This window comes from Paenibacillus sp. EKM10P (assembly GCF_011800655.1).
Classification (GTDB): Bacteria; Bacillota; Bacilli; order Paenibacillales; family Paenibacillaceae; genus Paenibacillus; species Paenibacillus polymyxa.
The window spans coordinates 115,344-225,914 of sequence record NZ_JAALET010000006.1 but is presented as its reverse complement, the minus strand read 5'-3'; the positions used below and the strand labels follow the sequence as shown (position 1 = coordinate 225,914).

Here is a 110,571-nt window from a genome sequence, read left to right as displayed (position 1 = left end):
CTGTGGTGTAGAGGCCTAACATGCCTGCCTGTCACGCAGGAGATCGCGGGTTCGAATCCCGTCAGTTCCGCCATTTTTCAGCTTAGTATTTTCGCCGTACTAAAGTGGGAAGGGGTATCCCTCCGCACTTTATTTTTTTGCCAATGGATATGGCTCGGTAGCTCAGTCGGTAGAGCAGAGGACTGAAAATCCTCGTGTCGGCGGTTCGATTCCGTCCCGAGCCACCTTTATATGGAGGATTAGCGAAGTGGCCAAACGCATCAGACTGTAAATCTGCTCCCTTACGGGTTCGGTGGTTCGAATCCATCATCCTCCACCAGTTTTACGAGCCATTAGCTCAGTTGGTAGAGCACCTGACTTTTAATCAGGGTGTCGAAGGTTCGAGTCCTTCATGGCTCATCAGAAGTCATCAACTATAAGTTGATGGCTTTTTTTGTATTGTTATAAGTTATGTTTTTATATAGCTTTTTATTTTAAGGTATCGACGGGTTATAATGAGTTCATTATGTTCGCTTAGTGTTTTTAATCTATATTCTAAAAAAAGTGAAGTGGTGATCGCGTGACTTTGGATACAGAATGGATTCAGCAACAGCTTCAGAATATAATTCAAGCGCCTTTTACCATAGTGCCTTGGTGCCCAGAAATGATGGCAGAAGGAGAAACAGCCGATTCAGTTATACCGGATAGATCGTTTGTTAGTGAGAATAAATTATATTTTCCGTTTCGTGCATCGGCAGGTGAACTGGCTGCTTTTGCGGTAGAGGACAGATATTTGACGGATCGAGAACGGAAGTTGATAGAAGCGTTACTGGGGAACATGGAACAAGTCTGGCAGAATGGTCCACGCTTGTCGATCAACCCAGCCTATAGCGAGGAAGAGCGGATGAATCGTTTTGGACAATGGCTCATACAGCAGGCTGCCGACCTAAACAGTGAGGAAGAAGTTCCCACTGAATTGGAGCTTCGTGATTCGTTATCAGCGTGTATGGTGCCTTTTTTACTGAATGGCGAGGGAACACAGGATGGGGCTATTACCTATACGCAGCTTCATCGATTGTTAGCGAGCTATTTTGGAGGGGAAGTGCTGCTTACTCCATTAGACGAACAATCTTGGCTGATTCTCGCAAAAAAGGAGCTGTTATTAGGAGCCGACGATGAACGGGATAAAGATCCTGAGACTAGAGAGGCAGATTTTGCGGAACCGCTGGAGGAGGTACTTACGGCTTTTAGCTTGGGGTTATATGAGCTTATCGCGAATGAATGGGTCGGTGTATTCCATTTGGCGATTTCCAAGCCTTCGGTCCCTTTGCAAAGTTTCCCCCACGAGCTGAATTTATTATGGGAGACGATCCATCTTGGCAAGCTTTTTCATGTAACAGAGCACATCCACCTTTCATGGGAGCTTCATTTGGAGAGACTGTTAAATCGCATTCCCAAGGAGCAGCGTGTACTATTTTTGGAGCAGGTAATGAAGTCATCTGTCATACTGGAAGACTCAGAAACGATGGCTACATTGGATATCTTTTTTCAACTGGATTGTAATGTGAGTGAGACAGCCAAGCGTCTGTATGTTCACCGTAATACGTTGATTTACCGTTTGGACAAGATTAAACAGGAGACCGGATTGGACGTGCGGACGTTTAATGATGCAGTTTTGGTCAAACTATATCTGCTATTGTACAAAGTGACAAAAAGGAAATAGCATTTTTGTGCAGTTTGCGAATAGCCAGGCTTTGGGTACTAGGGTAAGATACAAGTAGAAAATGTATTCGATTTCAAAACTTGACCTTGGGGAGGCAAAAGCTATGGCTGGCGTACGTTTAGAGCATATTTTCAAGAAATATCCGGGTGCAGAAAAAGCTACGGTTGTTGATGTCAATTTGGACATTCAAGATAAAGAATTTCTCGTATTGGTTGGTCCTTCTGGTTGTGGGAAGTCTACTACACTTCGTATGATTGCTGGTCTGGAGGAAATTTCGGACGGTAAATTGTACATTGGTGATCGTGTTGTGAACGATGTGGCTCCAAAAGACCGCGATATCGCGATGGTATTCCAATCCTATGCCTTGTATCCGCATATGAATGTATACCAAAACATGGCTTTTGGTCTGAAGCTCCGCAAGGTTAAAAAGGAAGAAATTGATAAACGCGTACGTGAAGCAGCTAAAATCCTTGATATTGAGCATCTGTTGGATCGCAAGCCGAAAGCGTTATCAGGCGGTCAGCGTCAGCGTGTTGCCTTGGGACGTGCGATTGTGCGTGACCCACAAGTATTCTTGATGGATGAGCCACTGTCCAACTTGGATGCCAAGTTGCGTGGTCAAATGCGTGCAGAAATCACGAAGTTGGCTAAGCGTCTGGAAACGACCGTTATCTATGTAACACATGACCAGGTTGAAGCCATGACGATGGGTGATCGGATTGTAGTTATGAAGGATGGTATCATTCAACAAGCTGCATCCCCGGATGAACTGTACAACCGTCCAGTGAATCTGTTCGTTGCTGGTTTTATCGGCTCTCCTACAATGAACTTTATCTCAGGTAAGCTGGTTGAAAAAGAAGGTGCATTGCATTTCGCAGCACCAGGTCTGGATCTGTTTGTACCTGAAGGTAAGGGACAGATTTTGAAAGCGAAAGGCTACATTGGCAAAGAAGTGATCTTGGGCATTCGTCCTGAGGATATTCATGAAGAGCCTGTATTCTTGGAGGCTTCTCCGAACACGATCTTTACATCCACTGTGGATGTAACGGAAAATCTCGGTCATGAAATGCTGTTGTACCTGAGCGGTGCTGGAAACGATACGATTATTGCCCGTGTAGACGGACGTTCCAATACTCGTGATGGTGTCAAAGCGAAGTTGGCTGTTGATATGAACAAAGTTCATATTTTTGATAAGGAATCGGAATTGAGCATTCTGGTTGGCGAATAAGATCAGCCTCTGGAAGAGAGTCGCAGTTTTCCCAAGCGGAGAACTGCGACTCTTTTGTATATCATATCCGCTACTAGCTTCGGCATTGCATTCAATGGAAAATTCCGATACGATGGGTGTACAATGGTGCAGGTCTAGATTCAGACAAGGTTCGTTGGCAGGAGTTCCAGATTGGGGCCTCCAACTGTCGGGATAGGGATAGCCTGGAATCCTATTGTTAAATCAAGTGAAGTGTGGACTCATTCAGGATAGACTGCGTGGGGTTGTATGGTTAATAGAATAATGCTACATAAATCAAATGGCGTATAGAATCCGGTTTTTGCAGATGAGGAGAGAATACAATGGCTAAACAGGTAAAGGTATCCGAGCTTGTACAGCAATTCCAAATGGAGGTTATTTCCGGTGAAAAGGGTCTGCGCAGACTGATCACCGTGGACGATTTGAATCGCCCAGGCCTGGAGATGGCCGGGTATTTTGAATATCATACACAGGAGCGGGTACAGCTTTTGGGAAGGTCTGAGCTGGCCTTTCTGGGTATGCTGCCTCCTGAGGAGCGACGGGATCGAATGGAGCGTTTGTGTACAGAGCTGACTCCATGTATTATCATCACACGTGGCCTGGAAGTACCGGCCGAGCTAGTGGAGGCAAGTACAGAGCGAGATATTCCTGTACTGCGAACTAATATGGCGACGACGATTTTATCGAGCCGTATCACAGGTTTTCTGGAAAGAAAGCTGGCACCTACGGCAACTATTCATGGCGTATTATGTGACGTGTATGGCGTGGGAATGCTTATTACAGGCAGTAGTGGAATTGGTAAGAGTGAAACAGCACTGGAACTTGTCAAACGTGGGCATCGCTTGGTAGCAGATGATGCGGTAGAAATCCGGCAAACGTCCGATTTTCAGTTGCATGGAACAGCACCTGAACTCATTCGTCACCTGCTTGAAATTCGAGGCGTAGGCATTATTAATGTGATGACACTGTTTGGTGCTGGTGCAGTTCGTAATAATAAGCGAATTACACTGGTTGTCCGCCTGGAGGCATGGCAACAGGACAAGCAGTATGACCGTCTCGGTCTCGATGAAGAAACTACACGCATTATTGATACAGATGTTCCACTCGTTACGATTCCAGTTCGTCCAGGCCGAAATCTGGCTGTTATTATCGAGGTAGCGGCGATGAACTATCGTTTGAAACAAATGGGCGTTAATGCAGCCCTGCAATTTACAAACAAGCTGACTGCTACGATTTCTGAAGATATGGAAGAGATGGATTAAGGTTCGTTCGGTTGCAAGGAAGGACAAGGAGTGAGAGAAACATATGTCAACGGCAACATTACTGCTGAATCCGATTGCTTTTTCGATCGGGGCAATCAAGGTCCATTGGTATGGGCTTATTTTGGGGCTGGCGGCGCTTGTGGGTTTATATCTCGCCATCCGTGAGGGAAAAAGATTCGGTATTCCGCAGGAATTCTTTATGGATATGCTGCTTCTGGGTGTTCCATCGGCCATTATTGGAGCGCGTATTTATTATGTAGCCTTCAAATGGGAAGACTACCGGGATAATCTATGGGATATCTTTAAAATTTGGAATGGCGGTATCGCGATATATGGTGCCTTGATTGGTGCTATTATATGTGCGGTTATTTATTTCCGTTATAAAGGATATAACTTCTGGCGTGTTGCTGATATTTGTGCGCCGGGTCTATTAATCGGTCAAGCGATTGGACGCTGGGGTAATTTTGTCAATCAAGAGGCTTACGGTGGACCAACGGAGGAGACTTTTTTGCGCAGTCAGCTGCATCTACCGGATTTCATTGTGAATCAGATGAACGTTAACGGGGTGTTTCACCACCCTACGTTCCTGTACGAATCGCTGTGGAGTATTGTAGGCGTGATTTTGCTGCTTGTGATTCGCCGGATGAAATTTGTACGTGCGGGTGAAATGTTTGCATTTTACTTCATTTGGTACTCTATTGGTCGCTTTTTCATCGAGCGGGTGCGGACGGACAGCTTGGCCTTTCAGGGACCGGACTGGCTGGCTTCCTTTGTGAATGCTCTGTGGTCCCCTATGGTATGGCTAGGGTTTGAACCGGGGTACTTGGACCCGAATTACGGTAATGTACGGATCTCACAGTTGCTTGCTATTTTCATCATTGTGGCTGCCGTGATTTTTATCTTGGTTCGTCGTCGGAAGGGCTCGGCCGTTGCGAGATATAGCGACCCGATTGTCTCCAGCAAGACGGGGATTGATCAGGTACCTGATATGACGCCAGAACAAGTATCCCGTCCTGGGCAGGATGCGGTTTCTCTAACAGCCACAGCGGATAAGCTATCTAAGGAAGACACGGATGAGGACAAGAAGGAGCATCTATGATAAATACGATTTTGTTTGATTTAGACGGTACCATTATGGATACGAATGAGTTGATTATCAGCACATTTCTACACATTTTGAAACATCCAGATGCTGATCCGCTGACGCGGGAACACATTATTCCTCATATGGGAGGAACGTTGGACGATCAGCTCCGTACTTTTACGGGATTAACGGATGTATCTGAGCTGGTTAAAGACTACCGTGCCTACAATCAAATTCATCATGATCAAATGGTGAAGCCATTTCCACATGTCATTGAGGTTATTCAGGAGCTGCGTGCACGAGGAATTAAGTTGGGGGTTGTGACAACTAAAATACGACCATCCACGATACGTGTACTTAACCTGTTTAATCTGACTTCCTCTATGGATTATATTGTTACGGTAGACGATGTGGAGCATCCGAAACCTCACGCGGAGCCAGTGCTCAAGGCTTTAGCAGGTTTGAATGCTAAAGCGGAACATACGTTGATGGTTGGAGACAGTTCCTTTGATATTTTGTCAGCTCAGGCGGCAGGTGTGAAATCTGCAGGAGTGGCCTGGTCGCTCAAGGGTGAGGAAACTCTGCGCGGATATGGACCAGACTACATGCTATATGATATGAGGGATTTGCTGAAGCTGGAGCTTCAAGGTGTCAATGTATCGTGAGAAAGGTGAACCGCTATCCTGTAGAAGGTCCCAATGCGTTGTGGCAAATTTATCGGACGGTGAGCCCTTGGAAAGGCGTTAAGAACTTCATTTTCATACAGATTGCCCGGTATTGTCCTGTGCTTTCTCTGAAAAATGTTATCTACCGCAGAATGCTGGGGATGAAGGTTGGGCAACATGCAGCCTTCGGTCTGATGGTGATGGTGGATGTTTTTTTTCCAGAGCATATCACAATCGGGGACAATTCGGTCATTGGATATAACACGACCATACTGGCTCATGAATACCTTATACAGGAGTATCGCATCGGTAAAGTGGTGATCGGGGATCGTGTGCTGATCGGCGCAAACACAACCATTTTGCCGGGTGTTACCATCGGTGACGGAGCTGTGGTAGCGGCCGGAGCGGTTGTGCATAAAGATGTGCCGGCAGGTGCTTTTGTAGGCGGTAATCCATTGCGTGATTTAAGACGCTCTGGTGTGGATGAGAAGTAATAGCATGATAAGAAAGGCCCCTTATATATTAAGGGGTCTTTCTTGTGCTGTTTTTCTGTATAATAAGTGGGGTAATGCATGTTGGTTATGTTTAAAAATTGATAATAGATATTTTTGCAAAGCGATATGGGAGCGTGTTGATTTGGTCAAAAAAGAACGTATACCAGAGCTTGATATTTACCGGGGAATATTAATTGCGGCCGTCATTACCATTCATGCAACTTCAATGGCATTGATTGATGCGCGTCATTCTCTATTGTTTTATCCCTTTTTATTTTTAAATATGTTTAGCAGCTTTGCAGTGCCTGTATTTATTTTTGTGAGCGGTTTTGTTTTATTTTACAATTATGTCGATCGGCCACTTCGTGGAAAGAGTATGCTTTTGTTTTTTCGAAAAAGACTGATGTTTATTGTGTTACCCTACGTTTTATTTTCTCTTATGTACTATTTGACCTTGGTGACACGTGGGTTGATGCCGCTTAGTGATCTTCCGCTCGTGCTGCTAACGGGAAAGGCGTATACGCATTTGTATTATGTTATTATTATCATCCAATTTTATTTGGTCTTTCCGCTGTTGTTGTGGGGAGTGCAGCGTTTACGTCATTGGTTATCGAGTCCGCGTAGAGCAGCTTTTGTCATTTTGACAGTAGGGTTAGTCATTCAATGGGGGTTTGTACTACTGAACAAATACGTTTGGCAAGAGGAGAGAGGAAGCCTTGCGATTACGTATATCAGTTATTTTGCCTTGGGTGCCGCTGTAGCGATTGGATATGAAGGGTTTAAGAAGTGGCTTTTTCCAGTTCCTGGCACGGTAATAGGTCGCGGTCGATTGATCAGCTGGTGGGCCTTGTGGGCGTCTTGGTTATTACTGGGGGTCGTTTATGTACAAGTATGGTTTGTAGCCTACCGCAAAGCCATTTATGCAGACTCGCTGGTCTATGAACTGCTACATAATGCATATGCTCTCGTATCTGCATTGGTGCTGTTTCAGTTATCGGTTTTTTTATATCGTCATACTAGTGATAGACTGCGAATGTTCATCAGTTGGCTGGGAGCATGTTCTTTCGGTATTTATTTACTTCATCCGGCGTTATTACGAGTGTATCGCAAACTGGATTTGCATGGTACACCCATAGAATATGTCTTCTCTGTTGCTGGCGGATGGGTGTTGGCGCTGTTTGGAACATGGCTGATTGTGACGTTGTTTTTTCGATATGTACCATTTTCATGGATCGGTTTGGGGACAGTTCCGAAGTTTCCATCCCAGAGTAAAGATGAACAGGCAAACTACTAAATACTTTGACTTGGACTGTTGGCTTAAGGCTGACAGTCTTTTTTTAGGATTCATGTATTTTGCATTGGATAAAATATAGAGAGGGACAGCGACTTGTCTGGGCTGTAAAAATGGGCTGCTACGTTTGGTTGACGTTCATAAGTAGGGCATGATAATATATCGAATATACTTTAGTTTGTTAGCACTTTACCATGATAAAGATATTGTGAAATCATGAGGTGATAGAGATGTCTAAGCCAAAAGGATTTGAGATTCCTGTAGGGGTTCGAGATTATCTTCCACGTGCAGTGTCGAAGCTGCGGGCCATTGAACTGAATGTACTCGCATGTATGGAGCGTTGGGGTTACCGTCAGATTATGACGCCTACGATGGAATACTACGATACAGTGGGAGTGGCTAGTTCTACTTCTGATCGGAAGCTGTTTAAATTGCTCAACAACCGGGGGACTACGTTGGTACTTCGTTCTGATATGACTGCTCCGATTGCACGGGTGGTGTCTTCGTTGCTAAAGGAAGAAGAAGTACCGCTTCGCCTGTCCTATCACGCCAATGTATTTCGAGCGATTGAGGAAGAGGCAGGAAGAGAGGCGGAGTTTTTTCAAACAGGCGTGGAGCTGGTAGGGGATGATTCACCTGAGGCTGATGCAGAGGTTGTAGCATTGGCCATTGCATCATTGCAGGCAGCGGGTGTTAACTCTTTTAAAATTGCCATGGGACATGTGGGATTCCTGAACGGGTTATTTGAAGAGATCATTCCAGGTCGCCAGGCTGAACAGCAAGCACTAAAAGAACTGTTGCTCAGTCGTGATGTAGTGGGCTACCGAGCGGCGATTGAAGCTTTAGGTTTGGCCCCCGCGCATCGGGATAAGCTGGAGGCCATTCTTCGGCTTCGTGGTGGGAAGGAAATTTGCGAGCAGGCTACTCGCCTTAGTGTGGAGCAGCAGACGATTCAATCCATTGCACATTTGTGCGAGGTGTGGGAAGTGCTGGAGGCATACGGCGTATCTGATCATGTGTTAATTGACCTTACCATGATCGGTGATTTTTCATATTATACAGGAATGACTTTTGAGGGCTATGCAGCGGAAATCGGGTTTCCGGTATGCAACGGAGGTCGTTATGACAATCTGCTTCAGCAGTTTGGGCGATCGGTACCGGCAACGGGATTCGCATTGAAGACGAACCGAATCGTCGATGGTGTGGATGGTATTTCAATTGAGACGAAGCGTCCGGTATTTATCCGTTATGACGAGCAGGAACGACAAGAGGCGCTATCCGCCGCAGCACAGCTACGTGCAGAGGGTTTTATTGTGGTGACAGGACTCACGGGGGGACCGGAGGATCGACGTCGTGAGCAGCAGGATCTGTACGCAGAGGTATACAGCTATACAGCTGAAGGAAGACGGCCCGTACAAAGGGGGGAATTGTCATGACGGAAACATTGAAGGTAGCCATGCCGAAGGGACGGATTTACAAGCAGGCTTCCAAGTTGTTCCGCCAGGCAGGGGTTCCAATTCCACTGGATGTGGACGAAACTCGCAAGTTGGTCATCCCATTGCCTGAGCTGGGAATGGAATTTATTATGGCGAAGCCCGTCGATGTTCCTACGTATGTGGAGTATGGTGCAGCTGACATCGGCATTGTCGGTAAGGATGTTTTGCTGGAAGAAAACAAGGATGTATATGAGCTGCTGGATCTGGGGATTGCCCGTTGCCGGATGTCGGTAATTGCTTTACCTGATTGGCAACCAGGTATTCGTCAGCGGGTCGCTACCAAATATCCAAATGTGGCTTCCCAGTATTTTCGGGAGCAAGGTCAGCAGGTGGAGGTCATTAAGCTGAACGGCTCCATCGAGCTGGCGCCGTTAATTGGTCTGGCAGATCGCATTGTAGATATGGTGGAGACAGGACAGACCTTGCGGGAGAACGGTTTGGTTGAGCAGATTAGCATACTGGATATTACCAGTCGTTTGATTGCCAACCGGGTCAGTTACCGGATGAAAAATGGTCCGATTCAGGCGTTGTGTGATCGATTGCATCAGGTGATCCCAACTGAAGTAGTACCGAAGGATTAAAGGAACGGAGCAACGGTTCAGGAACATTCTGCAAGCAAGCAGTAGGTAGGGGGAATGAGCAAATGAAGATCGTAGCAGCCCGTGATTTCAGCCTCCAACGAGAGGTGGATTACGGAACACCGGAGCAAAACGAGGCTGTGCGTACGATTATTCAATCGGTACGCCAAGAGGGGGATGGGGCTGTTCTGCGGTATACGGAAACGTTTGATGGTGTATCGCTGACAGCGAAGCAGCTTCGTGTGACAGATGAAGAATTAAAGTCGGCCTATGACAAGGTAGAGCCTTCATTTATACAGGCAATTCGAGAAGCGGCGGATCATATTCGCGCTTTTCACCTCAAGCAAAAGCGTAACTCATGGATGGATTTACAGCCAGACGGTAGCTTACTCGGTCAAATCATCCGGCCGTTGAAACGTGTAGGCGTGTATGTTCCAGGCGGTAAAGCCGCCTATCCATCCTCGGTGTTGATGAATGTCATTCCCGCTCAGGTGGCTGGAGTACCGGAGATCGTTATGGTGACACCCCCAGCGACAGGCGGCAAGGCAGGGATCGACCCCTATACACTGGTAGCTGCGGCAGAGGCTGGTGTAACGGAAATATTCAGGGTTGGCGGAGCGCAGGCCATTGCCTCTCTTGCATACGGGACACATAGTATTGAACCGGTCGATAAAATTTGCGGTCCTGGCAACATTTATGTAGCGCTGGCGAAGCGTGAGGTATACGGTGCAGTGGATATCGACAGTATTGCGGGACCGAGTGAAATTGTCGTATTGGCTGATGACACGGCCAATCCCTCTTATGTAGCGGCTGACCTACTTTCACAGGCAGAACATGACGAAATGGCCTCAGCCATACTGGTTACGCCCTCGCAACGCTTGGCCGAAGAAGTATCAGCCGAGGTAGAGCGCCAATTGGCGGAGTTGCCGCGCAGAGATATTGCTGCTGCATCGGTAGAGGCATACGGAGCCATCATTGTCGTTGACAATTTGGAAGAGGGCATTCGTATTGTCAATCGGCTTGCGCCCGAGCATTTGGAGATCATGACAGAGCAGCCGATGGAACATATGGGGATGATCGAAAATGCAGGAGCTATTTTTCTGGGAGCGTACAGCTCGGAGCCGGTAGGCGATTATTTTGCCGGACCTAACCACATCATCCCGACGAATGGAACGGCGCGTTTTTCCTCGCCAGTGGACATTGATGATTTTATCAAGAAGTCGAGTATGATCTATTACAGCAAGGAAGCACTGCTGCGAAATGGAGAGACCATTATGCAGCTTGCCCGGCATGAAGGGCTGGAAGGCCACGCACGGGCCATACAAGTTCGATTGGACAATGAGAAGAAGGCGGTGGATGGCGATGGGGAACGAAAATAACGAAGCAGGGCGTACAGGCAGTGTCAGCCGGAAAACGAATGAAACAGACATTCAGCTGTCATTTGCAGTAGATGGGACAGGGCAGGCAGAGATTGAAACGGATGTTCCTTTTTTAAATCACATGCTAGATTTGTTCACCAAGCACGGACAATTTGATCTTAATGTACAGGCCAGAGGGGATGTGGATATCGACGACCACCATACCGTCGAGGACATTGGGATCTGTCTGGGGCAAACCTTGCTGGAAGCATTGGGTGATAAAAAAGGCATAAAGCGCTATGCCAGTGTCTTTGTACCGATGGATGAGGCGCTCGCGCAGGTTGTTATTGATCTGAGTAATCGACCTCATTTTGAGTATCGTGCAGAGTACCCGTCTCAGCAGGTAGGCAGCTTCTCGACAGAGCTGGTGCATGAATTTCTATGGAAATTTGCGTTGGAGGCTCGCATGACGTTGCACGTCATTGTTCACTACGGGCAAAATACCCACCATATGATTGAGGCGGTGTTCAAAGCGCTGGGGCGTGCTTTGGATGAGGCGACCTCCATTGATCCGCGGGTGACAGGAGTGCCTTCAACGAAGGGAGTGCTGTAGTCCATGTCCATTGCCATTGTGGATTACGGCAGAGGGAATCTGCATAGTGTGAGCAAGGCGGTTGAGCGCCTTGGCTTTGAGGCTGTAGTGACAGGAGATGCTCAAGTGATTCGTGCCTCCAGCGGTGTGATTTTGCCGGGTGTAGGGGCCTTCGGGGATGCGATGGAGCATCTGCGTTCCAGCGGATTGGATCGGGTTATTCAGGAGGTTGCAAGTGCTGGACAACCGCTGCTCGGTGTTTGTTTGGGAATGCAGCTATTGTTCACTCGTGGTGAAGAATACGGTAGTCATGAAGGACTTAATATTTTACCAGGCGAGGTCGTTCGGTTTGCTCCTGATCTGGGCGTTAAAGTGCCGCATATGGGCTGGAATCGTCTGCGTATGACTCAGCCGGAGCACCCGCTGTTGCAGGGCTTGGAGGAAGGGCATGTGTATTTTGTGCATTCCTATCATGCGAAGCCGGAGGTCGAAAGTGATCTGCTGGCGGTGACCGACTACGGTGGGCCCGTAACGGCTATCGTGGGCAGAGGCCATGTGTATGGCATGCAGTTCCATCCAGAGAAAAGCGGAGAAATGGGGATGCGCCTGCTTCGTCAGTTTTTGGAACTAGCGGAAGCGAAAAAGCGAGCGTACGATTCGTGAGTCTGCATTTGGTGGTACGCCAACTTTGGTCGCTGATTGATGTAAAGGTATATAGATGTTGAATAGCTCACAAGGGGGTCTTAACTTTGTTCACGATATACCCGGCGATTGATATTCGCGATGGCAAATGTGTACGACTGGTACAAGGTGATTATAACCAGGAGACGATATACAACGAAAATCCGGTGGAAGTAGCACGAGAATGGGAGCGCTTGGGTGGCTCCTACATTCATTTGGTTGATTTGGACGGTGCCAAAGCAGGTCAACCAGTGAACGATGCGCTCATTGGGCGGATCGCTTCTGCGGTGCAAGTACCTGTACAAGTGGGCGGCGGCTTACGTACGCGCGAGCATGTGGAACGGCTGTTGTCGCTGGGCGTGAGCCGGGTGATTTTGGGCACGGCAGCTATTGAGGATCGTGCTTTTACGGAAGCGGTATTGGGTACCTACGGTGATCGTATCGCCATCGGTCTGGATGCGCGGAATGGCTATGTGGCTACACGTGGGTGGCTCAAAACCTCGGAGGTCCGAGCAGATGAATTGGCTGCTGAGCTGGCCTCCAAGGGAGCGGAAACATTTATCTTCACAGACATTTCCCGCGACGGAATGATGCAAGGCCCGAATGTGGAGGCGATCGCAGCGCTTGCCAAAAGCAGTGGGCGAACCGTGATTGCATCCGGCGGTGTCAGCAAGATGGATGATCTAATCACACTGAGCACCTATGCGAAGGAAGGCGTAGGCGGAGCTATTGTGGGTAAAGCATTGTATACAGGGAGCATTGATTTACAGGTTGCCGTACAAGCTGTAGCAAAGGCATAGGGGGAGTAGGCATGCTGGCTAAACGTATTATTCCCTGTCTGGATGTAAAGGATGGCAGGGTGGTTAAGGGCGTTAATTTTGTGAACTTACGCGATGCAGGTGATCCGGTGGAGCTGGCTGCGCTGTATGACCGGGAAGGGGCGGACGAAATCGTGTTCCTAGATATATCCGCTTCGGTTGAAGGTCGCGCCACGATGGAAGAAGTAGTTCGCCAGACAGCCGGGGAAATTGCCATTCCTTTCACCGTAGGTGGCGGGATATCTCATGTCGATGATATGAAACGCATTTTGCGGGCTGGTGCTGATAAAATAGGCGTAAATACGGCAGCTGTCCGCAACCCGCAGCTGATTGCGGAAGGTGCGCGCAGCTTTGGTTCACAATGTATCGTTGTGGCCATCGATGCCAAGTACAATGAAGCGTGGGGCGAATGGGAAGTATACACGCACGGAGGCCGCACGCCATCGGGTATTCGAGCCTTGGCCTGGGCTAAGGAAGCAGAGCAACTGGGAGCCGGTGAGATTCTGCTGACCAGCATGAATGCAGATGGAACCAAGGATGGCTTTGACCTGCCACTGACTTCCGCTGTTTCGGATACCGTAGGGATTCCGGTGATTGCTTCCGGCGGAGCCGGCAAACAGGAACATTTCTATGACGTGTTTACGTCAGGTAAAGCAGATGCTGGATTAGCAGCAACGATTTTTCACTATAAAGAAATCGGAATTCCTGAGTTGAAACGAGATTTGAAGCGCAGAGGAGTGGAGATACGATGAGCAACGAATTGAACCAACAGCTATCTCTGGAGCAGATACTGGATAATGTCCGCTGGAACGAGGCGGGGCTTGTCTCGGCGATTGTGCAGGATGATGCTACGCTTCACGTGTTGACGCTGGCCTATATGAACCGCGAGTCGCTGAAACTGTCTTTGGAGTCAGGAGAGACCTGGTTCTGGTCACGTTCCAGACAGGAGCTGTGGCATAAGGGGGCAACTTCAGGGAATACGCAGAAGATCTCTTCCATTCAGCTGGATTGTGACGGCGATGCTCTATTGGTGCGTGTCATTCCGAGCGGTCCGGCCTGTCATACAGGCGCAACGAGTTGCTTTTCTCGTGATATTTCCGTGCCAGGAACAGCTGTAGCAGCTGGGGCAGGAAATGCAGGAGCTCAAATATTGGGAACCCCTACCAATGCTATTTCCAATAATTCAGAAGGCCGCTTTGAGGTGCTCGCCCAATTGGAGGCAATTATTAAGGAGCGCGAGGAGACACGTCCTGAAGGAGCCTATACGACCTATCTTTTTGATAAAGGCGTAGACAAAATCCTGAAGAAGGTTGGCGAAGAAGCCTCCGAGACGATTATTGCAGCCAAAAACAAAGATAATGAGGAGCTGCGCCTGGAGGTCAGCGACCTGATTTATCACCTGCTGGTGCTGTTGCAGGAGCGCAAGCTACCACTCGATGACGTGCTGGCTGAGCTGAATCGCCGTCATGAACGCCCTCGTCGTGATTAGGACGGGTATTGTAGGGTTTGAAAAGGGGAGGGCTACATGAAAATTGACTATCATACGCATCATTCCCGTTGCGGGCATGCGATAGGAAGTCTGGAGGAGTACGTACAGCAGGGAATTCGACTGGGGCTGGATCAGCTCGGTTTGTCCGATCATATGCCGCTGCTGCATGTAGAACCGGCCAACTATTATCCAGAAATGGCGATGCCTATGGATGAGCTGCCCCGATACGTGGAAGAATGCTTGGATCTGAAGGAGCGCTATAAAGGGCAAATTGATATTCGTGTTGGCTTGGAAGGCGACTATATCGAGGGCTGGGAACGCGAAATTGAAGATATCATCCATGCATACCCATGGGATTATGTGATTGGCTCCGTCCACTTTCTCGGTGAGTGGGATGTCACCGACTTCCGTCAGGTACACCATTGGGAAGGCAAAAATGTGCTGGAGGTATACCGCACATATTATGATGCGGTTTCCAAGGCGGCCGCTACGGGTTTATATGACATCATGGGTCATTTGGATGTCATTAAACGTTTCGGCCATCATCCGAAGCCGGAGGAAAAGGAGGAGCTACGTGAACTGGAGCGCTCCGCACTCTCAGCCGTAGCCCGCAGTGGTCGGGCCATGGAACTGAATGCATCGGGGCTTTCCAAACCCTGTGCCGAAATGTTTCCGAGCCGACGCATGCTAGGGGAAGCTTTCACGCTAGGTATCCCGTTGACCATCGGCTCGGATGCCCATGATCCGGCAAAGCTGGCTGAGCACTTGGAGAAGGCGCGGGCGCTTTTATATGAAGTCGGCTATCGCGAGCTCGCTGTATTTCAGCACCGTGAACGTTCACGGGTTCCGTTAGCGCTATAATACTTATTTATTGGGTCTTAATGTTATATCTAGTTGCTAGCCGAACGCGCCTTTCATACAGGGGAAATGCGCTCGGCTATTTTGCGTATTTTTGCATATGTATCTATTGGGGTACGAGTACGGAACCGTTTTTTGGAATGAGGTAGGATCGACTGTCAAGTCGTTTTGAAGTTGTGGTATACTGAAGGGTATGAACATGCCAGTTACTTTTAAAGGAGGTGCCTTGGTTATTTATGAAAGGGAAACATCTGCGAGTTTCGGAACCTAGCCCTAAGATTATTGCTTTGCGTTTCGACGCATCTTTCTTTTTTGAGAAAGCTGTGCGCTCGCTTGATCGCAATCATTATGACAAGGCATTGAAATATTTTCGCAAAGCCGTTGAATATGAACCGGATAATCCGGTGAATCATTGCAATATGGCGGGTATATTATCAGAGATGGGGGATTATGCAGGTTCGAATGAGATCCTGTCCTCTGTTCTGAGTGACGTAGACTCGTCGATGACAGAATGTTATTTCTATATGGCGAATAATTACGCTAATATGGAGCAGTTTGAAGAAGCGGAAAAAGCATTGGTCACGTACCTGGAGGAGGACGAAGAAGGCCAGTTTCTTGATGAAGCCGAGGAAATGATGGAGCTGCTCTATTATGAGCTGGACCGTCCAACGAAGCTGAACCGCATTAAGGCCCGGCAGGGAGTGGTCGAGCATGATCAGGCCCGTGTTCTGCTGGAGGAAGGAAAATTTGCTCAGGCAGCCCAACTGCTCAAGCAAATTTCGGAGGAGCAACCGGACATGTTCGCTGCGCGGAATAATCTGGCGCTAGCGTATTACTACATGGGATTGTTCCAAAATGCTAAGGCTACCATTATTCAAGTGTTGGAGGATGAGCCGGGTAATTTACACGCATTGTGCAACTTGGCGATTTTTTATCAGCACGAAGGCGGCGGTCCAGAATTGGATCGTCTGGTTCAAACCTTGGCGGTCACTATACCGTTTCAGGAGGAGCAGGTGTTCAAGCTGGCGACCACTATGGGGATTCTCGGGCGCCATGAGGAGGCCTACAGGCATTTCCGCAGGTTGCTTCATAGCAATGGAGAGAACAATGCGGACGCTTCTTTGTACCATTACACAGCGGTGGCTGCCAGCAATACGGGAAGATATGCGGAAGCTCGGCGGTTATGGAGTCATTTGCAAAAGCAGGATGCTTCCTCGGAGGTTCCAAGGTTTTTCCTATCCAGATTGGAAGAGCTTCAGCAGGAAGGTACACCGCTGCAAGTGCTCAGCTATCACTATCATCTCCCGTTTGAGGAGCAATTCCGCATGTGGGAGAAGTTTGGCGCTGAGCAGGTGCCTGACAGTATGAAGAAGGACCCGCTAATCCGATCATCTTTCTTCTGGGCCTTGCGCCACGGAGACCGAGCGACTCAGCTACAGGTTATTCAGGCGTTAAGCTTGATCGGTGACGATGAAGTGCGTCAGGCACTGGAGTCCTTCGTAGAAGATCCTGATCAGGAGGGTGAACTCAAACGCCGTGCTTTGCAAGTATTGCAAGAGCTGGCAGAGCAGGATGTGCAGCATACACACACGGAAACAGAACATCCTGAGCGGTTAGAGGCTGAGCAAGATCCGCATACAACTGAAGGTGACATCTCTGCTTCGCCAGTTGATCCACAATGGCAGGCCGTGCTGGACAAGGTACTAACCGTCATGAGCAAATCATCCGATCCGGCCATGCAGCATGATTTGAGATCACTTTGGCAGGAGTATTTGGATCGGCTTGCTCCAGAGGTCCCGATGGTTCAGCATACTGAGGGATGGGCAGCTGCACTGGAATATTTGACAGCCAAAATGCATCATCATTCCGTCACCTATCAGGAAGTAGCTGACCGCTATGGTATTTCCGTATCGACCGTAAGCCGCTACGCACGTCAAATTGACAGCGTGTGTGGTATCAAACAGAAGCTAAAGCAGCCGCTCTCCACGTTTAAAAAGCAGGTCTAACATCTGCTCCAAACATCACTTAAAGGAGGCAACAAACGTATGTATAAATCCATAATTATTGGTACAGGTCCTGCAGGCTACACAGCCGCTATTTATTTGGCACGCGCCAACATGAATCCGCTGATCATTGAAGGAATGCAGCCCGGTGGGCAGCTTACCACAACGACTGAAATTGAAAATTTTCCGGGTTTTGAGCAAGGTATCCTCGGACCTGAGCTGATGGATAACATGCGCAAGCAGGCCGAACGTTTTGGCGCTGAGTTTACTTCCGGTTGGGTAGAGGAAGTCGATTTCAGCAAGCGCCCTTTTAAAGTGAAGGTAGAGGGTAAAGGCATCATTGAGGCGGAGTCGGTTATTATTGCTACAGGCGCGTCCGCCAAATATCTCGGCATTCCGGGTGAGCAGGACAATGTAGGTCGCGGAGTTAGCACATGCGCAACTTGCGACGGCTTCTTTTTCCGTGGGAAAAAGATTATCGTGGTCGGCGGTGGCGATTCAGCCATGGAGGAAGCGAGCTTCTTGACCCGTTTCGCTTCCAGCGTAACCTTGGTCCATCGTCGTGACGAATTGCGGGCATCTAAAATTATGCAAGACCGCGCACGTGAAAATGAAAAAGTACATTGGGCATTAAATCGGACTCCTCTGGAAGTTGTAACAGGGGAAACTGGCTTAAAGGGCTTGAAAGTACACAATAATGAGACCAACCAGGATGAGCTGATTGAGGCAGATGGCGTGTTTGTGGCGATTGGCCATACACCGAACACAGGCTTCCTGAACGGACAAATTCATACCGATGAACACGGCTATATTGAAGTGAAGCCAGGCACGACGGAAACGAACATCCCGGGTGTTTTTGCCTGTGGGGACGTGCAGGATAACCGTTATCGACAAGCCATTACGGCTGCGGGAACGGGATGTATGGCGGCTATGGATTGCGAGAAGTATCTTGAAGGCAGCGCTGTCCACGACTGGAGCGAAACACTGGATCAATAAAGAGTGTCTATAATACACAAAGTGGCTCATGTGAGGGGCTAAGACCCCTCTGTTAAGCCCCGTTGTTTTGTTCAGGAAGAGAAAGCCTGGTGCATTTGCACAGGCTTTCTCCTTTTTATGATTATTGAATTTATAAATTTTCAGCGGAGCTGAACAATTCTATAATCGCAAGAAAAATTCCGTTAAGCGTGGTCTGGCTTCCTTGAAAGTACGTCAATAGACGTTTTTCTTACGGAGGCATGAGTTTAAAAGTTCAGCTAATCGTACATTTTTCAACAGGTAAGTGTCCTTGACCGTAACGGGGGCTTCAATTATAGTTGGAACGTAGGATTACTCCTACGAGGCAGGAATTTTAAGCATATATTTTATACCAGATTTTTAAGTAAACATAAAGGTGGCTTGGAACATGTCTGAAAGTATCTATGTAGGTGTCGATTTGGGCGGTACCGCGATTAAAGTCGGCATTTGTAATGAAGACGGACAGCTTTTGCACACATATGAGGGACCAACCGAAACCGATAAAGGTGTAGACGTTGTCATCGGTAATATCGAAAAATATGTGCGGCATATTGTTGAGCAATCTCCTTATGAGTGGGATCAACTAAAAGGTGTCGGTGCAGGTGTTGCAGGTTTTACGAATGTTCGTGATGGTATTATTGTCCTCGCTCCTAATATTGGCTTTCGTGACGTACCGATCCGTGCGCTCCTAGAGAACCGGATTGGCAAGCCTGTAAAAATAGACAACGATGCGAATGTTGCTGCGCTGGGTGAGGCTTGGGCTGGCGCAGGCAAAGGCATAGAAAACTGTGTATGCTATACCCTGGGAACAGGTGTAGGTGGCGGTATTATTATAAATGGTAGAATATATCAAGGTTCTTCGGGTATGGCTGGGGAAATTGGACATATCAGCGTCGTGCCTGATCTGGAGGCTATTCAGTGTGGATGCGGCAAGATGGGTTGCTTGGAAACTGTATCTTCTGCAACAGGCATCATTCGTATGGCCAAGGATGCTGTGGAACGTGGTGACCGGACCTCTCTGGCTCTGGAAGATCACATTGCTGCCAAGGAAGTATTCGATGCTGCTAAAGCCGGGGATGAAGTCGCGTTGCGTATCGTGAACCGGGCTGCCTTTTATTTGGGGAAATCGATGGCAGCGGTTGCCGCTGTGCTTAATCCAGAGTTGTTTATTATAGGCGGCGGTGTTTCTAAAGCAGGCGACTTTTTGTTTGAAGAGATGCGTCGCGTATACGCCAAGCTGGCACCTGAGCCGCTTCAAAAAGGGGTATATATCGTACCAGCGGTTTTAGGCAATGACGCGGGTATCGTAGGGGCTGCTGGGTTGCTGCTGCGCTCTTAATCCGGGGTTGACGATAGGGGTACTGACATAGAGCAAAGAAGCAAAAGGAGAGGGAAGTCCATATGACAGATAATTTAAAAAATGCTGCACCGTGGGCAACGCTCATTATTATTACAGGGATGTCAGGCGCAGGGAAGACCATTGCGGTGCAAAGCCTTGAAGACTTGGGCTTCTTCTGCGTTGATAATCTGCCCCCTGTGCTGATTCCCAAATTTGCCGAGTTGATTGAGCAGTCTAACGGTAAAATTGGCAAGGTGGCTCTCGTTATTGATCTACGCGGACGAGAATTTTTCACCGCCTTGTCAGAATCGCTAAATTATATTAAAGATCATTTTACGATTCATTGTGAAATTTTATTCTTGAATGCGAATGACGGTGTTCTTGTACAGCGGTACAAGGAAAGCCGTCGACGGCATCCGCTTGCTCCAGATGGTATGCCTTTGGACGGGATTCGATTGGAGCGTAAGATGTTGGAAGAACTCAAAAGCTCCGCTACACAGGTTATTGATACCAGTACGATGAAGCCCGCAACCTTAAAGGCGAGGATTATTTCTAGATTTTCCCATCTGGAGAGCAGTATGCTGTCCGTGAACATTACATCTTTTGGCTTCAAGTATGGTATTCCCATTGATGCCGATCTTGTATTCGATGTGCGCTTCCTGCCTAATCCCCACTATGTGGACCAACTACGTCCACACACGGGACAGGATAGCGATGTATATGATTATGTTATGAAGTGGCCGGAGACCCAGGCATTTCTAACCAAGTTGTTGGATATGTTGCACTTTTTGATTCCGCAGTATCGCAAAGAAGGTAAAAGCCAGGTCATTATCGGTATTGGCTGTACTGGAGGTAAGCATCGTTCAGTTGCAATATCGGAGTATTTAGGAAAAATGCTGGGTGCCAGCGAGACAGAATCCGTTTCTGTTTCGCATCGGGATGCTGATCGGGACCGGCATTAATGAGGTGAAATCATGAAAGAGACCGGATCACAACGGGAGCGCCCACGTATTGTTGTTATGGGCGGCGGAACCGGCTTGTCCGTCATGCTGCGGGGCTTGAAGCAAAAGCCGCTGGATATTACGGCTATTGTTACAGTCGCTGACGATGGCGGAAGCTCCGGGATATTGCGCAGTGAGCTGCAGATGCCCCCTCCAGGGGATATCCGCAATGTGCTGACTGCCTTGGCTGACGTGGAACCAGTAATGTCAGATATGCTAAAATACCGTTTCGGTGCTGGATCAGGATTGTCAGGCCATAGTCTGGGGAATTTGATCTTAGCAGCGATGACTGATATATCGGGGGATTTTGTAACGGCGGTGCGTGAGCTTAGCCGTGTATTTGCTGTCCGGGGGCGTGTACTGCCAGCGGCTGAAGAAGGCGTTGTGCTCAGCGCCGAGATGGAGGATGGCACGGTGATCACCGGGGAGTCCAAAATCCCGGAAGCGGGCGGACGCATCAAACGTGTTTTTCTTGAACCGACTCACGTGGAGCCGTTGCCTGAGGCTGTGGAAGCCATTAATGAAGCCGATGCGATTCTGATTGGTCCCGGCAGTCTATATACCAGCATTTTACCGAATCTGCTTGTGCCAAAGCTTGCTGAGGCTGTGGTGAAATCAGATGCGATCAAAATATTTGTCTGCAACGTGATGACCCAGCCAGGGGAAACCGACGGCTATACAGTGGGAGATCACCTGCAAGCGATCTATGAGCATGTTGGGCATCACCTCTTTGACTATGTCATTGTGAATAACGGGGAAATTCCACCCCAAGTACAGGAGATGTATGCCGAGCAGGGAGCTAAGCCTGTTCAGGTAGACATGGGCGAGCTGGCTGATCGAGGATATAAAGTAGTGGCAGATACGTTAGTTCTGTTCCGTACGTATTTACGGCATGATGCCGACAAACTGAGCCAGCATATTTACCAATTGGTACAAAACTGGATGTTAAGAAGGAGGTGAGTCCCTTGTCCTTTGCGGCACAAACGAAAAAAGAGCTTACGATGATTGAAAGCCAGCCCTGCTGTGAAAAAGCGGAACTGTCTGCGCTCATACGTATGCTCGGATCCGTACAACTGTCGAATAAAAGGGTGATATTGGACGTGTCCACAGAAAATGCCGCGATTGCAAGGCGGATTTACTCCTTGATCAAAAAGCATTTTCAACTTCACATCGAACTGCTTGTACGGAAAAAAATGCGCTTGAAAAAAAATAATGTGTATATTGTCCGTATCCCCAATGGTGTACAAGAGCTGCTAAAGGAGCTTTATATTGTCTCAGAAGGTTTCTTGTTCACTGACGGGATTAATCGTGATATCATTCGGAAAAACTGTTGTAAGCGGGCTTATTTGCGGGGTGCCTTTATGGCAGGTGGCTCTGTGAATAATCCAGAGGGGTCGTCTTACCACCTTGAGATTTCTTCGATGTATGAGGAGCATTGTCAGGCGTTAGTTGATCTCGCTAATGAGTTTCATCTCAACGCCCGCTGTATTGAGCGAAAAAAAGGCTTTATCCTTTACATCAAGGAAGGCGAGAAGATCATTGAGCTGCTCAGTATCATTGGGGCGCACCAAGCCTTGTTCAAGTTTGAGGATGTACGCATTATGCGCGATATGCGCAATTCCGTAAACCGTATTGTTAATTGCGAAACAGCGAATTTGAACAAGACGATCGGAGCCGCTGTCCGGCAAATTGAGAATATCAAGCTGCTGGAGAGGGAAGTTGGTTTGGAGACCTTGCCGGATAAGCTGCGTGAAGTGGCAGAAATTCGACTCGCTCATCCCGATTTGAATTTGAAAGAAGTCGGGGAAATGCTCAAAGGGGTCGTGAGTAAATCGGGTGTAAATCATCGACTTCGCAAAATTGATGAGATGGCTGACAAAATCAGGGGGGAAAACGGCCTGATTCCGTAAAAAAGGGTCTGTGGGGCTCTTAGCCCCGGTTTTTTTAGTTTTTTTTCTAGTGTCTGTCCCGGGTTAATGTTATAATGTGATAAATAAAATGGAGTAAATAGCGTCCAGATTTATTTGATGAGGGGGTAAGCTGACATGTCAAAACATCCAGTAGTCGTACGCTTGAAAACAGGACTGCACGCCAGACCTGCTGCGCTGTTCGTACAGGAAGCGAATAAATATTCATCAGAAATTTTTGTGGAAAAAGAAGACAAAAAGGTTAATGCCAAGAGCATCATGGGTATTATGAGCCTCGCCATCAGTACAGGTACTGAAATCAATATTAGTGCCGAAGGTGCGGACGCCGAACAGGCTGTAAACGCTTTAGTAAGTCTGGTTAGTAAGGTTGAGCTGGAAAATCAATAAACGAACATCTGCTTTGTGATATGATGTATCTCTTAGTGAAAGCCCCCTCGGGGGCTTTTTTTGTATCAGAGAAAAGTATTCAACCCGTCCCACCATTAAGCTATTGATGTATATTTATTTGAATATAGCGACCGCATTAAGTCCAAGCTACAAATAATTAAAACCCCTGTGGTGTGCCTTGTTTCGGAAATTTATACCGCTTGACTGCAACCTTTTCCCGTTTTTTCCGTCTGGAAGGTACAAACATTTTCAAGAAAGAGGTTGAGTACGATGAGAGTTTGGACAAGAACAGTAAGCACAGCAATTCTTGCAGGAGCATTATTAGCTGGAGGAGTAGCAGGAGGGCTGTGGACGGGAGCTGATCGCGCTTATGCTGCAACGGCGACGACGGCGAATGGTGTAATTAACGTGAGTGGAAGTGGTGAAATAATGGCTAAGCCAGACATCGCTTATCTCTCCATTGGGGTGCAATCGGAAGGAAATACTGCTGCTGCTGCTCAAAAAGCTAATGCTGCGAAAATAAACAAGGTCACACAGCTGTTAAAAGAAAAATGGAGTATCAGTGCAGACGATATTCAGACAAGCCAGTTCTCTGTACAACCTAACTATACCTATAACGAGAAAGAAGGACAGAAGCTCAAAGGCTACATGGCCAACCATACACTTTCTGTGAAATATCGCAACTTGGACAAAATTGGTCAGCTGCTGGATGAGGCTACAAACTCCGGTGCAAACAACGTAGATAATATACAGTTTTCCGTAGAGAATCCTTCTTCTTATGAGGAAGCTGCTATTGCAAAAGCGTTGGATAACGCTCAATCCAAAGCCAGTGCCGTAGCAAAATCAGCTAAACGCGGCTTAGGGGCTCTGGTGAATGTGACAGTAGATGGCGGGGAGGCTCAGGTTTTCACACAACGTGAGAATGCCATGTCCAAAGCGCTCATGGATATGAGTGGCGGAACAGAGATACAGTCGGGCCAAGTAACGGTGAAAGTCCAAGTGTCTGCCCAATATGAGATGAACTAGTATAGGCCATTAAACGGAGCCGCAAGCGCCTGCAACATTGCAGGGTGACTTGTTGGCTTCTTTTGTCTATTGAAACCGTTTTGTAATGAGTCTGTCATAGCTAATGGCTGTTAGGTGTACAGATTGAAATCAGTGAGTGTACAGATTGTAAACCACATACAATAGGGTATAGATATAATAAGAAAAGTGATCAAAACACATAGATAATACAGATTCACAATAGGAGGAATACTTACGATGAACAAGCATACGAAAAAATGGGGCTCAGCACTGCTGGCAGCGGGAATCTTAGCAGGGGTTGCGGTCGTTCCCGTTTCCTATATTGAGGCAGCTTCGACCAAACAGCAGCAAGCGACAACACAGCAACCAGGGGTCACCATCCAATGGAATGGTAAAACGTTGGCCGCTAAAGGTGTACAAGTGAACGGGAACACAATGATTCCAGTGGCAGCACTGCGTGATAGTTTGGGAATTCCGGTGAGCTATGACACCAAGGAAGGGACATATACAGTGGGGAGCGGGTACAACAAGCTCTATATCGTGGTCTCCTCCTCGGATGCCTATGCCAATGTGAACGGGATCAACACGCGCAGCATGGATGCCAAAATGATCGCCGGGAAGCTATATATTCCTATGAGTCTGCTGAAAGACTATCTGGGTATCGATGCGCAGTGGAATGCAACTCAGAAAACAGTAACATTGAGTAAAAGCCAGCTAAATCCGATCACAATTGCATCTCAGACGCTTCCAGCTTCGAGTAATGCAAAGGTATCCTATAAGATTAAGTATCCGCAAATCAGCGGCAGCCAGCTGAATCCTGAGGCTCAACAGGCCATTAATAATGTGCTTAAAAAGCATGCAGAGACAGTATTGGCAGCAGGCAAAAAGATGGTGGCAGAGGGAGAGGTTACAGCAGAAAGACCGTATGATTTCGAAAATGATTTTGCAATTGCCTATAATAAGGACGGTATTCTAAGTGTGATTATGCAGGACTACTCGTATACAGGTGGCGCACACGGTATGACGGCACGTAAAGGATATACGTTCTCGCTTGCTGATGGTAAGCAGTTGCAATTGTCTGACGTATTGAAGGCAAATCCTAACTATAAAAAGTTCCTGAATGCTGATTTGAAGAAAAAAATTGATGCGCTCCAGGCTGGCGAAGGGTTTGAGAAATTTAAAGAGTTGGCCGCAGATCAAAATTTTTATGTGACCAACAGTGGAGTAACCATCGTGTTTGATTTGTATGATTATGCGCCATACGCTTATGGAATTCCGGAGTTTACTTACTCGTTCGCTCAACTGCTGCCTCAGGGCGGCAAGCCTTTTGCGGGACAAAATCAATAATCTGGATTAGGTATATATTGAAAATTAATAGTAAATAAAAAAGACTGCCTACCGGATACGAAAATCCGAGGCAGCCTTTTTATTTACCAGCTATGTCAGAAGAAAACCACTTTTCTTATACACCTTCTGGAGAGGAGCTAGTTAACACTTTATCAATAATACCGTATTCCTTGGCATCATCAGCGGACATGAAATAGTCACGGTCTGTGTCTTTTTCGATGCGTTCCAGTGGTTGACCTGTGCGATCTGAGAGAATGCGGTTCAATTTGTCACGCATTTTCAGAATGCGACGGGCGCGAATTTCGATATCCGTTGCCTGTCCTTGTGCACCGCCTAGTGGCTGGTGAATCATAATTTCACTGTTTGGCAAGGCAAAACGTTTACCTTTGGCACCTGCATTCAGCAAGAAAGCACCCATGGAAGCAGCCATACCTACACAAATGGTAGATACGTCAGGTTTAATGTATTGCATCGTATCGAAAATGGCCATACCAGCTGTGATGGAACCGCCAGGGCTGTTAATATACAAGTGAATGTCTTTTTCAGGATCTTCAGCAGCCAAAAACAGCATTTGTGCAATAATTGAGTTGGCCACAACGTCATTGACGTCCGAGCCCAACAAAATAATGCGATCCTTCAACAGTCTGGAATAAATGTCATAGGCGCGTTCGCCGCGGTTACTTTGTTCTACTACCATAGGAACATAGCTCACGTCAAAAAACCTCCCTTAAATCGTTAGTGGATTTGGTGGATATGCCGAATACACATCCCTATTTATAAACTGTTACCGTATTAACCACATGATAAACAATTTCAAACAAAAAGTCAAAGAAAGTCAAACTATTGATTAAAAAAAAGAACGCTTAGCGCTCTTTTTGGTTAAAAACATCATATGGAACATTTAGCCAATCGTATAAAACGACGCGCCCGCGAGGAATCGAACCTCGATCTCAGGCTCCGGAGGCCTACGTCATATCCGTTGGACCACGGGCGCAAAGATGAATCATTACAAGCAACCAACTAATTAATTGGAAACAAAGATGATTATATGATATACGGCATTGAATTGCAAGCTTTTATTACGTGCGCATATTCACATAAAAAGTTGAGAAATATAGGTTCAGATAGACTTGCATGTGAAGCAAATATTGGGTAAGATATACGTGGGACTTAAAAAGTTATCCCGGGACATTTTAAGACCAGTTAGAGATATAGCATAGAGACAGAACTTAGAAGTGTGCGGGAGTGGAAAGCATGCGAAAGATATTAGAAATACAGAAGCAGCTTCTGCCCGACCTCATGGATGTTTTGAAAAAAAGGTACACGATCCTGCATCAGATTATGCTGTCCGAAGTTATCGGACGCAGAACACTGGCAGCTTCACTGGATATGACCGAGCGCGTACTGCGCGCTGAGACTGATCTCCTTAAAGCGCAAGGGCTAATTGAGATTGAGAGTGTGGGCATGAAGGTGAGCAAAGCAGGACTGGATCTGCTGGAACAGCTGGAGCCGATTGCGAACAACTTGTTCGGCCTGTCCCAATTGGAGGATCAGATTCGTCAAGCCTACGGTTTGAGGAAGGTGGTTGTCGTTCCAGGGGATTCGGATGCTTCACCGTTAGCGAAGCAGGAACTGGGCCGTGCTGGCGCAAAGGCGCTGCTGAGTGTTATGGATGACGAGGACGTGGTCGCTGTAACAGGTGGCACGACGATTGCAGATGTGGCGGAACAACTGGCATTACCTGCTAACGGCCCGCTTAAGGGCGGATGGTTTGTACCGGCACGCGGGGGTTTGGGAGAGAGCATGGAAATGCAGGCAAATACAATTGCCTCCACGATGGCTCGCAAGGTCGGCGCTCAATACCGTCTGCTCCATGTACCGGATTTGCTCAGCAATCATGCTTACAACTCCTTGCTTGAGGATACGAATATTCAGGATATATTAAGCCTGATTCGAGAGAGTCGTATTATCATTCACGGGATAGGCAACGCCATAGCAATGGCCCACAGACGCAAGCTTGACCCTGAAACCTTTGCCCAGATCAGCAATGAGGGTGCGGTCGCCGAATCGTTTGGTTATTATTTTAACGAAGACGGCGTCGTTGTTCACAGAATGCTGACGCTCGGACTCCGTTTGGAGGACATCAGGCGTACGGAGACGGTGTTAGGTGTGGCTGGAGGCAAGAGCAAGGCTGCTGCTATTCATGCAGTATTGCGTTTCGGACAGGAAGACATTCTTGTCACCGACGAAGGCGCTGCTGCCGAGATTGTAAGCCGTTATTTAAGAGATTGATAAGGTTTTTTAATTGTGTTGTCTTGACGGGCTTTCGGGTCTGTCTTGAATATATAAAACTAAACTAAACGAACTTTGGGAGGAACTCACTCATGACAGTTAAAGTTGGTATTAACGGTTTCGGACGTATTGGACGCCTTGCTTTCCGCCGTATTCAAGACGTAGAAGGTATTGAAGTAGTAGCAATTAACGACTTGACAGATTCCAAAATGCTGGCACATCTGTTGAAATATGATACAACACAAGGTACTTTCCAAGGACAAGTAGAAGTACATGACGGTTTCTTCAAAGTAAACGGTAAAGAAGTTAAAGTTTTGGCTAACCGTAACCCTGAAGAATTGCCTTGGGGAGACCTGGGCGTAGACATCGTTCTGGAATGCACAGGTTTCTTCACAACTAAAGAAGCTGCTGAGAAACATTTGAAAGGCGGCGCTAAAAAAGTTGTTATCTCCGCTCCAGCTACTGGCGACATGAAAACTGTCGTTTACAACGTAAACCATGAAATTCTGGACGGAACTGAAACTGTAATTTCCGGTGCTTCTTGCACAACTAACTGCTTGGCTCCTATGGCTAAAACACTGCAAGACAAATTTGGTATCGTTGAAGGCTTGATGACTACAATTCACGCTTACACTGGCGACCAAAACACTTTGGATGCTCCACATGCTAAAGGTGACTTCCGTCGTGCTCGCGCAGCAGCTGAAAACATCATTCCTAACACTACTGGTGCTGCTAAAGCAATCGGTCTGGTTATCCCTGAGCTGAAAGGTAAATTGGATGGTGCAGCTCAACGTGTTCCAGTACCAACAGGTTCCCTGACTGAGCTGGTAACAGTTCTGGAGAAAAACGTAACTGCTGAAGAAATCAACGCAGCGATGAAAGAAGCTTCCGATCCTGAAACTTACGGATACACTGAAGATCAAATCGTTTCTTCTGACATCAAAGGTCTGACTTTTGGTTCCCTGTTTGATGCAACTCAAACTAAAGTTCTGACTGTTGGCGACAAACAACTGGTTAAAACTGTAGCTTGGTACGACAACGAAATGTCCTACACTGCACAATTGATCCGTACGTTGGAATACTTCGCTAAATTGGCTAAATAAGAATTCCTTATCGAGCAACATCATAGAGCGGAAACAGGTGTTATTGTTTCCGCTCTTTATATATCAAAATGTGCCTTAAATTCCTGTTTCGTAAAATTATAAGGGTGCGGAGGAATATGGAGATGAACAAAAAGAGCGTACGTGATATAGAACTGAATGGAAAACGGGTGTTTGTTCGTGTAGATTTTAACGTTCCGGTTGAGGATGGTAAAATTACCGATGACAAGCGTATTCGCGAAACCTTGCCAACCATTAACTACCTGATTGAAAAAGGTGCAAAAGTTATTTTGGCGAGTCACTTTGGACGTCCAAAGGGTCAAGTCGTTGAATCCATGCGTCTGACTGCTGCTGGCGTGCGTTTGTCAGAACTGCTTAATAAGCCTGTTGTTAAGGTAGACGAAGCAGTTGGCGAGGCTGTTAAAGGGAAAGTGGCTGAACTGCAAAACGGCGATGTGCTATTGCTTGAAAATGTACGCTTCTACCCAGGAGAAGAGAAAAACGATCCTGAACTGGCGAAGCAATTTGCTGAACTGGCTGACATTTTCGTGAATGACGCATTTGGTGCAGCACACCGTGCTCATGCTTCCACAGAAGGTATCGCGCATTTCCTTCCGGCTGTTTCCGGCTTGCTGATGGAAAAAGAGTTGTCTGTCATTGGTAAAGCTCTGTCGAATCCAGATCGTCCTTTTACAGCCATTATTGGCGGTTCCAAAGTAAAAGACAAAATCGACGTAATCGACAACCTGCTGAACATTGCAGATAACGTAATTATTGGCGGCGGTTTGACTTATACATTCTTCAAAGCTCAAGGTCATGAAGTGGGTCAATCTTTGCTGGATGAATCCAAACTGGACGTAGCTCTTGGATTTATTGAAAAAGCGAAGAAGCTTGGCAAAAACTTCTACCTTCCTGTGGATATCGTTATTTCTGACGATTTCAGCGCTACAGCGAACACGAACATTGTGGACATCGACGGCATTCCTGCAGATTGGGAAGGCGTGGATATCGGACCGAAAACTCGTAAAATCTATGCAGATGTTATCAAAAACTCCAAATTGGTTGTTTGGAATGGACCAATGGGTGTATTTGAAATCGAGCCTTTCGCTGGCGGTACTCGTGAAGTAGCGGAAGCTTGTGCTACAACAGAAGCATACACCATCATTGGTGGCGGTGATTCTGCGGCTGCGGCTGAAAAATTCCACTTGGCTGACAAAATGGATCACATCTCCACTGGCGGCGGCGCATCCCTGGAATTCATGGAAGGCAAAGCACTTCCGGGTGTTGTTGCACTTAACGATAAATAATCAAACGCATTACGCGTAATAAAGGCTTTAGGGCACCTAATAGTTAGGAGTTGAAACCATTGAGAACACCGATTATCGCGGGTAACTGGAAGATGTTCAAAACCGTACCAGAAGCTAAAACCTTCATCGAAGAGATCAAAGGTAAAGCAGAGGTTGCAGGAGTGGAGAGCGTTATCTGTGCTCCATTTACAAATCTTCCTGCTCTGGTTGAAGCAGTAAAAGGTACATCTATTAAAATCGGCGCACAAAACCTGCACTTTGCAGAAGATGGCGCATTTACAGGTGAAATCAGCGGCGGAATGCTGAAAGATCTGGGCGTAGACTACGTTGTGATCGGACACTCCGAGCGTCGTGAGTATTTCAACGAAACAGACGAAACGGTGAACAAAAAGGTTCATGCAGCATTCCGTCATGGCCTGACACCAATCGTATGCGTAGGCGAAAAGCTGGAAGACCGTGAAGCAGGTCAAACCAAAGAAGTTGTAAAAGTGCAAACTGTAGCAGCCTTTGCTGGTCTGGCTAAAGATCAAGCGGCACAAGTTGTAGTTGCTTATGAGCCAATCTGGGCCATCGGAACAGGCAAATCCTCCACTTCGCAGGATGCGAATGAAGTGATTTCCTACATCCGTAGTCTGATTAAAGAGCTGTATGATGAAAATACAGCAAATGCTGTACGTATTCAGTACGGTGGTAGTGTAAAACCTGAAAATGTTACTGAGTACCTGGGTCAAAGCGATATCGACGGCGCGCTCGTGGGCGGTGCCAGTCTTCAACCGGCGTCGTACATCGCGCTTGTTGAGGGGGCGAAGTAAGATGACAGCACCAAAACCGGTAGCTTTAATTATTATGGACGGATTCGGACTGCGTGACACTGTGGAAGGCAATGCGGTTGCACAGGCCAATAAACCGAATTACGACCGGTATTTAAAACAGTATCCACATACTACTTTGACGGCTTCTGGTGAAGCGGTGGGTCTGCCGGAAGGACAAATGGGTAACTCCGAAGTAGGTCACTTGAACATCGGCGCAGGCCGAATCGTATATCAAGATTTGACTCGTATTTCGAAGTCCATCCGTGAAGGCGAGTTCTTCGACAATGAAACATTGGTTAAAGCCGTGCAGCATGCGAAGAAGAACAACACTAAACTTCACTTGTACGGACTTCTGTCCGACGGTGGTGTGCATAGCCATATCAGCCATCTGTTCGCTATGCTGGATCTGGCTAAAAAAGAAGGATTAACCGAAGTGTACATTCATGCTTTCATGGATGGACGTGACGTTATGCCTGATAGCGGCGTAGGCTTTATGCAACAACTGGTCGCTAAAATTCAGGAAGTGGGCATTGGCCAAATTGCAACCGTACAAGGACGCTATTATGCAATGGACCGCGACAAACGTTGGGAACGTGTTGAGAAATCTTACCGTGCAATCGTATACGGTGAAGGTCCTCAATATACCGACCCACTCGAAGCATTGAAGGAATCGTATGAAAAATCAGTGTTCGATGAATTCGTGGAGCCAACTGTTATTGTGAAGGCTGATGGAAGCCCTGTAGGGCTGGTTGAAAGCAATGACTCTGTCGTATTCCTGAATTTCCGTCCTGACCGTGCGATTCAATTGTCTCAAGTATTTACCAATGAAGATTTCCGTGGTTTTGACCGTGGGCCACAATGGCCTAAAAATCTGCACTTTGTTTGCCTGACCTTGTTCAGTGAAACGGTTGGAGGCTTTGTTGCCTATGAACCGAAAAACCTGGACAACACGTTTGGCGAAGTGCTGGTACAAAACAACAAAAAGCAATTGCGTATTGCTGAGACAGAAAAGTATCCGCACGTTACTTTCTTTTTCAGTGGCGGACGCGATGTGGAGCTTCCTGGCGAAACTCGTATTTTGATCAACTCGCCTAAAGTGGCTACATATGATCTGCAGCCTGAAATGAGTGCGTATGAAGTAGCGGATGCTGCTGTTAAGGAAATCGAAGCCGACAAGCATGATGCGATTATCCTGAACTTTGCCAATCCGGATATGGTTGGACACTCCGGTATGCTGGAACCAACAATTAAGGCAGTAGAGACGACGGATGAATGTGTTGGACGTGTTGTAGATGCAGTTAAAGCCAAAGGCGGCGTGGTAATTATCATCGCTGACCATGGTAACGCGGATATGGAAATTGATGAGCAGGGACGTCCGTTCACAGCTCACACAACGAATCCGGTTCCGTTCATTTTGACTGACGAAAATATCGTTCTACGTGAGCATGGAATTCTGGCTGACGTAGCTCCAACGCTTCTGGATTTGATGCAACTTCCGCAACCTGCGGAAATGACAGGAAAATCTATGATTGCATCCCGCAAGTAAGCTTGATTTAATAAGTATAGGCTTGACCAATAAATTATGAATTACAAAGGAGATTAAGTACAAATGACTATTATTTCTGACGTGTACGCTCGCGAAGTCCTCGACTCCCGTGGTAACCCTACGGTTGAAGTTGAAGTATATCTGGAATCCGGTGCGATTGGTCGCGCTATCGTTCCTTCTGGTGCATCCACAGGCGCTCACGAAGCTGTAGAGCTTCGCGATAACGACAAATCCCGTTACCTGGGTAAAGGTGTTCTGCAAGCAGTTAAAAACGTGAACGAAATTATTGCTCCTGAAGTAATCGGCTTGGATGCTGTGAACCAAGTAGAAATTGATACACTGATGATCAAATTGGATGGTACTCCAAACAAAGGTAAACTGGGTGCAAATGCAATTCTGGCTGTATCCATGGCTGTCGCTCGCGCTGCTGCTGAAGCTCTGGGCTTGCCACTGTACACTTACCTGGGTGGATTCAACGCTAAACAATTGCCAGTACCAATGATGAACATCGTTAACGGTGGTGCTCATGCCGACAACAACGTTGACGTACAAGAATTCATGGTTCTGCCTGTAGGCGCTCCTACATTTAAAGAAGCTCTGCGTGTTGGCGCAGAAATCTTCCACAACCTGAAATCTGTACTGAATTCCAAAGGCTTGAACACAGCTGTTGGTGATGAAGGTGGTTTTGCTCCTAACTTCAAATCCAACGAAGAAGCTCTGTCCACTATTATCGAAGCAATCGAAAAAGCTGGTTACAAACCAGGTGTTGACGTATTCCTCGGTATGGACGTTGCCTCCACTGAGTTCTTCAAAGATGGCAAATACACTTTGGAAGGCGAAGGCAAATCCTTCACTTCTGCTGAGTTCGTTGACCTGCTTGCTTCTTGGGTTGATAAATACCCAATCATCACTATTGAAGATGGTTGCTCCGAAGATGACTGGGAAGGTTGGAAATTGCTCACTGAAAAACTGGGCAACAAAATCCAATTGGTTGGTGACGACCTGTTCGTAACTAACACTGAGCGTCTGGCTAAAGGTATCGATGAAAACATCGGTAACTCTATCCTGATCAAAGTAAACCAAATCGGTACGCTGACTGAAACATTCGATGCTATCGAATTGGCTAAACGCGCAGGATACACAGCTGTAATCTCTCACCGTTCCGGTGAATCCGAAGACAGCACAATCGCTGATATCGCTGTTGCAACAAATGCAGGCCAAATCAAAACTGGTGCTCCTTCCCGTACTGACCGTATTGCGAAGTACAACCAATTGCTCCGCATTGAGGATCAACTGGGCGAACTGGCTCAATACCACGGCCTGAAATCTTTCTACAACCTGAAAAAATAATATTGCGAAAAATGCTGACAGCGTCTTAGAACGATGGTTTATGATCACGAAGTCTGACGCTCGAAGCTTTTACGCATGAATTAAACAGACCTGCTCGCTATATGCAAGCAGGTCTGTTTTTTGTTATGAATAATGTATCTATTATCTACAGAAGCTTAATGGCTAAGTGTCTTACTGTAGCTGTTGTTATCTACTGGAAGCTGTGGTAGAATAAAAATAGTGTTTTGCGTTAATTTCCGGCTATTTAAAGCATGATATGTGCATGTTTTCATAAAAGAGGCTGTGTTGTTTTGCAAAACAGATGTATAAGCTCAGGAGGTGGGATTTTTCATGGAAATCTTTTTGAAAGTGCTGCTCGTTGTGTTCTCGATTGCTGTTATTGCGGTTGTTTTATTGCAAAAGGGGAAAAGCGCAGGTTTGTCCGGTGCCATCTCTGGCGGTGCTGAGCATCTGTTCGGCAAGACCAAAGCTCGCGGTATGGATTTGATTTTACAACGCGTAACTGCTGTTTTGGGTGCATGTTTTATGATCGTTTCCGTTTTGGTTGCATTTTTCGCAAAATAAGATAAGTATATACCTTAAGCCTTCGTTTCATGGGAAACGGGGGCTTTTTTGGATTTTGGACAGGCAGGGATGCCGTCGATTAAATTCGTGTATACTAGGGTATGAGTATATTAAGAGCCTTGTATCAGGAACAAGGAACATGCGGATTTATTACTGAAAACTAAAGGTCACCCGAGGTGGACAAAATTATGATAACAGAGCAACAACTACTTGATTTCATGCGCGAGACCGCATATAAACCTATGACATACCAGGAGCTGGAGCAACATTTTGACATTAAGGATGCAGAAGAGTTTCGTGAATTCCTTAAGCTCTTGAACGCATTGGAGGAAGACGGGAAAATTCTGCTGACCCGCACAAACCGTTATGGTGTTCCAGAACGGATGGATTTGCAGCGCGGGCGTTTGCAGGCCCATGCCAAGGGCTTTGCTTTTTTGATTCCAGAGGACCGGGAGCACCCGGATGTGTACATTCATGCTAACGACTTAAAGAGCGCAATGAATGGAGATACGGTACTGGTAAGAGTGACGTCAAAGGGACCTGCGGGTGGCCGATTAGAAGGCGAAGTTGTGCGAATCGTTAAGCGCGCAGTGCTTCAGGTAGTCGGTGTGTTTCAGAACCACGAAGCATATGGTTTTGTTTTGCCTGATGATAAACGTATTAATCGGGACATTTTCATTCCTAAGGACAGCTTCAACGGAGCTGTGAACGGGCAAAAGGTCGTCGTGCGTATTGTGAGCTATCCGGAAGGACGTGCAGCGGCAGAAGGCGAAGTGCTGGAGGTGCTGGGTCATAAGGATGATCCGGGCGTCGACATATTGTCCGTTATTCGCAAGCATCAGCTCCCGGAAGCCTTTCCGGATGAAGTGATGGCGGAAGCGGATCAGGCTCCTGATGCGATTACGGAAGAAGAGATCATACGTCAAGGACGGCGTGATTTGCGCGATAAAATCATTGTTACCATTGACGGTGAGGATGCCAAAGACCTCGATGATGCGGTTAATGTAGAGCGCTTGCCGAACGGAAACTACCGTCTGGGCGTTCATATTGCTGACGTAGGGTATTATGTGCGTGAGAATTCCAAGCTGGATCAGGAGGCATATAACCGCGGTTGTAGTGTGTATTTGGTTGACCGCGTCATTCCGATGCTTCCACATCGACTTTCAAACGGAATATGTTCATTGAATCCTCAGGTGGATCGACTGACTTTATCCTGTGAGATGGAATTCAATGAGCATATGAAGGTCGTAAAGCATGATATTTTCACCAGCGTGATTAAAACAAAGGAACGGATGACCTACACGAACGTTCGCAAAATCCTCGAAGAGGAAGATGCAGAACTGATGGAACGCTACAAGGACCTGGTTAATGTATTCCGTACGATGAAGGATTTGGCGTTGAAGCTGCGTGCAAATCGGATGCGCCGGGGTGCGGTTGATTTTGATTTTGATGAGGCCAAAGTGATTGTGAATGACGAAGGCAAAGCTGTCGATATTGTGAAAAGGGATCGTACGATAGCCGAACAAATTATTGAAGAGTTCATGCTGGCGGCCAATGAAACGGTAGCCGAACATTTTCACTGGCTTAAGGTACCGTTCTTGTACCGAATTCATGAGGACCCCGATCCAGAGAAGCTGCAAAATTTTATGGCTTTCGCAGCTAATTTTGGTCATCAGATCAAAGGTCGAGGAAATTCCATTCATCCGCGTGCACTGCAAACATTGTTGGAAGACATTCAGGGTACGAAGGAGCAAACGGTGCTTAGCACGATGATGCTGCGTTCGATGAAGCAGGCCAAGTATGATGCGGAGTCAACAGGACATTTTGGACTGGCCGCGGAGTATTACTCTCATTTTACATCACCGATTCGTCGTTACCCTGACTTGGTAATTCACCGTGTTATTCGTGAGGTGTTGGAGAATGGCGGGGCTTTGACAGATGAGCGTCAGGAATACTTGACTGCACGCATGCCAGACATTGCTCAGCAATCCTCCGAGCGTGAACGTGTGGCTGTGGATGCAGAGCGCGACACAGAGCAAATGAAAAAGGCTGAATACATGCTGGACAAGGTTGGCGAGGAGTTTGAGGGGATCATCAGCAGTGTAACCAGCTTTGGGATGTTCATTGAGCTAGACAACACTGTCGAGGGTCTGACGCGTCTGAGTGCACTTACAGACGACTATTATCATTTTGACGAGCAGCATATGGCGTTAATCGGAGAACGCACCTCTAAGGTGTTCCGCATTGGGGATGAGGTTAAGGTTCGCGTCGCACGTGTGAATATGGAAGATTACACAATTGACTTTGAACTCGTCGATATGAAGCAACGGCAACGCCGTGAACGGACGGGTGGATCGGGCCAGGGCGGAGATTTTGCACGTGGCGAGGGCCGCGGTAAAGGCAGGGGCCGAGAAGGACGTGACCGCAAGGGCGGCAAGGACAAGGCTGGTAGAGAGCGTAAAGGCGGTCGTGAGGCGGCTGGAAAGCCTAAAGAGGGCGGTAACGGAGGCATCAGCACCGCAGGGCGTTCAGGGCGCGGCAGTGCTAACGGAGCAGGAGCTGGTTCAGCTAGCAGCTTCGGCTTTGGCAGTGGCAAGGGCGGGTATAACTCGCCAGCAACGGGTGCAAGCAAGCGACGGAAGAAGACGTCTGCCAGCGGGATCTTCATTGGTGATGCAGCTACCCCAGGTAATGATGCCAAATCAGGCGGTGAAGGCGCAGCACGTCGCAAGCGGAAAAAAAAGGGCGCTAACGGTGGAAATAGCACCGCTGGGTTTGTACGGAAAAAGAAAAAGTAGGTTGAACCAACTTACTTTTTTAGGAGACTAGAGCTTCTCAAGAGCAGTAGATCATGCTAAATGAGGCTTAGGTATATGAGCGGTTTCTGTCTGTAGCAATGGATAGAAGCCGCTTGATTTTAGTGTGCTATTGGGGTAATTAGAAATGTAGAAGCCTTGACTTTTCTTGCTTTTACCATCCGAAATTTGTTACAATATATTTCTAGGGTAGCTCATTGTAGCGAGATTTCTAGATTGAATTAAGTTATGTATAAGGAGTGGTATTCATGGGTAAGAAGGCAGACGGGAAAGTGCTCGCCCAGAACAAAAAAGCTTCCCATGACTATTTTATTGAAGACACCTACGAGGCGGGCATGGTGTTAACGGGAACAGAGATTAAGTCTCTGCGGAATGGTCGCTCTAATATAAGCGATGCTTTTGCTACGATCCGTAATGGCGAAATTCATATTCACAATATGCATATCAGCCCTTTTGAACAAGGTAATCGTAACAATCCGACTGATCCGACGCGTACGCGTAAGTTGCTGCTGCATAAAGAGCAGATTCGTAAGCTTATTGGTCTCTCGAAACAGGAAGGCTACACCATCGTGCCGCTCAAAATTTATGTTCGCAACGGTTATGCCAAACTGCTACTTGGACTGGGTAGAGGTAAAAAGCAGTATGATAAGCGCGAAACAGCTGCCAAACGTGATGCACAGCGTGATATCCAACGTGCACTAAGAGAGAAGCAAAAAATTGCAAGATAAGCAGTCTGCTTACTCTGTATGGTACAAATTACGTGGATAAGTTACTTGTTCCTGTAATGGTGCTATTTTATCGAGCCTTAATGGCTTCATTCCGTTTCGTTATGACATGTAATATGTTATACTAACGAAGTAGTAATTTTTCAATGCATCTTGATTTAACTTGTTTGGAGTGTTGAATCTTAGGATTTGGCTTTTGATATTATGCACTTATGCTCCGGTGTTTCCGGATTTATCCGTGGAGCCCTTTTATAATAAGGGGGCGTTTATGGATTCGACGGGGATAGTTCGAGCATGGGTAGCGGGTAGTGGGGACGCGTCCACTTCATCAACGCTAAAGCCTATTAAACGGCAAACAACAAAACAACTACGCTTTCGCAGCTTAATAACCTGTGAGCGTGCTCCTCTCCTGCATCGCCCATGTGCCGGATGTAGGGGCTAACCTATAGTGGGATACGCTGTCACATCTCCGCCTGGGGTGTGCTGAAGAAGACAATCAGGCTGACCCAACGTATAGCCGGTTACGGGGCGATACTCGGGTGACATCAAAACTGTGACTACACCCGTAGAAGCTTATGTGTCGTTATCTTCGGACAGGGGTTCGACTCCCCTCGCCTCCATCGATCAAATCCACAACTTGTAGCTTAAAGATGACTTCTACGTGTTCTTTGTAGACGATCACCTTTTCTACATAGCTGCCGATGAACTTCTTGATCTCAGGAAGATTCCGGCTGGTGATGTGGTCCTGAAAGACAGAAAGCAGCTATCACAGATTATCTTCTGTAATGGCTGCTTTTTTTAATAGTTTTTTTCTATTGCATTTTACACCTAAAACTTATATTACAATACAGTTCGAAATATAAATATAAATTACTCTAAAAATACAGAGATAATATAACTTTTAACCATAAAATAAGTATAACAATTTCAAAGGGAATAAAATCAGGTTACTGACATCCCAGTAGCCTGATTTTTAGATATAATATTTTGGACGATAATACCAATTTATAAATTCGTAAAATGGAGGGGAAATCTTGCGTATAGTTGATACAAAAGAATTTGATAAAAAAATGATAACCGATTTTTTTATTTGTAATTGGGGAACTCCTCAAATGGTGATTTCTAGCGGGATCTATCAATGTGATGAGTTAGATGGATTTGCTATCGTAGATCATACAGAAAAGATTATGGGATTAGTCACTTATGTTATAAGCGATAATGAATGTGAAATCATTTCTTTAGATAGCAAAGATGAAAATAAGGGAATTGGTACTGCGTTATTGAATCAGGTAGAAGCAGTATCAAAAAAGAGCGGATGTTGCAAAATAAAATTAGTAACAACTAATGATAACTTACATGCTTTTTTATTTTATCAAAAAAAAGGTTATCAAATTGCGAAAATATTTCCAAACTCTGTTGAAAAGGCAAGGATCGTAAAACCTGGAATACCAAAAGTAGCGGATAATGGTATTCCGATTCGTGATGAAATTCTATTTGAGAAAAGCATATTATGAATATTATAAGGACAATTTGAATTACTTAAAATTATTTTGTGTAGTATTCTTGAATTAGAGATGGTACGGACTTCACGTTGAATGATGCTTTCGTCGGTACCGTCTTTTTTTGGTTGGAAGAGCTGCCTTCTCATTTAATTGCATTAGTTTCACTTCATATCCGTCGCCACTTCCCCGCTCATAGAGCGGATTTTTGCTCTTTAATAAGTTCGATTGCGGACCAAGTAACTCCAACTCTACAAACCTCGATTATCCAAACCGCTTAATAAAATTAATTGTATTACGGAAGATGCCCTTCAAATTAATAACACCTACTTTAAGCAAGGATGGATTCAATCCAATCCTTAGTCCGTTCCGATATCAATCCCCTTCTCCATATTAATTTCAGAAATATACATTGAAAATAACACATGGGATGGTTCTTTCTGTAAACAAACTCTCTATTCTGGCCGATACATACATAAGATGGGTTATTGTTAAATATGCCCTTTTGCTTTTAATGAATTAAATACTTATCTTTTTTACGAAGAAGGGACTAACCCTATGAGCTATATGGACGAGCATATTTTAAGTCTAAAAAATAGGCTTAATTATGATGTTGCATCTAATAACGTAAATACGAGTCTTTCTCAAACTGCTATATCTGATCAGGATCAATCCGTGTCTGGAAAAAGTATGGCGTTGCGGTTAGGTGATGAGTTCATTACGTTGGAATGGAGGATAATTTTTGACGGACAAATGCAGGTAAGCGTCCCAAAATCTTTTAGCTTGATGCCACTGGAGCAGGCCAAATTTAAGTATCCATCGGAGTATCGTCCAGAGGTCATTTATACCTCGGAGGATGGAACGGTGAATATCACTTTTAATCGGACAGAATCATTTTTGGCGGACGAGGAGCTTTCTGAGTTTGTGGAGCAAATGGCGGACACTTTGCGAGCTGTACAACCAATCCGTAACTGGTTGGGCACTCAAGTGATCGTAAATCAGTCTGGTCTATCCATTGGCATGATCCGTTTTATAGCTGCAGGCGTGGATACGAATTTGTACAACGAAATCCTGCTGTTCACCCATGCAGGACAGGTGATGATGGGAACGTTTAACTGTACGGAATCGGACATGGAGGTATGGATACCTGTAGCGGAAAATACAGTGCAGTCGCTTCATGCAGTTTCATTGCCCTTACAAACTACGCTTGAGAAAGGAGCGGATTCGCTATGAGTCTGGGCTACGATAATATCCAAATCCAGCCTTACGAGCTGGTTGAGCTGGAGCAGCTTACCCTCACGAAGAAAATCAACGAGCATACTCGGCTCTATTTTACAGGGATCATCCCGGAAGAGATGCAAGACAGCTATGTGGAAACAACGGAAAAGAACACGGTGATTGAGGTAAGCCAGCAGAATGAATTGGGTGAAAGTAAGCCGCTATTCAGCGGGATTGCGCTATCGGTCGAAGTGAAGGTTGTGCGGGATGTGTACTATCTGGAGGTAGAGGCGATATCCCATACTTATCGGATGGATATTCAGCAACGCACCCGTTCTTTTCAATATACCAAAATGACGATTCCCCAGATGCTGAAGCAGATTGGTAAGGATTATGAAGGGTTGGATGTGATTGATGGAGCGACAGGTGGAGAGCCTATCGGACGGATTGCCATCCAGTATCAGGAGACGGATTGGGCTTTTTTAAGACGCATGGCTTCTCGCTATCATACGAGCCTGATGCCTGTGGCGCGTTTTGACAGTCCTAAATTTTATTTTGGCATTGAAGACAGCCCTGCACAGGCCGTGCTAGATCATACCCGTTATACGGTACGCAAGCAGATGCTGCCTTTTCGCTACTTTCAGGAAAATGAGCAGGCGAAGGTGAACGAAAATGATTTTATTTTTTATGAGGTGGAGACAGACGAGGTGCTGGATCTGGGCGCTCAGTTGACCTTTCAGGGACACAGTTTGTATGTCATTGAGGCTTATACGGAGATGAGGCAAGGGCTGTTGCGGCATCAATATGTGCTTGCCTCGTACAAAGGCTTACGGCAGAAATGCTATTATCAGGAAAAGCTGGCGGGTGCTTCATTAGGCGGGGTGGTCGTAGACGTACGTCAGGATCAGGTACGTATCCATCTGGATTGCGACGAGAAGCAGGCGGTCGATCAGGCGCATTGGTTCAACTATTCGACGATATATAGCGGCGGGGGACATACAGGCTGGTACGCAATGCCGGAGAAAGGGGACCCGGTTTCACTCTATTTTCCGGGCAGCCGTGAAGAGGATGGGGTAGCAGGCAGTGCAGTCCGACGTGCAGACAGAGGAAGCGGGCATAACAAGCTTTCCAATCCGCAGATGAAAATATGGCGAACACCTCATGGAAAAGAAATTCGTTTGGGACCGGATGAACTGGTCGTGACGGGTAAAGATGGTGCTATTTTTATCAAGCTGGACGATAAGGAAGGCATTCATATTATGAGCAATAAACAGGTAAGTATCTCGGCGGGTGGTAATCTGAGCTTGTCGGCTGGGAAAACGATGAATTTGTCGGCAGGCAGCGAGCTGCGTATGGATTGCAATGGCAGTCATATTCAATTGAGTGGATCAGCGGATATGAAGGGCAGTGAAGTGAAGTCGAATTAGGCTGTAGGGCAGCGGATGAATGGCATCAGCCTGAAGATATGAATTTATGAGAGCTTTAGGTGGTGGTTGAGTACAAATGGAGAAGCCTATGGATGAGTTCGAATCGCAATGGCAGGACATTTTGAATCAGGCATGGTTTCTCATCCGCAGAGACTGGGCACTGAAGTTCAAGGTGACGCAGGAGCAACGGATTCAGGCCTGTGTCGAAGAGTTTCGGGGATATTGCCAGCACATTCGGCAAGAGCAGCTTCAAGGAAGAAAAGGAAGGATCGGTTATATCACGTACTCTATGCTACGTACCATGTGGCTGGAAGAACGGCCTGGTTATCTCGTAGAGATTTCCGATGCTTTATGGATGCTTGATCCGCAGCCGATCCGTTTTGAATGGAACACAAGCTGGGCATATTCTTACTGGACTGATTTGCAGCGACAATTGCGAGGGGAGGTAGAGAAGCAGCAAGTTTCTCTATCGGAGCTTGAATGGGAGCAGATAATGTTGGAGGCAGCAGTACACATTCATGCGCTCGTTGTGAATGTGGTGCGCTCGGCAATGAAACAGGCGGTGTACTTATCGGAGTTTCAAGAGCTGGAGCGAGAAGAGACATTCGAGATTCGTGTCGGCGAATATTTGGATCATAGTGTATCGGTATATCGAGAAGATCGCAGAGCCATGGAGGCGAATGAGATTCGGTCATGGTTGGAGGAAAGAGAAGAACATGCGTACAGCTATCAGGCGTTGACCCAAGTTGAACTATCGGATGGGGATTACAGCCTGTTGGATTTCCGTTATACAGCCTTTCGCCAAATCAGAATGGAGCATAGCAGACTGCATGGTTGTATCCTGGTAGGAACGGTGTGGCAGGAAAGTCAGCTAAATGGAATCGATTTGACATACAGCTTGCTTCATGGGGCCAATTTTAGCGGATGCTCGATGAAAGGGGCCATATTGGATGTCGTTATAGGTAACGCCGGATATGGATCAGATGCTTCATTGGATTGGGAGCCATTGGGTTTTGCCAGCGTAGATTTCACAGGGGCGAGCTTGCAGGGGGCCCGTTTTCATGATGCGCAGTTGCGGGGAGCTATATTTCAAGAGGCGTTACTACAAAAAACGTCCTTGGACGGGGCAGACCTCACGGATGCCTGCTTTGTTGGAGCAGATGTGACAGGTGCATCCTTTAAAGGGGCTTGCCTGATCGGGACTGATTTTACGGGTGCAAACGTACAAGGAGTCATTTTTACCGATGAACAGCGTAGAGGAGCCATTGGTTTGGAGTGGTCTACACAGGTCAGGGATGCTGCTAGCAAAAGGGGGTGGCTGCACTGAGATATTTTCGACTGATGGTAGACGAGCGGGTAAAGCATCGGGTGGAGCCTGCTGCGCTGTCTCCTTTACAAGTAGAAGATATCCTGACGGAGGCTGAGGGACAGCAACAGCAGGATGAACCACTTTTTTTGGCTGTACATACCGATCCACGAACAGTGTACCCGGATTTTTTGGGATTTCCCCTACCACTGGTGTCCGATCGGATGAAAGTATTATTAGAGAAATATATGCCGGAACTGAAGTGGAAAGCAGCCATCCTTACCGACTTCCAGCAGGCCAGACAGGAGGTATACTGGGTGCTTCGTCCGCCGATGGTGGATTGTTTGTCCGCACAAACGGAATGGTACCCCAATGGTACGTTGAAGCGTTTGATACTGAGACAGGGGGAGATAGAGCCTCCTATTTTTCGAATTGAGGGACTGATCGAACCTCATATCTATATTCATTTGGCTGTGGCAGAAAGCCTGCTGCGCCGATCTTTTACAGGTATTCGAGTGCAAAGAGTTGAGATAGAAGCACTAAGGAGGATGGGGTAAGTGGGAGAAGCCCAGGTGAGACCGGGAACGGGTGCAAAAAAAAGCTATGTCGTGGCAGGAGCGATCTTAAGTTGTAGTTATGGCACACAACCTACCCGTTTGAAGAGACCTTTTAGCCATGGCGTCTACGTAAAAAACAAAGCACAAATGAACATTGGAGATTACGTTCCAGGGGTGAACATTCAGTCTTTTGGAAATTGCTCCAGTCCCTTAAATCCAGCTGTGCAGGCTAGTGAGATGGTAGACATCTATGGCGTGAAGAAGGCTCCGTGTGTTCCAGTCCTGACCATGCCGTGGCTGAATGGGAAAAGTGATGTGAAGATCGAAGGACAGCCGGCTTTGACACAAAACTGTACCCATCAATGTCTGTATTGTGGTCATATTCAAATTGAAAATGATGGACAGGAGCTGGACTAAGGGTCTGTTTCAAAGCTGTTAGGTTTCGAATTGTATTCGGGACGTGTATACAGTTGAACTGAAGGCTGCTTCGCATTCGTATCAGATGGATATCCAGATAAAGAAGCGATCTTATCAGGATATCCATCGTACCTACGATGGTCTGGTCACTGCAATAGTACGTTTAAAATACAAGTAATATCAGTATGGAGATGGCCTTGATATTATGGGGGTGAAAAGCAACTCAAGGGTCTATCTTCTTCCCTTTTTAATAAAGTGTTGACAAGAATAAAAAAATATTATATCTTTATATAAAGATAAATAAATTAAAGATAAAACAAACAGGAAATTTTGAATAGGGAGGTATACACATGATTGCGATTTTAGAAAGAATTAATCAGTTGGCAAACAAAGCAAAAGAAGTTGGGTTAACTGAAATTGAAAAAACGGAGCAAATGGATCTTCGCAAGGAATACCTTCAAATCTTTCGGGGATCTGTACAAAGTATTCTCTTGAACGCTACGATTTACGATCCAAATGGTGATGATGTAACTCCTGAAAAACTTAGAAGAGAGCAGGCTAAAATCGTTAAACCATGAATTTAGCTTTGCTCAATATCTCTAATTTAAAAATCTTTAAATAATAAATATAATATGGAGCGTGATTTTATGTTGGCGAGTGGATTGTTGTTGATACGTTTGGTAGTAGGATTGCTATTTGTGGGGCACGGGGCTCAGAAGCTTTTTGGCTGGTTTGGTGGTTATGGTCCAAAAGGTACCGGTGGTTGGATGGAATCAATCGGGATCAAGCCCGGAGTATTGATGGCCGTGGCCGCTGGATTGATGGAATTGCTGGGAGGAGCTCTATTTGCTGTAGGACTGCTTACTCCACTGGCAGCATTGTTGATTACGATGACGATGCTTGGAGCGATTGTCAAAGTACATGGTCAAAACGGGATCTGGGCCACCGCTAATGGCTATGAATATCCGCTGGTTCTTATTGCTGTCGTAGTCGGTATTGCGTTGATAGGCGCAGGTCCATATTCCATTGATGCAATACTTCATTAATACATGAACCTAAGTCATTAAAAATTACCAATGATGAAAAATAGGGATTTCTACGATTAAAGGAGGATTTTATATGTCACTTCAAACTACAGGTATTCATCATATTACAGCTTTTGCTGGTAATCCGCAGGCAAATGTCGATTTCTATGCAGGTATTCTTGGACTTCGGTTAGTGAAGAAAACGATCAACTTCGATGCTCCTGAGGTTTATCACTTGTATTTTGGTAACGAGGCAGGAAGTCCTGGAACGATCATTACTTTTTTCCCGGCACCAGGAACCCCCAAAGGGCGAGTCGGAGGCGGTCAGGTGGGCATAACCTCGTATGTGGTACCGCCAGGTTCACTTGATTTTTGGCAGCGGCGTTTACAAAGCTTGGGGATTGAAGTTACGAAAACAAGCCGTTTTAATGAACAATATCTTCAATTCGAGGATAATGAGGGTCTACGTCTTGAGCTTGTTGAACGTGCAGAAGGAGCGAACAGTACTTGGTCTTACGATGGCATTTCGGCTGATAACGCCATTAAAGGGTTCGGAGGCGCCGTACTATTTAGCGTCAATCCACAGAAAACGATGGATGCATTGGAGAGCATACTCGGATTTACGAAAATCGACGAAGATGCCGAATATGCTCGTTATCAATCTGCAGGAGAAATCGGTAATATCGTGGATGTTCCGCTGGCCAAGATGGGTTTAGGCTTTGGTGGAGCAGGCACAGTACATCACATTGCATGGCGCGCAAAAGATTTCGAGCAACATGAAGACTGGAGAAGCACAGTTCAGCATTATGGGTATCAGGCGACTCCCATCATCGACCGCCAATATTTTAATGCGATATATTTCAGAGAAGCGGGCGGCATACTATTTGAAATTGCTACAGATCCACCGGGTTTTGCTAACGATGAACCTGCGGAATCTTTGGGGCAGAAATTAATGCTACCAGAGTGGTATGAACCGCAGCGGGCTCAGATCGAGGCAAACCTGCATCCTATTGAAGTGAGAACATTAACAGATAAACAAAAGTAAATGAAATGACTGCTGTTTTGCATCCAGATGAAGTCACGTAAATCCACAATCTCATTCGATTGTGGATTTTTCATTTGATAGATTACTCCTTGAAAATAAAATCCCCCGCAACTAGCTTATATTTATGATTGACTAATCTAACATACGACATTATTTACCTAGACAGAATCCGCTTCCAGGTATATATCTCATGACCTTCCGCCCTCTTGTTATTACACCAGCTTTTCAGACTTTACTAACATTTCTCGTAACACATGAGCGACTCGGCTTTTCCGGTTCTCAGCTTTCCTTTGTATCGCTCGTAATGATTGTTGGTATGCTGGGGTGTTGTTGTGATAATAAAACTGCTTGGCAGCAATGCGTAGTGTCCTTCTCAACAACATAGCTGATGAACGTGTTAACCTGGAACGGAGTCCCCTGCGCAATACTCGTAGCGTATTTTTGTAGGTCTCAAAATCCTCGGATGGAGGAATCAGAGCAAATAAATTTAACGAGGAGTCATTGAACCCGTAAGTTTCATACATGATTCTTAGATTTTCCGTATTTAAAACGTTACCTCTAAGATGGGTTGGATGCTCCTGATGATACCCGACCACCTCTTTGATGCAATAAAAAGGGATTTTTAAGCGATGCAGCCTATAGCCAAGATCCCAGTCTTCGAGTCCGTACAGCACAAACCGTTCATTGAAACCTCCAATACGAATTAAGTGGTTGCGTCTGATGGCCACACAACGAGTTACTAGCATCATCCAGGGAGCTACGTCCGTTGAGGCAAATTGTTTCTGCGTATTGGGAGGAACCCTTGTGGGGCTAACGACTTTAGACAGTGCACCTGTTTGATGAAGGATATCTTCTGGCGTTATGACCGGGGTAATTTCATTCGCTGTTTCAAAGTCAGGATTCCATAAGCCGGATTGTGTAAGTATGCTCCGACAATGTTCTTTTTCTTCCACAGAAAAATCAGGGTGATAGTGGGTAAATGCATCGTCCCACGAGTGCGGAATGCCTGAAAGCACAGATTTGGGATACTTGCGGTGATAACGGCTCACGGTTTTAATGAAATGAGGCAGCACCAAAAAGTCAGCGTCACAGAAAATGATGTATAGCCCTTTTGCTCGGCGCAGTCCCAAATTTCGAACGGCAGATCGACCGCGTTGTTCAGGGTGTGACACATAGATAAGAGGATAGGATGCTTTGAAGCCTTCGACCATTTCTTTCGTTCCGTCTGTAGAACCATCATCAGCTACAATGACTTCGAATAGTTGCTTCGGGTAGGTTTGTGATTCAAATGAAGCGAGTGTGAGCAACAGCTGCTGGGCGCGATTATAGGTTGGAATGATGACGCTGTAGCGGATAGCCAATGTGATCTCCCCCCCACCATTCTAATTAGACAACCTTTGAACGAGATAAATAATAACAATGTATTCAAGGATTTTAGCCTGGTCTAGTCAAACAACCCACAAAGTTCGAAACAGGCTTGGTCCTTTGCGGATGTTAATGTGGGAGTGCTGTATTTTTTGCTGATTTGCAGATATGTTTCAGTGGTGTGATGTATATGTCATGGTAGCATTATGCATAAGGATGTAAAGTAGAAGGGACACAAACAAACATGAGATGAAATGGGCATGTTTATGGTAAACTATATGGAGTTATAGAAGACCTGAAAGAGGAGTACTATATGACACAATTTGTATATAAGCAAATTATTGACGATCTTAAAATGAAAATTTTCGCTGGAAAGTTTGCAGATATGAGATTGCCAGATGAACGTAGTCTTAGTGAGACTTACCAGGTTAGTCGTAGTTCCATTAAACGTGCTCTGACTAAAATGGAGAGTGTCGGAATTATTTTCAAAAAACAAGGTTCCGGGACATTTATTAATCCCTTATACATAAGAAATGAATCTATCTTTAACTACGAGGGCTCTAATCTAGGAGTTACTGATAATTTTCAAATGCATGGCAAAAAGCCAAAAATCAAAGTATTGAGTTTTGAGGTCATTCCACCGACAGAAGAACTACAGCGCGATTTGTTCTTGGACACTCATGATTTTGTTTATAAAATCGTTCGCTTGCGTCTGTTTGATGATGATCCATTTATGATCGAAACGGGCTATATCCCCATTAAAATTGTCCAGGATTTAAATCAGACCATTATTGAGGGTTCCATTTTTAATTATTTGGAGGACTCGCGGAACCTGGCCGTCACCAAATCCTTTTTATCTATTTTTGCAGAACCGTCTGAAGAGAATGATCAAAAGCTGCTGCAATTGAAAGAAAATGAACCCGTAGGCATTATGGAGGGTGTTTTCTTTTTGGATAACGGTACCCCATTTGAATTTTCGCATATGCGATTTCACTACAAATATTTGAAATTTAATACCTTTGTATCGGTACACTAATGAAAAGACTCGAGAATTCTCCGGTCTTTTTTTTATAGTTTTGAAAAAGGATTAGAGTCTGCAAACTCTTCATTTATCACAAATTTTATTGGTTTATCCTGCTATATATTTTAATGTAAGAGCTTTTTTACTGTCTTTTTAATTTATATTTCATAGTATGTTCAAAATTTCACAAAATTGGACCGTATCACTTGTGAAAAAGGTTGAATTAATTCAGTGTAGCGTTATGATGTACATGTAGATGAAATTTCCGGAAATAAATTACAAACAAAATTACTAGGGAGTGGACACCATGGCTTTATCACCCGTGTTAGAAGATTACTCGTCTAAAACATATTTGGAAAAACTTGATGCATACTGGCGTGCAACGAACTACATTTCAGTAGGTCAGCTTTATTTAAAAGACAATCCTTTGTTGAGAGAACCTTTGAAAGATTCGGATGTAAAGGTTAAGCCTATTGGACACTGGGGCACGATTCCAGGCCAAAACTTTATTTATGCTCATCTTAATCGTGTTATTAATAAATATGATTTGAACATGCTTTACATTGAAGGTCCTGGTCACGGCGGCCAAGTGATGGTTTCAAATTCATATCTTGATGGAAGCTACACCGAAATTTATCCGCAAATCACGCAGGATATCCCAGGTATGAAGAAACTGTTCAAACAATTTTCATTCCCTGGCGGTATTGCTTCACATGCTGCGCCTGAAACCCCTGGATCTATCCATGAAGGCGGGGAGCTGGGCTATTCCCTTTCTCATGGTGTAGGTGCTATTTTAGATAATCCGAATCTGATCTCGGCTGTTGTTATTGGGGATGGTGAAGCTGAAACGGGTCCATTGGCCGCTTCGTGGTTCTCTAACCGATTTATCAATCCAATCACGGATGGCGCAGTGCTGCCGATCTTACATTTAAATGGCTTCAAAATTAGTAACCCAACGATTATGTCTCGCCAATCAAAAGAAGAGTTAACCTCGTTCTTTAAAGGTTTGGGTTGGGAACCATTCTTTGTTGAAGGTGAAGATCCTGATCACATGCACCCAGAAATGGCGAAAGTATTGGATACTGCCATCGAAAAGATTGAAGCTATTCAAAAGAATGCGCGTGAAAATAATGACCTTACTCGTCCGGCGTGGCCAGTGCTTATCTTCCGTTCCCCTAAAGGCTGGACAGGTCCAAAGGAATGGGACGGCGTGCCGAATACAAATTCGTTCCGTGCCCACCAGGTTCCAATTCCGGTCGATCAAAAAAATATGCAGCACGCACCTGCTTTATTAGAATGGCTGAATAGCTATAGACCAGAGGAATTGTTCGATGAAAACGGTCGGTTAAAAGCTGAGATTGCTGAAATTTTACCTACTGGCGATAAACGAATGGGAATGAATCCTGTTGCGAATGCAGGTAAACTTATTAAAGATTTGAAATTGCCTGATTTCCGTAACTATGCGCTGGATAACTCCACGCCTGGTAAAGTGATTGCGCAAGATATGTCGGTTTTGGGCAAATACGTTAAAGATGTGGTTGTTTTAAATGAAGAGAATCGTAATTTCAGAATCTTCGGGCCTGATGAAACGATGTCTAATCGCTTGGCACCTGTTTTTGAAGTAACCAAACGCCAATGGATGGATCAAATTATTGAGCCTAATGATGAATTCTTATCTTCGTATGGTCGTGTCATTGATTCCCAATTATCCGAGCACCAAGCTGAAGGATTGCTGGAAGGTTATGTGTTAACAGGTCGTCATGGTTTCTTTGCAAGTTACGAAGCCTTCCTGCGTGTGGTTGACTCGATGATCACTCAACACTTCAAATGGCTGCGTAAAGCAACGGATCAAGGATGGCGTGCAGATATCCCATCATTGAATGTTGTAGCTACTTCAACGGTCTTCCAACAGGATCATAATGGGTATACACACCAAGATCCAGGCTTGTTGGGTCATTTGGCTGATAAGAAACCAGAATTTATTCGTGAGTATCTGCCAGCTGACGCCAACTCTCTGCTAGCTGTTTTTGATACCATTTTAAATGACCGTCAAAAGATCAATTTAGTTGTTTCGTCCAAACACCCACGTCCACAATGGTTCTCTGCTGATGAAGCGAAAGAATTGGTAGACAAAGGGTTGAAGATTATTGACTGGGCAAGTACAGATCAAGACGGAGAGCCTGATATTGTCATCGCTTCTGCTGGTACAGAGCCAACGATTGAAAGCTTAGCTGCGATCTCGATCTTGCATAAAAAACTGCCTGACTTGAAGATTCGCTACATCAACGTAGTAGACTTACTGAAGCTGAGAAGCCAAAAGTTAGATCCTCGTGGATTATCTGACGCTGAGTTTGATCAATTTTTCACAAAGGACAAGCCAGTCGTATTCGCTTTCCATGGTTACGAAGGTCTGATCAAAGACCTGTTCTTTGATCGCCATAACCATAATCTGCATGTACATGGTTACCGTGAAAATGGCGATATTACGACACCATTTGATATGCGTGTATTGAATCAAATGGACCGTTTTGACTTGGTGAAGGAAGCTGTTCTAAGCTTACCTAACGCTGGAAAGTACGCAAATATTGCGGATGAAATGGATGCAATAGTTAAGAAACATCATCAGTTCATTCGTGAAGAAGGTATTGACTTGCCAGAGGTAGAGAACTGGGTATGGGAAGGCTTGAAATAAAAAAGTATAGTACATTTCAGCTTTTTGTTGGACAACCAAGCAGTCAAGCATGAACTGGAATATATGATTTGGTAGTAGTATAGATGTGCCTGACCCCTTGAATTCAAGTATGATTTCAACGGGGATCAGGCACTTTTTAATGTAGCACACAGAGAATTTAATAGGGAAGTCACAGCGGATGGCAATCCTTATATTGAACGAGCAATGAATACAAGTTATGTCCCAATCAGTTTGTTTCAGAGATTATACTAAATCTTTTTGACTGCATTTTGTTGGTAAGCATCCTTTCGGAGAATCAGATGTTATACCCTAAAGAGAGATGACTACATAGCGCTGATTCCCACCAGTATCCATGAACGCCATTAGTCAGGAGGCAGAGTTCAAAGGGAAGTACATAAGCCAAGTCAGTCCCGGGGTCATATACCCCTAAAACAGAGAAAACCATACATCTCCCCCAAGAGGAAGCATAATAGCCAGCTCACAGATTCACGAACCAAGTAAAAATTACGCAAACCCGGAACACACAGGAATAAGCGAAAGATTCTGAGCATGTTGGTATAACTTTCGGTAACGTTAAGATAAACTTGACTATATAGATCAATTCGGACTACGACAAACTTTGGTGAAAAAAGTAAACATAAATGTATATACATAGACATAGACAGGTGGTTGTAAGTATCTATAACGACGTATTCAATTGTTCTAAAAGTCATCCCCTCCTAGGATTAGCAACGTTACCGGAAAAGGTGGACGAAACTTTCTTGCCCGCTGCCATTGTCCCTTTCATGTCCCCTATGCTGCAAAGCCCGTTTCTAGTCTCCGACATCCGGATCTCAGGCACTTAAACGCCGAAAGTGGCAAATCTGCGACCCGACAGCCGTGGGTTTGAAGGACGTATTGCAACCCCTAAGAGTCAGTGGGCAAACTGAAAGTTACGTGGTCTACATAGGTATAAGGTAACCTACATGGGGGTTAGGCCACTTGAGTCAATCACTCTGGTGACTACACTTCACATATTCCGGTGAAATGTCTCTCTCTCACTGACATTCTCAAGTCTCAACTAGAGTACCATGCTTCACCATCCGTTTCTTTGCCTACAAAGTTCCCTAGACTGTAATGGTATTATACGTTCTGTTCCTTACTTCTCTGAGTATAGGCTACGTTGAGATCGAACTTACTAATTCGCATGTGATTTATCTGTTCAGGTGAATGTAAAAGAGGCCTATCAAATGGGTAGGCCTAATGAGAATTTTCTTGTTCTGTTTCCGAAGCTTGATGAGTACTAGCACTTTTGATTCCGGTTGTCTTTCTTTTTAAAGGATCAGATGTGGAATTCTATTTCTCCCATTTATCTAGTAATGAAGGATTCAATCATATTATTGAATGATATCCTTTCGTGATTTGTTGCTTTGATAAGAGATGAACCATCTGTGCTTTAAATTCAGAACTAAAGGTATGTCTTTCTTTTTAAGTCTTTTTTTGATCTTTTTTTGATCCTTCAAGAATTGGTCTGCGATCTACTATACTAGAACACAATTTTTCTGTCTAGGAGAGTATAGTGTAGCTGATCTACGCTTAGTGCTTGTAAAACATACTTAGATATTGCACCTCTCACATTGATTATGACAAAGTTTATGCCGGATCAGCGTCAAGGATATTGGAAAAGTAATTATTTACATCAATGTCACTATCTATCTTGTTTATTAACATATTCAGGCTTTCTTCAAAGAGTAAAATTTTTATTGAATCATATCGATCATATTGCTTTCCGAATCTTTTACATACTACTTGATCTAGTTTGAGATTTTGTTCTCGAAGCTTCTTTTTACATTCACGAGCAGCTTTATAACTGAAATTAATAATGGTGTAGTAGTAACCATTGTCGTAGCCCCAGTACCAGTTATATGAATTGTGTTGCAGCACTCGGTTGAAGAAAAAGAGAAGAATATCATTGCTAATTGTGTTGTCAACGCTTATTATAGCGCGATCAATTGCAGTTTTCAGCATTGCATGCATAGTTGCAGCTACGCAATCATATGAGTAATCAAGCGGGGAGCCATGTCTTTCGGAGTATCCTTTTGCAACAGAGAGAAAGTCAACGTAACGATTATATTTTTTTGGTTCAATTGATAGGAAATGAATGACACTTTCTAAAATTTCTTTTGTAAACATACTATTGAAAAGATTAGCTTTACTATTACGCAATTGATTAGATACATCTTTCTGGGCGATTTGGTAAGAGCTAATTGTCTTAATACAATTGCTAAAAATCTGAATACATGCGGGGACGTAAAACTTGTAGTAGTTAGATTCCTTAGCAGTTGAAAATGCTAAAGAGTTGATATAAGGGACATTATTAATACGACATTCTTTCATAACATCCTGAACAGGTTTAATTAATTCTAAATGTTCTTCACAAACATCTGCATACAGACGTCTAATCGAACAATCTGGATTTTTATTAAATTTGATCAATCTTGATAAATAATCGTCCGCTGTATCAACGGAAGTTATGTTAACTTCATCTTCATTAATCGCATGTTTGCCTATGAATAAAACGGGTAAATGTTTATAATCCTGACACACTTTAATTAAGCCTTGTAATATTACTGGTGATGGTGTTTCATTTTTTCCTACTATTATGATAGCATCTGCACCAGCAAATGGGATTACTCTCTCTATGTCATCTTGGTCCCCAAGACCCCTAGTATCGACAATTCTTAATACATCAATTTCGTTTATTCTCATTTGAGAATATAAATCTTTATTAGCAGGAACCTCCATTGTTATTTGATTGAAAAATGTATTTGGGGTGTTTATAATTTTGAAGACTTCCTGAAGAGATTTACCATTTAGATACTGTTTGGCATAGTTGTTGATGGTTTGTACATAATTATCATTAGATTTCTCTAATTTTTGAACATCTTCAATATTGCTCAGAAATGTTTCAAATCCAGTATCTCCAAAAAAGTCGAGGTCAGAATCTTTAGAGTATTTAATATTGCAAAAGACAGAGTTAACTCTTATAAATTCATAATCTCCAAATAAATATTCTATAGTCACTTTTGTAGTGCCTGCATGACCATCACTAGATGAAGCATATTTTAGTTTCTGTGGAGATTCTGCCAGATGTCGGATGAGTGTACTTTTCCCACAACCTGACTCTCCTATAAAAACTATTTTGACTTCTTGCAGCTTATCCATACAACATGCCCCCAAAATTGTTAGTGAATTATTTTTTTATTTGTTTGAACCAATCGGATAATATTCCATCTTAACTATATCATGACAATTGACCCATTGTATAGTTCAATAGAACCATCGTTAGTTCTTTATTGATTTCTCAGTTCGATTATTGACATATTGCTAAAATTGAGTGTAGTTTTACGGTGGTTGATTAGCTGTAAGACGATGCATAGGTTAGCGCCATTAGGTTAGTAGTGGGTAATAAGTATATGGGGAACTGAATGGTTCGCTGCATTTTGTCTGAATATTGAAGAGGTATTATGGTATAAGAGAATAGGAGGAGGCTGTTAATATGAAACAACCAATTCCGGAGAAGGTATTGAATGATGGCACTGAGGTGCCTGTCATTGGATTTGGAACTGCTGGGTTGAAGGGTGCAGATGGAGTAAAAGTGATAACCAGCGCGATTGATGCGGGTTACCGTCTGATTGACACAGCTTTTAACTATGAAAATGAGGGCGCTGTCGGGAAAGCTGTCCAGCAGAGTTCAGTACCGAGAGAAGAATTGTTGATCTGCTCCAAACTTCCAGGTCGTCGACATGCATATCAGGAAGCTATTGTCACGATCGAAGAGTCACTATATAGAGGCGGTTTGGACTATTATGATCTGTACTTGATCCATTGGCCAAATCCCAAAATCGATCGGTATGTTGAAGCCTGGCAGGCATTGATTGAGGCGAAGAAGCGGGGCTATATTCGTTCGATTGGAGTCTGCAATTTCCTGCCTGAGCATACTGAACGATTGATTCGGGAAACAGGTATCGCGCCGAGCATCAATCAGGTTGAACTGCATCCATTATTTAATCAGGAGCATCAGCGTACCAAAGATGCTGAACAGGGCATTGTGACGGAATCGTGGAGCCCTTTGGGTCGCGGTCACAGCATGATGGAGAACGAGGAGATTGGGAAAATTGCCGCTGCTCATGGCAAAACCGCGACACAAGCGATTTTACGTTGGCATATTCAACTGGGAGCGATCCCAATTCCTAAGGCTTCTTCTGTAAAACATCAGACGGAAAATCTGGACATTTTTGATTTTGAGTTGTCACCAGAGGAAATGAACATGATTTCAGCGCTTAGCAGGGAAGATGGACGGCTATGGGACCAGGACCCCAATTCCTATGAAGAACTGTAATCTACAACAATGAATTCGAAGGGTTCAAAAATCTGTAGAGGGTTTTTGAACCCTTTGCTTTTTAGTAATAGCGGAAAGGATGCGATAGGCCTGAATATAGCTATGATGAATGATGAACATTTTTAACCGGATATGATGTATGATATGGGGGAATGCAGTCTTTTTGAAGGAGGGCATCATGGGGATTTTGTCAAGGTTTAGGGATATTATGAAGGTGAATATCAGCCCCTTATTGGATAAGGCGAGCGATCCGGAGAAGACCATTGATGATTATATGCGGAACTTGAACAGTGATCTGGGCAAGGTGAAAGCGGAAACGGCCTCGGTACTAGCTGATGAGAAAAGAGCGAAAAGAGCACTGGATGAATGTAGAGCTGAGATCAAAAAGCTCCAGCATTATGCAAGTAAGTCTGTGGAAGCTGGCAATGAAGATGAGGCTCGAAAGTTTCTGGAACGTAAAATCTTGCAGGCAGAGAAACTGGAATCGTTACAGACCTCTTATGAATTAGCTTCGGCAAACGCCGTACATATGAAACAAATGCAGGAGAAATTGGTGTCCGATATAGGGCGTCTGGAAGTGCGGCGTGCCGAACTTAAAGGGAAGCTGGCGATCGCCAAAGCACAGCAAACCTTGAATGCTATGGGCGACCATGATTCTGGCTTTGAGGCCTTGGAAGAGAAGGCAAACAAGGCATATGATGAAGCGATGGCGATAGCTGAGCTCCGGGGAGAGACGAAGGACGACCTGGATGCGTTATTCACGCAATATGAGAAGAGTACCAATGCGGAAGATGAGCTGGCTGCAATCAAGCAGAAAATCAATTCCAAAGAATCATAATAGTTTCTACATGAAGAGGTGAGCAGATGCCGGTTATCGAATACAAATGCCCCAACTGCGGCAGCGGCATGGTCTTTGACAGTGAGACAGGAATGTTATCTTGCCATAGCTGCGGAAGAGAGGACAACATCGATACGATTCCTGATCCTCTGACCAATCGTGTTTTTTCAGAAGATGAGGCCCATGAGTATCATTGTAATAACTGTGGAGCAGTAATTATGACCGAAGTGGAGACGAGTGCAACGGTGTGCAGCTTTTGTGGTTCTGCCGTGGTACTGGGTGATCGACTGACCGGGAAGCTGGCTCCGGCGCAGGTTATTCCTTTTTCGATCAGCAAGGAAGAAGCCATAGCTGCGTTCAAAAAATGGTGCAAGAATGGCCGACTGACACCGAACCGATTTATGATAGCCGATCGAATCAAGGGAATAACCGGTATGTATGTCCCCTTCTGGTTATATGAATTACATAATCAAATTGAGGTTCAAGGTGAAGGTAACCAAGTGAGAACCTATACGAGCGGAGATTACGAATATACAGAAACGAAGCATTTTGATGTATATCGGAAAATCCGTTTGAATTACGTGAAGGTTCCGATTGATGCTGCGGAGAAAATGAATGACGAGCTGATGGATAAATTGGAGCCTTTTCCTTATGATCAGCTCAAACCTTTTAAAACGCCATATCTAGCAGGCTATATTGCGGAAAAGTATAGTTATAACGAAGAGGAGCTTTTCCCGCGCGTAAAAGACAAAGTGAAGGAATATATTGATGCTTATATTCAGTCTACGGTGTCAGAGTATACGTCCGTGAGTTACACGGAAAAGCAAATTGATACTACATTAAAACAAGCGGATTATGTCCTGCTCCCAGTATGGGTCATCCACTATGACTACAATCAATTGGAGCATACGTTTGCGATGAACGGTCAGACGGGCAAAGTAGTTGGTAAGCCTCCGATTAGCAAGTTCAAAGTGACAGCTTGGTTTGCAGGCATTTTCGGCATAACTCTCTTTTCATTAAGGTTCATAACTTGGCTAATAATGGGGGGAGGATTCTATTGAAAAAATATAGAGCCATTGTGGCTGTTTTCTTGTTCTTTGCTGTTTTTCTAGCGGTTCCTATGGAAATGAAGGGCGAAGTAGCAACGACAGAGATGAAGCCATTGATTTTTGACGAGGCGAGTCTACTTAATCAGGAAGAGTATGATGTGTTGAACTCTATGGCTAATCAATACGGAGCTGAAAGAGAGACAGACATTATTATTTATACGACCAACAATCCCGACAATATGGATGTTATGAAAATGACACAGGATTTTTATGATGATCATGGTCCGGGTTATGACAGGGCTCATGGAAATGCAGTCATTTTAACGATGGATATGAGGAATAGAGAGGTGTACTTGGCCGGATTTTATAAGGCAGAACGGTATCTGGATGACGACAGGCTTACTAAAATCCGCCATGAAATTACCCCGGATCTGACAAACGGCAACTATGGACTTGCCTTTCAAAAGTATATTCTCTGTGCGCACAAATATTTGGCCATTCGCCCAGGAGTGAATCCAGACAGTATATTTTTCAAAGGCTGGCTTCAACTGGCGATTGCGCTGGGATTGGCGTCTATTATTGTAGGTAAGATGGTTTCGAGTTCCGGCGGTCGGGTTACGGTAAATCGGCAGACCTACGAGGATGCAAGCACCTCAGGGGTTCTTGCACATCAAGATCTGTACACTCACACCACGACAACGAAGCGGAAGATTGAAAAGAGCAGTAGCAGCAGCTCATCAGGCGGAGGGGGCGGAACCACCAGCGGCGGTCATTCGCATAGTGGCAGCAGAGGATCATTTTAACGGAAGGGATGGATACAGCACATGGGATTCTTCAGAAATCAATTTGCAAATGTAGTAGAATGGGAAGAATTTAGGGATGATATGATTTTTTGGAAATGGAGCAATCGTGAAATTAAAAAAGGCAGTAAATTAATCATCCGCTCCGGTCAGGACGCGATTTTTGTCAATAACGGCAAGATCGAGGGTATCTTTGAGAATGAAGGGTCATATAACATGGACTCGGATATTATTCCATTTCTATCGACATTAAAAGGGTTCAAGTTCGGTTTTAACAGCGGCATGCGGGTGGAGGTCTTGTTCGTTAATACGAAGGAGTTTACGGTCAAATGGGGAACACAAAATCCGGTTTTGATTCCGACCCCCCAATTGCCAGGCGGGATGCCGATTCGGGCCAACGGTACGTTTAATTTTAAAGTAAATGATTATGTTACGCTTATTGATAAGATTGCCGGGGTAAAGGACAGTTATCTTGTAGAGGACGTTAAAATACGCATTACTTCGGTGTTGGATCAGTTATTGATGAAGTGGATCAGCAGAGAAGGCAAGGACATGTTTAATCTACAGGCAAATGCTTCTGATATTTCGAAGGGCATTCAAGAAGACCTGGATATGCAAGTGATGGACAACGGTATGACGATTACAGGCTTTCATGTGATGAGCTTCAATTATCCTCAAGAAATTCAGGATATGATTACGAAGACGGCTTCTCATGAAATGATCGGTAATCTGCAAAAGTACCAACAAGTGACGATGACTGACGGTATGGCATCGGGGAATGTAAAAGGCGGCGGTGCTGCGTCGGATATGGCGAGTATGATGATGGGCATGAATATAGCCAATGAAATGATGAAAAATTTGAACCCAAGTCAACAGCCTCAGGCTGAGACTCAGCCTGCACCCGATGCCCCCACTCCTTCTGGCGACGGTAAAAGGCCAAATTTTTGTCCGAATTGTGGTACAAAAAACGAGGGAGCTAACTTTTGTCCGAATTGTGGACATAAATTGAACGGATAGCTTTGTAAACCAAACAGCAGTTGTTGCAGAGTATTCTCTGTGATAACTGCTTTTTTATTGTAGTTTGTTCAAGCATTTTCTTTATAAATCTGATTTATTGGATTGAAAAAAGTACACAGGATAAGGTACTATAGCTATATAGTACGCATTTATATTAACTAATTAGGTATTACATTAATAAACTATAGGTATAGGAGCCACAAAGATGACCAAATTCCAAGATCAAATCATTGCGCGGTACAAGTTTGATGATGCAGAGAACGTCGGCAAGGATAGCTCCGGACAAGGTAATGACGGGATTGCTTCAGGCACAGCAGCACCTACGATCTCCCATGCTACCGGAAGAGCGGCTTTGGCACTTGAGGGAGGACCCAACGGAACATCTTATATTCAGCTCCCTTCCGATCTGTTCAAAGATGTAAGCGATAACACCGGTGTTACAGTGACGGCTTGGGTAAACTTCGGCAGATTCACGGATATGTGGGAACGTGTTTTTGACTTTGGTAAAGCGCATACTGGGCCTTATATGTTTATGACACGGAATCTGCGCGGAACTCTTTTCACTGAGGTGGATTTGTCCGTAGACCCAGGAAGAGGCTTTGTCAGGGATGAGTGGATGCACATAGCCCTGTCTGTCATCGGCACAAAAGGCGGTACATTAAGCAGTGCGGGACCGGTGGTATATGTTAATGGTGAAGTGGCAGCAGACGGTTCCATTAGCCAAACCTCCAGTGGTAACTATGCCAAGCTGCGCAAATGGTTCGAAACGTTTGCAGATACGACCAACTATAGCAACAATTTTATCGGTCGTTCCCAACATGCAGCCGATGTAGACTTTGCTGGCTCGGTTTCGGACTTCCGAATTTATAAAGCAGGTTTGACGGCGGATGAAATTATTGAGGTCATGTGCGATTCATTGACAGATGAAGAGATCGTGAAGCTTGCTCGAGATAAGTATTTATCATTTCCGACGACAATTATAACCAAAGACATAGCTCTGCCAACGGTTCTGATGGGTGGAAGAGTAGAAGTGACCTGGAAATCCAGCCAGCCTAGCATACTCTCTGACCATGGTCAGGTTCAGGCGATTACTTCCGCACAGGGGGTCACTGTTACGGCTCTTTTGACCAGAGGTTCAAGCAGGATTGAAGAAAGCTTTGAAGTTTCCGTTCTTCCAGAACAGTTGCCTCCGTACACGCTGACCATTCATGGGAATAAGGAAGTTGTGGATGTCAGCGAAGTGATGTACGGCTTGTTCTACGAAGATATCAATAACGCGGCAGATGGCGGGATATATGCAGAACTTGTACAAAATCGCTCCTTCGAATCCTTTGAGTTTGATACGTATTCCCATGCTTCTGGTGAATGCGGCTGCTCTACAGGACGGAACCGCAATCCATTGTTCGCCTGGTCTGGTGATACGGACAAGATGGCTCCACAACATAGCGGTGGATTAAATGAGTTTTTGGGTGCAAAAGACAAGGATGTGAACTCTTATTATGTGACGGTAGCGGATGGGGCAACGATTCGAAACAAAGGCTTTTCCGATTCTAACCAGAATTGTGCCATGTCCATCCAAGAAGGTGCCAAGTATGAGTTTACCATCTGGGCAAAGGCCGAATCTGCGGGTACAATCACACTGCAACTTCAAGACTCGAAGGAGAAGGCTATCAGTGATTCGGTAACCGTACAGGTGGAAGGTGGAAACACATGGAAAAAATATGGCGTCAACTCCAAGCTGGTACTGACAGGTACAGCTACGATTCTGGGGCAGCTGGCGCTTACATTTGAAGGCGACATTTCCATTGATATGGTCTCCTTATTCCCACAAGATGTATGGGGGGCAGGAGAGGAAGAGCAATCCCCATCGGCACACGCCAACTATCAGGGTAATCCGAACTACCGATTGAGAAAAGATCTGGTGAACGCACTGGTCGGCATGCATCCGAAGTTTTTGCGTTTTCCAGGGGGATGTATTTCCGAAGGATCGTTTATATGGGAAAACGTATATGACTGGAAGGAATCCATTGGGGATATCGAGCTGCGCAAGGAAAACTTTAATGTATGGGGCTATATGATGACCATGGGTCTTGGTTATATGGAATACTTCCAGTTGGCAGAAGACCTCAATGCAGCTCCGCTTCCAGTTATGGCCTGTGGTGTGCTCTGCCAAGCCCGCTCGGATTATGCTCATCCGGCTGGCGGCGCATTAAGAGAATACTATATCAAGAATTTTACGGATCTGATCGACTTTGCGATCAGCGTTGATTTTGAACACAATGAATGGGCCGCCATGCGTAAAAAAATGGGCCATGAAGCACCGTTCGATCTGCGTTATCTGGGCGTGGGGAACGAAAACTGGGGCACAGAGTTCTTCGCTAACTTTGAAGTGTTCAAGACATCGATTGATGAGTACATGGAGAAAAACTACCCAGGATATGAGCTGCACATCATCTCCACGGTTGGCGCTCAAGCAGACGACGATGCCTATCAACAGGGCTGGAAGTTCCTGAGCGGTAATATGGAGGGCTCTGCCAAGGTTGCTTTTGCGGACGGTAACCAGGTGACGGAAGAAACTGTAACCTGGTATGAGAAGCAAAAAGACTATATGGACACCATTGCCGATGAACACTATTACCGTTCTAATGAGTATCTGTTGAATAATGTTGACCGCTATAATTATTACTATAGAGCTTATAACACGGATGGCAGTGTCAACTGGAAAGAATCGTCGAAGGTTTTTGTTGGGGAGTATGCCTCGACAGATAAAAATACATTGGCAGGCGCAGTCGCAGAAGCAGCAGTGATGACGGGCTTCGAAAATAATGCCGACGTCGTCCGGTTGGCTGCCTATGCGCCGCTGTTTAACAAAGTCTTGACGGACGGAACGTACAGATGGACGCCGGATTGTATCTGGTTCGATGACGAAACTGTATGGTTTACACCAAACTATTATGTGCAGCAAATGTATGCCCAATATTTGGGCAATAAAGTATTGGCCACTTCGTTCTCTACTTACAAAAACGGCCAGCCAATTGACCTCATTCCTCAGGGTGGAATTGAGATCGCGACAGGTAACGCCGAGGTTGTGGTTAAGCGTGTGACGGTTACTTCGAATAAGGACGGCAGTGTGCTGCTGGATCAAGATTTTACCAAGGAATTGAATTCAGCCTGGAAAGTTATTCCTGGTTCCGTGGGATATACGGTGGAGGAAGGCAAGGGGCTTGTCCTCAAAGCCCAAGATAGCGGGCTGAACGGCCTGTACATCTTGAACGACAGCTGGAACAACTATAAGGTAGAGGTCGTTGCTTCCCGCATTTCCGGCACGGACGGTTTTTATGTGGGCGCAGGTCTCACGGATATTACTGCTGAGAAAAAGAACGTTATCGAATACGCGATTGGCTATGGCGGCAATGCTACCGGCGTGAAGGTTTACAAGCAAGGCATAGAAGGCTATACCATGGGTGACTACTCTTCCAGTACAGCTGCGGGCAACTTGAGAGCAGCCAGCTATGAAGAACTGGCCGATAATACCGACTACACCATCACGGTGAACTATGGGGGAGAAACGGGCAGCAACCTGATTTGCTCCTACACGGACGGCAAGACAACCAGCAAAGTGCTGGATTACAAGCTGGAGGCTTATAACAGAGACGTGTTTCATTCGGTGACCCGAGATGTTGAACATGTATATGTGAAGCTTGTGAATGCCGACAACGTAGATAAGGCAACCCAGCTGAATCTACAAGATTTGAATGTTGAGTCCAGCGCCAAGCTGATTACACTAACCGGCGATTCCTCGCTTGTTCATGTACCTAACGTGAATAAGAAAAATGATGAAAAGGTAGTGCCTACCGAACATCAGGTCACACTTCATACAGATTCTGTCCTCTTACAATTACCGGCTAATTCGGTAAATGTACTGGTACTGGATCTTAAAGCGTAGGGTACGAGATAGTTAGGGTAAGGACGTTGAAACCTTTTCCCGCTTTAAAAAAAGGGGTGTCCCAAGCAGCCGTTTTATGGCTTTTAGGACACCCCTTTTTTCTATGGATCAAGTCAGAACGTTGTTGTCTCGATTTCCCTGACGGGCATTACTTCGTGCTTCTGTTTACCAATTCACGCGGATTGGTGCCATCGTCTATCGTTAGCGGGGTAGGAGCACCTGTAGCAATTCGTTCCCAAGGTACCATTTTAAAGTTCTGATTTAACTTCTTGCCGTTTTGGAGATTTTCGTCATCTTGTGCAACGAAGATACCATGAGGGAAATTCTTGCCTAATCCATAGCCAAGAACATCAATACCGTCTGTGACAGACGTACCATCTACGGTAGGGCTGTCGCCGATCGTGAAGTTGCTAATATAGGCATTGTCGCCTTGTCGTTCATAGATCGCATAGCTGCTGTTGCCTTGACTGGAGGCCATCAGGTACCCCTTGCCGTCCTTGCCATAATATAATGTGAGTCCCTCTATGTCATCGTGAAGTCTGCGTCCATCTGCAATATCAACACGTTGCAGCGGCTTGGATGAACCGTCTGGCTCAGCGCTATATTTCCAAATGGCGTAATCCTCTTCAGCAATGTACAGCGTACCATATTCATCATCGGCGACCATGCCCTCGGATTGCGTAGCCAGCTTAAACTGACGGACAAGCTTGCCGGCAATTTTGCCGTTACCATTGTCAGTCAACTCATATTGCTCGAATTCTCCCTCTTTGCCCAAAACGAGCGCGTAAAACTTATCTGTCTTGAGGCTATGGTATAAACTGAATCCATATACTTCTTTCATGGTTGCTTTAATAGGTTTGCCAACCACGTTGGTCAATGTTCCTGATTCACCATCAATGGCAAAGATATCGATCGTATTGTTGGTTCGATTGGTTGCGCCTGCAATATCGATCTTTTTACCGCCCAGTGTAAAACCGTAACGAAGATCCACGTTGTTCATTTTTCCGACTTTGATGTTCTGCAGTTGCTTGCCATCCAGATCATAGACTAAAATTCCGCCGCCTTTATTGGTAGCTAAAATTCTGCTTTTATCCGGATCAACCGGATTGAGCCAGATCGCAGGGTCATCAGCTGCATCTTCTCCATCCTCCACGGCTTCTGTTTCGACAGAGGGGGTCACTTTATAGGTGGGAACTGCGTCTTTAGGATCTGCATATTTGCTATTTTCTGCTTCAAGCGCAGTAATCACTTTGGTAGGAAGATATACATTTCCATTGATTATTTTAATTTCACGGTCTGCTTTTCCGGTTTGGCCGGCTAGACGATATTGCTTCTCACCGACTGTAAAAGTTCCCACAATGCCATTTTTCAGCTTGATCAACACTGAGTGATCATCACTATCCCATGTAATGGTTGCCCCCATTTTATCTGCCTGTGTTCGTAATGATGCATACCCAGATGGCTGAGTGTCTGCCGCATGGATCAGGTCTGGTGATACCAAAATCCCGGTTAACATGGTTAATAATGCTAGTTTAGTTGACTTCATATGTATGCCCCTTTTCTGAAGCGAAGATGATATAACCGACTCAGTATAAAGCGACAATATCAAAAGAATACAATCAAAATGTAAAGGAAATGTAAAAGAGACGTAAACATTCAATTAGAGGCCGGTTTCCAGTATTGTTGTCTGTAATTTTTCGGCGACATTCCGAATCTTTCCTTGAAGCACTTTGAAAAATAGCTGGCTTGGGAGAATCCTGTTTCCTCCGTAATTTGTTGGATGGACCAGTCGGTTTGCAGCAAAAGACTGCGTCCCTGATCCAGACGGTAGTCCATTAAATACTCAAGTGGTGTGCGCTGAAAGGTGGCCTTCATGCATCTAGCAAGATAATTTTGATGTACGTGAAAATGCGCCTCCAGGTCTTTATTAGTAATCGCATTTCTGTAGTTTTGTTTTAAGAAAATTTCGATCTGTTCAGCTAACTTGGAGGAACTGCTTTTATAATTCTCATCATATTCCAAACCCTGAAAAATATTCACAAATGTTTGTTGAGTCTCCCATAGAGCCAGCTTTCGGGTTTTTAGAGTAGAGGCTAGTAAATAGTCCAATTTGGAGAACAGCTCATGGGGATTAATTAATTTTTGGTATTTGGGTAGGTGGATGGTGGTATGTTCTGAGTGAAAATGCAACTCAGGAATGGGGGTGCTAGGGATAATAAGATTAGGCGAGGATTGGGCACACCACATACTGTTGGTTTGAAAATGAAACCAGTAAAAGGAGGTTTGTTCTGTACATGCCTCTATGGGGAAATGGTGCTTGTCCGGCTCAAGAATGAGAGCATGATTTTCAGTTATCTTCCACGATTCATCTTCCTCACCGATGTGCAGTAGTCCTTCTTTAATGATAATTACGTCAAAATAACCCAAGTTATAGCGATTCGGATGCCAGTCCCCTTTTTGATATGTAGTAAAATTCCCCTCTATGAAATAGGGCAATGGAGGGACAAGGAAAGATAGAAAGTCTGTTTTGCTCATAGAAGTCAGCTCCTTTGTGTGTGAAATCGTATAAGTTTTAGTTAAAGATCGCGATTTTTTTTATAAATTCAGGTTGATAAAATAAGGACTGTAGCAAGGGGCGCTCAGGTTAGCTTGTTCGATATTATCATTACTTTATCCTTATTTTTTCAAAAATGAAAGCGTTCTATTTCCAGGAAGGGATGTTTATTCAATGAAAACGGCAAAGCCAGTAAAGCATGTCATCGTCGATGATTCATTTTGGAAAAAGTATAAGCAGGTTGTGGCGGAAGAGGTCATTCCCTATCAGTGGAAAGCATTAAATGATGAATTACCAGATACAGAACCCAGCCATGCGATTGAGAACTTTAGAATTGCAGCCGGGGAATCCAGTGGGGAGTATTATGGAACCGTTTTCCAGGACAGTGATCTTGCCAAATGGCTGGAGACGGTCGCTTTTAGCTTAAGGGATCATCCAAATTCTGCGCTGGAAGAGCGAGCCGATGAAGTTATTGAACTGTTGGGAAGAGCTCAAGCTGAGGATGGGTATCTGAATACGTATTATCTGCTCAAGGAACCCGATAATCGCTGGACGAACCTAAGAGATAATCATGAGCTGTATTGTGCCGGGCACTTTATAGAAGCGGCTGTTGCTTATTATGAAACGACAGGTAAGACAAAATTTCTTCACATTATGGAGAAATACGTAGACCTGATTCAGCAGACTTTTGGTACAGAAGAAGGGAAAAGGAAAGGCTATCCGGGCCATGAAGAAATTGAGCTGGCCTTGATCAAATTATACGACGTAACGGCTAAGGAACAATATCTTAAATTAGCGCAATATTTTATCCAACAGCGGGGACAGCATCCAATTTATTTTGTGGAGGAGCAAGAAAAGAGAAAGCATATTCAAACAGAGCCCACCTGGAATGATGATAACAACATTAATTTTGGCCTAGGCTTTGAGTACCAGCAGGCACACCAACCTGTACGGGAACAAAAAGAGGCGGTCGGTCATGCGGTAAGAGCAGTGTATTTGTATATTGCGATGGCGGATCTGGCCGCAAAAACGGGAGATGCTTCCCTGTTACAAGCCTGTGAAACGCTGTGGGATGATGTCACGAACCACAAAATGTACATTACCGCCGGAATCGGGTCTACGGTGAACGCGGAAGCGTTCACTTGCCATCATGATCTTCCCAATGACAGCATGTACTGCGAAACTTGCGCCTCTGTAGGGCTGGCCTTCTGGGCTAACCGCATGCTGCGCTTAGCGCCGGACCGGAAATATGCCGATGTTCTGGAGCGTGCGTTATACAACGGAACGATCAGCGGAATGGATCTGGATGGGAAACGGTTTTTCTACGTGAACCCGCTGGAAGTCAATCCTTTTCAAAAATCGAGAAAAGATCAGGAACATGTAAAAACAGAGCGGCAAAAATGGTTCTTCTGCGCCTGCTGTCCGCCCAATTTGGCGCGAATGATTGCATCGGTGGAGGACAATATGTACACCCAGACCGAGGACACATTGTATACGCATCTGTATATTGCCAGCAAGGTGAACATGACTTTATCTGGTCAAGAGGTTGAAATTATACAAACTCATCATTATCCGTGGGATGCGGATCTCGCTCTTTCGATCCATGTAGCAGAGCCAACTGCATTTAAATGGGCATTGCGAATCCCAGGGTGGTGCAAGCAGGCAGAGGTCAAGGTGAATGGGGAAGTTATAGCGCTAGACCAGCTTGAAAAGGGCTATGTCGAGATTCAGCGCACTTGGAAGGACGGCGATGTGGTCACATTGCATTTGGCTATGCCGGTTGAGCGCATTCGGAGCAACCCGCTTGTCTCCATGAACCAGCAGCAAATTGCTCTTCAACGCGGTCCAGTCGTGTACTGTCTGGAAGAAGTCGATAATGGGGCGAACCTGGCAGGGTTAAGATTACCAAAGGATAGTCCTATTACAGAAGAGTTTAGCGAGAATCTGCTAGGTGGCATTGTAAAGCTGACCATAGAGGGATATCGGGTAAAAAGTTCGAATGCATTATACAGCTCGGAGCCCCCTGAACTTGTTCCTCAACAAATTACCGCTATTCCTTACTACGCCTGGTGTAATCGGGCCAAAGGGGAAATGCGTGTATGGGTTTATGAATCATAATTCATTCGCATGGGGAGAGGAAAGATCATGAGTACGAGAATTGTGAGTACGGAACCACCTGAAAAAGCAACCAGTACCGTTCCTTTTCATCGTAAAATCAGCTATTCATTAACGGATACGGCTGGCAATCTACTATACTGTGTCATCTCCAGCTATCTGTTATATTTTTATACAGATGTATTCGGTCTTTCTATCGGGATTGCCGGAACATTACTATTTATCACCCGTTTTATTGATGCCATTGATGCCCCGATCTGGGGCATCCTGATTGACCGGACCAAGTCCAAATATGGTCAGAGCAGACCTTATTTTCTATGGCTAGCTGTTCCGTTTGCCGTGTTCATGGTCCTTACGTTTACGACGCCCAATTGGAGTGAATCGGGGAAAATTGCATACGCGGCTATCACTTATATCATAGCGGGTATCCTGTATACGGGAATCAGTACGCCGATTACGTCTATTCTGCCTAACCTGAGCACCAATTCCAATGAACGTGTGGTCTTGAACTCTTTCCGTATGGTCGGGGGAAACGTGGGCTTCTTCATCGCCACGACGTTCACATTACCCCTCGTAGCCTTCTTTGGACAAGGGAATGATCAAAAAGGCTTTTCCTTAACGCTCGTTTTATTTGGAATCATGGCGATTATTATGTTTTTCATAGCGTTTGCCGATTTGCGTGAAAATGCGGCAGTGAAAACGAAATCTGTCCCGATTGCTAAAAGCTTTACAGCTATCAAGCGAAACTGGCCCTGGATGCTCGTTGTAGCTGCTAACCTGTGTTACTGGATCGGCTTGAATATTCGTTCTGCCACGCTCATTTTTTATCTGCAATACAATCTGGATAGTAAGGACTTGGTGCCTTTAATCAATGGATTGACCTCTTTGCAATTGATCTCGATGGTTCTGATTCCGTTTTTCGCCAGAAAATTAAGTAAAAATACGATCATGATTATCGGATTGATACTAGCTGCACTAGGTCAAGTCGTGATTTTAATGGGGAGTACAAACTTAACCCTTATTATCGCCGGTTGGATCATAGGTGCATTAGGATCAGGCTTTGCGTGCTCGATGCCATTTGCAATGTTGTCCGATACAGTAGATTACGGGGAATGGAAAAATGGAATTCGGGCAAGTGGATTCCTGACTTCTATTGGAAGCGCATTCTGTATTAAAGCGGGTAGCGGAATTGGCGGATTATTGCCAGCATGGGTTATGGGTAGCACAGGCTATATTGCTGGAAAGATTCAGACCCCGACTGCTTTGTCTGGCATTCAGTTCAGCTTCATCTGGCTGCCGTTTATCGTCTTCTTGATCGGAATCATTCCTATGTTTTTCTATAAGAAATTCGAGAAGAATGAAGCTTCTATTCAACAAGACTTAATTGCGAGAAGATCATAAGTATTCACTTAACAAGTTATTAATGACATTTTATAACATGGTTATGCTGCTTAAAAACCTGTTCACTGAGCTGAGCAGGTTTTTAAGTTTTTTCTATTCAAATGTGAGCAAAACCATTGACAGAATTTTCTTTTAGAGTGATACTTCTATGTAGAGAAAAGTGTACAGAATCAAGAGCCAGAGACATCTAGCCTTGCAACTTTATACATTTTTTCGCCATGAAAGACTCTTCTGTTGAAGGGTTTTTTTCAATTTGATAAAAAGAAAGTGATGATATGAGTCAACTAAGTGTAAGGATGAGAACGCATGGCTTTCTAAATAGACATTTTTCAGGAGAGTCCATTGACTATCGGCAGATTATTGCCCTGTTTATCCCGCTTCTGATTGATCAGGCTTTTATTGTGGGTCTTAATTTGGTGAACACAGCAATGATCAGTTCGTCGGGGATGGCGGCGGTCAGTGCTGTAAATATGATTGATTCATTAAATATTTTTCTAATTAATGTATTTGTGGCTGTGTCTACCGGGGGGACGGTTGTTGTGGCGCAGTATAAGGGAAGCGGTAATGACCTTATGGTCTCTAAAGCAACCTCCGGTACCATATCCTCCGTTTCCTTGCTGGCCTTATGCATCAGTCTGTTTATGATCGTGTTGTACAATCCAATTTTAAGTGTGCTGTTTGGCTCCGCCTCGCCTGATGTATTGGCTAACGGCAAGGTGTACCTGCTGGGAAGCTGTATGTCTTTTGTAGGGATTGCGATTGTTGAAGCGGTATGTGGAGCGCTGAGAGGGATCGGCAAGACGAGGGCATCGCTGGCTCTTTCGCTTATCATGAACCTTTCGTACGTGCTGCTGAATGTCGTATTTATTAACTTGTTGGATATGGGTGTACTGGGCATGACGATTGCAGTCAATGTGTCCAGATATGCAGGGGCTGCCTGCGCGTTGATTTATTTGGTCAGGGTAGATGATGACTTGCGTGTCCAGCTTAGGGATATGCTATATTTTAATCTGGCTATGCTTAAAAAGATTCTGTTTATTGGTCTTCCTTTTGCGGCGGAACAGATGTTTTTTAATGGGGGTAAAATTTTAACCCAAATTTTCATTGTGAACCTGGGGACCAATGCATTGGCGACGAATGCCATTTGCTCATCCCTAGCTAACGTGTTCCAAATTCCTGCGAATGCTCTGGCTCTTACAATTGTGACCGTGGTCGGTCAATGCATGGGGCGGCGAAATGTACACGATGCCCGCAAGTTTACCAAATCGTTTATTTGGCTGTCTTCCGCTTCGTTTATTGTAATGGGGCTGATCCTAATGCCTTTGTTTAAGCCGATGGTAGGGCTGTTTCATCCGCCTGCTGAAATTGTAGATGACATTTTTATGGTCATGCTGATTAATACGTTGGCCCAGATTCCGCTCTGGTCCATCGCCTTTATCACACCTTCTGCGCTTAGGGCGGCAGGTGATTCTAAATTTACGTCCCTCACCTCAATGCTGTCCATGTGGCTATGTCGGGTAGTGCTCGGATATGTTTTGGGTATTGTGTTCAATTGGGGAATTGTTGGTGTTTGGCTGGCCATGGATATTGAATGGGGGGTGCGGGGGATCGTTTTCCTCTGGCGCTTCCGCGGCAACAAATGGGTTCAGCATCGTTTGATCGACTGAATAGGTCCACTACTATAAAATTGACCTCGGATGAGGCCTTTTATAGTAGTGGATTTTTTTCTAAGACGCATATGGTTACGTGCGTATTACTCCATGCTGATCCCTATATTGCCTAGCTGCGCTCCCTGCTGCATACGGTAAAAGGCTTGCGCCGTATCTTGTAGAGGGAAGACGCCGTCTATAATGGGATGAAGGGAATGACGCTCCATGAATTGGAGCATATCTGCGAATTCCTCGCTGCTCCCCATAGAGGTACCGATGATGCTAATCTGTGGGAAAAATATGGAGCGAAGCGGAATCTCTATGTGATCTCCTGAGCTTGCGCCAAATGTAACGATTCGACCTTCCGGTTTGATGACATCCAGATATTTATCGAACGTAGCGGGTCCGATGCTGTCAAGGATCAGATCCACGGTGTCTCCGTTCATACTTTCTTTCCAATCGCTATCACTGTCGAATGCATGATGAGCACCATGGGCGAGGGCAGCTTGCTTTTTGACTTCGCTACGTGATGTGACGCTGACCTGTGCACCCGCCGCTAAGGCCATAAGCATGGCATACGTGGCTACCCCGCCGCCAATACCGGGAATGAGCACATGATCCCCTTGCTGCAATTGGCCTCTAGTGAAGAGAGCGCGGTAGGCGGTCAAGGCAGACAGAGGCAGTACCCCTGCCTCTTCCCAAGACAGGTAAGCTGGCTTGCTGACGGCATTTTGAACGGGAATGATAACCGATTCGGCCAATGTTCCGTCCGAAGGACCACCCAAAATGGCAGGAACCAAGGGAACGAGGTGCGTCTTTTCCCATCCGGTACAAGGATTGATGATTACTTCAGTGCCAACCAGCGAGTTTGGAACGCCAGCGCCTACAGCTTCGATCACGCCTGCTCCATCCGATCCGAGAATGAGTGGAGCATCGTTGGCGGTTCGATCCGCCATGAGGAACAGATCCCGATGATTCAAGCCCGCGGCTTTGAGTCTAACCTTCACTTCGCCGTGCCCCGGATGTCTGTCCGTAACGTCCTTATACATCAGGCCCTCAAGGCCGCTTTTGCCGGTATGTATTACAGCTTTCATTTTAAAGCCTCCTGTGATCGATTTTAGATGCATTTGCATGTACTTTGAATTGTACAGAGTGGCAAGCATCCGGTAAAATGAACAAAATCGAACGTCAGTATCATAAATGATCATACCAAGCAGGTGACGTATACATGGAAAGCAGTGATTTGAAAATTTTTCGGGCGGTTGCTCGCGAGGGCAGTATCACAAGGGCTGCACAAGTGTTGAACTATGTACAGTCCAATGTGACCTCGCGGATTCAGCAGCTTGAGGCACAATTGAACGTACCGCTATTTCGCAGATCTAATCGCGGAATGACGCTAACATCGGCAGGAGAGAATCTGCTGGAGTATGCGGAATCCATACTTACCTTGCTCGACGAGGCAGAGAAGTCTACTCAATATTCGGCTCAGCCTGCGGGACCGTTGCGACTGGGCTCGATTGAGACGACTGCGGTTACGCATCTAACCTCATTATTGACGGGATATCACGCTCAATACCCTGATGTGCATCTGTCGCTTATGACCGGGGGGACGCATGCTCTTGTACAAAAGGTATTGAATTACGAGTTAGATGGGGCATTCGTCTATGGCCCTGTCGATGATCCCAATATAGAGCATATGGCGGCTTTCGAAGAGGAGTTGGTGCTTATTTCGGAACCGGGAGAAAGGGATATGAGCAAGTTGCTCGCCAAGCCTATGCTGTTCTTCGATGTAGGCTGCACACATCGGACAAGAGCAGAGAGCTTTCTGAACGATTCAGGTGTGGATGCGTATCAGATTATGGAATTCGGAACATTGGAAGTCATTTTAGGTGGTGTAGCCTCTGGCCTGGGGGTGTCCATGCTTCCACACTCGTCAATTGTAAAGGCGAAGGAGGCGGGAAGGATTGCTTCGCACCGTTTACCCGAAACATATAGCAAATTAGAGGTGTGGTTTGTTCATCGGCGGGATTCGGCTTACTCCAGTGCGCTGTCAGGCTTGCTCCACTGGATGAAAAAGGATGCTATACTTAACTAGGATTAAATTGACACCAGGGGTGTATCATTTGGAAGAACATCATTTATCGAAAAATCCATCTACAGTAGCACCGGGAGAATTTGTGAGGAATGGCGGCTATCAACGACGAGAACCAGATAGGATGGCGGTATTATCAGAGACATACGGAGCCTCTATCTTTTTCAGAAGATGGGCCGCCTGGATGATTGACTTCATTCTTATCGTCTTTGGGTATGGAGGGCTGGTTTATTTCGCAGCGAAGAAACTATCTGAAACGGGAACTCCAAATCTGGGCATGGTAGTGATTCTCTTCTTGATTGGCTCTTTCTGCTATTATCTGTTACTGGAAGGACTTACAGGCTATACGCTGGGCAAGTTTGTACTTCGTATTCAGGTTGTGAATGGAGAAGGAAGGCCACCAGGCATGATTAAATCGTTGATCCGTACGCTCATACATCTGGTGGATACGAATCCGCTGCTTTTCTGGGGGCTGCCCGCCGGCATCTGTGTGCTGGTGACACCTCGGAAACAACGAATTGGAGATATGGTCGCCAATACATATGTAGTTAAGGTACGGGATTTGGGGAAGGTAGGCAGAAAGAAAACCGGAATTATTGCAGGAGCAATCATCCTGATGACGATCGCTTCGATTGTCTTTGCTGTATCCTTAATTTCTACGCTCATTACTCAAATCGTGAAGCCAGAGGTATTTATCAGTAAGGATAACCAGTTTGCGATTACGGCTCCGTGGAATTGGTCACGAGATAATATGATTAATGAGGAAGCGGATATTTCCATTAAAAATGAATTTACCGATAGATATTTGATTGTATTGTCTGAACCGAAAAGCGACTTTGACAGCAGTATGACCCTTCAAGAATATAAAGGGATCATTGGGGATCATTTGGTGTCAGGAATTACGGACCCCGAATTGGGGCTGGCCTCCGACAGGATGGTGAATGGATACCCAGCCATTGAATTCACCCTAAAAGGAGAAGTGGACGGGATTCCGATCATGTATAATGTGACTACGATTGAAACGCCTTCGCATTATCATCAAGTGCTTGCTTGGACCTACGCTTCCCGATACGGTCGAGCCCAGCAAGAGCTACGCAAGATTAGAGACAGTTTCCGTGAAATGAACATCATGTAACGTGAACATGAAGCTGCTACTATATTCGAAGTTATTAGGGTAAACAAAAAAAGCAGATAGCTCATAGGAGCATCTGCTTTTTTTTTATTTAAGCAGAATTTAAAAGATGAACATCAAAAACGGAGCAGGCGGAATAGTGCTGTACAAGCAAAGCGGTGGCGATGGGAAGCGCTATCCGCCTGCGTAGTGGCGTTATCGTAGATTTATATAGATCATTTGGTCATACAATAGAATGTCTGATCACTCGTAATCCAGCCACTTTCGCCACCTTGCCTTGTGGATGGGCTTTGAATTGAATTGTCACTTCATTTTTGTGGCTCGTCACAGACAGAGGCAACTCATAGGCAAACGTCTCGAATTTATTCATTTCCTCGGATTCCAGCTTGCCTTCTCCCAAATTCTGACCATCTGCGATGATGTCAAAGTCACGATGAGAGCGGTCGGAGTCCTTCAGATAGGTCACTGCTAATTGGACAGGCTCATCAGGGAGCACCTTCATGACAAAAGAGAACCAGCCCCCAGGCCATGTATCGCGATATTTGCGGTTATAGATGGACCCCAAGCCTACATGTTCGCCAGTAAAGGCATGATCCCGTTCAGGCTGCATTTCGGCAGGCTGCACAACATCCACTGTACGTCGTTCCAGTTCCAGCTGGTACGCTAACGCGGTACGGTATTCTGCCTCTGTTGATGTCCACTCCTCCTTGGAAAAGAGATCCCAATAAACGGTATAAGAACGATCATATATCTGATAAAACGGACGAAGCTGCAACTCTCCGATATAACCCAGGTCGCTTAGATGGAATGTATTCGGCTCGATCCTGTCAGCAGTCAGCTTGGTTGCCAAGGAATCAGCCGATCCGATCAGAACAGATGCCAGCAGACGTTCCTCGTTGGACTCCTGTTCAACAGGACCCAGATCTCCAGCCAGCACAAGTGGACCGTACATGAAGGCAATTCGTCGCGGATTATCTGGCATTTCCTCAACTCTTACTGTCATAGGAATATCGTACTCGACCGTATCTCCATCGTTCCATTCCCGTTCAATTACAATATAGCTGGTAGGACATGCCTCTGCGGCATACTCTTCCCCGTTGATCTTAATCATCATGCCCTGCTCCGCCCAGTGTGGGCATCTTAGTTTGATCGTGAAGAACTTGGGCTCCTTGCTTATGACACGCAGCGTTCCTCGCCCATTTTGCGGAAAGAGAGTTTCTTGTTGGAGCTGTACATCCATTTCCCCCCACGTCACAGTAGAAGGGACATATTGGTTAACATAGATTGTATTTGCTGTGTGAAAATAAATCGCGGTGCCGTACATAGAGTGACTCTCCATACCGGACCCGACACAGCATGTAAAATCCTCATATTGAGAATTGAAGGACTTGTGTCCACCCATTTCCAGCGATACAAAATAGCAAACACGTCCATCTACAGGCTGCTGTGAAGCCAGAATATGATTAAACATTGCCCGTTCATAGTAGTCGGCATAAGCTGCGTATGCGTCCCATTCGAACATATGTCTTGTTAATTTCAGCATATTGTAGGTGTTGCAGGTTTCACAGGTGCCCTCACCCAAACGATCATTCAGCTTGCCAGGTTCACCAAAATGTTCATTATAGCTATTGCCGCCGATTACGTAGGAATGCTTGTGAACCACCCGATCCCAGAAAAAGCGGGAGAGGTCCGCATATAGAGGTTTGCCTGTCACTTCGAACTGCCGTGCTGCACCAATGATCTTAGGAATTTGCGTATTAGCATGTCGTCCTGCCAGCGTATCGCGGCTGTCTGCCAGATCATTCAGCACTTCTCCATGATAAAAGCGTTCCGCCAGATTCAGAAAGCGTGTCTCTCCAGAATGTTCCGCCAGATCGGTCAGCACCTCGTTCATGCCGCCAAACTCGCAATGGAGCACCTGTTGCACCTGTTCATCGCTCAGTCCTTGGAATACATCCTCCAGCCAGTCGCCGAGTTTGATTTCCATCGCTAATGCTTTGGGATGATGAGCGAGCAGGTGGGCATCACGCAAGCCTGCAAAGAGCTTGTGCATCGTATATAGCGGTACCCAGCCTCCGTTAAGGTCAAAGCCCTGGGAACGAATATCTCCGGCTTTGACCTCTTCAAAAATCTCTTTCCCGCGCGGAATACCGGAAATGTATCCGTTTCCATGACTGTTTTGGCATATTTCCAACTCGTCGATCACATAGTTTACTCGCTCCAGCAGTCTTTTGTTACCTGTTGAGGCAAACATCAGTGCACAGCCAGACAGGTAGTGACCAAGTGTATGTCCACTGATGCCGCGTGCTTCCCAGCCTTCATAATGAGCCGCTTTGGGTTCCAAGCCCGCATATTCACGAAAACGTGACAATAAACGGTCGGGTTCCAAACCCAGCAGATAGGTCGTATTCAGTTCCATAGCGTGGTAAAGTGGGCCGGAATCAATACTTACTTTATTCAAGTCAAAAGCTTGTGCTTTCAAAATCATCGCTCCTTAGCTAAGATGAAAGTGTATATTTCTCCACTACATTAGCATTGCAACCGCGGTATGTCAGTAGCTTAACCATACAATGGGTGGACAAATCCGAACATGAATCTAAAGAGGCGATAACATGACCTATCTGAAAGTGAATGTAGATACTCCGATCCAACTAATCTCGGCAGGCGAGTTTGTTTCCGAGGTGCCATGGAAGCATATGAGCCGTTCCATTGAGAACTTTGAGTTGATCCTGGGTGTCCAAGAAACGGTATATATACGGGAGGAACAGGAGAATTTTGAAATAGGGGAAGGAGATATTCTATTGCTGTACCCTGGTCGTACGCACCGAGGATACCGGGAATCATTGCCGGGGGTTAAATTTTATTGGTTTCACTTCGATGTACCTGCGACCCCGAATGTATTATCTAGTGAGGAAATGAAGCAGGAAACAAGTGTTATGGACGGGCTTTTGCAGCGTCATGGCGTAATGCGCGATATCTATTTACCGCAAAGCGTACAGGCAGATAATGGAGATCGGATTCATATTATTGTCAATCAAATTTTGCATGTCGCCAACTCACATTATCTTACATATCACAGTGCTAACTATTTGTTCACCTCACTGCTGATTGAGATATCTGAACTGGCCCTCAGTCGCTTGATCTCCAATCCTGTCCATTCACAGGGGAACGTGAGTATGAACAAGATTATCGAGTGGACTCGAATTCATGCTGAGGAACCGCTGACCGTGACCGATCTGGCTCGGAAGTTCAATTACAACAAGGATTATATATCTCGTTTATTCAAGCAAAATACGGGCATGCGCCCCTTGGAGTTCATTCACAGTATTCGAATCAACAAAGCGAAGGAACTAATTTCCCGTACAGATATGAGCATTAAGCAGGTTGCGGAAGAAGCGGGATACACGGATGAGAAGTATTTTATGCGATTGTTCAAAAAGCGAGTCCATATGACTCCCTCGCAATACCGGAATGCCTATCACAAAACATTTATGAACAATGTCTAGTCCATTTCCGCTTGGATCGGGAAATTTTATAGATAAAACATGGAGGAAGAGTCGGCTAAAATAAATTTGTAAGCGTTTCACTTGTAGATAGAGGGGAGGAGAGACATCCACCATGATTACTAGAGAACAGATTTATTTGGATGAGAAGCTGGAGACCAAATCGGCTGTGTTTGAGTTTATTGCTCAAGAGGCTGAAAAGCTGGGTGTCACCGTCCATAGGGAGCAACTGGTGCAGGATTTATGGGAGAGGGAAAAGGTATATTCGACAGGGCTTCAGGACCAGTTTGCCATCCCTCATACGCAAAGCGAGGTGGTCACCAGACCGGCAGTCCTCGTCATCCGATTGCAACATAGCATTGACTGGGACTCTCATGATGGCAAGCCTGTCCAGTATATTTTTAGTATTTTAGTGCCTAAAGGGTCTGTGGATGTATCCCATTTACAAATTATTTCCTCGCTCGCAACCCTGCTTTTAGAAGATTCCTTCAAAGAGGCGGTAGCGGACGCGAATAGTAGCGGCGATGTGTATCATTTGCTGGAACAGTATACAGAAGGGTTGGTGTCATAATGAAAATTGTAGGCGTTACATCGTGTATTGCAGGGTTGGCTCATACTCCAATGGCGGCCAAAGCGCTGGAAAAAGCGGCGGCACAGCTCGGTCACCATATTAAAGTGGAACAGCAAGGTGCATTAGGCCAAGTGAACAAGCTTACAGAGGAAGACATTGCAGCGGCGGATTTTGTATTGATTGCTTCGGATCAGACGGTGAAGGATGCGGAGCGGTTTGAAGATAAAAAAATCGTTCGCGTTAAAATCGGCCATGCGGTCAACAATGCGGAAGCGGTACTCACCAAAGCGGTGGAAGCGATCTCTGCTCAAAAATAAGGTTAGGAAGGCAACACGGAGAATCAGCAGCGTAGCTGACTTACATGTTATCCGATTGTCCGATGAGCCTTTGAATTAACAGTAGTATTCATGATGGGGGAGAACACGATGAAAAAATGGCTCGGTGAAGCTAAAAAGCATCTGATGACAGGCATTTCTTATTTGCTTCCAGTTATTATTGCAGGCTCCTTGATTGTTGCCGTATGTAAAATTATCGGTCTGACCATGGGGGTCACCGACTTTGGCCCATATGCTGACAAAAGTGGTTTTCTTCATATTTTATACTTAGTTGAAAATGTAGGTTGGCGCGGAATTGGACTGCTAAACATGGTTCTGGCTGGGTATATCGCCTATTCGATTGCTGACAAGCCTGCACTTGCTGCAGGGCTGATCGGCGGTGTGCTGGCGCAGGAAACAAATGCGGGCTTTCTAGGCGCTCTTGTTGCAGGTTTTTTTGCGGGGTATGTCACCCTCTGGGTGAAAAACAAAGTGAAAATTACAGGCCCAGCCGCTGGTTCTGTTCCGCTGATTATTTTGCCGCTCATTACGGTAGGCTTAACCGGGATTCTCATGTCCGTCATTCTGGGTGGGCCGTTGAGCGCGATTAATGAAGGACTGGTCAACTGGATTAAGCATATGAGTGAGAGCGGAACCAGCACCCTGGTGCTTGCCTTGATTTTGGGGGCTATGATCGGGTTCGACCTTGGGGGCCCTGTTAATAAAGCAGCTTGGATGGCGGGAAATGCATTATTCCTGTCGGGCGTGTATTTACCTAATATTTTCGTAAATATTGCGATCTGTATTCCACCTCTGGGCTATGGAATTGCAACTCTAATTTTGAAAAAACGCTTTTCCAAAACGTATCGGGAAGCTGGAAAGGGCTCTGTGATCATGGGCATTATCGGAATTACAGAAGGGGCTATCCCGTTTACACTGCGTAATCCTGCCAAGCTGATTCCAATAAACATGATTGCCTGCGCAGCAGGTGCAGCATTGACAGCTTTGCTAGGCGCACATGTCATCATGCCTCCAATTGGCGGTTTGTATGGCGCGATATCCGTCGGTACTCCGTTTGCATATCTGGCTGGAGGGATTACAGGCGCATTGATCATTGTAGCTGGAACCTTGCTCGTCAACTTCCGTGAGGAAGAGCAGCAGGCTGAAGCGAAAGAGGCATCTGTTAAGAAAAATGGAGAAGACATAGAACTTGTATTTGACTAAATATCACTAGACAGAAGATAGATGGAGGGAGAACGAGATATGAGCCGTACAAAAGTGCATGTCATACCCCATACTCATTGGGACCGGGAATGGTATTTTACCACTTCCAGATCGAAAGTCTACTTGGTGAAGCATGTGAAAGAAGTATTGGATGCGTTGGAAAACGGGGACGGTTTTAAATACTATCTTTTGGATGCTCAAGGGTCATTGCTCGACGACTATACCCGCTGGTGCCCGGAAGATGAAGAGCGCATTCGCCGCCTAGTAAGCGATAAGCGTCTGATGACTGGACCGTGGTATACGCAGACCGACCAATTGGTGATTTCCGGAGAATCTATTGTACGTAACCTGTATTACGGTATGGAAACCGCACAGAAATACGGTCATGCCATGAAGGTCGGATATGTGCCGGATGCCTTCGGTCAATCGGCGCAGATGCCACAGATTTATCAGGAGTTTGGTATTCGGCATTTTCTATTCTGGCGTGGGGTGGCAGATAACACCAATCCAAAAACCGAGTTTTTGTGGAAGGGATCGGATGGCAGTCAAGTGTTTGCGGTACAGATGCCGTTTGGCTACTACTATGGTGGCAATATTCCGGAGGAAGCGGGAGAACTTGAGGCGTATCTCGATAGTCAGATTGGTGCGCTGGAAGAAAAAGCGTCCACTCGCCATGTTTATTTTCCCAACGGTTTCGATCAGGCGCCGATCCGCTTGAACTTGCCGGAACTGATTCGCACGTTTAACGAGCTGGACCCGGAACGGGAATATGTGATGAATGAGCCGGAACGTTTCCTTGAAGAGATTGAAAAAGACAGCAGTGACCTTCCTGTACTGGAAGGAGAGCTTATGGAAGCCAAGCATATGCGTATTCATAAGTCGATTTTTTCCACACGGGCCGACCTTAAGCAGCAAAATAATGAGATTGAAAACTTAATCGTGAATACGCTGGAGCCTGTACTGTCGATCAGTCATGCACTTGGACATGAATATCCACATCATATCGTGAAGGATATATGGTTGCTGTTGTTTGAAAATGCGGCTCACGACAGCATTGGTGGCTGCAATAGTGATACGACGAACCGAGATGTGGCCTTTCGTTACAAACAGGCGCGCGATATCGCGGAGAATTTATTAGAGCTGCACAAGCGAATGATCGCGTCGAAGATTAAGCAGGAGGAGACTTTTGCCTTCACCGTCTTTAATACGTTGCCTTATCAGCGCAAGGGAGTGACGGAGATTGAAGCTTACTTGCCGGAAGGAAGCTTTGTCATTCGGGATACGAAGGGTCAGCAGCTTCCATATACGATTACCGAGAAAGTGGAACAAACCGACTACGTGCTTGGTCAGCATATTGATCTGAATCCGAGCAAAAAGGTGTACCTGCCTGAGCGTGTGTTTCGTGCCAAGCTGTTAGTGGAGCTTCAGGAAGTCCCTGCTATGGGGTATACACAAATCGTGTTTGATTTCAGTTCGACTGGGGATGCGATAGCAGAACGCAGCAACGGAGACTGTATTGAAAATGAATTTTTTACGATATCTGTACAGGAGAAGGGGGCATTAAGTATTACGGATAAAGTCTCGGGGCGTGTGTACGTGGATCAAATGGTTTTCGAGGAAAATGGAGATGACGGAGATTCCTACAACTATTCTCCGCCAGAACGTGATCTTACTGTTTCTTCGCTTGGTGCTGATGTGGAGACGATAACATCCAAAGGTCCGGTAGCCGAGGATCTATCCCTTCGGATGAAGCTGAAGGTTCCGTATGACTTAAATGAGCGTTCCGCTGCTCTGACTTCGGCTGAGTTGCCACTACAGGCATCGGTCTCGCTACGTAAAGGCGAGCGTCTGATACGTTTCTCAGTGGATGTGGACAATCAGGTGTTGAGTCACCGTCTGCGGGTGCTTTTTGATACCGGGATTGCCTCCAAGCTATCCATTGCAGATCAGCCGTTCGGCGTCATTGCCCGTCCAACTACGCTGGAGGAAGTAAAGGTATGGGAACGGGAGCAGTGGACGGAGAAGCCGATCACCATAGAGGCGATGCAAAGCTATGTTGCGTTAAACGATGGCTCACGTGGAGTAGCGGTGCTGACCGAAGGGGTAAGAGAATATGAAATCATAGGCCCTGAACATGATACAATAGCGCTGACGTTATTCCGTACTTTTGGATATATGGGTAAGGAGAATCTGCTATATCGCCCAGGTCGTGCCTCGGGAGAAAAGATCGTCGAAACGCCGGACGCACAGCTGCTAGGTGAGCTTTCGTTTACGTTTGCTCTACATGTCCACGAGTCTGGGTTTGATGAGGCGGACATCGCTCGAGCAGCGAAGGAATATTTAACGCCGTTGTCCAGTTATCAGCTGTCTGATTTTCTCAACGGTCGCTTAATATTTGCCTTCCGTGACGAAGAGCGAATATTCGAGCAAAACTACAGCTTGTTATCATTTAGCGAGCCTTCCAACGTCATCTTAAGTGCATTCAAGAAAGCAGAACATAGCGATGGGTATGTCGTTCGTGTGTTTAATCCTTATCTGAGGAAAGACGCAACTGCACGTATCACATATGGTGGATCAGCCCACTACGAGTTGGTTTCGCTGGATGAGCGCTCCAAGGGGGAGACACTGGTTGCATCCGCTTCGGAGGGTGCACAATTGCCGGAATTGCAGCATTGCAAGCTGCTGACAGTACTGGTAACCCCGGAAATAAAGTAACGTGGCAGTAAAATACGGTTTATCGGAAAGGAGGTCTTAATCTACATGGTTTTTCCCTACAAACGCTTGAAAAAGCTGTACCAGCTCATTAGTGGAAATGATCAAGGCTGGTCTTGGACCACCAAGGCGCTCGCTGAGCGGCTGGAGGTCACGGAACGGACAATCCGCGACGACCTCAAGAAGCTGGATGGTATGCTGAATGAATTTGGAGCACACCTGGAATCCAAAAGGGGCAGCGGCTATACGATCAGGGTTGATGATCATGAGAGATACGGTTTGTTCGCGGATGAAAGTCAAGAAGAAACAGAAGTAGGTCAGCGCCTGCCAGAGGCTCCAGAAGAGCGCATACGGTATGAGCTGTTCAAGCTGCTGAATGCGGGGGAATACGTGAAGATGGAGGGCCTCGCCGATGAGCTGTATATTAGCCGGGCAACAATGAATAATGATTCTAAAATCATTCGTCAGATTCTGGAGGATTATAGCCTCACCCTGCGCACCAAGCCAGGACATGGTGTGAAGGTGGTAGGGGAAGAAAAGAATATTCGTTACTGTCTGGCTGAATATGCCGATATCCGCGATGAAGAGGGGCAACGCAGCGGCATGCCCTTGGAGCAACAACAGCTGTTTCAAGGATTAGATCTCTCGCAGATCCGCACAATTATTCTAAAGCATTTGCGGAGCGTGGGGACCAAAATGGCTGATTTGGCCCTGAAAGACCTTATTACTCATCTGGCGGTCATGGTGCTGCGGGTGAAGGAAGGACATGGGATAGAACGCTTTGAGGCAGTGGTGGGCAGTCAGCGGGATATTGAATTGGCTACCACCATTATGAGGGAAATGGAAGAGGTATTTGGCATCATCTGCCCTGAAGGAGAACTGGATTATGTTCTGCTGCATATTGTCAGCAAAAAGATGACCGAAACCGAGTGGGAGCGTCTTCAGTCTGACCGTCTCTTCTTGACAGTGCACGGGATGCTGACGTTTGTCTATGAACGCTTCACCTATGACTTGCGTGACGATGAACGGTTATCCCGGGATTTATTTGTACATTTAAAGCCAATGCTGATCCGGCTGGAGCATGGCATGAACATGCGCAATCCGCTGCTTGGACATATCCGCAAGTATTATCCGCTTGCTTATGAAATCACAGTAGGTGCAGTAAAAGAACTGCAAAAATCGTTTCCATACGACATCAACGATAACGAGATCGGTTATTTGGCACTTCATATCGGAGCTGCACTGGAACGTAAATACCATATTCCTCATCGGCGTCGCAAAACCGTGTTGCTGGTGTGCGGCTCCGGCTACGGAACCGCCCGTATTCTGGAATCCAGGCTGCGTTCGCTGTTTGCTGAGCTGGATGTATCCCGTGTGGTTTCCCTTCGGGAATACGAGGAAATGTCCACCGTCGATGAGGACCTGGTCGTTTCGACCATTCACTTGCAGCAGCGTAAGGATAAGCCTTCGGCGGTGATTAGCCCGATTCCTTCGGAACGGGATATGGAGACCATGACACGGATGGTACGTGCCAGCGATGAGGAACAGGAGACATCACTGCTGCGGTATTTTGACAAGGAATGGTTTATGACTCGCTCCGATCAGCCGAGCAAAGATACCCTGATTGAAGAAATGAGCGATATTTTAAAGCAAAAAGGAGTGGTGACCGACAAGTTTTTGCCAGCAGTCAAAGAAAGAGAGAAGCTGGGTTCTACTGCGCTGGATCGAGGAATGGCCATTCCCCATCCTCTGGAGCTAAGTTCTAACCGAACAGTCGTAAGTGTGTGCTTGCTGGAAAATCCGATCCAATGGGACGCTAACCATGAGGTTCACGTAGTATTCCTGCTCTCAATCTGCAAAGAGGACTATGAGCAGGCCATGGGAATTTATGATTTGTTTGTAGAACTGATCCGGCAGGAGGAAACGCTTGAACGATTAAAGCATTGTCATTCCTTTGATGCCTTTATGCTAATCGCCCGTCAGGTGCTCGCAGTCAAGAGTAATGATTTTTATTAAGGTAAAAAAGAGATCATGCGTGATCTCTTTTTTTGGTTCATCCATGTAGTTTGGAAGAGTGAAGCTTGATTAATAAAGCTAGCTGATCCAACGAAAATTTATGGTTATCCCTAAGCTGTTTCCGAATTTAGTAATTTTACGTTCCATTCCAATCACCTTACCCATCTCTTTATCCTCCTTATTATACTATTTAACCGTTATAACAATTCATACATAGTTTTATAATATATAAACATATAATTTTTCAGCTTATATCTGCTAGAGAAATAGCTTGTCAGACTGTAATTTGGTAATCTTATGTAAGACTTGTATGGGGAATATATTTATATTATTTCATTCAAAAGGGGCGAGTGAGATGCTGAAATCACCATTAAAGGAAGAACTGACTCGAATACTCGAAGAGCATTCACTTGATGATGAATTAAAAGAAGAGCTCTATCAGGAAGCCGAAGCTACGATACAATTTCATCTAGAGCATGAGGAAAACTATGAACATGTTGGAAATAGTCGGATCGCCGGCTATCCAGATTTGCCGCCTTCGATCGAGTGGCCGTGTAATTCAGACGGAGAATATTATACGTTTATTGCTCAGATCAATCTAAGTGAGTTGCCTTTTTCACCATTTGAGGGATTGCCCCATCAGGGCATACTATACTTTTTTCTTGGGCTGGATGAGCCAGCTTATGATATTGAGCATAAAATCTTTTACTATAACGGCGATAGCAGCGCTTTGCAGAAAACTTTGCCGCCGAATGGGAAGGTTGAAGTATGTGCCGAGAACAGGGATTTCACCGCGTATGCAATTTCCTTTCATCCGATCCTGACACTACCCTCGGAGGGTGAACTAGGAGATATTCTTGTAGATCAGTACGAAGAGCTTTATGAGCTTCTATATGAACATAGCGACACGGTGTGGGGACAGCATCAGTCTTTTGCCGGGAATACTCGTCGGGATGCTTATCTGTGCCGAAACGGGCTGGAGGGTCTTCTGTTTAACTGGCATAAGAGTGAGAGTCAGATCCATCAGGAAGCCGAGCAAGCTATGCATAGGGGAAGTACGGAGTATGCGGAGCAGTTACGATCCAGAGTGCTGCCTCAGCTGCAAGAATACCAGGCTAACCGGGAAAAGCACGATCAAGCTTCAGCAAATTGGCATGTTCTGCTCTCGGTATCATCCTTGAATGAGGTCGGTATGTGCTGGTGGGACGCAGGGTATTTGGAGTTTTTTATAGATCAAAGGGACTTGCAAAACCTTGATTTCACGCGAACGTATGTTAATCTGGCTACGAGCTAGCCAGGGCGACAGACTCATGTTTATGACGAAGGCAAAAGGCCGGGGTTAGAGCAGGGTGCTTTTTTGTTTGATAAAAAGTAGTGAATTGAGCATATGGCACAGTAGGTTTGTTTTGCCTGACCGTTGGGAATTGAACGATTAATCAAAGGTGGTCCTATATAGGACTGCCTTTTTTAGATGTAAATGAACGATTGTACTCTGTTATTAGTCTTATAGATGAGACCACAACAAGGGGGGGACACACATATGACTGATCGAGAGCTATTTGAACTATATAAGGAACAGATATATTATTTTTGCTATTATCTGATGCAAAATCAAGCAGATGCGGAAGATGTTTGCCAAGAGGTATTTGTCAAAGCAATCTTGGCCGACAGGTCAAAGGTACAAGATCTCAAATCATGGATTTTACGAATTGCTTCCAATGAGTGCAGCAATGTGCTTAGAAGGCGAAAGACTGGGCTGATGAAGGAAATACGAACTTTTTTATTGTCACGCCCTCATTCATTTAATCCGGTGGAAGAGAGCTTATATCATCGAGAAACTCAGACAGAGCTACACAAGCTATATAACAAGCTTCCAGATAAAATTCGAATGGTCGTGATCCTTCGTTATGTAAACGAATTGACTGTGCCGGAAATATCTAGAGTTATAAATATACCCGAAGGAACAGCTAAATCCAGATTAAATCGGGGGCTTAAACTGCTAAAAAAAATGGTGGTATCTCAAGTAAAGGAGATGAATAGCAGTGAGTCGGTATTTTGAAAAAGAACAGCATATTCCTCAACCTGAATATGATGCAATGTGGGTGAATATAGAACAGGAAGCAGCCAGACGAAAAGAAACTCTGCAACAGTCAGAGGAAGCACCTACACCTAGAACAAAAATTGTTCCTGTGAGTATCGTATTATCATGTTTTTTACTCGTTGCCATCCCTGTATTCGCTAGTGTAACTATTAATTGGGATAAAATAGGCGGACGTAGTGTAACCAATGCGCTAAATAATGGTATTGGCCAGCGGTATGATCTAAAAGCAACCAATGCAGGCATTACGATGAATTTGAATGGTGTTGTAACAGATGGTGAAAAAATGAAAATGCTTATCTCTCTGGATCCAGGAATCGATCCAACCAGTTATATTGGGTTTGCTATAGAGAACACTATGGTAACTAGCAATTCTAATAACAAGGAACGAGCACACGGATATTTAAATTACGATCCTAAAAGCCAGAAACTCCTTGGTATTTATGAAACTGTTGATACATTAAAAGATCGGAAACAAGATTACACACTTGAGGCACAGAATCTAATTTTTTATCGTAATCAGGACATTCCTCTAAAGACGGATTATCAAGCCGGGGATACACTTGTTACGGGGACCAAGCAGTATCCTAACATTTATATAGAATCCGTTCGACAAACCAACAACAAGACTGTTGTCCGCTTTAGAGTTGCTACAGCTCCATCCGATTTAGGACGTGGGAACCCGCATTTAGTAATGAAAGTGGGCGACAAAGAAATAGACGCAATCCCCACCATTCTACCTAGCGACAGCCCAGACTTGAATATTGAGCAGGTATTCAACATGACTGCACAAGATTGGAGTAAGGCAAACCTCCATTTTAGTTACATTGAGGAAGCAAAACGAATTGAGGGCACCTGGAAGTTCGAATTTGAAGCGGATGGGAAAAAAGCAAGTGAAGCGATGTATTCTAAGAAGTTGCATAGCAGCACTGAATTCCAAAATAATACAGGCGCTACCCTAGACCAACTGATTGTTACCCCCTTGGATATTGAAATTCTAGTAACAGAGCGTGATTCACTTAAAAAGGGAAATGTTCATTATAAAACAGCTCAACTGGTTATAGGTGATAAAAAAATTAGCGGAGGTCGGAATATTAAAGGAGTTGATCCTGAAAGTTATCAACACTTATATCAGTTTGAATCTCCAGAATGGTATAAGGACTGGTCTGATGTTCCAATGAAACTTATATTGAAAGATGCTGTCATTGAGAAACGTGATACGTCTAAAAATTGGGTCACACTTCATAAACCTAAAGGAGAGAAACAGTTCGCTGGCCTTAAAGCGGACGGTTATCAAATTGATTTTGCATACTATATAGAGGGAAAAGATTTGATTGTCGAATCGAAATCCGGTTCCCCTGGCTTCAAAGGTGTCAGCCAAACAACGATGCGAATTAACGGCAAAGAAGTAGTACCTGAGATCATTGCGAAGGGTATGGTATCCACAGGCGTTAATGTTGATCGTTATAAAGATATTAAATTAGACGGAAGATTGGAACTAAATCCTGGCATCTACAAGTACAGTGATCCTGGACGTGATATTGAAGTTGTTTTGAAATAGATAGGGCGTTCGCCGCCTATTCTACAGATACGTAAATATAAAAGCCCTTCCGGCTTTCCATGAGGGAAGCAGCGGAAGGGCTTTTGTTATATATACTTGCCTATGGGGGGAGTTTATTTATATCCGCTGCACGGTGAACTCGAATTCCAGCTTTTGATCGGCTGGAATTTGATATTCCTCATGTACTGGAGCACCCCAGCTGTCGTCGCCGCCTACGCCCATTTGCTTGCCAGCTACGGTGACAACGGTGTAATAAACGTTCGGTAACTCATACACATGGTATGCACTTTCCAGCTCGAACGCTGTATACGGCGAAATATTGCATTCCACCGGCGCGGTGGCAGGTGCGGTAATGCGGATGCCCCGCTGGGAATCGTTAGTAATATCGACACGGCGCACGCCTGTACGATTGCCGGATTCCTGTGGCACGACATACCCGGACACGTTATCCGCAGCTTCGTTGCGGAATACGCCAAGTCTAGCACCGAAGGCCCGGTCGATGTAATTCTCCTCTGGTCCCATCGCATACCAGTCCAGATGGCGGTAGTCCGCTGGAACCTTGAACGAAAGGGCAAAGATCGGCAGGTTAGGCAGTCCCGATACACCTTCATAGGTGGATTTTACGTTCAGACTGCCGTCCGCCAAGACGGTATAGGCTACCGTTACCTGTACGTCTGCATGAATGCTCAGCGTGTAGCGGAACGTAATGGTCACACGGTCTGCCTGCTCTTCCGTGACCTCGATACCCACACATTTACGCGTCAGACTTGCAGCGAACCAGCCACCAGCTTCAAAACCGAGTGCGGTTCCCCGATCATTGTCTGTGGTCGCCCGCCAGAACAACGGGGCAGGAGGCGTAGCGATCATCTCACGTCCCGCGTAGCGAAGTGAAGTCAGGCTACCTGCTCCTTTGGAGAACATGATGCTGAAATCTGCACCGTGAACGCCAATATTTACATCGCCATGTACTACTCGTAGGGCTCCACCTGTAGGAGCTTTTAGCGGACTTGGATCTTCCACAATGAAAATATGCTGCCCGAAGGCCACTTCATGCCCAGCCTCAGCCCAAATCGTCGCTTCCTTCAATACAAGCGCCGTGTGAATGACATATTCCCCAGGCTTCCCGTCTGTGCTTGGGAACGTCAATGGAATATAGGCTTCGGTCTGAGCCGCCACATCCACATGACTCACATTTCGCGTGATCTCTTGACCTTCATGCAACAGGCTGTATACCAGTTCATAGTCCCCTGTTCCCTCGAACAGGTTTTCGTTGCGAATGGTCACACCTTTGGTATCCGGGATGAGCTTCAAATTTTGGTACAGGAATTTGACCTCCTGCATCTTCGGTGAAACCTTCCGGTCCGCATAGACAATTCCGTCCGTACAGAAGCCATAGTCTGTTGGACGGTCGTCAAAGTCGCCGCCGATCGCGAGGTACTCGCGTCCGTAACGATCTTTTTTCATGACCGCTTGGTCGATGTAATCCCAAATAAAACCGCCCTGATACAGCTCGTATTTGTTCTCCAACTCGGTATACTTGTGCATGCCGCCCACAGAATTGCCCATCGCATGCATGTATTCGCAATTGATATACGGCTTTTGTGGATTGTCATTCAAGTATTGCTCGATATCAGCGGGCTTGGCGTACATCCGGCTCTCCATATCGCTGGTATCATCATACGTACGATTGTGAAACACGCCTTCGTAGTGTACCAGACGGCTCGGATCGGTGGACCGGAAATAGTTAGCGACATTGCGTAGCACTTCGCCTGCATACGACTCATTTCCGCAGGACCAGATCAGAATGGATGCATGGTTTTTGTCCCGTTCCAGCATGGAAATAGCGCGATCCATAACGATATCCTGCCATTCAGGCAGATTGGCCGGAATATTCCACGAAGGCTCGACCGCGCCGAGTTTTTGCCAGGAACCGTGTGTTTCCAGGTTCATTTCGTCAATCACGTATATCCCGTACTCATCGCACAGCTCATACCACAGTGTCTGATTCGGATAATGAGAGGTACGTACAGCGTTCATATTGTTCTGCTTGAGTGTCCGAATATCCCACAGCATATCTTCACGGGAAATTGCACGCCCGGTACGAGCGTTAAATTCATGACGGTTCACGCCCTTGAACACAATGCGCTTGCCATTCAGATGCATGACCTTGTTCACCATCTCGAATTTGCGGAAACCAACCTTTTGTGGGATCACCTCGACGAGTGTTCCATCGGCATCATAAATTTGAATGAACAACGTGTACAAATAAGGCCTTTCCGCGCTCCAGCGCTCTACTTGCTCCAAAGTTGCTGACAGCGAGGCGATGCCATCTGTAAAGTCAGCTTTCAAAGAAGCTACTATATGTCCGGTGGCATCCTTCACATCGACAGTTGTATGGGCTGTTGCTGGTTGCTCCAAAGTCAGTTTCAATTCCAGCAGGCCCTGCGTGTAGGTAGCATCCAGGTCCGCCTTGGCATGCAGGTCGCGTACGTGAACAGTAGGGATCGTGTACAAATATACGTCTCTGAAAATGCCGGAAAAACGCCAAAAATCCTGATCCTCCAGCCAAGCTCCCGTACTTCTTTGATATACCTCTACCGCCAGCTTGTTTTCGCCAGCTTGCAGGTAGGGTGTCAGTTCAAAATCAGACGGTGTAAAGCTGTCCTCGCTGTAACCGACAAATTGTCCGTTCAGCCATACATAGAAAGCCGACTCAACACCTTGAAAAGAAATGAACACAGGCTGCGCGTCAGAAGCCATATTTTCAGGCAAAACAAAGCTTTTGATATAGCTCCCGACCGGATTGTGGTCTTGTGGAATATGAGGTGGACGAACGTCCGAATGTCCGTCCCACGGGTACATCGTATTGGCGTACTGCATTTGACCGAAGCCTTGCGTCTGAATATGACCCGGCACTTGAATATCGCTCCAGCCGCTATACTCAAAGTCAGGGGCATAGAATTCTGCTGGGCGAGTAGCTGGATTCGTCGCATAGTTGAACTTCCAGCTCCCATTCAGGCTGTGACGCCAGGCCATATCGGCCTGGTGCTCTGCTTCCTGAAGCGTGGCGTAATATTTATGATCGGAATAGGCAGGCAAGCGATTTACCGCGAATTTGGTCACATCGGTGAGCCAGTCCAGACTAGGGGTATGAATGGTCAAGGCGAACACTCCTTATTTTTAAATTGAATGAAGACCGTATACAGAAATCTATTATTTTACCGAGCCGACCATACCTGCGACAAAGTGCTTCTGCATCAGGAAGAATACCAGTGCAGTCGGCAATGTGGACAGGACAATGGCGATCATAATAACGCCGTAGTCCGGTGCATAGCTGGAGCCGAGGTTCGAGATCAACAGCGGGATGGTTTGATTTTCTGGCGTTTGCAGTACAATCAGAGGCCAGAGGTAGTTGTTCCAGCTGGACATGAACGTGATAATTGCGGCAGCGGCATAGGTTGTTTTCATCGTAGGCATATACACCCGGAAGAACAGACCCAGCTCGGATAATCCATCCATCCGGCCAGCTTCCAGCAGATCCTTGGGAAACATCTTGGTGCTTTGACGGAAAAAGAAGATCAGGAACGCCGTAGTTACGGTCGGAATAACGACAGAAGAGAGCGTATCAATGCCGATCCACGGTATCACATTAGAAATGCTGCCGAACATCCGGTAAAGCGGGATCATGATTGCCGCAAACGGAATCATCATTGACATCAGCAGGATATTGAAGACAACGTCTTTCGCTTTACTTCTGTAAATTTCAAAGCCATAACCAGCCAGTGATGCAATGAGCATCGCCAGCAACGTCGTTGAGATGGAAACCTTTGCAGAATTGCTTAGTGCTGTAACGATGTCTACTTGTTCGAGCAGATTGTGCATGTTATCCATCAGATGGGAGCCTGGCAGAAGCTTGCCTTTGGTCACATCGACTGACAGGTTCGTGGAGCTGGATAGCATCCACAGGAACGGGAAAATCGAAATGAATGACACAAGAATCAGAAAGGCGTACGTAAATGCTCTTTTTGTTTTCATCATTTTTTCTCACCTGCCACTTTAAACTGGATAATCGACAAGATAATGATCATAATGACGATGGAATAAGATACGGTCGCCGCATAACCAAAGTCGGATGAATACTTGAAGGACAGATTATAAATATATTGCGAAATGGAAGATGTCGCGTTACCTGGTCCACCTTTGGTAATATTCATGATTTCATCGAAGAGCTGAAGTGTACCAATCGTCGATGTAATCGAGGTGAACAGGATAATCGGCTTAAGCAGTGGAACGGTAATGCTGAAAAACTGCCGGATCGGGGAAGCTCCGTCAATACGGGCCGCTTCGTAGATGGAACTGTCAATGTTTTGAAGACCCGACAGGTAAAAGATCATGTTGTACCCTGTCCAGCGCCATGTGATCGCGATAATAATCGTTACTTTGGCCCAGAAAGGATCTGTAATCCATTGGATTGGCGTGCCAATCACGTGCAGGTTCAGCAACAAGGAGTTTACCAAACCGTCAGCCGAGAACAGATACTTGAAAACAACCGAATAGGCTACAAGGGATGTGATACACGGCAAGAAGATGGCGGTGCGGAAAAAGCCTTTGAATTTTAGGTTTTTATCATTCAACAATACGGAAATAAACAGAGCCAGAATGACCATTAAAGGTACCTGGAAAATTAAATAAATAAACGTATTCTTCACAGCGGTAATGAACATTTTGTCAGTGAACAGACGCTTATAGTTATCAATGCCGTTAAAGCTCAGATTAGACCCAGTACCCGTCTTAAAGGATAAGATTAGCGCCTGAATCATCGGATAGAAATAAAAGGCGGCAATCATGATCACTGCGATGGATATGAACAACCATCCTGTCATACCTGCTTTAAGACGTGTTGTAGTCATTTTGGGCGCGGCTGTCTTCATACCATGTCAACTCCCTATGCAGCAATAAAACCTTGAACTCGCAAGCCCAAGGTTTTAAGTGCTTATCGTTTTATTGTTTAGCCTTGGCTAGATGGACTGACTTATTTAAGCTGTGCTTCCGCTTGTCCTTGAGCGTCCTTCAGAACTGCATCTACATCTTTTCCGTTCAGGTAGTTTTGAATTTCAACAGTCATGATGTCCTCAATCGCATAAGTGTGCAGGCCATAATTGACTTTTGGAACTTGTTTAGTCCAATCAGCAAATTTCTTGTATACTTTGTCGCCACCGAAGTAAGCATCTTCCACGTCATAAGCTTTACCGCTGGAAGCTGCGTTCAATGAACCAACAATTCCGATTTTGCTCAGCATATCTTGATACAGCTCTGTATCTGAACCGAATGTTTCTTTCAGGAAATCAGCAGCGGTATCTTGACCGTCCGAGTTGAGGACATACCAGGAGCTGCCGCCGAGGCTGGAAGCATTCACGGATTCAGGTATATTTTTCAGTTTAGGGAAAGGAACAACAGCCCATTTACCGGATTGCGAAGCTTCTGCCTTAATCGAAGGTGTAATCCAGTTACCTGTAGGTACAGAAGCAACTGCACCGCTGTTGAATGCGGCCAAGAATTGACTCCAGTCGGCATTCATTTTAACAATGTTGGCGTCGAACAAGGATTTGTACGTCAAGAGCGCTTCTTTCAGAGCTGGATTACCAGCCAGGTTTGGTGTTTTACCGTCTTCTTTCAGGTACCAAGAACCTGCAGTTTGGATCATGCCACGGATCAGACCGAGGTCATTCGGATCTTGAGTCAGCATATCTTTGCCTGTTTTTTGTTTTACAGCTTTACCGATTTCAATAAATTTGTCCCAATCAATATTGGTCAAGTCCGCTACTTTGTAGCCAGCTTGTTCCAGATAATCCGTTCTTACATACAATCCCATAACGCCGGAATCGAAAGGAACTCCATATTGCTTGCCGTTGTAGCTAGTCGGTCCGATTTTATAATCAGCGAAGTCAGATGCTTTGATCGAATTAGTCATATCATGGAAAGAATCGGGATAGGCTTGCAGGAAGTTCTGTGCCCGGTAATCCTCAATTAGAACCACGTTCGGCAATCCTTTGGTAGAACCGGAGTTGAGACCGGCATTCATTTTTTGTACGATATCGTTTTGAGCATATTCAACAATGTTTACGGTTACATCAGGATGTTTGGCAACATAACGATCTTTTGCCAGCTTCAGGGCTGCGATGTTAAAGTTCGGGTCCCAAGCCCAGACCGTAATTTCTTTCTTGCCTGAATCTGTGGTCGTAGCTGCTTTCTCAGAATTGCTGGAGCATGCGGATAACAAGATCAAGCTTGCAATCAGCAGAAGGAAAGACATTTTTTTCATTTTATTCAACCCCTACTCTTTTTTTATATGTTGCTAACCATGTAGAACTTTTTTTGAAAGCGGTTACCTTGTTTATGAATTTAGTTTATCATCCTTGCTTTACTGGCAGTTAGGAATATCTTTATACAGATTGGTCTTATTATTATGATTTATCCAAAAAGGTACCGCTTACATTTGTACTTTCTTTAGACTTAGGTAGTTTTTATAGATTGAACTAAAGATTTTCACGAAGCGCCACTGCGCGGCCGGATGGTGCTTCCCATCGCTGTTGTGCCTAGATGGCTAGCACCATTCCGCCCACTCCGTTCTTGTTCCACCTTTTTTGTTTCGTTTAACCTATATTTTTTATGGGGTAGGAGGAGCGGGTTTTACGATTAGAGGCAGTGTCATTCTTACTTTGGTGCCCTCGCCCTTCTTGCTGGAAATGGTCACGCCATATTCTTCTCCATATAAAAGGGTAATGCGATTGTGCACATTCTGGATGCCGATGCCCGTAAATAGTTGGCGTTTGCTCTTGGGATTCGGCAGTCCGTCCTGCGCTGTATTTCCGTCCAAATCCATACCGTCTCCATCGTCGACTACTTCACAGATCAATGTATCCTCTGTTTTCGACACCAATATATAGATGTGCCCTGTATTTTTCTCATTAAACGCATGGAAAAAAGAGTTTTCGATAAAAGGCTGAATAATCAGCTTGGGCACATGATACTCCAGACAATCAGGTGATACAAAATAATTTACCTGTACCCGTTGCCCATAGCGCACATGATTAATGAATACATAATTTTGCATGTTGGCCATTTCTTGCTCGATGGTGATCGTTTCGCTCACATTGCTGATTGTATTTTGCAGCAAGGAAATGAGCGCATTAATCGTCTCGGCGGCAGTTTCCTTGTTTCCTTTGAGCACTAGCATTTTGATTGAAGCCAATGTATTGTACAGAAAATGTGGATTGATCTGCCGTTGTAGTGCAGCTAGCTCTGCATTTCGTTGGCCTTTTTGGGTTTCTAAAAGCTTACGAATATAATCATTGAGTTCATCAAGCATGTAGTTGTAAGCATGACTTAACTGTCTGACCTCGTAGCTACCCGTGACCGGGATATAATTATCAAAATTTTTCTCGCGTATAGTCGACATTTGCTTGACCAGCCGAGTCAGAGAACGAATCAGGCGACGTGAAATGAGAAAAACAATCACCAAAGCAATCAGTACAATGGCGATACAGATCCAGACAACAGATTTAACGTCAATAATTTGCCCAACTGCGGTTTGCCTATCGATCATGTTCACCAGATAAAAATCAAATGAAGGGATATAGTTGGAAAGAACGATGCTCTCCTTATTCATTACATCCGCATTAATATAGTTTAGTCCCTGTTCATTGATTTTGGTGGCATAGCCCAGCAGCTCACTGGAGCGTTGTCCGATTAGGTCCTGACGGTTGCTCGATACAATCAGTCCCGATTTGTCCAAGATCAGCACATCATTACCGTTACTCGTGAAATTGTTATAAAAACGCCGAAATTCTGGCTCCCGAATGGCAATGTAGATCATTCCGTACAAGGTACCACTGGTTCGCTCCATAAATGGTTTAGAGGCGATGATATAGGGTGTGGGTTTTTGCATGGTGCTAGTCATTTGTTGATGAAATAACTCCGTATCCATTTGATACATAAGCTGTGCCGGGCGTGCTACACTTCGGGCCGTAATAGCACTGCTCTTAAGCTGCTCCGCAGTTACAGGCCAATAGGAGGAATCGGAGTAAAAGCTCCGTCCGTTCAGACCTGTTACAGCGACACCGACATCATAAGCATCGACGTTCGATTTAATTTGCTTCATTTGCTGTGCCATACCGAAGTAAATCCTTGCCGAGTTAATCGAGTCAGATTGGCCGCTAGTCAAATAGTTTTTGACGGTTCCATTTTCCGAAGCATGGGTTACAGCATTCACGATGGAGTCATTGAAGGATTCAAAGCTGGATTGAATCTGGCTAAGCACCTTGGCATTCGTAATACTGAATGTTTCAGCGAATAGTCGTTCAGACATTCGAATCGTCACCAAAGAGGTCAGCAACGACACCGCCGTGATGCTGACCACCATAACAATAAAGATTTTGAAGAACAGACCTTGATATTTGATCTTGTGGATATATCTTTTCATATTCGATCTCTTTTCTGCTGGCAGATATGCGCTTGCTCTCTAATGGAGATGCTCCCGGCGGTACTGGCTGGGCGAGTAGCCCTTCACCTTTTTGAACACTTTAGTAAAATAGCTGGGGTCCGAATAGCCTACTGTACTGCTAATATCTGAAATGGGCAGCGTCCCCGATCGCAGTAATTCAGCAGCCTTTTCAACCCGAATTTTGTTTAGATACTCGCTAAATCCCTCTGTATGGTGTGCCGTAAAATAACTGGATAAATAAGAGGGGTTAAAATGGAAATATTGCCCAAGGTTCGTCAAATTGAGTGTTTCAGCATGATGTTCCTCAATATACTCCAGCAATTTTTTCATGCTTGCACTACTTCCTTGCTGCGTCTTAGCCAGGATCTGTCGGTTCGCTTCCTCTAAAAAAGTCTCCAGCAACCGTACGGCTTCATGTACATGAGGGGCATCATTAATTGTTTTGAAATACGAATATTTCGCCGCATCAAGCTCCTTCATATCATACCCCTGATTCCCGAGCAAAATTGTAATGTTGAACACGATATTTCCGAGCAGCGATTTGAATTCAAAAGCGGTCGAGGTGTAGTTGCCGGACATGGCGGCTACATAAGACCTCAAATCCTGAAAAGCTGTATCAAAATGCTCACGCTTCATCTCTTCCGTAAACTGTTTTAAGTTAAACGAACGATTCACCTGAACAGGCTGAGGGAGTTCATCTTCAATCAGCAGCGCTGTCTCTGGGAAATAAAAACGGTAACTTAGTAATTTGGGCAGCTCATCCTGATAGACACTGCTAATCTGATTAAAATCATCAAATAGATGACTGACCGCCCAGCCTGTCTGCGGATCGACCTGCTTCGTCTCTTGAGCAACTTCCCTAACCGCAGCCATCCAGGCATCTAATTCCCGTGGTCCCAGATTGGCTAAAAAAACGGCCGCATACCTATCCGATGGCAGCTGTCGCAGAACGATGTGTTCACAGGCAGAGTCTACTCGGTCTGTAAGCTTGGAAAATAGGTCCGAAGCCGAGGGAATGGTAGAGCGTCCCTTATCTTGCTGTACCGACTGTTCTATACCTATAAGCGCAAAACGGGCGTAAGGAAATGCTTGCTTCACCAGCTCAACGTCATAATCTATGCTATAGCCAGAGATCAATTTTTCGATCACATGATCCATCGTGATTTGATTATTCCCGGCATCCTCCTGGTACTGAATGGATGGAATTTTGCGGGCTGTTCGCTGGAGCACCTGAAGCAGCTCATCTGTGTCCAGCTTGGGCTTCAAAATATAGTCAGCCACACCTTGCTGAAAGGTGGAGCGTACGTAATTAAACTCGCCGTAGCTGCTGAGCACAATCACCTCGATATCTGGATAGTTCTGTCTGACGATGCGTGTCAGTTCCTCACCATCCATGATCGGCATTACGATATCCGTAATGACAATATGAGGACGCAAGGCTTCAATCAGCTCCAGCGCCTCTTTCCCATTGGAGGCCTCACCTACAATTCGAAATCCGTATTGTTCCCACGACAAATGATGTTTGATCCCTTGCCGTACCAATATTTCATCATCTACAATTAAAATGTTGCATAGCTCATTCATGACAGCACTCTCCATAATTATATCTATTCAAAAAAGACGCCATTAAGGCGAGGGCTTAATCATCTGCCGGACACAGTTGATAACGCTTCCAACTTTAGCTAAAATCTAAAGCTTTTAATCTTTACATGCTAACATAAACGGCAGGGTGATTCCAAAGATAATTTAGTTCAAATGGCATACAAAAGACAAAAAAGGCTGCCGAGAAAATCTCGACAGCCTGAACAACCGGGATTACTTTATACAGTACCCCATGTCCGATCTCCTGCCAAATATTTTTCAGTCAAAATAGACAGCAGTTGAATACCAACCTCGTTATGTCCTCCCTCAGGCAGGATCAGGTCGGCGTATTTTTTGGAAGGCTCAATAAATGCCTCGTGCATCGGCTTAACCGTCGTCAAATAGTGATCATGGATCGAATGGATGGTGCGACCGCGTTCCTCAATATCGCGAAGAACCCGACGGAGAATGCGCACATCAGGATCTGTATCCACAAATACCTTAATATCAAGCAGGCTGCGGAGTTTTTCGTCTGACAGTACGTGCAGACCTTCCAACATAACGATATGATTCGGCAGAAGCTCTACCGTCTCGTCCGTGGAACGAGCATGAACCGTAAAGTCATACACGGGCGCTTGAGTTGCTTGTCCTTTTTTCAGACATTGAAGATGCTCAATCAGCAAGTCGTTGTCAAAGGCAAACGGATGATCATAGTTGACCAAAGCACGTTCGTCATAACTCAGATGTGAATGGTCTTTATAGTAGTTATCCTGAGATATGAAAGTCACTTTATTAGATCCCAGACGCTCAACGACGGCGCGTGCGACCGTCGATTTACCGGAACCTGTACCGCCGGCAATACCAATAATAAGCATGGCGTTTCACTTACCCTTCCCTAAATGTATCCCGATACAACTCAAGTATTGTAGCACAATGCACACTTTTTTTCATCACTGTTGCACGTTGTATTTCTTCCATTTCCGTATCTTAGCTCTGAATGTTTTGAACGGTGCTACGGAGTTGATGTGAATCCATCTCGCCATAGGCCAGTTCGGATTAGTGCCTGTCCAGTTGTAAATGCCCTGGGTGAAGAGCTCTTCATGACTGAGTGTGTCCACCCAATCCAGCCACGTTTGCTCAGCCAACTTGAACATATCGCGTAATTCATATAGAGAGTGGTGGGAATAGGTCTTGTAGAATGATTGGTATAGTTCGCCTAGTCTATTCCACTTGTAATTCGGAGCGGGCATGATAACGGTTTTTCCCTCCCGTTCGTCTTTGTCCCAACTCATGACGAGATGAAGCCATCCGAGCTGGTAGGCAATCATTTCTGCGGGTGTTTTATCTACTTCGTCGATTCGAGTATCCTTGTGGCTTTCGTCGATGTCCTGGAATTCACCGTCAAACCGTAAGTAGGCGGTATGAATGGCTTCTTTTAACTGTGATTTGGAAGCGTAGTCGTAGCTAGACATCTAATCGCTCCTTTACATGAGAAATTGGTGATACTCACCCCTTTATATGTACCATTCTCAATATGACAACCGTATGTCTTATTCAAAAATAAAAAAATCTCGTTTTTTGTGATTTTATGAAACATCATTTGGTGTGTTCGCGAAAAAGAACGAAAAATTAATAGAAAAATTAAGACAAAAGATAAGTAATTAGACATATTTTAATATTTATTTAAGTGCCTATAATTATTGGAGTATAGCGATTAGGGGCCCTCATTGGTGCACGGATATGATTTCCTCCATCAATACGTTATATACCGTTTGCTTTAGTATTCATAAATCCAATTGAGAAGGGAATTGTGATATGAAATCGAGTTTATTAAAAAAATGTGCAAGTGTCGTGTTAAGCAGTACGTTGGCGTTATCTTTATCATTACCGCTATTAGGCCACGCACAGGCTGACGAGAATGTACAGGTAAGTGATGATTTTGAACAAGGAGAAGCTCAAGGCTGGTCCGCAGGTTCGGGGAACTGGTCTGTGGTCAAGGACGGGAATGGTTCTACATACCAACAATCTAGTCGAAGCGAAAGCCATTCCGTAAAAGGCAATACCTCATGGACAAATTATAGTGTGCAAGCAGATGTATATGTAAATGATTTTAATGGCTCTAATCGAGTATATGTGGCAGGTAGATACACGGATTCTAACAACTTCTATGCAGCATCGTTGTACAACAAGAAAGGCGGAGCCCTTGAGATTCGTAAAAAAGTTAATGGCTCTATGAAGACACTGGCTACTAATAAAACATACAAACTGGACACCAATACATGGTACAGAGTGAAGCTGGAGCTATCCGGTTCGGAAATCAAAATGTATGTTAATGATCAGCTGGAGTTGTCCGCAGCAGACACCAGTCTCACTGCTGGAGCTATGGGTTTGGTAACGTCCAAAGCAGTTGCCCAGTTCGATAATGTGATTGTATCAGGTGCTTCCTCGGAAGGGGAGACAAGTACACCTCCTATGAAGCCGGCTCCAGGTACAGAACAACCGACTCCTGGGGTGGACCCCAGTGTAACCTCCAAAAATAACTATAATTTGACTGGCTTTTCATATGGTAATACGGGTGGTGGGAACATCGCCGATACCGATGCCAATTACAAAAAGGTGTACAATGCTGTAGATCTCAACGAAGCATTGAAAAAAGGCAGCAAGGTTAAAGTGATTGAGATTATGAATGATCTGGACCTTGGCTGGAATGAAATTCCTAGCGCTGCGAAGGCAATGCCATTTAGTGCCAACAATCCTGTACAAACACATCCTGTTCTAAAAAAGACAGGGGTGAGCAAAGTCTATATCGAGAATATGAATGGAGTTACAATCTTCTCGGCCAATGGTGCGAAAATCAAGCATGCCGGTTTTGTCATCAAACGAAGCTCTAATCTGATTTTCCGTAACCTTGAATTTGATGAACTGTGGGAATGGGATGAAGCAACCAAAGGAAACTATGACAAAAATGACTGGGATTATATTACCATCGAAGGTGCAAGCTCTAAGGTATGGATCGACCATTGTACATTTAACAAAGCCTATGATGGCCTGGTAGATGTGAAAAAGGGCAGTAACGGAGTTACAATTTCCTGGTCCTTGTTCAAAGGAGATGACCGCAGCTCCAACAGCTGGGTAACCCAACAAGTCAATGCCATGGAAGCAGATAAGTCCTCCTACCCTATGTACGCTTATTTGAGAAGCAGTGCAGTGGGCATGAGTAAAGAAGATATCATTGATATTGCAGCAGGACAAAAGAAAGCGCATCTGGTGGGTGCCACGGAAATGGCAGGCGACAATGCGGATTTGGAAGTGACGCTGCATCATAATTATTATCTGGATATTCAGGACCGTATGCCACGTTTGCGTGGTGGTAATGCGCATGCATATAACATCGTTATGGATGATGCTGGATTGGCCAGAGCCAAAAAAAGAATTACGTCCGACATGGCCAAAGCGATCGCTGCCAAAGGATATCATTTTGACGTCGTGGGTAATGGTGCGATTTCAACAGAAAACGGCGCGGTGCTGCTAGAAAAATCGTATTTAATAGATGTGTTTTCTCCGGTGCGTAACAATCAAAAAGACCCTAATAAAGCGGATTATACAGGTAAAATCAAAGCCGAGGATGTTATCTTTTCGGACAACGGTGCCGTGTTCAGAGGCGGCAGTGACGCTGCGAATAGCCCATTAGCTCCTTATCCAGCAAAGGCTAAGAGCTTCTCTTGGAATGGGTTCACAACGTTGCCATACAGCTATACAGCCGAAGACCCTGCCAACTTGGTTGCTCAATTGCAGGCCAAGGACGGAGCGGGCGCAGGCAAGCTGAACTGGTCGAGTGAGAACTGGCTCAAAACGGTGTACAATACAGCCGCTACGAAAGACGTACAAGTGGAAGAAGATTCCGAGTAGGTAGGTAGTTTGAAAAAAGCAGTCGGGACAGATACGCTCTGTTCTGACTGCTTTTGTTGTTAAACATGTTTAGGCTGCGTTCGGTACGAACTTAACCAATAACGACAAATGAGGACACGCCAGCAGGTACGGATCTAACGCGGAATAATACTCCATCATCTCTAAAAGTACGCAGAATATAAGGCTGGTTTGTAGGTGTGCGGACTCTGTTGAATCGGGCAGTACCAAAGCGGTCGAAGCCTGCAGCTTGGACAAAGGTTCCATCTAAACGCCGGAGTGTTGCAAAAAATCCAGACGTGTTAAAAGGTACACCATCATTATTAGCCCAGATAACTGTAAATCTACGAAGGGTTTGTGTTGGACTCACATTGCGATATCTCGTAACAGGAACCTTTCTGCCCGTAGATTTCAGCGTTTGTGGAGGACGAATGGCCACTAAAAATCAACTCCTTTGTTGTGATGAGTTATTAAATGCACACAAAGGAGTGTTGGACCGTGCTATAAACTACTCTTCCTTAAAATAGGCGTATAACGAACTTAGCACCTCATTATGCCCACTCGCGCCGTAGCGTAAAGAGGTCTTTTAACGCGTCTGTAGACAGTTCCGTAATCCAGCCCTCGGTGCTGGTGATGATTTGGTCACTGAGCTGCTGCTTGCTCTCCAGCATCTCGTCAATGCGTTCCTCCAGCGTACCCAACGAGATAAATTTGTGAACCTGTACATCTTTGGTTTGTCCCATCCGGTAGGCTCGGTCTGTGGCCTGATTTTCAACAGCTGGATTCCACCAGCGATCAAAGTGAAAGACATGGTTGGCAGCTGTCAGATTGAGGCCCACCCCTCCGGCCTTGAGCGATAAAATAAACACGGACGGTTGCTCGTCAGGGGGAAGCGTGTGCGATTGGAATTGATCAATCATTCGGTCACGCGCAGTTTTGGATGTACTACCGTTCAGATAGAGCACGGGTTCTTGAAGCTCCTGAGTGAGTACCTGCTGAAGCATCTGACCCATACCAATATACTGTGTAAAAATAAGACAGCGCTCGCCCTCTTCCCGCAGCTCCTTGACCATAGCCAGAATGCGCTCCAGCTTGGATGAACGGCTAATAACCGCTTCAAGATCGGGCTGACTATAACCAGAAGCTGCTGCATCCAGGAGCGCCTCCTTAGTTAAGAGAGCAGGGTGGTCACAAAGCTGCTTCAACTGAGTCAGAGCTGATAAAATGGCTCCTTTGCGCTCAATCCCCTCCAGCTTCTGCATCCGTTCCATCAGCTCTTTAACAATCTGATCATAGAGCGCGCCCTGCTCGGAGGTGAGGTGAATGTACGTTTTCATCTCGTTCTTGTCAGGCAAATCAAGCTGTATCGCAGGGTCCTTCTTTTTGCGCCGCAGCATGAAGGGTTGAACCAGCTTTTGCAGATCCAGCGTGCGCTGCTCATTATGTTCTTTCTCAATAGCATTCATGAAGCGATTGCTAAAGGCGCGTGAGCTGCCCAGATAACCTGGATTGATGAAATCATAAATGGACCATAGCTCGGACAGCCGATTTTCAATAGGTGTTCCTGTCAACGCGATACGATGACGTGCAGGGAAGCTGCGCACAGCTGTGGATTGCTTGGTTTGCGCATTTTTAATGTTTTGCGCTTCATCCAGGCAGATCGAATCCCAAGTCATGCTCTGCAGCAGCTCTTGGTCCAGAGTTGCCGTAGCGAAGGAGGTCAGGATGACATCAGCTTGCTCGACTTTTTCGCGGAACAAGTCTCCTTGTTCTCGCTTGCTTCCATAGTGCAGCATGACCTTCAAGGAGGGAGCGAAGCGGCTGAGCTCCTTCTGCCAGTTGCCCAGCACTGAAGTCGGGCAAATCAGCAGCGAACTGGAGCGCACACCTGTCTCGGCGGCAATGTCCTGTAGGTGCAGTAAATAAGTGATAAACTGCACCGTTTTGCCGAGTCCCATATCATCGGCTAGGCACGCGCCCAATCCGAAGCGTCGCAAAAAGGCAAGCCATGCATACCCGTCCTGCTGATACGTCCGCAGCTCGGCTTGCAGCCCATCGGGTACGTCCAAAGCGGGCCATTCCGATTGCCGTCCGAGCTGGCTGATCAGCTTCAGTAGATGAGCGTTCAGCTCTACTTCCAGTCGGAAGCGTGCCGGGTCCTCCGGCTGCTCGCCCGAGGCGTCGCCTTCAGGCTCGTCAGGGTTGCCGAGCAGATGTAACTGCAGGATGTCCTGAAAGGACAATCCCTCAGCACTGTCGATCCCGTCCATGGCGCGGCGGATTTGCGCCAGCAGCGCAGGGTCGAGCGCGATCCATTGTCCGCGAAAGCGCACCAAGCGCTCGTTGCGAGCCACAAGCTCGGCGAACTCCGACTCGCTCAGATCGGCATCGCCGATGGCCACACGCCAATCGAACTGGACAATGGAGTCCAGTCCGAACAGCGAGCTGCCCTTCGTGCGCTCTCCCGCCCCTTCGCCTGGGCGAACCTTGGCCCGCAGCTTTGGCTTCTTGCGGGTGGCTGCCTCCCACCAGGCTGGCAGCAGCACCTGCCAACCGCTTTCCAGCAGACGCTGGCTGTCGGTCGTCAGGAATTGCCATGCGGCTTCGTCAGAGAGCGGGCGGCTCAGTATGTCATCACGGCTTCCGGCACGCTGCCCTGCGGGCAAAATAGCGGTCAAGCGTTCCAGCCACCCGCCTGAGCGCTCACGCACATGCGCCGTCCACGCTTCGGGCCATGAGCCGGAGGCATAACCGTCAGCGGCGAGCTGTACAGGCACCAGCAAGGCCGGGTCCTGCTTGTCCTGCAACACAAGCTTGAGCTGCCAGGACGGCTCGTCGTCCTCCAGCTCTGGCTCCAGCAGTTGCAGAAGCGGGCGAAATGGCGCGGTATCAGCTTTCCAGCCAATGGCGATCAGCCATGCCTGAGCATCCAGGCCTGCTGCGACCTGACGTTGGGGAGCGAAGAGAATCGGATATTCTCTTCGCAAGTCAGCAGCTTCCGCTTCGGTGCCGTACCAGCGCTGAAATACAGCGGCCGAGAACGCCGCTACCAGCCCATCGCGCTCGTTCTCATCCAGGCTGTCCAGCAAGGCAAGCTCTGCCGGTTGGATGTTTTCCAACGCTTCTGCATCCCACTTCCATTGCAGCTTCCCTGCCTGGAACGACGTGAAGCTGGGCACATAGGCTTTCGTTTCAATACAGTGAGCCAATGGACGGATCAGCCGAAGCCACGGGGCATTGGCCTCGTCCCAGATCCATTCGATATGCTGTAGAAGCTCCTGCTCTGCCAGAAAAGGAATCACTTGCTCCGAGGGCAGCACGATAATATCTGTGTCTTGAACATGCTGAATCTCTAGCTCGGTGCCATAAAATGAAGCCTCATGCCAAGCAAACAGACGTTGCTTCAACATTTGACCGGAAATGCTATAGTTCATGGAGGAATCGCCATAAATTAGCGCGTCTCCATAGGTAGTTAATTGGATGTGCACCGTAATCGTTTCGGTATATTGGCTCATGATAACAATTTCCCTTTCCGCAATTCCTCCTGTAGCGCCCGCAGGCGGCTGTGACGGCTGGTAAAGGTCGTGAAGAACAGCTCCCAGCGTGTTTCTTGCTTCATTTTTTTGTACAGCTTGAACAATCGCTTTAACAGTTTAACTGCCGCTTTATAGCTAGATCTGTTTTTTTCCAGCACATAACGTTCTACCGCTTGATGGTAAAAGGGCAGCAGTAACTCAGGCGCGTTCTTTTCGATGGGTTGCAGCACGCTCACCCGAAAACTCAAAGGTTCACTGCGTATGCTTAGCTGATAGTCGATCCATTGCCGCCATTTCTCATGAGCAAGCAGGGCCTCTTCATACAGCCCACCCGCAAATGGAAGCATATCCACCAGCGTGTTCCACATGTCCTGCTCTGCTTCTGGGAGATGCTGCAAAACCAGCTCCCAATGATGCATATAATCCTGTAAATGATCATCCCGATGACTATGAAGCAGGGGACCGATATGTCGCAGGCCGTCTTTGAGACGTATCCAATCTTCGCCCTGTCGCAACGCATGTAAGAACAATAGCAATTGGCTAGAGGAGATTTTTAGTGGAAAAGCTTGTTCTGCCTCATGTAGCAGCTCCCAGGCTTTAGGATTCTGCGCTTGGTAAACATACATCCAGCTCCGAGCCAGCATCCACGGAAGCCGTGCCAACGTAGCACTATGCTCCTCTTCAGCTGCATGTAAATGCTGTAATTCTTCCGTATATATGCTAGGGTCCTGCCTTGTAGGATACACCCAGTACAGCCAAAACTGATAGTACGCGTCTGAAAAATAAGTACCGTTCCGCGACTCTGTCAGCATTTTTTGACGTAAATAAGCTAAAGTTTCTGCCATACGGGCTTCATGCATCGGTTCATCAGTCAGCTCTAGTGGGCGCTCAAAATCACGCTCAATCGCCTCTTTAAGCTCATCTGCGGCGATTTGGGTGTAGTAACCCATATAGGTATGAGTGGGGTAACCCGTCATGGGGGTCTGAGGTACCAGCTTTTCCAGTACACGCAGATGAGCATGAAGTCCATATAGCTGCTGTATGCCAGGTGAGAGTGGCGGCTTCACAGCATAGATCGAAGCTAAAGCACTTTGCACATATTGGGAATTTTGAGTGTGCACATGATTAAGGGCGATACACTGATCGAACAGATCATGCCATTCGGAAACGGGCATGTCCGGTATGTTGCTTGCTTTTTTACGGAGAGCATCTCTTGTTGCTTCCTTGTGATCCGGCGAAGGGTTCGACCGGAAAGCAGGTGTGGTACGGGTGTCTGCTTTTGTGGTCAGCCGTGTGAATCCTGCCGAATGAGCGTTCACTAATGCGTGTACCGAACGTTCCTGTTCATTCGCGTAATTCAGTAATACAGCGATCATATGCTTGCAGTTGGTGCGAACAGGGCATGTACATCTGCTGGCAGCAAAAGCGCTCAAGTGAAGATCCACTTCATAGAGCTCGTTCCCGTCCACGACAGCCGCGATATGGTCAGCATCAGGCATTACGAATTCTTTGACCTTTCCCTGCTTAAAGTACTGAAAACCTCGTTTGATTGTCACATCATTAAAATGGTCAGCCACGTTTTGAATGAGCTGCTGCCACTGTATATCATCCATAAGATAGGTTGGTTTCATATGCAATAGTCTCCTAAGAGAGAATAGTTGATCTGATATTGATCTAATAGTAGCTTAACTCTTCCATTATATCAGTTCACGAATGTAATTGAGTGGAGGGGGCAGTTGGAAAATTTCGAGGAATAACCGCTGGCTAAAAAGTAAAACCCCTTACGCTATAGCATAAGGGGAGGAGTCATCGGGAAGAGCGAGGAGATGCCCTTTACTGTTTTTCATCCGTTTTTTCTGTTCGATGGAAGACCATAGAGATGACAAGAAGCACTGAAGGTACTGCTGCACATACAACAATTCCAACATAACCTATTATTTTATCGAAGTTGCCTATTTCAATAAAATTTTGGGGATACATGCTCAGGCAAAATAATATAATTAACGGGAGATAACAGATATACCTGTTCCACTTTTGGGTGAGCTGGCTGATTCCAGTAACAATATAGAAATAATAATTTGAGGCGGTCATGAAGATTTTGATCGTCCACAAAATAATAAATAATATTTCAAATCGTTCCAGGAACGCACCGGGGAATTCAATTTGCTGTGCAAAAGAAACGACGGGCCACTGCAATCGGGAAACTTCTTCTACTGACATACAGCCAATGACCATCGTTACCATTAAAATATACAAACCCATTGCAATCGAGTAGCCAATCCACCCGGCCTTCCATGCTTTTTGTGGGTGGGTCATCACATTAGTTAATATAAGGATCGATTCAAAACCCATTGTAGAGAAAGGTATAACTTTAAGTGATTCAAAGATCGGACGCCAACCTTTATGGAAAACAGGGCGCAAATTATCAAGATTAAAATGGTTGATATTAAGAATGATCAACAATAAAAAAACAATAAAGGTTAAAGGAAAAAAAAGCTCGATCAATCGCACCATTGCATGGAGACCGCCCCAGGTCAAATACCCAATAAGCAGAAGAAACGGCAAGAGAATCATGCTTATCGGGGTTCTCTCCAGTGCAAGACCTTTGAGGAATTCCGCCATCATTCTACATACAAGAGAGCAGATCATCGTGCAAAATACAATAAATGCGATATTGATCAGAAAGCCGATGAATTTACCTGCAATCACAGGATTGAACTCATAGAACGTCTTCCCTGGAAATCTATGGCACAATTTAACGTGGATAAAAATGACGCCGATCCCAAGCAGAGTTGCCAGCAAAAGTCCCTGCCACACGTCGGGTGTTTGCGTCTTCTCCGCAATGGTTCTTGGTAAACTGACAATACCCACAGCATACACAGTCGAAGTGACGGTAAATAAGGCTTGCGTGGTGGATATCTTTTCCTGTTTCATGGAAGGTATGTTAGACATTTACTCACCCTCTTCTTTTGAATAGGCACCAGTTCGCTCTATCTGTACTTTAGCCTTAACATTGATCGGTATTTCACTGAATGTATCTTGCCAATTTTCCTTTACCTGATCCCAGTAAGCGGGATAGTTCACTTTACCATGTGTTGTTTCGTTTTTGAGTCCTCAATTCTAATAATTGAGCCCTTCGTTTTTCCCAGCATCCAGTTGATTCCGATGACATCCTCTTCGTCCAGCCAATAAGCAAATTTCTTCGTTTTGCCGCTGACCAGAGCTGCGCCAGAGAAGTGGTTGCCTCCATTGGTTTCTATGCCTTGAACGATGAAGTCAGCTCCTTGTGAGATATGCGTAGAAATTTCCCCTAATGTTATTCTATAAGGTATTTTTGAGTTTAAATTGCTGTTTTTAGCCATTGCTTCAAGGTCAATAGAAGGGATCTCTTGATGTTTACCGATCTTATTGAGCGCTTCTTTTGCATTGCCTTTTATGATCATAACAAGTGATTTTCGACTTGGTTTATAGGAGCGAGTAAACGTATCTAACAACTGGTCGATTCTTCTTTTTTGTATAGCTTGGTCACTAATCAAAATCAGGCGAATAAAACTATATAAAGGAGCACGGGATACCTGCTTGGCCTGTTCCCTGGAAGCAGACTGGATGGAATCCTTGTTAAAGGTTGTTACGTTGCTGTACATATTTTTTTTGGATTTCTGCACGATTAAGTGCTGGTAGGTAAGTTCCAGCATATCCTGCTGATCCATATCAATGGCGACACCTTGAATAATACTCAAGTTATCGATCTCTCTGCTATCCCAACAACCGGTGAGGAGAGCACACACGATCCATGCGGCAAAGCATTTTTGCACCCAGAGGGTGCGACGAAACAGAAAGGCGTAAGAAATCATAGGTTTACTTCCTTTTCCTGTTAGAATGTGTTTCGTCCTGTGTTTTTAGCATGATCGGACGCTTTCTGAGGTATTTAAAAGGAACCCGTATCAAGGTGTCTTGTTGATCTCTTAGCCGAACAGGGGCCAGGGGTGACATGTAAGGAACTCCAAAGCTTTTGATCTGGACCATGTGTACGCCTAAAAAAATAAAGGCTAAAATTACTCCATACAGCCCATAAACCCCTGCGATCATCATAATGGGAAAACGAAGAAGCCGGATTCCGATACTGCCGCTGTACTGCGGGCTTGCAAAGGACGCAATGGCAGTAAGACCAACAACAATAATCAGAAAAGCACTTACAACCGCCGCCTCGACAGCTGCTTGTCCAATAACAAGACCGCCTACAATACCGATGACCTGTCCTATCCCTTTGGGTAGCCGCAGACTTGCCTCACGCAATATTTCCAATGCCACTTCCATAATTAAAGCCTC

At 45.7% G+C, this 110,571-nt stretch carries 89 protein-coding genes, 4 tRNA genes and 1 other RNA gene (1 of these 94 cut by a window edge); 71 read left to right on the top strand and 23 right to left on the bottom strand.

The genetic code is table 11. From position 1 onward, the window contains the following. The 29 genes from HFE01_RS27080 to HFE01_RS16645 all read left to right on the top strand — a co-directional run. The coding region (locus HFE01_RS27080) for a hypothetical protein (protein ID WP_207714782.1) at positions 1-186 on the top strand (186 nt) is incomplete at its 5' end. Continuing rightward, positions 152-224, top strand: a tRNA-Phe gene (locus HFE01_RS16780). The genes HFE01_RS27080 and HFE01_RS16780, both read left to right, overlap by 35 nt. A gap of 9 nt (positions 225-233) precedes the next feature. After that, a tRNA-Tyr gene (locus HFE01_RS16775) sits at positions 234-319 on the top strand. Positions 320-326: 7 nt separating this feature from the next. Then, positions 327-399, top strand: a tRNA-Lys gene (locus HFE01_RS16770). Positions 400-559: 160 nt separating this feature from the next. After that, positions 560-1,702: a PucR family transcriptional regulator gene (locus tag HFE01_RS16765; RefSeq protein WP_019685782.1), complete on the top strand. Its 1,143-nt coding sequence runs from the start codon at positions 560-562 to the stop codon at positions 1,700-1,702. A gap of 103 nt (positions 1,703-1,805) precedes the next feature. Continuing rightward, on the top strand, positions 1,806-2,930 hold the full coding sequence (locus HFE01_RS16760; protein ID WP_013368790.1) for an ABC transporter ATP-binding protein: 1,125 nt from the start codon (positions 1,806-1,808) through the stop codon (positions 2,928-2,930). A gap of 341 nt (positions 2,931-3,271) precedes the next feature. Continuing rightward, positions 3,272-4,210: an HPr(Ser) kinase/phosphatase gene (hprK, locus tag HFE01_RS16755; protein WP_016820103.1), complete on the top strand. Its 939-nt coding sequence runs from the start codon at positions 3,272-3,274 to the stop codon at positions 4,208-4,210. Positions 4,211-4,253: 43 nt separating this feature from the next. Continuing rightward, positions 4,254-5,309: a prolipoprotein diacylglyceryl transferase gene (lgt, locus tag HFE01_RS16750; protein WP_107734394.1), complete on the top strand. Its 1,056-nt coding sequence runs from the start codon at positions 4,254-4,256 to the stop codon at positions 5,307-5,309. Next, the gene (gene ppaX / locus HFE01_RS16745) at positions 5,306-5,959 is read left to right on the top strand and encodes a pyrophosphatase PpaX (protein WP_107734395.1); all 654 of its coding nucleotides are present in this window, start codon (positions 5,306-5,308) and stop codon (positions 5,957-5,959) included. The genes lgt and ppaX overlap by 4 nt, the downstream gene beginning before the upstream one ends. Beyond that, positions 5,956-6,453: an acyltransferase gene (locus HFE01_RS16740; RefSeq protein ID WP_167438531.1), complete on the top strand. Its 498-nt coding sequence runs from the start codon at positions 5,956-5,958 to the stop codon at positions 6,451-6,453. Before ppaX ends, HFE01_RS16740 begins: the two co-directional genes overlap by 4 nt. A gap of 142 nt (positions 6,454-6,595) precedes the next feature. Continuing rightward, on the top strand, positions 6,596-7,747 hold the full coding sequence (locus HFE01_RS16735) for an acyltransferase (RefSeq protein WP_045244934.1): 1,152 nt from the start codon (positions 6,596-6,598) through the stop codon (positions 7,745-7,747). A 227-nt stretch (positions 7,748-7,974) separates the two neighbouring features. Next, positions 7,975-9,180 (top strand): ATP phosphoribosyltransferase regulatory subunit, encoded by a 1,206-nt coding sequence (locus tag HFE01_RS16730; protein ID WP_107734397.1) that lies wholly within the window; start codon positions 7,975-7,977, stop codon positions 9,178-9,180. Then, positions 9,177-9,821, top strand: coding sequence for an ATP phosphoribosyltransferase (gene hisG, locus HFE01_RS16725; protein ID WP_016820114.1), 645 nt, complete (start codon positions 9,177-9,179; stop codon positions 9,819-9,821). The genes HFE01_RS16730 and hisG overlap by 4 nt, the downstream gene beginning before the upstream one ends. A 62-nt stretch (positions 9,822-9,883) precedes the next feature. Further along, positions 9,884-11,197 (top strand): histidinol dehydrogenase, encoded by a 1,314-nt coding sequence (hisD, locus tag HFE01_RS16720; RefSeq protein WP_107734398.1) that lies wholly within the window; start codon positions 9,884-9,886, stop codon positions 11,195-11,197. After that, positions 11,181-11,789 carry an imidazoleglycerol-phosphate dehydratase HisB gene (hisB, locus tag HFE01_RS16715; protein ID WP_025363693.1) on the top strand — a complete coding sequence of 203 codons (609 nt, stop codon included), beginning with the start codon at positions 11,181-11,183 and terminating at the stop codon, positions 11,787-11,789. The genes hisD and hisB overlap by 17 nt, the downstream gene beginning before the upstream one ends. 3 nt (positions 11,790-11,792) lie before the next feature. Then, a complete protein-coding gene (gene hisH / locus HFE01_RS16710) occupies positions 11,793-12,431 on the top strand; it encodes an imidazole glycerol phosphate synthase subunit HisH (protein WP_107734399.1) in 639 nt (212 codons plus the stop codon). An 86-nt stretch (positions 12,432-12,517) separates the two neighbouring features. Further along, the gene (hisA, locus tag HFE01_RS16705) at positions 12,518-13,249 is read left to right on the top strand and encodes a 1-(5-phosphoribosyl)-5-[(5-phosphoribosylamino)methylideneamino]imidazole-4-carboxamide isomerase (RefSeq protein ID WP_107734400.1); all 732 of its coding nucleotides are present in this window, start codon (positions 12,518-12,520) and stop codon (positions 13,247-13,249) included. 11 nt (positions 13,250-13,260) lie between these two features. Next, the gene (gene hisF / locus HFE01_RS16700; protein ID WP_016820119.1) at positions 13,261-14,019 is read left to right on the top strand and encodes an imidazole glycerol phosphate synthase subunit HisF; all 759 of its coding nucleotides are present in this window, start codon (positions 13,261-13,263) and stop codon (positions 14,017-14,019) included. Continuing rightward, the gene (gene hisIE, locus HFE01_RS16695; RefSeq protein WP_107734401.1) at positions 14,016-14,756 is read left to right on the top strand and encodes a bifunctional phosphoribosyl-AMP cyclohydrolase/phosphoribosyl-ATP diphosphatase HisIE; all 741 of its coding nucleotides are present in this window, start codon (positions 14,016-14,018) and stop codon (positions 14,754-14,756) included. The genes hisF and hisIE overlap by 4 nt, the downstream gene beginning before the upstream one ends. A 36-nt stretch (positions 14,757-14,792) precedes the next feature. Further along, positions 14,793-15,617, top strand: coding sequence for a histidinol-phosphatase HisJ (gene hisJ / locus HFE01_RS16690; RefSeq protein ID WP_107734402.1), 825 nt, complete (start codon positions 14,793-14,795; stop codon positions 15,615-15,617). Positions 15,618-15,850: 233 nt separating this feature from the next. Continuing rightward, positions 15,851-17,620, top strand: coding sequence for a tetratricopeptide repeat protein (locus HFE01_RS16685; RefSeq protein ID WP_107734403.1), 1,770 nt, complete (start codon positions 15,851-15,853; stop codon positions 17,618-17,620). Positions 17,621-17,659: 39 nt separating this feature from the next. Further along, complete coding sequence (gene trxB, locus HFE01_RS16680; protein ID WP_013368806.1) at positions 17,660-18,613, top strand: thioredoxin-disulfide reductase; 954 nt, start codon at positions 17,660-17,662, stop codon at positions 18,611-18,613. 406 nt (positions 18,614-19,019) lie between these two features. Further along, on the top strand, positions 19,020-19,970 hold the full coding sequence (locus HFE01_RS16675; RefSeq protein ID WP_016820123.1) for an ROK family glucokinase: 951 nt from the start codon (positions 19,020-19,022) through the stop codon (positions 19,968-19,970). Positions 19,971-20,032: 62 nt separating this feature from the next. After that, positions 20,033-20,932, top strand: coding sequence for an RNase adapter RapZ (gene rapZ, locus HFE01_RS16670; RefSeq protein WP_013368808.1), 900 nt, complete (start codon positions 20,033-20,035; stop codon positions 20,930-20,932). 12 nt (positions 20,933-20,944) lie between these two features. Beyond that, positions 20,945-21,931: a gluconeogenesis factor YvcK family protein gene (locus tag HFE01_RS16665; protein ID WP_013368809.1), complete on the top strand. Its 987-nt coding sequence runs from the start codon at positions 20,945-20,947 to the stop codon at positions 21,929-21,931. A gap of 5 nt (positions 21,932-21,936) precedes the next feature. Beyond that, a complete protein-coding gene (gene whiA, locus HFE01_RS16660; protein ID WP_013368810.1) occupies positions 21,937-22,881 on the top strand; it encodes a DNA-binding protein WhiA in 945 nt (314 codons plus the stop codon). Positions 22,882-23,016: 135 nt separating this feature from the next. Beyond that, positions 23,017-23,286 (top strand): HPr family phosphocarrier protein, encoded by a 270-nt coding sequence (locus tag HFE01_RS16655; protein WP_013368811.1) that lies wholly within the window; start codon positions 23,017-23,019, stop codon positions 23,284-23,286. A gap of 270 nt (positions 23,287-23,556) precedes the next feature. Next, positions 23,557-24,312: an SIMPL domain-containing protein gene (locus HFE01_RS16650; protein ID WP_107734404.1), complete on the top strand. Its 756-nt coding sequence runs from the start codon at positions 23,557-23,559 to the stop codon at positions 24,310-24,312. Positions 24,313-24,549: 237 nt separating this feature from the next. Beyond that, positions 24,550-25,659: a PdaC/SigV domain-containing protein gene (locus HFE01_RS16645; protein WP_025363699.1), complete on the top strand. Its 1,110-nt coding sequence runs from the start codon at positions 24,550-24,552 to the stop codon at positions 25,657-25,659. A gap of 115 nt (positions 25,660-25,774) precedes the next feature. Here HFE01_RS16645 and clpP read toward each other — a convergent pair whose 3' ends face one another. Beyond that, positions 25,775-26,371, bottom strand: coding sequence for an ATP-dependent Clp endopeptidase proteolytic subunit ClpP (gene clpP, locus HFE01_RS16640; RefSeq protein WP_107734405.1), 597 nt, complete (start codon positions 26,369-26,371; stop codon positions 25,775-25,777). 210 nt (positions 26,372-26,581) lie between these two features. Next, a tRNA-Arg gene (locus tag HFE01_RS16635) sits at positions 26,582-26,653 on the bottom strand. A 260-nt stretch (positions 26,654-26,913) separates the two neighbouring features. Between HFE01_RS16635 and HFE01_RS16630 the strand changes: the two genes are divergently transcribed. The 19 genes from HFE01_RS16630 (at position 26,914) to HFE01_RS16540 (ending at position 46,665) form a co-directional block, all read left to right on the top strand. After that, positions 26,914-27,951 carry a sugar-binding transcriptional regulator gene (locus HFE01_RS16630; RefSeq protein WP_017427871.1) on the top strand — a complete coding sequence of 346 codons (1,038 nt, stop codon included), beginning with the start codon at positions 26,914-26,916 and terminating at the stop codon, positions 27,949-27,951. Between the two features lie 92 nt (positions 27,952-28,043). Beyond that, entirely contained in the window at positions 28,044-29,054 is a 1,011-nt protein-coding gene (gap, locus tag HFE01_RS16625) for a type I glyceraldehyde-3-phosphate dehydrogenase (protein WP_017427870.1), read from the top strand. 122 nt (positions 29,055-29,176) lie between these two features. Then, positions 29,177-30,358: a phosphoglycerate kinase gene (locus HFE01_RS16620; RefSeq protein ID WP_107734406.1), complete on the top strand. Its 1,182-nt coding sequence runs from the start codon at positions 29,177-29,179 to the stop codon at positions 30,356-30,358. 59 nt (positions 30,359-30,417) lie between these two features. Then, complete coding sequence (gene tpiA, locus HFE01_RS16615; RefSeq protein ID WP_013308264.1) at positions 30,418-31,170, top strand: triose-phosphate isomerase; 753 nt, start codon at positions 30,418-30,420, stop codon at positions 31,168-31,170. 1 nt (position 31,171) lies between these two features. Further along, a complete protein-coding gene (gpmI, locus tag HFE01_RS16610) occupies positions 31,172-32,716 on the top strand; it encodes a 2,3-bisphosphoglycerate-independent phosphoglycerate mutase (RefSeq protein WP_016820126.1) in 1,545 nt (514 codons plus the stop codon). Between the two features lie 63 nt (positions 32,717-32,779). Further along, the gene (eno, locus tag HFE01_RS16605; protein ID WP_013368821.1) at positions 32,780-34,066 is read left to right on the top strand and encodes a phosphopyruvate hydratase; all 1,287 of its coding nucleotides are present in this window, start codon (positions 32,780-32,782) and stop codon (positions 34,064-34,066) included. 330 nt (positions 34,067-34,396) lie between these two features. Then, complete coding sequence (secG, locus tag HFE01_RS16600; RefSeq protein WP_013368823.1) at positions 34,397-34,630, top strand: preprotein translocase subunit SecG; 234 nt, start codon at positions 34,397-34,399, stop codon at positions 34,628-34,630. Positions 34,631-34,818: 188 nt separating this feature from the next. Continuing rightward, complete coding sequence (gene rnr / locus HFE01_RS16595; RefSeq protein WP_107734407.1) at positions 34,819-37,428, top strand: ribonuclease R; 2,610 nt, start codon at positions 34,819-34,821, stop codon at positions 37,426-37,428. A 266-nt stretch (positions 37,429-37,694) separates the two neighbouring features. Further along, positions 37,695-38,174, top strand: coding sequence for an SsrA-binding protein SmpB (gene smpB, locus HFE01_RS16590; protein WP_007428162.1), 480 nt, complete (start codon positions 37,695-37,697; stop codon positions 38,172-38,174). 255 nt (positions 38,175-38,429) lie between these two features. Further along, positions 38,430-38,794: a transfer-messenger RNA gene (gene ssrA, locus HFE01_RS16585) on the top strand. 447 nt (positions 38,795-39,241) lie between these two features. Next, positions 39,242-39,685, top strand: a complete 444-nt coding sequence (locus tag HFE01_RS16580; protein ID WP_174821129.1) for a GNAT family N-acetyltransferase — start codon at positions 39,242-39,244, stop codon at positions 39,683-39,685. Between the two features lie 543 nt (positions 39,686-40,228). After that, positions 40,229-40,903 (top strand): hypothetical protein, encoded by a 675-nt coding sequence (locus HFE01_RS16575; RefSeq protein ID WP_167438532.1) that lies wholly within the window; start codon positions 40,229-40,231, stop codon positions 40,901-40,903. Then, a complete protein-coding gene (locus HFE01_RS16570) occupies positions 40,900-42,315 on the top strand; it encodes a contractile injection system protein, VgrG/Pvc8 family (protein ID WP_167438533.1) in 1,416 nt (471 codons plus the stop codon). The genes HFE01_RS16575 and HFE01_RS16570 overlap by 4 nt, the downstream gene beginning before the upstream one ends. Before the next feature lie 76 nt (positions 42,316-42,391). Then, positions 42,392-43,642, top strand: coding sequence for a pentapeptide repeat-containing protein (locus HFE01_RS16565; protein ID WP_167438534.1), 1,251 nt, complete (start codon positions 42,392-42,394; stop codon positions 43,640-43,642). 14 nt (positions 43,643-43,656) lie between these two features. Beyond that, the gene (locus HFE01_RS16560) at positions 43,657-44,178 is read left to right on the top strand and encodes a hypothetical protein (RefSeq protein WP_167438550.1); all 522 of its coding nucleotides are present in this window, start codon (positions 43,657-43,659) and stop codon (positions 44,176-44,178) included. Next, on the top strand, positions 44,179-44,595 hold the full coding sequence (locus tag HFE01_RS16555; RefSeq protein ID WP_016820136.1) for a DUF4280 domain-containing protein: 417 nt from the start codon (positions 44,179-44,181) through the stop codon (positions 44,593-44,595). It begins immediately after the preceding gene. 350 nt (positions 44,596-44,945) lie between these two features. Then, positions 44,946-45,173 carry a DUF896 domain-containing protein gene (locus tag HFE01_RS16550; RefSeq protein WP_016820137.1) on the top strand — a complete coding sequence of 76 codons (228 nt, stop codon included), beginning with the start codon at positions 44,946-44,948 and terminating at the stop codon, positions 45,171-45,173. A 69-nt stretch (positions 45,174-45,242) separates the two neighbouring features. Then, positions 45,243-45,641: a DoxX family protein gene (locus tag HFE01_RS16545; protein ID WP_016820138.1), complete on the top strand. Its 399-nt coding sequence runs from the start codon at positions 45,243-45,245 to the stop codon at positions 45,639-45,641. Positions 45,642-45,714: 73 nt separating this feature from the next. After that, on the top strand, positions 45,715-46,665 hold the full coding sequence (locus HFE01_RS16540; protein ID WP_167438535.1) for a ring-cleaving dioxygenase: 951 nt from the start codon (positions 45,715-45,717) through the stop codon (positions 46,663-46,665). A gap of 212 nt (positions 46,666-46,877) precedes the next feature. Here HFE01_RS16540 and HFE01_RS16535 read toward each other — a convergent pair whose 3' ends face one another. Beyond that, complete coding sequence (locus HFE01_RS16535) at positions 46,878-48,026, bottom strand: glycosyltransferase (protein ID WP_019685805.1); 1,149 nt, start codon at positions 48,024-48,026, stop codon at positions 46,878-46,880. Between the two features lie 317 nt (positions 48,027-48,343). Here HFE01_RS16535 and HFE01_RS16530 point away from each other — a divergent pair, with 317 nt between their 5' ends. Continuing rightward, the gene (locus HFE01_RS16530) at positions 48,344-49,066 is read left to right on the top strand and encodes a GntR family transcriptional regulator (RefSeq protein WP_016820141.1); all 723 of its coding nucleotides are present in this window, start codon (positions 48,344-48,346) and stop codon (positions 49,064-49,066) included. Positions 49,067-49,358: 292 nt separating this feature from the next. After that, the gene (locus HFE01_RS16525) at positions 49,359-51,743 is read left to right on the top strand and encodes a phosphoketolase family protein (protein ID WP_107734415.1); all 2,385 of its coding nucleotides are present in this window, start codon (positions 49,359-49,361) and stop codon (positions 51,741-51,743) included. 1,632 nt (positions 51,744-53,375) lie between these two features. Here HFE01_RS16525 and HFE01_RS16520 read toward each other — a convergent pair. Next, complete coding sequence (locus HFE01_RS16520; RefSeq protein ID WP_107734416.1) at positions 53,376-54,947, bottom strand: P-loop NTPase family protein; 1,572 nt, start codon at positions 54,945-54,947, stop codon at positions 53,376-53,378. A gap of 334 nt (positions 54,948-55,281) precedes the next feature. Here HFE01_RS16520 and HFE01_RS16515 point away from each other — a divergent pair, with 334 nt between their 5' ends. The 6 genes from HFE01_RS16515 (at position 55,282) to HFE01_RS16490 (ending at position 63,774) form a co-directional block, all read left to right on the top strand. Then, the gene (locus HFE01_RS16515) at positions 55,282-56,124 is read left to right on the top strand and encodes an aldo/keto reductase (RefSeq protein WP_107734417.1); all 843 of its coding nucleotides are present in this window, start codon (positions 55,282-55,284) and stop codon (positions 56,122-56,124) included. A 178-nt stretch (positions 56,125-56,302) separates the two neighbouring features. Further along, positions 56,303-56,962, top strand: a complete 660-nt coding sequence (locus tag HFE01_RS16510) for a PspA/IM30 family protein (RefSeq protein WP_107734418.1) — start codon at positions 56,303-56,305, stop codon at positions 56,960-56,962. A 26-nt stretch (positions 56,963-56,988) separates the two neighbouring features. Continuing rightward, a complete protein-coding gene (locus HFE01_RS16505; RefSeq protein WP_107734419.1) occupies positions 56,989-58,023 on the top strand; it encodes a TFIIB-type zinc ribbon-containing protein in 1,035 nt (344 codons plus the stop codon). After that, positions 58,020-58,814, top strand: coding sequence for a TPM domain-containing protein (locus tag HFE01_RS16500; protein WP_167438536.1), 795 nt, complete (start codon positions 58,020-58,022; stop codon positions 58,812-58,814). Before HFE01_RS16505 ends, HFE01_RS16500 begins: the two co-directional genes overlap by 4 nt. A 21-nt stretch (positions 58,815-58,835) precedes the next feature. Next, positions 58,836-59,828 carry an SPFH domain-containing protein gene (locus HFE01_RS16495; protein ID WP_016820147.1) on the top strand — a complete coding sequence of 331 codons (993 nt, stop codon included), beginning with the start codon at positions 58,836-58,838 and terminating at the stop codon, positions 59,826-59,828. A 205-nt stretch (positions 59,829-60,033) separates the two neighbouring features. Next, positions 60,034-63,774: an alpha-L-arabinofuranosidase C-terminal domain-containing protein gene (locus HFE01_RS16490; RefSeq protein WP_107734421.1), complete on the top strand. Its 3,741-nt coding sequence runs from the start codon at positions 60,034-60,036 to the stop codon at positions 63,772-63,774. A 148-nt stretch (positions 63,775-63,922) separates the two neighbouring features. Here HFE01_RS16490 and HFE01_RS16485 read toward each other — a convergent pair whose 3' ends face one another. Together HFE01_RS16485 and HFE01_RS16480 are read right to left on the bottom strand one after the other, a co-directional pair. Further along, positions 63,923-65,320, bottom strand: coding sequence for a phytase (locus HFE01_RS16485; RefSeq protein ID WP_107734422.1), 1,398 nt, complete (start codon positions 65,318-65,320; stop codon positions 63,923-63,925). A 110-nt stretch (positions 65,321-65,430) separates the two neighbouring features. Then, positions 65,431-66,309, bottom strand: coding sequence for a helix-turn-helix transcriptional regulator (locus tag HFE01_RS16480; RefSeq protein ID WP_107734423.1), 879 nt, complete (start codon positions 66,307-66,309; stop codon positions 65,431-65,433). A gap of 193 nt (positions 66,310-66,502) precedes the next feature. Here HFE01_RS16480 and HFE01_RS16475 point away from each other — a divergent pair, with 193 nt between their 5' ends. The 3 genes from HFE01_RS16475 to HFE01_RS16465 all read left to right on the top strand — a co-directional run bounded on the left by HFE01_RS16475 (position 66,503) and on the right by HFE01_RS16465 (position 71,511). Further along, positions 66,503-68,446 (top strand): glycoside hydrolase family 127 protein, encoded by a 1,944-nt coding sequence (locus tag HFE01_RS16475; protein ID WP_107734424.1) that lies wholly within the window; start codon positions 66,503-66,505, stop codon positions 68,444-68,446. 27 nt (positions 68,447-68,473) lie between these two features. After that, positions 68,474-69,844 carry a glycoside-pentoside-hexuronide (GPH):cation symporter gene (locus HFE01_RS16470; protein ID WP_107734425.1) on the top strand — a complete coding sequence of 457 codons (1,371 nt, stop codon included), beginning with the start codon at positions 68,474-68,476 and terminating at the stop codon, positions 69,842-69,844. Between the two features lie 275 nt (positions 69,845-70,119). Further along, positions 70,120-71,511 (top strand): MATE family efflux transporter, encoded by a 1,392-nt coding sequence (locus tag HFE01_RS16465; RefSeq protein ID WP_017427856.1) that lies wholly within the window; start codon positions 70,120-70,122, stop codon positions 71,509-71,511. An 86-nt stretch (positions 71,512-71,597) separates the two neighbouring features. Here the strand turns inward: HFE01_RS16465 and HFE01_RS16460 are convergent, their stop codons facing one another. Continuing rightward, positions 71,598-72,587, bottom strand: coding sequence for a zinc-binding dehydrogenase (locus HFE01_RS16460; RefSeq protein WP_107734426.1), 990 nt, complete (start codon positions 72,585-72,587; stop codon positions 71,598-71,600). Positions 72,588-72,721: 134 nt separating this feature from the next. Here HFE01_RS16460 and HFE01_RS16455 point away from each other — a divergent pair, with 134 nt between their 5' ends. Continuing rightward, positions 72,722-73,588 carry a LysR family transcriptional regulator gene (locus HFE01_RS16455; protein WP_107734490.1) on the top strand — a complete coding sequence of 289 codons (867 nt, stop codon included), beginning with the start codon at positions 72,722-72,724 and terminating at the stop codon, positions 73,586-73,588. Further along, positions 73,572-74,720 (top strand): RDD family protein, encoded by a 1,149-nt coding sequence (locus tag HFE01_RS16450; protein ID WP_107734427.1) that lies wholly within the window; start codon positions 73,572-73,574, stop codon positions 74,718-74,720. The genes HFE01_RS16455 and HFE01_RS16450 overlap by 17 nt, the downstream gene beginning before the upstream one ends. A 220-nt stretch (positions 74,721-74,940) precedes the next feature. On the opposite strand, the gene HFE01_RS16445 is transcribed toward HFE01_RS16450, so the two are convergent. After that, positions 74,941-77,199 (bottom strand): glycoside hydrolase family 127 protein, encoded by a 2,259-nt coding sequence (locus tag HFE01_RS16445; RefSeq protein WP_107734428.1) that lies wholly within the window; start codon positions 77,197-77,199, stop codon positions 74,941-74,943. Between the two features lie 130 nt (positions 77,200-77,329). Between HFE01_RS16445 and HFE01_RS16440 the strand changes: the two genes are divergently transcribed. The 9 genes from HFE01_RS16440 (at position 77,330) to HFE01_RS16395 (ending at position 88,716) form a co-directional block, all read left to right on the top strand. After that, a complete protein-coding gene (locus tag HFE01_RS16440) occupies positions 77,330-78,223 on the top strand; it encodes an AraC family transcriptional regulator (RefSeq protein WP_167438537.1) in 894 nt (297 codons plus the stop codon). A gap of 112 nt (positions 78,224-78,335) precedes the next feature. Further along, positions 78,336-78,791, top strand: coding sequence for a PTS sugar transporter subunit IIA (locus HFE01_RS16435; RefSeq protein WP_025363724.1), 456 nt, complete (start codon positions 78,336-78,338; stop codon positions 78,789-78,791). Next, positions 78,791-79,108, top strand: a complete 318-nt coding sequence (locus HFE01_RS16430) for a PTS fructose transporter subunit IIB (RefSeq protein ID WP_107734430.1) — start codon at positions 78,791-78,793, stop codon at positions 79,106-79,108. The genes HFE01_RS16435 and HFE01_RS16430 overlap by 1 nt, the downstream gene beginning before the upstream one ends. A 108-nt stretch (positions 79,109-79,216) precedes the next feature. Continuing rightward, the gene (locus tag HFE01_RS16425; RefSeq protein ID WP_107734431.1) at positions 79,217-80,329 is read left to right on the top strand and encodes a PTS fructose transporter subunit IIC; all 1,113 of its coding nucleotides are present in this window, start codon (positions 79,217-79,219) and stop codon (positions 80,327-80,329) included. A gap of 39 nt (positions 80,330-80,368) precedes the next feature. Further along, positions 80,369-83,044, top strand: a complete 2,676-nt coding sequence (gene mngB / locus HFE01_RS16420; RefSeq protein ID WP_243208207.1) for a mannosylglycerate hydrolase — start codon at positions 80,369-80,371, stop codon at positions 83,042-83,044. Between the two features lie 45 nt (positions 83,045-83,089). Then, on the top strand, positions 83,090-85,057 hold the full coding sequence (locus HFE01_RS16415) for a BglG family transcription antiterminator (protein WP_107734433.1): 1,968 nt from the start codon (positions 83,090-83,092) through the stop codon (positions 85,055-85,057). Positions 85,058-85,412: 355 nt separating this feature from the next. Then, the gene (locus tag HFE01_RS16405; RefSeq protein ID WP_107734434.1) at positions 85,413-86,351 is read left to right on the top strand and encodes a YwqG family protein; all 939 of its coding nucleotides are present in this window, start codon (positions 85,413-85,415) and stop codon (positions 86,349-86,351) included. Positions 86,352-86,597: 246 nt separating this feature from the next. Further along, positions 86,598-87,116, top strand: a complete 519-nt coding sequence (locus tag HFE01_RS16400) for an RNA polymerase sigma factor (RefSeq protein WP_107734435.1) — start codon at positions 86,598-86,600, stop codon at positions 87,114-87,116. Then, complete coding sequence (locus HFE01_RS16395) at positions 87,100-88,716, top strand: DUF4179 domain-containing protein (protein WP_107734436.1); 1,617 nt, start codon at positions 87,100-87,102, stop codon at positions 88,714-88,716. Before HFE01_RS16400 ends, HFE01_RS16395 begins: the two co-directional genes overlap by 17 nt. A 117-nt stretch (positions 88,717-88,833) precedes the next feature. On the opposite strand, the gene lacZ is transcribed toward HFE01_RS16395, so the two are convergent. The 8 genes from lacZ to HFE01_RS16355 form a co-directional block, all read right to left on the bottom strand. Further along, positions 88,834-91,878, bottom strand: a complete 3,045-nt coding sequence (gene lacZ, locus HFE01_RS16390) for a beta-galactosidase, LacZ type (protein WP_167438539.1) — start codon at positions 91,876-91,878, stop codon at positions 88,834-88,836. A gap of 51 nt (positions 91,879-91,929) precedes the next feature. After that, positions 91,930-92,754, bottom strand: a complete 825-nt coding sequence (locus tag HFE01_RS16385) for a carbohydrate ABC transporter permease (RefSeq protein WP_013368914.1) — start codon at positions 92,752-92,754, stop codon at positions 91,930-91,932. Beyond that, positions 92,751-93,647 (bottom strand): carbohydrate ABC transporter permease, encoded by an 897-nt coding sequence (locus HFE01_RS16380; RefSeq protein ID WP_016820161.1) that lies wholly within the window; start codon positions 93,645-93,647, stop codon positions 92,751-92,753. The genes HFE01_RS16385 and HFE01_RS16380 overlap by 4 nt, the downstream gene beginning before the upstream one ends. 101 nt (positions 93,648-93,748) lie before the next feature. Continuing rightward, positions 93,749-95,038: an ABC transporter substrate-binding protein gene (locus HFE01_RS16375; protein WP_025363733.1), complete on the bottom strand. Its 1,290-nt coding sequence runs from the start codon at positions 95,036-95,038 to the stop codon at positions 93,749-93,751. A gap of 345 nt (positions 95,039-95,383) precedes the next feature. Beyond that, positions 95,384-97,198, bottom strand: coding sequence for a cache domain-containing sensor histidine kinase (locus HFE01_RS16370; RefSeq protein ID WP_107734439.1), 1,815 nt, complete (start codon positions 97,196-97,198; stop codon positions 95,384-95,386). 39 nt (positions 97,199-97,237) lie between these two features. Then, on the bottom strand, positions 97,238-98,803 hold the full coding sequence (locus HFE01_RS16365; RefSeq protein ID WP_107734440.1) for a response regulator transcription factor: 1,566 nt from the start codon (positions 98,801-98,803) through the stop codon (positions 97,238-97,240). A 236-nt stretch (positions 98,804-99,039) separates the two neighbouring features. Beyond that, entirely contained in the window at positions 99,040-99,675 is a 636-nt protein-coding gene (gene udk / locus HFE01_RS16360; RefSeq protein ID WP_013368919.1) for a uridine kinase, read from the bottom strand. Positions 99,676-99,750: 75 nt separating this feature from the next. Continuing rightward, complete coding sequence (locus HFE01_RS16355) at positions 99,751-100,272, bottom strand: ClbS/DfsB family four-helix bundle protein (protein ID WP_107734441.1); 522 nt, start codon at positions 100,270-100,272, stop codon at positions 99,751-99,753. 343 nt (positions 100,273-100,615) lie between these two features. Here HFE01_RS16355 and HFE01_RS16350 point away from each other — a divergent pair, with 343 nt between their 5' ends. Beyond that, positions 100,616-102,709: a pectate lyase family protein gene (locus HFE01_RS16350; RefSeq protein ID WP_107734442.1), complete on the top strand. Its 2,094-nt coding sequence runs from the start codon at positions 100,616-100,618 to the stop codon at positions 102,707-102,709. A gap of 91 nt (positions 102,710-102,800) precedes the next feature. On the opposite strand, the gene HFE01_RS16345 is transcribed toward HFE01_RS16350, so the two are convergent. The 7 genes from HFE01_RS16345 to HFE01_RS16320 all read right to left on the bottom strand — a co-directional run. Then, complete coding sequence (locus HFE01_RS16345; protein ID WP_016820169.1) at positions 102,801-103,145, bottom strand: hypothetical protein; 345 nt, start codon at positions 103,143-103,145, stop codon at positions 102,801-102,803. A gap of 112 nt (positions 103,146-103,257) precedes the next feature. Beyond that, positions 103,258-106,221 (bottom strand): DEAD/DEAH box helicase, encoded by a 2,964-nt coding sequence (locus HFE01_RS16340; RefSeq protein WP_167438540.1) that lies wholly within the window; start codon positions 106,219-106,221, stop codon positions 103,258-103,260. After that, on the bottom strand, positions 106,218-107,873 hold the full coding sequence (locus tag HFE01_RS16335) for an SWIM zinc finger family protein (protein ID WP_167438541.1): 1,656 nt from the start codon (positions 107,871-107,873) through the stop codon (positions 106,218-106,220). The genes HFE01_RS16340 and HFE01_RS16335 overlap by 4 nt, the downstream gene beginning before the upstream one ends. Positions 107,874-108,075: 202 nt before the next feature. Next, positions 108,076-109,176 carry a GerAB/ArcD/ProY family transporter gene (locus HFE01_RS16330; protein ID WP_243208206.1) on the bottom strand — a complete coding sequence of 367 codons (1,101 nt, stop codon included), beginning with the start codon at positions 109,174-109,176 and terminating at the stop codon, positions 108,076-108,078. Positions 109,177-109,194: 18 nt separating this feature from the next. Further along, positions 109,195-109,326: a Ger(x)C family spore germination C-terminal domain-containing protein gene (locus tag HFE01_RS27365; protein ID WP_243208205.1), complete on the bottom strand. Its 132-nt coding sequence runs from the start codon at positions 109,324-109,326 to the stop codon at positions 109,195-109,197. Beyond that, positions 109,323-110,096, bottom strand: coding sequence for a Ger(x)C family spore germination protein (locus tag HFE01_RS16325; RefSeq protein WP_243208204.1), 774 nt, complete (start codon positions 110,094-110,096; stop codon positions 109,323-109,325). The genes HFE01_RS27365 and HFE01_RS16325 overlap by 4 nt, the downstream gene beginning before the upstream one ends. Positions 110,097-110,100: 4 nt before the next feature. Continuing rightward, positions 110,101-110,571: the 3' portion of a spore germination protein gene (locus tag HFE01_RS16320; protein WP_167438543.1), read on the bottom strand. The gene runs 1,008 nt beyond the window's last position; only the last 471 of its 1,479 coding nucleotides appear in the window; its start codon lies off the right edge, out of view; it ends in the stop codon at positions 110,101-110,103.

Bases quoted from the DNA above. Each gene is read 5' to 3' on its own strand.
- HFE01_RS16490 (WP_107734421.1), top strand. From the start codon at position 60,034: ATGACCAAATTCCAAGATCAAATCATTGCGCGGTACAAGTTTGATGAT.
- HFE01_RS16480 (WP_107734423.1), bottom strand. From the start codon at position 66,309: ATGAGCAAAACAGACTTTCTATCTTTCCTTGTCCCTCCATTGCCCTAT.
- HFE01_RS16450 (WP_107734427.1), top strand. From the start codon at position 73,572: ATGCTATACTTAACTAGGATTAAATTGACACCAGGGGTGTATCATTTG.
- HFE01_RS16495 (WP_016820147.1), top strand. From the start codon at position 58,836: ATGGGATTCTTCAGAAATCAATTTGCAAATGTAGTAGAATGGGAAGAA.
- HFE01_RS16460 (WP_107734426.1), bottom strand. From the start codon at position 72,587: ATGAAAGCTGTAATACATACCGGCAAAAGCGGCCTTGAGGGCCTGATG.
- hisH (WP_107734399.1), top strand. From the start codon at position 11,793: ATGTCCATTGCCATTGTGGATTACGGCAGAGGGAATCTGCATAGTGTG.
- HFE01_RS16540 (WP_167438535.1), top strand. From the start codon at position 45,715: ATGTCACTTCAAACTACAGGTATTCATCATATTACAGCTTTTGCTGGT.
- secG (WP_013368823.1), top strand. From the start codon at position 34,397: ATGGAAATCTTTTTGAAAGTGCTGCTCGTTGTGTTCTCGATTGCTGTT.
- HFE01_RS16405 (WP_107734434.1), top strand. From the start codon at position 85,413: ATGCTGAAATCACCATTAAAGGAAGAACTGACTCGAATACTCGAAGAG.
- HFE01_RS16465 (WP_017427856.1), top strand. From the start codon at position 70,120: ATGAGTCAACTAAGTGTAAGGATGAGAACGCATGGCTTTCTAAATAGA.
- HFE01_RS16760 (WP_013368790.1), top strand. From the start codon at position 1,806: ATGGCTGGCGTACGTTTAGAGCATATTTTCAAGAAATATCCGGGTGCA.
- HFE01_RS16385 (WP_013368914.1), bottom strand. From the start codon at position 92,754: ATGATGAAAACAAAAAGAGCATTTACGTACGCCTTTCTGATTCTTGTG.
- HFE01_RS16520 (WP_107734416.1), bottom strand. From the start codon at position 54,947: ATGGATAAGCTGCAAGAAGTCAAAATAGTTTTTATAGGAGAGTCAGGT.
- HFE01_RS16335 (WP_167438541.1), bottom strand. From the start codon at position 107,873: ATGAAACCAACCTATCTTATGGATGATATACAGTGGCAGCAGCTCATT.
- hisD (WP_107734398.1), top strand. From the start codon at position 9,884: ATGAAGATCGTAGCAGCCCGTGATTTCAGCCTCCAACGAGAGGTGGAT.
- hisJ (WP_107734402.1), top strand. From the start codon at position 14,793: ATGAAAATTGACTATCATACGCATCATTCCCGTTGCGGGCATGCGATA.
- mngB (WP_243208207.1), top strand. From the start codon at position 80,369: ATGAGCCGTACAAAAGTGCATGTCATACCCCATACTCATTGGGACCGG.
- HFE01_RS16355 (WP_107734441.1), bottom strand. From the start codon at position 100,272: ATGTCTAGCTACGACTACGCTTCCAAATCACAGTTAAAAGAAGCCATT.
- HFE01_RS16435 (WP_025363724.1), top strand. From the start codon at position 78,336: ATGATTACTAGAGAACAGATTTATTTGGATGAGAAGCTGGAGACCAAA.
- HFE01_RS16620 (WP_107734406.1), top strand. From the start codon at position 29,177: ATGAACAAAAAGAGCGTACGTGATATAGAACTGAATGGAAAACGGGTG.
- HFE01_RS16650 (WP_107734404.1), top strand. From the start codon at position 23,557: ATGAGAGTTTGGACAAGAACAGTAAGCACAGCAATTCTTGCAGGAGCA.
- HFE01_RS16330 (WP_243208206.1), bottom strand. From the start codon at position 109,176: ATGAAACAGGAAAAGATATCCACCACGCAAGCCTTATTTACCGTCACT.
- HFE01_RS16505 (WP_107734419.1), top strand. From the start codon at position 56,989: ATGCCGGTTATCGAATACAAATGCCCCAACTGCGGCAGCGGCATGGTC.
- HFE01_RS16365 (WP_107734440.1), bottom strand. From the start codon at position 98,803: ATGAATGAGCTATGCAACATTTTAATTGTAGATGATGAAATATTGGTA.
- eno (WP_013368821.1), top strand. From the start codon at position 32,780: ATGACTATTATTTCTGACGTGTACGCTCGCGAAGTCCTCGACTCCCGT.
- HFE01_RS16415 (WP_107734433.1), top strand. From the start codon at position 83,090: ATGGTTTTTCCCTACAAACGCTTGAAAAAGCTGTACCAGCTCATTAGT.
- HFE01_RS16530 (WP_016820141.1), top strand. From the start codon at position 48,344: ATGACACAATTTGTATATAAGCAAATTATTGACGATCTTAAAATGAAA.
- HFE01_RS16685 (WP_107734403.1), top strand. From the start codon at position 15,851: ATGAAAGGGAAACATCTGCGAGTTTCGGAACCTAGCCCTAAGATTATT.
- HFE01_RS16400 (WP_107734435.1), top strand. From the start codon at position 86,598: ATGACTGATCGAGAGCTATTTGAACTATATAAGGAACAGATATATTAT.
- hprK (WP_016820103.1), top strand. From the start codon at position 3,272: ATGGCTAAACAGGTAAAGGTATCCGAGCTTGTACAGCAATTCCAAATG.
- HFE01_RS16665 (WP_013368809.1), top strand. From the start codon at position 20,945: ATGAAAGAGACCGGATCACAACGGGAGCGCCCACGTATTGTTGTTATG.
- HFE01_RS16425 (WP_107734431.1), top strand. From the start codon at position 79,217: ATGAAAAAATGGCTCGGTGAAGCTAAAAAGCATCTGATGACAGGCATT.
- HFE01_RS16575 (WP_167438532.1), top strand. From the start codon at position 40,229: ATGAGCTATATGGACGAGCATATTTTAAGTCTAAAAAATAGGCTTAAT.
- HFE01_RS16545 (WP_016820138.1), top strand. From the start codon at position 45,243: ATGTTGGCGAGTGGATTGTTGTTGATACGTTTGGTAGTAGGATTGCTA.
- HFE01_RS16485 (WP_107734422.1), bottom strand. From the start codon at position 65,320: ATGAAGTCAACTAAACTAGCATTATTAACCATGTTAACCGGGATTTTG.
- HFE01_RS16655 (WP_013368811.1), top strand. From the start codon at position 23,017: ATGTCAAAACATCCAGTAGTCGTACGCTTGAAAACAGGACTGCACGCC.
- HFE01_RS16570 (WP_167438533.1), top strand. From the start codon at position 40,900: ATGAGTCTGGGCTACGATAATATCCAAATCCAGCCTTACGAGCTGGTT.
- rapZ (WP_013368808.1), top strand. From the start codon at position 20,033: ATGACAGATAATTTAAAAAATGCTGCACCGTGGGCAACGCTCATTATT.
- HFE01_RS16675 (WP_016820123.1), top strand. From the start codon at position 19,020: ATGTCTGAAAGTATCTATGTAGGTGTCGATTTGGGCGGTACCGCGATT.
- HFE01_RS16645 (WP_025363699.1), top strand. From the start codon at position 24,550: ATGAACAAGCATACGAAAAAATGGGGCTCAGCACTGCTGGCAGCGGGA.
- HFE01_RS16510 (WP_107734418.1), top strand. From the start codon at position 56,303: ATGGGGATTTTGTCAAGGTTTAGGGATATTATGAAGGTGAATATCAGC.
- gap (WP_017427870.1), top strand. From the start codon at position 28,044: ATGACAGTTAAAGTTGGTATTAACGGTTTCGGACGTATTGGACGCCTT.
- lgt (WP_107734394.1), top strand. From the start codon at position 4,254: ATGTCAACGGCAACATTACTGCTGAATCCGATTGCTTTTTCGATCGGG.
- HFE01_RS16475 (WP_107734424.1), top strand. From the start codon at position 66,503: ATGAAAACGGCAAAGCCAGTAAAGCATGTCATCGTCGATGATTCATTT.
- HFE01_RS16375 (WP_025363733.1), bottom strand. From the start codon at position 95,038: ATGAAAAAAATGTCTTTCCTTCTGCTGATTGCAAGCTTGATCTTGTTA.
- hisF (WP_016820119.1), top strand. From the start codon at position 13,261: ATGCTGGCTAAACGTATTATTCCCTGTCTGGATGTAAAGGATGGCAGG.
- rnr (WP_107734407.1), top strand. From the start codon at position 34,819: ATGATAACAGAGCAACAACTACTTGATTTCATGCGCGAGACCGCATAT.
- HFE01_RS16560 (WP_167438550.1), top strand. From the start codon at position 43,657: ATGGTAGACGAGCGGGTAAAGCATCGGGTGGAGCCTGCTGCGCTGTCT.
- HFE01_RS16470 (WP_107734425.1), top strand. From the start codon at position 68,474: ATGAGTACGAGAATTGTGAGTACGGAACCACCTGAAAAAGCAACCAGT.
- HFE01_RS16525 (WP_107734415.1), top strand. From the start codon at position 49,359: ATGGCTTTATCACCCGTGTTAGAAGATTACTCGTCTAAAACATATTTG.
- hisIE (WP_107734401.1), top strand. From the start codon at position 14,016: ATGAGCAACGAATTGAACCAACAGCTATCTCTGGAGCAGATACTGGAT.
- HFE01_RS16515 (WP_107734417.1), top strand. From the start codon at position 55,282: ATGAAACAACCAATTCCGGAGAAGGTATTGAATGATGGCACTGAGGTG.
- smpB (WP_007428162.1), top strand. From the start codon at position 37,695: ATGGGTAAGAAGGCAGACGGGAAAGTGCTCGCCCAGAACAAAAAAGCT.
- HFE01_RS16580 (WP_174821129.1), top strand. From the start codon at position 39,242: ATGATAACCGATTTTTTTATTTGTAATTGGGGAACTCCTCAAATGGTG.
- HFE01_RS16370 (WP_107734439.1), bottom strand. From the start codon at position 97,198: ATGAAAAGATATATCCACAAGATCAAATATCAAGGTCTGTTCTTCAAA.
- HFE01_RS16325 (WP_243208204.1), bottom strand. From the start codon at position 110,096: ATGATTTCTTACGCCTTTCTGTTTCGTCGCACCCTCTGGGTGCAAAAA.
- HFE01_RS16380 (WP_016820161.1), bottom strand. From the start codon at position 93,647: ATGAAGACAGCCGCGCCCAAAATGACTACAACACGTCTTAAAGCAGGT.
- hisG (WP_016820114.1), top strand. From the start codon at position 9,177: ATGACGGAAACATTGAAGGTAGCCATGCCGAAGGGACGGATTTACAAG.
- ppaX (WP_107734395.1), top strand. From the start codon at position 5,306: ATGATAAATACGATTTTGTTTGATTTAGACGGTACCATTATGGATACG.
- HFE01_RS16440 (WP_167438537.1), top strand. From the start codon at position 77,330: ATGACCTATCTGAAAGTGAATGTAGATACTCCGATCCAACTAATCTCG.
- hisB (WP_025363693.1), top strand. From the start codon at position 11,181: ATGGGGAACGAAAATAACGAAGCAGGGCGTACAGGCAGTGTCAGCCGG.
- HFE01_RS16340 (WP_167438540.1), bottom strand. From the start codon at position 106,221: ATGAGCCAATATACCGAAACGATTACGGTGCACATCCAATTAACTACC.
- udk (WP_013368919.1), bottom strand. From the start codon at position 99,675: ATGCTTATTATTGGTATTGCCGGCGGTACAGGTTCCGGTAAATCGACG.
- HFE01_RS16630 (WP_017427871.1), top strand. From the start codon at position 26,914: ATGCGAAAGATATTAGAAATACAGAAGCAGCTTCTGCCCGACCTCATG.
- trxB (WP_013368806.1), top strand. From the start codon at position 17,660: ATGTATAAATCCATAATTATTGGTACAGGTCCTGCAGGCTACACAGCC.
- HFE01_RS16455 (WP_107734490.1), top strand. From the start codon at position 72,722: ATGGAAAGCAGTGATTTGAAAATTTTTCGGGCGGTTGCTCGCGAGGGC.
- HFE01_RS16350 (WP_107734442.1), top strand. From the start codon at position 100,616: ATGAAATCGAGTTTATTAAAAAAATGTGCAAGTGTCGTGTTAAGCAGT.
- HFE01_RS16430 (WP_107734430.1), top strand. From the start codon at position 78,791: ATGAAAATTGTAGGCGTTACATCGTGTATTGCAGGGTTGGCTCATACT.
- HFE01_RS16730 (WP_107734397.1), top strand. From the start codon at position 7,975: ATGTCTAAGCCAAAAGGATTTGAGATTCCTGTAGGGGTTCGAGATTAT.
- HFE01_RS16565 (WP_167438534.1), top strand. From the start codon at position 42,392: ATGGAGAAGCCTATGGATGAGTTCGAATCGCAATGGCAGGACATTTTG.
- gpmI (WP_016820126.1), top strand. From the start codon at position 31,172: ATGACAGCACCAAAACCGGTAGCTTTAATTATTATGGACGGATTCGGA.
- HFE01_RS16550 (WP_016820137.1), top strand. From the start codon at position 44,946: ATGATTGCGATTTTAGAAAGAATTAATCAGTTGGCAAACAAAGCAAAA.